This window comes from Streptomyces sp. NPDC000348 (genome assembly GCF_042898795.1).
Classification (GTDB): domain Bacteria; phylum Actinomycetota; class Actinomycetes; order Streptomycetales; family Streptomycetaceae; genus Streptomyces.
Window position 1 is genome coordinate 1 of the sequence record NZ_JBIAZD010000002.1, and the last position, 114689, is coordinate 114689.

At 72.6% G+C, this 114689-nt stretch carries 98 protein-coding genes, 2 tRNA genes, 1 other RNA gene, 3 pseudogenes and 1 riboswitch (1 of these 105 running past the window's edge); of the genes and pseudogenes, 67 read left to right on the forward strand and 37 right to left on the reverse strand.

All coding sequences use genetic code 11. The annotated features are described in order from the left end of the window. On the reverse strand, nt 1-371 hold a 371-nt coding region (locus tag ACFY3N_RS03885; RefSeq protein WP_390815041.1), incomplete at its 3' end, for an ABC transporter permease. 142 nt (nt 372-513) lie between these two features. Between ACFY3N_RS03885 and ACFY3N_RS03890 the strand changes: the two genes are divergently transcribed. From ACFY3N_RS03890 to ACFY3N_RS03900, 3 genes are all read left to right on the forward strand, one after another. Beyond that, the gene (locus tag ACFY3N_RS03890; RefSeq protein WP_390815042.1) at nt 514-1140 is read left to right on the forward strand and encodes a TetR/AcrR family transcriptional regulator; all 627 of its coding nucleotides are present in this window, start codon (nt 514-516) and stop codon (nt 1138-1140) included. Nucleotides 1141-1371: 231 nt separating this feature from the next. Then, nucleotides 1372-1524, forward strand: a complete 153-nt coding sequence (locus tag ACFY3N_RS03895) for a hypothetical protein (protein ID WP_390815043.1) — start codon at nt 1372-1374, stop codon at nt 1522-1524. 105 nt (nt 1525-1629) lie between these two features. Further along, a complete protein-coding gene (locus ACFY3N_RS03900; RefSeq protein WP_390815044.1) occupies nt 1630-2274 on the forward strand; it encodes a dihydrofolate reductase family protein in 645 nt (214 codons plus the stop codon). Between the two features lie 114 nt (nt 2275-2388). Here the strand turns inward: ACFY3N_RS03900 and galE are convergent, their stop codons facing one another. The 3 genes from galE to ACFY3N_RS03915 form a co-directional block, all read right to left on the reverse strand. Then, nucleotides 2389-3369 carry a UDP-glucose 4-epimerase GalE gene (galE, locus tag ACFY3N_RS03905; RefSeq protein WP_390815045.1) on the reverse strand — a complete coding sequence of 327 codons (981 nt, stop codon included), beginning with the start codon at nt 3367-3369 and terminating at the stop codon, nt 2389-2391. A gap of 54 nt (nt 3370-3423) precedes the next feature. After that, nucleotides 3424-5025: a glycosyltransferase family 2 protein gene (locus ACFY3N_RS03910; protein WP_390815046.1), complete on the reverse strand. Its 1602-nt coding sequence runs from the start codon at nt 5023-5025 to the stop codon at nt 3424-3426. Between the two features lie 76 nt (nt 5026-5101). Further along, nucleotides 5102-5599 carry a MarR family winged helix-turn-helix transcriptional regulator gene (locus ACFY3N_RS03915; protein ID WP_390815047.1) on the reverse strand — a complete coding sequence of 166 codons (498 nt, stop codon included), beginning with the start codon at nt 5597-5599 and terminating at the stop codon, nt 5102-5104. Between the two features lie 130 nt (nt 5600-5729). Here ACFY3N_RS03915 and ACFY3N_RS03920 point away from each other — a divergent pair, with 130 nt between their 5' ends. After that, nucleotides 5730-6143, forward strand: a complete 414-nt coding sequence (locus tag ACFY3N_RS03920) for an organic hydroperoxide resistance protein (protein ID WP_390815048.1) — start codon at nt 5730-5732, stop codon at nt 6141-6143. On the opposite strand, the gene ACFY3N_RS03925 is transcribed toward ACFY3N_RS03920, so the two are convergent. The 9 genes from ACFY3N_RS03925 to ACFY3N_RS03965 form a co-directional block, all read right to left on the reverse strand. After that, nucleotides 6133-7695 carry a hypothetical protein gene (locus tag ACFY3N_RS03925; RefSeq protein WP_390815049.1) on the reverse strand — a complete coding sequence of 521 codons (1563 nt, stop codon included), beginning with the start codon at nt 7693-7695 and terminating at the stop codon, nt 6133-6135. The genes ACFY3N_RS03920 and ACFY3N_RS03925 overlap by 11 nt on opposite strands. A 133-nt stretch (nt 7696-7828) precedes the next feature. Further along, on the reverse strand, nt 7829-9094 hold the full coding sequence (locus ACFY3N_RS03930; RefSeq protein WP_390815050.1) for a hypothetical protein: 1266 nt from the start codon (nt 9092-9094) through the stop codon (nt 7829-7831). Continuing rightward, nucleotides 9091-11313, reverse strand: coding sequence for a CDP-glycerol glycerophosphotransferase family protein (locus ACFY3N_RS03935; protein ID WP_390815051.1), 2223 nt, complete (start codon nt 11311-11313; stop codon nt 9091-9093). The genes ACFY3N_RS03930 and ACFY3N_RS03935 overlap by 4 nt, the downstream gene beginning before the upstream one ends. A gap of 1 nt (nt 11314) precedes the next feature. Continuing rightward, nucleotides 11315-13516, reverse strand: a complete 2202-nt coding sequence (locus ACFY3N_RS03940) for a CDP-glycerol glycerophosphotransferase family protein (RefSeq protein WP_390815052.1) — start codon at nt 13514-13516, stop codon at nt 11315-11317. Nucleotides 13517-13670: 154 nt separating this feature from the next. Next, the gene (locus ACFY3N_RS03945) at nt 13671-15938 is read right to left on the reverse strand and encodes a CDP-glycerol glycerophosphotransferase family protein (protein WP_390815053.1); all 2268 of its coding nucleotides are present in this window, start codon (nt 15936-15938) and stop codon (nt 13671-13673) included. Nucleotides 15939-16086: 148 nt separating this feature from the next. Beyond that, complete coding sequence (locus ACFY3N_RS03950) at nt 16087-16986, reverse strand: carbohydrate ABC transporter permease (RefSeq protein WP_390815054.1); 900 nt, start codon at nt 16984-16986, stop codon at nt 16087-16089. A gap of 91 nt (nt 16987-17077) precedes the next feature. Continuing rightward, nucleotides 17078-18427 (reverse strand): carbohydrate ABC transporter permease, encoded by a 1350-nt coding sequence (locus ACFY3N_RS03955; RefSeq protein ID WP_390815055.1) that lies wholly within the window; start codon nt 18425-18427, stop codon nt 17078-17080. Between the two features lie 7 nt (nt 18428-18434). Further along, nucleotides 18435-19835: an ABC transporter substrate-binding protein gene (locus tag ACFY3N_RS03960; RefSeq protein WP_390815056.1), complete on the reverse strand. Its 1401-nt coding sequence runs from the start codon at nt 19833-19835 to the stop codon at nt 18435-18437. Nucleotides 19836-20230: 395 nt separating this feature from the next. Further along, nucleotides 20231-23734, reverse strand: coding sequence for an FHA domain-containing protein (locus ACFY3N_RS03965; protein ID WP_390815057.1), 3504 nt, complete (start codon nt 23732-23734; stop codon nt 20231-20233). 460 nt (nt 23735-24194) lie between these two features. On the opposite strand from ACFY3N_RS03965, the gene ACFY3N_RS03970 reads away from it, so the two are divergent. The 4 genes from ACFY3N_RS03970 to ACFY3N_RS03985 all read left to right on the forward strand — a co-directional run bounded on the left by ACFY3N_RS03970 (nt 24195) and on the right by ACFY3N_RS03985 (nt 29703). Continuing rightward, nucleotides 24195-25877: a serine/threonine-protein kinase gene (locus tag ACFY3N_RS03970; RefSeq protein WP_390815058.1), complete on the forward strand. Its 1683-nt coding sequence runs from the start codon at nt 24195-24197 to the stop codon at nt 25875-25877. Between the two features lie 109 nt (nt 25878-25986). Next, nucleotides 25987-27231 carry a serine/threonine-protein kinase gene (locus ACFY3N_RS03975; RefSeq protein WP_390815059.1) on the forward strand — a complete coding sequence of 415 codons (1245 nt, stop codon included), beginning with the start codon at nt 25987-25989 and terminating at the stop codon, nt 27229-27231. A 324-nt stretch (nt 27232-27555) separates the two neighbouring features. Next, a complete protein-coding gene (gene prfB / locus ACFY3N_RS03980) occupies nt 27556-28662 on the forward strand; it encodes a peptide chain release factor 2 (protein ID WP_390815060.1) in 1107 nt (368 codons plus the stop codon). Nucleotides 28663-28971: 309 nt separating this feature from the next. Further along, nucleotides 28972-29703: an LPXTG cell wall anchor domain-containing protein gene (locus tag ACFY3N_RS03985; protein ID WP_390815061.1), complete on the forward strand. Its 732-nt coding sequence runs from the start codon at nt 28972-28974 to the stop codon at nt 29701-29703. A 98-nt stretch (nt 29704-29801) separates the two neighbouring features. On the opposite strand, the gene ACFY3N_RS03990 is transcribed toward ACFY3N_RS03985, so the two are convergent. Continuing rightward, nucleotides 29802-29993 (reverse strand): hypothetical protein, encoded by a 192-nt coding sequence (locus ACFY3N_RS03990; RefSeq protein WP_142195050.1) that lies wholly within the window; start codon nt 29991-29993, stop codon nt 29802-29804. Between the two features lie 307 nt (nt 29994-30300). On the opposite strand from ACFY3N_RS03990, the gene ftsE reads away from it, so the two are divergent. From ftsE to ssrA, 5 genes are all read left to right on the forward strand, one after another. Further along, nucleotides 30301-30990: a cell division ATP-binding protein FtsE gene (gene ftsE / locus ACFY3N_RS03995; protein ID WP_030868506.1), complete on the forward strand. Its 690-nt coding sequence runs from the start codon at nt 30301-30303 to the stop codon at nt 30988-30990. 29 nt (nt 30991-31019) lie between these two features. Next, entirely contained in the window at nt 31020-31937 is a 918-nt protein-coding gene (ftsX, locus tag ACFY3N_RS04000) for a permease-like cell division protein FtsX (protein WP_390815062.1), read from the forward strand. Between the two features lie 67 nt (nt 31938-32004). Continuing rightward, a complete protein-coding gene (locus ACFY3N_RS04005) occupies nt 32005-33165 on the forward strand; it encodes a S41 family peptidase (RefSeq protein ID WP_390815063.1) in 1161 nt (386 codons plus the stop codon). 60 nt (nt 33166-33225) lie between these two features. Then, nucleotides 33226-33705 carry an SsrA-binding protein SmpB gene (gene smpB / locus ACFY3N_RS04010; RefSeq protein ID WP_145868947.1) on the forward strand — a complete coding sequence of 160 codons (480 nt, stop codon included), beginning with the start codon at nt 33226-33228 and terminating at the stop codon, nt 33703-33705. A 140-nt stretch (nt 33706-33845) separates the two neighbouring features. Then, nucleotides 33846-34249, forward strand: a transfer-messenger RNA (tmRNA) gene (gene ssrA, locus ACFY3N_RS04015). Nucleotides 34250-34391: 142 nt separating this feature from the next. Here ssrA and ACFY3N_RS04020 read toward each other — a convergent pair. Beyond that, entirely contained in the window at nt 34392-35399 is a 1008-nt protein-coding gene (locus tag ACFY3N_RS04020; protein WP_390815064.1) for a LacI family DNA-binding transcriptional regulator, read from the reverse strand. A gap of 90 nt (nt 35400-35489) precedes the next feature. Next, nucleotides 35490-36812: an MFS transporter gene (locus tag ACFY3N_RS04025; RefSeq protein ID WP_390815065.1), complete on the reverse strand. Its 1323-nt coding sequence runs from the start codon at nt 36810-36812 to the stop codon at nt 35490-35492. Nucleotides 36813-36895: 83 nt separating this feature from the next. Here ACFY3N_RS04025 and ACFY3N_RS04030 point away from each other — a divergent pair, with 83 nt between their 5' ends. The 8 genes and pseudogenes from ACFY3N_RS04030 to ACFY3N_RS04065 all read left to right on the forward strand — a co-directional run. Further along, on the forward strand, nt 36896-37864 hold the full coding sequence (locus ACFY3N_RS04030) for a LysR family transcriptional regulator (protein ID WP_390815066.1): 969 nt from the start codon (nt 36896-36898) through the stop codon (nt 37862-37864). Nucleotides 37865-38043: 179 nt separating this feature from the next. After that, on the forward strand, nt 38044-39774 hold the full coding sequence (locus tag ACFY3N_RS04035) for a hypothetical protein (protein WP_390815067.1): 1731 nt from the start codon (nt 38044-38046) through the stop codon (nt 39772-39774). Then, nucleotides 39774-41975 carry a polysaccharide deacetylase family protein gene (locus ACFY3N_RS04040; RefSeq protein WP_390815068.1) on the forward strand — a complete coding sequence of 734 codons (2202 nt, stop codon included), beginning with the start codon at nt 39774-39776 and terminating at the stop codon, nt 41973-41975. The genes ACFY3N_RS04035 and ACFY3N_RS04040 overlap by 1 nt, the downstream gene beginning before the upstream one ends. Beyond that, complete coding sequence (locus ACFY3N_RS04045) at nt 41972-43261, forward strand: acyltransferase (RefSeq protein WP_390815069.1); 1290 nt, start codon at nt 41972-41974, stop codon at nt 43259-43261. Before ACFY3N_RS04040 ends, ACFY3N_RS04045 begins: the two co-directional genes overlap by 4 nt. Nucleotides 43262-43696: 435 nt before the next feature. Then, complete coding sequence (locus ACFY3N_RS04050; protein WP_390815070.1) at nt 43697-44611, forward strand: NADP-dependent oxidoreductase; 915 nt, start codon at nt 43697-43699, stop codon at nt 44609-44611. 36 nt (nt 44612-44647) lie between these two features. Further along, nucleotides 44648-45127, forward strand: coding sequence for a MarR family winged helix-turn-helix transcriptional regulator (locus ACFY3N_RS04055; protein ID WP_390815071.1), 480 nt, complete (start codon nt 44648-44650; stop codon nt 45125-45127). A 115-nt stretch (nt 45128-45242) separates the two neighbouring features. Then, nucleotides 45243-46316, forward strand: a complete 1074-nt coding sequence (locus ACFY3N_RS04060) for an alkene reductase (protein ID WP_390815072.1) — start codon at nt 45243-45245, stop codon at nt 46314-46316. Nucleotides 46317-46543: 227 nt separating this feature from the next. Continuing rightward, nucleotides 46544-47170 (forward strand): annotated as a pseudogene (locus tag ACFY3N_RS04065) (hypothetical protein); the annotation flags it as partial. Here the strand turns inward: ACFY3N_RS04065 and ACFY3N_RS04070 are convergent. The 3 genes and pseudogenes from ACFY3N_RS04070 to ACFY3N_RS04080 form a co-directional block, all read right to left on the reverse strand. After that, nucleotides 47130-47358, reverse strand: a pseudogene (locus ACFY3N_RS04070) (tyrosine-type recombinase/integrase); the annotation flags it as partial. The pseudogenes ACFY3N_RS04065 and ACFY3N_RS04070 sit on opposite strands and share 41 nt — an antisense overlap. A gap of 662 nt (nt 47359-48020) precedes the next feature. Then, entirely contained in the window at nt 48021-48194 is a 174-nt protein-coding gene (locus tag ACFY3N_RS04075) for a DUF397 domain-containing protein (RefSeq protein WP_390815073.1), read from the reverse strand. Nucleotides 48195-48205: 11 nt separating this feature from the next. Continuing rightward, entirely contained in the window at nt 48206-49060 is an 855-nt protein-coding gene (locus ACFY3N_RS04080) for a helix-turn-helix domain-containing protein (protein WP_390815074.1), read from the reverse strand. A gap of 226 nt (nt 49061-49286) precedes the next feature. On the opposite strand from ACFY3N_RS04080, the gene ACFY3N_RS04085 reads away from it, so the two are divergent. The 9 genes from ACFY3N_RS04085 (at nt 49287) to ACFY3N_RS04125 (ending at nt 60132) form a co-directional block, all read left to right on the forward strand. After that, entirely contained in the window at nt 49287-49757 is a 471-nt protein-coding gene (locus tag ACFY3N_RS04085) for an ATP-binding protein (RefSeq protein WP_390815075.1), read from the forward strand. Between the two features lie 389 nt (nt 49758-50146). After that, entirely contained in the window at nt 50147-51505 is a 1359-nt protein-coding gene (locus ACFY3N_RS04090) for a nitrate/nitrite transporter (RefSeq protein WP_390815076.1), read from the forward strand. 119 nt (nt 51506-51624) lie between these two features. Beyond that, on the forward strand, nt 51625-52779 hold the full coding sequence (locus ACFY3N_RS04095; RefSeq protein WP_390815077.1) for a uroporphyrinogen-III synthase: 1155 nt from the start codon (nt 51625-51627) through the stop codon (nt 52777-52779). Between the two features lie 290 nt (nt 52780-53069). Continuing rightward, the gene (locus ACFY3N_RS04100; RefSeq protein WP_390815078.1) at nt 53070-53663 is read left to right on the forward strand and encodes a CGNR zinc finger domain-containing protein; all 594 of its coding nucleotides are present in this window, start codon (nt 53070-53072) and stop codon (nt 53661-53663) included. A 277-nt stretch (nt 53664-53940) separates the two neighbouring features. Further along, on the forward strand, nt 53941-54525 hold the full coding sequence (locus ACFY3N_RS04105; protein ID WP_030834383.1) for a sigma-70 family RNA polymerase sigma factor: 585 nt from the start codon (nt 53941-53943) through the stop codon (nt 54523-54525). Nucleotides 54526-54590: 65 nt separating this feature from the next. Further along, nucleotides 54591-55352, forward strand: a complete 762-nt coding sequence (locus ACFY3N_RS04110; RefSeq protein ID WP_390815079.1) for an anti-sigma factor family protein — start codon at nt 54591-54593, stop codon at nt 55350-55352. Nucleotides 55353-55412: 60 nt separating this feature from the next. Continuing rightward, complete coding sequence (locus tag ACFY3N_RS04115; RefSeq protein ID WP_390815080.1) at nt 55413-57710, forward strand: HelD family protein; 2298 nt, start codon at nt 55413-55415, stop codon at nt 57708-57710. A gap of 385 nt (nt 57711-58095) precedes the next feature. Then, nucleotides 58096-59514, forward strand: coding sequence for an NAD-dependent malic enzyme (locus ACFY3N_RS04120; protein ID WP_390815081.1), 1419 nt, complete (start codon nt 58096-58098; stop codon nt 59512-59514). Between the two features lie 336 nt (nt 59515-59850). Then, nucleotides 59851-60132: an HU family DNA-binding protein gene (locus ACFY3N_RS04125; protein WP_004987462.1), complete on the forward strand. Its 282-nt coding sequence runs from the start codon at nt 59851-59853 to the stop codon at nt 60130-60132. A gap of 155 nt (nt 60133-60287) precedes the next feature. Here ACFY3N_RS04125 and murA read toward each other — a convergent pair whose 3' ends face one another. Beyond that, on the reverse strand, nt 60288-61634 hold the full coding sequence (gene murA, locus ACFY3N_RS04130; RefSeq protein WP_390815082.1) for a UDP-N-acetylglucosamine 1-carboxyvinyltransferase: 1347 nt from the start codon (nt 61632-61634) through the stop codon (nt 60288-60290). A gap of 310 nt (nt 61635-61944) precedes the next feature. Here murA and ACFY3N_RS04135 point away from each other — a divergent pair, with 310 nt between their 5' ends. From ACFY3N_RS04135 to ACFY3N_RS04170, 8 genes and pseudogenes are all read left to right on the forward strand, one after another. Then, nucleotides 61945-62517 carry a YqgE/AlgH family protein gene (locus ACFY3N_RS04135; protein ID WP_390815083.1) on the forward strand — a complete coding sequence of 191 codons (573 nt, stop codon included), beginning with the start codon at nt 61945-61947 and terminating at the stop codon, nt 62515-62517. Between the two features lie 30 nt (nt 62518-62547). Next, nucleotides 62548-62829, forward strand: a complete 282-nt coding sequence (locus ACFY3N_RS04140; RefSeq protein ID WP_073931595.1) for a DUF3039 domain-containing protein — start codon at nt 62548-62550, stop codon at nt 62827-62829. A 344-nt stretch (nt 62830-63173) separates the two neighbouring features. Next, nucleotides 63174-64062, forward strand: a pseudogene (locus ACFY3N_RS04145) (carbohydrate ABC transporter permease). Between the two features lies 1 nt (nt 64063). Next, nucleotides 64064-65722, forward strand: a complete 1659-nt coding sequence (locus ACFY3N_RS04150; RefSeq protein ID WP_390815084.1) for a beta-N-acetylhexosaminidase — start codon at nt 64064-64066, stop codon at nt 65720-65722. Nucleotides 65723-66044: 322 nt separating this feature from the next. After that, nucleotides 66045-66938 carry an FAD binding domain-containing protein gene (locus tag ACFY3N_RS04155; protein WP_390815085.1) on the forward strand — a complete coding sequence of 298 codons (894 nt, stop codon included), beginning with the start codon at nt 66045-66047 and terminating at the stop codon, nt 66936-66938. Beyond that, nucleotides 66935-69181, forward strand: coding sequence for a 2Fe-2S iron-sulfur cluster-binding protein (locus ACFY3N_RS04160; RefSeq protein ID WP_390815086.1), 2247 nt, complete (start codon nt 66935-66937; stop codon nt 69179-69181). The genes ACFY3N_RS04155 and ACFY3N_RS04160 overlap by 4 nt, the downstream gene beginning before the upstream one ends. Next, a complete protein-coding gene (locus ACFY3N_RS04165) occupies nt 69178-71484 on the forward strand; it encodes a xanthine dehydrogenase family protein molybdopterin-binding subunit (protein WP_390815087.1) in 2307 nt (768 codons plus the stop codon). The genes ACFY3N_RS04160 and ACFY3N_RS04165 overlap by 4 nt, the downstream gene beginning before the upstream one ends. Before the next feature lie 238 nt (nt 71485-71722). Beyond that, a complete protein-coding gene (locus tag ACFY3N_RS04170; RefSeq protein WP_390815088.1) occupies nt 71723-72904 on the forward strand; it encodes an SUKH-4 family immunity protein in 1182 nt (393 codons plus the stop codon). A 157-nt stretch (nt 72905-73061) separates the two neighbouring features. Here the strand turns inward: ACFY3N_RS04170 and ACFY3N_RS04175 are convergent. After that, nucleotides 73062-73136: transfer RNA gene (locus ACFY3N_RS04175), tRNA-Cys, on the reverse strand. Between the two features lie 219 nt (nt 73137-73355). Here ACFY3N_RS04175 and ACFY3N_RS04180 point away from each other — a divergent pair. From ACFY3N_RS04180 to ACFY3N_RS04205, 6 genes are all read left to right on the forward strand, one after another. Beyond that, nucleotides 73356-74810: an MFS transporter gene (locus tag ACFY3N_RS04180; protein WP_390815089.1), complete on the forward strand. Its 1455-nt coding sequence runs from the start codon at nt 73356-73358 to the stop codon at nt 74808-74810. Between the two features lie 32 nt (nt 74811-74842). Next, nucleotides 74843-75040 (forward strand): hypothetical protein, encoded by a 198-nt coding sequence (locus ACFY3N_RS04185; RefSeq protein WP_390815090.1) that lies wholly within the window; start codon nt 74843-74845, stop codon nt 75038-75040. After that, the gene (locus ACFY3N_RS04190; RefSeq protein ID WP_390815091.1) at nt 75040-75408 is read left to right on the forward strand and encodes a type II toxin-antitoxin system death-on-curing family toxin; all 369 of its coding nucleotides are present in this window, start codon (nt 75040-75042) and stop codon (nt 75406-75408) included. The genes ACFY3N_RS04185 and ACFY3N_RS04190 overlap by 1 nt, the downstream gene beginning before the upstream one ends. A 122-nt stretch (nt 75409-75530) precedes the next feature. Then, nucleotides 75531-77324 carry a DEAD/DEAH box helicase gene (locus ACFY3N_RS04195; RefSeq protein ID WP_390815092.1) on the forward strand — a complete coding sequence of 598 codons (1794 nt, stop codon included), beginning with the start codon at nt 75531-75533 and terminating at the stop codon, nt 77322-77324. Nucleotides 77325-77601: 277 nt separating this feature from the next. Beyond that, nucleotides 77602-78243 (forward strand): IclR family transcriptional regulator, encoded by a 642-nt coding sequence (locus ACFY3N_RS04200; protein WP_390815093.1) that lies wholly within the window; start codon nt 77602-77604, stop codon nt 78241-78243. Between the two features lie 306 nt (nt 78244-78549). Beyond that, complete coding sequence (locus tag ACFY3N_RS04205) at nt 78550-79341, forward strand: S16 family serine protease (protein WP_390815094.1); 792 nt, start codon at nt 78550-78552, stop codon at nt 79339-79341. Here the strand turns inward: ACFY3N_RS04205 and ACFY3N_RS04210 are convergent. The 5 genes from ACFY3N_RS04210 to ACFY3N_RS04230 are packed head-to-tail and all read right to left on the reverse strand — an operon-like array spanning nt 79338 to nt 83659. Next, entirely contained in the window at nt 79338-80303 is a 966-nt protein-coding gene (locus ACFY3N_RS04210; protein WP_390815095.1) for a glycine betaine ABC transporter substrate-binding protein, read from the reverse strand. The genes ACFY3N_RS04205 and ACFY3N_RS04210 overlap by 4 nt on opposite strands. After that, the gene (locus ACFY3N_RS04215; protein ID WP_390815096.1) at nt 80300-81184 is read right to left on the reverse strand and encodes an ABC transporter permease; all 885 of its coding nucleotides are present in this window, start codon (nt 81182-81184) and stop codon (nt 80300-80302) included. The genes ACFY3N_RS04210 and ACFY3N_RS04215 overlap by 4 nt, the downstream gene beginning before the upstream one ends. Next, a complete protein-coding gene (locus tag ACFY3N_RS04220) occupies nt 81181-82461 on the reverse strand; it encodes an ABC transporter ATP-binding protein (protein WP_390815097.1) in 1281 nt (426 codons plus the stop codon). The genes ACFY3N_RS04215 and ACFY3N_RS04220 overlap by 4 nt, the downstream gene beginning before the upstream one ends. Before the next feature lie 49 nt (nt 82462-82510). Then, a complete protein-coding gene (locus tag ACFY3N_RS04225; RefSeq protein WP_390815098.1) occupies nt 82511-83158 on the reverse strand; it encodes an ABC transporter permease in 648 nt (215 codons plus the stop codon). Nucleotides 83159-83188: 30 nt separating this feature from the next. After that, entirely contained in the window at nt 83189-83659 is a 471-nt protein-coding gene (locus ACFY3N_RS04230) for an Lrp/AsnC family transcriptional regulator (RefSeq protein WP_351999922.1), read from the reverse strand. 122 nt (nt 83660-83781) lie between these two features. Between ACFY3N_RS04230 and hppD the strand changes: the two genes are divergently transcribed. Further along, nucleotides 83782-84930 (forward strand): 4-hydroxyphenylpyruvate dioxygenase, encoded by a 1149-nt coding sequence (gene hppD, locus ACFY3N_RS04235; RefSeq protein WP_390815099.1) that lies wholly within the window; start codon nt 83782-83784, stop codon nt 84928-84930. Between the two features lie 124 nt (nt 84931-85054). Here hppD and ACFY3N_RS04240 read toward each other — a convergent pair whose 3' ends face one another. Next, a complete protein-coding gene (locus ACFY3N_RS04240) occupies nt 85055-86467 on the reverse strand; it encodes a tetratricopeptide repeat protein (RefSeq protein WP_390815100.1) in 1413 nt (470 codons plus the stop codon). 104 nt (nt 86468-86571) lie between these two features. Between ACFY3N_RS04240 and ACFY3N_RS04245 the strand changes: the two genes are divergently transcribed. From ACFY3N_RS04245 to ACFY3N_RS04255, 3 genes are all read left to right on the forward strand, one after another. Next, nucleotides 86572-87987 carry an FAD-binding oxidoreductase gene (locus ACFY3N_RS04245; RefSeq protein WP_390815101.1) on the forward strand — a complete coding sequence of 472 codons (1416 nt, stop codon included), beginning with the start codon at nt 86572-86574 and terminating at the stop codon, nt 87985-87987. Between the two features lie 114 nt (nt 87988-88101). After that, the gene (locus ACFY3N_RS04250; RefSeq protein ID WP_390815102.1) at nt 88102-89550 is read left to right on the forward strand and encodes an RDD family protein; all 1449 of its coding nucleotides are present in this window, start codon (nt 88102-88104) and stop codon (nt 89548-89550) included. Nucleotides 89551-89631: 81 nt separating this feature from the next. Continuing rightward, nucleotides 89632-90348, forward strand: coding sequence for an RDD family protein (locus ACFY3N_RS04255; protein ID WP_390815103.1), 717 nt, complete (start codon nt 89632-89634; stop codon nt 90346-90348). A gap of 13 nt (nt 90349-90361) precedes the next feature. On the opposite strand, the gene ACFY3N_RS04260 is transcribed toward ACFY3N_RS04255, so the two are convergent. Next, complete coding sequence (locus ACFY3N_RS04260) at nt 90362-90661, reverse strand: hypothetical protein (RefSeq protein WP_390815104.1); 300 nt, start codon at nt 90659-90661, stop codon at nt 90362-90364. 389 nt (nt 90662-91050) lie between these two features. On the opposite strand from ACFY3N_RS04260, the gene ACFY3N_RS04265 reads away from it, so the two are divergent. Together ACFY3N_RS04265 and ACFY3N_RS04270 are read left to right on the forward strand one after the other, a co-directional pair. Continuing rightward, nucleotides 91051-93408: an immune inhibitor A domain-containing protein gene (locus ACFY3N_RS04265; RefSeq protein WP_390815105.1), complete on the forward strand. Its 2358-nt coding sequence runs from the start codon at nt 91051-91053 to the stop codon at nt 93406-93408. A gap of 122 nt (nt 93409-93530) precedes the next feature. Next, nucleotides 93531-93851: a hypothetical protein gene (locus ACFY3N_RS04270; protein WP_390815106.1), complete on the forward strand. Its 321-nt coding sequence runs from the start codon at nt 93531-93533 to the stop codon at nt 93849-93851. Between the two features lie 196 nt (nt 93852-94047). Here ACFY3N_RS04270 and ACFY3N_RS04275 read toward each other — a convergent pair whose 3' ends face one another. Together ACFY3N_RS04275 and ACFY3N_RS04280 are read right to left on the reverse strand one after the other, a co-directional pair. Beyond that, nucleotides 94048-94635, reverse strand: coding sequence for a nicotinamidase (locus ACFY3N_RS04275; protein WP_390815107.1), 588 nt, complete (start codon nt 94633-94635; stop codon nt 94048-94050). 197 nt (nt 94636-94832) lie between these two features. Next, nucleotides 94833-96179 carry a nicotinate phosphoribosyltransferase gene (locus ACFY3N_RS04280; RefSeq protein ID WP_390815108.1) on the reverse strand — a complete coding sequence of 449 codons (1347 nt, stop codon included), beginning with the start codon at nt 96177-96179 and terminating at the stop codon, nt 94833-94835. Nucleotides 96180-96356: 177 nt separating this feature from the next. Between ACFY3N_RS04280 and clpS the strand changes: the two genes are divergently transcribed. From clpS to ACFY3N_RS04315, 7 genes are all read left to right on the forward strand, one after another. After that, nucleotides 96357-96674 carry an ATP-dependent Clp protease adapter ClpS gene (gene clpS, locus ACFY3N_RS04285; RefSeq protein ID WP_390815109.1) on the forward strand — a complete coding sequence of 106 codons (318 nt, stop codon included), beginning with the start codon at nt 96357-96359 and terminating at the stop codon, nt 96672-96674. A gap of 56 nt (nt 96675-96730) precedes the next feature. Next, nucleotides 96731-97333 (forward strand): DUF2017 domain-containing protein, encoded by a 603-nt coding sequence (locus tag ACFY3N_RS04290; RefSeq protein WP_390815110.1) that lies wholly within the window; start codon nt 96731-96733, stop codon nt 97331-97333. Between the two features lie 415 nt (nt 97334-97748). Next, complete coding sequence (locus tag ACFY3N_RS04295) at nt 97749-99173, forward strand: amino acid permease (RefSeq protein ID WP_390815111.1); 1425 nt, start codon at nt 97749-97751, stop codon at nt 99171-99173. A gap of 131 nt (nt 99174-99304) precedes the next feature. Then, nucleotides 99305-99727, forward strand: a complete 423-nt coding sequence (locus ACFY3N_RS04300) for a Mov34/MPN/PAD-1 family protein (RefSeq protein ID WP_390815112.1) — start codon at nt 99305-99307, stop codon at nt 99725-99727. Between the two features lie 98 nt (nt 99728-99825). After that, nucleotides 99826-99921, forward strand: coding sequence for a putative leader peptide (locus ACFY3N_RS04305; protein ID WP_390815113.1), 96 nt, complete (start codon nt 99826-99828; stop codon nt 99919-99921). Between the two features lie 103 nt (nt 99922-100024). Continuing rightward, complete coding sequence (locus ACFY3N_RS04310; RefSeq protein ID WP_390815114.1) at nt 100025-100303, forward strand: MoaD/ThiS family protein; 279 nt, start codon at nt 100025-100027, stop codon at nt 100301-100303. A 6-nt stretch (nt 100304-100309) separates the two neighbouring features. Next, complete coding sequence (locus ACFY3N_RS04315) at nt 100310-101260, forward strand: PLP-dependent cysteine synthase family protein (RefSeq protein WP_390815115.1); 951 nt, start codon at nt 100310-100312, stop codon at nt 101258-101260. Nucleotides 101261-101306: 46 nt separating this feature from the next. Here the strand turns inward: ACFY3N_RS04315 and ACFY3N_RS04320 are convergent, their stop codons facing one another. After that, nucleotides 101307-101444, reverse strand: a complete 138-nt coding sequence (locus ACFY3N_RS04320) for a hypothetical protein (RefSeq protein ID WP_390815116.1) — start codon at nt 101442-101444, stop codon at nt 101307-101309. A gap of 202 nt (nt 101445-101646) precedes the next feature. Between ACFY3N_RS04320 and ACFY3N_RS04325 the strand changes: the two genes are divergently transcribed. Next, complete coding sequence (locus ACFY3N_RS04325; RefSeq protein WP_390815117.1) at nt 101647-102399, forward strand: MBL fold metallo-hydrolase; 753 nt, start codon at nt 101647-101649, stop codon at nt 102397-102399. Nucleotides 102400-102463: 64 nt separating this feature from the next. On the opposite strand, the gene ACFY3N_RS04330 is transcribed toward ACFY3N_RS04325, so the two are convergent. Next, nucleotides 102464-103726: a PTS transporter subunit EIIC gene (locus ACFY3N_RS04330; protein WP_390815118.1), complete on the reverse strand. Its 1263-nt coding sequence runs from the start codon at nt 103724-103726 to the stop codon at nt 102464-102466. Between the two features lie 379 nt (nt 103727-104105). Further along, nucleotides 104106-105413 carry a PTS transporter subunit EIIC gene (locus ACFY3N_RS04335; protein ID WP_390815119.1) on the reverse strand — a complete coding sequence of 436 codons (1308 nt, stop codon included), beginning with the start codon at nt 105411-105413 and terminating at the stop codon, nt 104106-104108. Between the two features lie 198 nt (nt 105414-105611). On the opposite strand from ACFY3N_RS04335, the gene ACFY3N_RS04340 reads away from it, so the two are divergent. The 4 genes from ACFY3N_RS04340 (at nt 105612) to rdgB (ending at nt 107838) form a co-directional block, all read left to right on the forward strand. After that, on the forward strand, nt 105612-105845 hold the full coding sequence (locus ACFY3N_RS04340; protein WP_010039992.1) for a glucose PTS transporter subunit EIIB: 234 nt from the start codon (nt 105612-105614) through the stop codon (nt 105843-105845). A 75-nt stretch (nt 105846-105920) separates the two neighbouring features. Further along, entirely contained in the window at nt 105921-106658 is a 738-nt protein-coding gene (gene rph / locus ACFY3N_RS04345) for a ribonuclease PH (protein ID WP_390815120.1), read from the forward strand. Between the two features lie 144 nt (nt 106659-106802). Next, nucleotides 106803-107201: a hypothetical protein gene (locus tag ACFY3N_RS04350; protein ID WP_390815121.1), complete on the forward strand. Its 399-nt coding sequence runs from the start codon at nt 106803-106805 to the stop codon at nt 107199-107201. 34 nt (nt 107202-107235) lie between these two features. Beyond that, complete coding sequence (rdgB, locus tag ACFY3N_RS04355) at nt 107236-107838, forward strand: RdgB/HAM1 family non-canonical purine NTP pyrophosphatase (protein WP_390815122.1); 603 nt, start codon at nt 107236-107238, stop codon at nt 107836-107838. Between the two features lie 43 nt (nt 107839-107881). On the opposite strand, the gene ACFY3N_RS04360 is transcribed toward rdgB, so the two are convergent. From ACFY3N_RS04360 to bcp, 3 genes are all read right to left on the reverse strand, one after another. Beyond that, nucleotides 107882-107966, reverse strand: a tRNA-Leu gene (locus tag ACFY3N_RS04360). Beyond that, the gene (locus ACFY3N_RS04365) at nt 107957-108157 is read right to left on the reverse strand and encodes a hypothetical protein (RefSeq protein WP_390815550.1); all 201 of its coding nucleotides are present in this window, start codon (nt 108155-108157) and stop codon (nt 107957-107959) included. Before ACFY3N_RS04365 ends, ACFY3N_RS04360 begins: the two co-directional genes overlap by 10 nt. Before the next feature lie 608 nt (nt 108158-108765). Beyond that, a complete protein-coding gene (gene bcp, locus ACFY3N_RS04370; RefSeq protein WP_390815123.1) occupies nt 108766-109233 on the reverse strand; it encodes a thioredoxin-dependent thiol peroxidase in 468 nt (155 codons plus the stop codon). A 139-nt stretch (nt 109234-109372) separates the two neighbouring features. Here bcp and ACFY3N_RS04375 point away from each other — a divergent pair, with 139 nt between their 5' ends. From ACFY3N_RS04375 to ACFY3N_RS04385, 3 genes are all read left to right on the forward strand, one after another. Further along, complete coding sequence (locus tag ACFY3N_RS04375; protein WP_390815124.1) at nt 109373-109702, forward strand: DUF3618 domain-containing protein; 330 nt, start codon at nt 109373-109375, stop codon at nt 109700-109702. Between the two features lie 99 nt (nt 109703-109801). Continuing rightward, nucleotides 109802-110104, forward strand: coding sequence for a co-chaperone GroES (locus ACFY3N_RS04380; RefSeq protein WP_199293027.1), 303 nt, complete (start codon nt 109802-109804; stop codon nt 110102-110104). 64 nt (nt 110105-110168) lie between these two features. Next, nucleotides 110169-110231, forward strand: a riboswitch (guanidine-III (ykkC-III) riboswitch). A 33-nt stretch (nt 110232-110264) separates the two neighbouring features. Next, entirely contained in the window at nt 110265-110585 is a 321-nt protein-coding gene (locus tag ACFY3N_RS04385) for a DMT family transporter (protein ID WP_390815125.1), read from the forward strand. A 14-nt stretch (nt 110586-110599) separates the two neighbouring features. On the opposite strand, the gene ACFY3N_RS04390 is transcribed toward ACFY3N_RS04385, so the two are convergent. Then, on the reverse strand, nt 110600-112954 hold the full coding sequence (locus ACFY3N_RS04390; RefSeq protein ID WP_390815126.1) for a transglycosylase domain-containing protein: 2355 nt from the start codon (nt 112952-112954) through the stop codon (nt 110600-110602). Between the two features lie 223 nt (nt 112955-113177). Here ACFY3N_RS04390 and ACFY3N_RS04395 point away from each other — a divergent pair, with 223 nt between their 5' ends. Together ACFY3N_RS04395 and ACFY3N_RS04400 are read left to right on the forward strand one after the other, a co-directional pair. After that, nucleotides 113178-113978 carry an ABC transporter permease gene (locus tag ACFY3N_RS04395; protein WP_390815127.1) on the forward strand — a complete coding sequence of 267 codons (801 nt, stop codon included), beginning with the start codon at nt 113178-113180 and terminating at the stop codon, nt 113976-113978. Beyond that, nucleotides 113971-114689, forward strand: the 5' portion of a protein-coding gene (locus ACFY3N_RS04400) for an ABC transporter permease (RefSeq protein ID WP_390815128.1). Its footprint extends 103 nt past the window's final position; only the first 719 of its 822 coding nucleotides appear in the window; the start codon lies at nt 113971-113973; the stop codon falls past the right edge of the window. Before ACFY3N_RS04395 ends, ACFY3N_RS04400 begins: the two co-directional genes overlap by 8 nt.

Consider the following 114689-nt stretch of genomic DNA (forward strand, 5'->3'; position numbering starts at 1 on the left):
ACCGAGCTCTGGGTGAAGGTGAACACGAACACGCCCGTCACCAGGAACGGCACGTACACGTCCTTCGGGATGCCCCGGTTGGCGCCCAGCAGCAGTCCGAAGATGAAGAAGTACACCGCCGCGTTCAGCAGCGGGGTCGCCACCTGCCACAGCTGGCCGAGCTTGGCCTGACTGTACTGGGCGGTCAGCTTCGCCCGGGAGAAGGCGAGGATGAAGTGCCGCCGGTCCCACAGCTGACGGACGTACTCGACGAGGGACGGCCGGGCACCGCTGACCGTGAGGCCGTGGCGGGCGGCGAGGGCCGCGAGGTCGCCCTCGGCCGGGGGCGGGGCGGCCGGGGAGGGAGGCGGTGTGTGGAGGACCTGACTCACATCCGCTGCTTTCGCTAGGAGGAGGGGGAGGCAACGGTTTCGGACGTCGGGACGGGGCCGTATCGTCGCAACGGGAGCGTAAGTCGAAAGAACGTCGGAACGCAACCGTTTCGTCGTGACGGCGGCGGCCTATGCTGTCCGCATGACGACGAACGCCGACGAGCCCCAGCCGCGTCCGCGCCGCAGGGCCCCCGCCGGGGCCGCCGTACTGCGCCAGGACGTGACGGAGGCCATCCGGGCGGCCGTCTTCGAGGAACTGGCCGCGGCCGGCTACGCGCGGATGTCGATCGAGGGGATCGCGCGCCGCGCGGGCGTCGGCAAGACCGCGGTGTACCGCCGCTGGCGCTCCAAACTGCACCTGGTCCTCGACCTGGTCTCCGCGATCGCCGTCCAGGGCCTGCCCGCGCCGGACACCGGCTCCCTGGAGGGCGACCTGCGCCTGCTGTACGAGGTCACCTCCCGCGCCCTGCGCCACCCCGTCGCCTCGCAGATCCTCCCCGACCTCCAGGCCGAGGCCGCCCGCAACCCCGACATCGCCGAGGCCCTGCAGAAGGCGCTGCGCGAGGGCCAGGACGGGGTCGCCAAGGGCATCGTCACGGCGGCGCAGGAACGCGGCGAACTCCGCCCCGGCGCCGACCCCGCCCTCGCCCTCGACCTGATCTCGGGCCCCCTGTACTGGCGCTCGGTGGTGATCCGCGGCCCGAAGCCGCCCAAGGGGTACCTGGAGGCCCTGACCCGGGCGACGGCGGCGGCGCTGAGGGCGCTGTGACGGCGTTGTCGGTGCCGGCTGCGAGGATGCCGGCCACGACACCGCCGCTCCTCACCGACATCGAACGGGCCGTCCGCGCCGGCCGGGGCGCCGACACGTGCACGCCCGGGTGCCGGCCGCACCGGACGCCGGACCACCCCGCCCGGCGGTGAGCTGCTCCGCGGCGAGGTCCCGGTGGACGGGGCGCGCACGGACTGCCACGGGTGCAACCGCCCGGACACGGGCGTGGACATGGACCTCACCCGTGAGCAGTCCGGGCCCGGGGGGACCGTCACGGAGGGCACCGTCGTCCCCCGCCCGCCGGAACCCGCCCGGCTGCGCGAGGAGTACGCACTCCTGCGGGGCAGGGTCGTGGGGAAGCTCGACGGGCACCCCCGGGGCTGAGGGGGCAGCCGGATTTCTGGTTGGTCACGGACGCGGCGATGACTTTCTCCGGCCCGGGGAGTCCCACCCTCATCATCCGACTCCACGACAGCATCGGAGGAACGCGTGACTCAGCTCCTGAGAGTCCAGAACTTCAACGTATCGAGTGACGGCATCGGTGCCGGTGAGGACCAGACCCTCGAGAGGCCGTTCGGCCATGTCGAGCCCGAGAGGCTGTTCGCCTGGGCCGGCGCCACGGCGAGCTGGCCCATGCGCACCGACCCCGGGGGCAGCCGGGGTCTCGACGACTACTTCACCCGGGACTACGCCCGCAACATCGGTGCCGAGATCATGGGCCGCAACAAGTTCGGACCCCAGCGCGGGCCCTGGCACGACCACGAGTGGCGCGGCTGGTGGGGCGAGGAGCCCCCGTTCCGCACCCCGGTGTTCGTCATGACCCACCACGAGCGTCCTTCGTTCACGCTCTCCGACACCACGTTCCACTTCGTCGCCGGCGACCCCGCCACGGTCCTCGAACAGGCCCGGGAGGCGGCGCAGGGCAAGGACGTCCGCCTCGGCGGCGGGGTCACCACCATCCGGCAGTTCCTCGACGCCGGCCTCGTCGACACCCTGCACGTGGCGGTCTCGCCGGTGAAGCTCGGGTCCGGGCTGCGCCTGTGGGAGTCACCCGACGAACTGCTCGACCGGTTCCACCTGGAGGTCGTGCCCAGCCCGAGCGGCGTGACCCACCACCTCTTCTGGCGGAAGTGACCGGTTCCCGGAACCGCCCGCTTCCGGAGGCCCGGCCGGGGACCGGACGCGATGTCCCCGGCGCGGGGGCGTCGCCGACGACGGCGCCCAGGGCGCGTTCGGCGCGGGTGGGCCTCAGGGGCGGGGCGCCGACGGGTGCCGGTGCAGCCAGCCGGCCCAGGCCGAGCCGATCATGTCGTCGATGTCGCGGCGGGCCTTCCAGCCCAGTTCCGTGGCCGCGCGGTCGGCGGAGGCGATGACCCGGGCCGGGTCGCCGGGGCGGCGGGGGGCGACCACGGGCGGGCGGTCGTGGCCGGTGAGGGCGTTGACGCGGTCGATCATCTCGCGGACGGAGACGCCCTCGCCGCGGCCGATGTTGAGGGTGAGGTCCCGGCCGGGGGCGGAGCGCAGCGTGCGGGCCGCCGCGACATGGGCCTCCGCCAGGTCGGCGACGTGGATGTAGTCGCGGACACAGGTGCCGTCGGGGGTCGGGTAGTCGTCGCCGAACACGCACGGGGGCATGCCGTCCGTCAGCTTCTCGAAGATCATGGGGACGAGGTTGGAGACGCCCGTGTCGGCGAGGTCCGGGCGGGCGGCGCCGGCGACGTTGAAGTAGCGCAGGCAGGCCGTGGAGAGTCCGGCCGCCCTGCCGGCCGCGCGGACCAGCCACTCGCCGGCCAGCTTCGTCTCGCCGTACGGGGACAGGGGCGCGCAGGGGGTCTCCTCCGTCACGAGCTCCACGTCCGGCATGCCGTAGACCGCCGCCGAGGAGGAGAAGACGAAGGAGCGCACCCCGGCCGACGTCACCGCGTCCAGCAGGACCCGCAGGCCCTCCACGTTCTCCCGGTAGTAGTGCAGGGGACGGGACACCGACTCGGCGACCTGCTTCTTCGCCGCCAGGTGGACGACCCCGGTGACCTCGTGGTCCGCGAGGGCGCGCGCCACCCGCCCGCCGTCCAGGGTCGAGCCGACCACCAGCGGCACCCCGTCCGGCACCCGCTCGGCGAGACCGGTGGACAGGTCGTCGTACACCACCGTCCGCTCGCCCGCCCCGGTCATCGCCCGGACGACGTGCGCCCCGATGTAGCCGGCGCCGCCGGTGATCAACCAGGTCATGAACGGTCGCTCCCTCGTCGTCGGCCCGTGCTGGTGCGGGGAAAGGGCCGGCTCCTAGTGAAGCAGGCGCCACAGCCTTCCGCGCAGCACCGGCACGACTCCGCGGACGCCGGCCGCCACGCGCAGGGCCAGCGCGCCCGAGTGCGTGGCGTACGGCCGCACCAGCACCACGCCGTGCCAGGGGCTCGGCATCGCGCAGCGGCGCAGCAGGCCCGGCCCGGCGAGCGCGTGCGCGGTGACCCGGCGGCTCGAACCGTCCCGGAAGCGCACCCGCAGCCGCAGGTCCCAGGCGCCCGTGCCGAGCGTGGCCAGCCGGTCCGGCCGTACGGTCGTCTCCGCCACCCAGGTGCCGTCGGCGGCCGTCCGCAGCGGGACCGTACGGCGGACGCGGGCGCCGCCCCGGTCCCGGTGGCGCCACTCCGTCTCCACCGACCAGGGCCCCGCCCGCGCCACCCGGCCGTACAGCTCGTGCAGGCGCACCCGCAGCCGCGGTCCGTGCGCGTGGGGGCGCAGTTCCGCGTCCACGGCGAGCGGGAGCAGCGGCGCGGGCCGGGTCAGCAGGGGTTCCAGGGTGATCCCGGGCAGGCCGGCCGACCAGCAGGGCGTGCCGTCCGCCGCGCGGGCGTACGGCGGGCACAGCCGGGCCGGCCGGGCCGCCAGCTCCCGCAGCCGGGACAGGTCGCACGGCTCGGCGGAGGCCAGCACCACCCGCCCGATCAGCCGGCCCGGGGCCACGGGGTCGCGGGCCCAGTCGGCGGCGTCGTACTCCGTGAGGAACGCCCGCGTGTGCGCCCACCACTCCCGCCGGTACTCCTCGTCGTGCAGCGGCAGCTCGCGGGCGTACATGCGCAGGTCGTGGTCGAGGAACTTGGCCCGCGCCCGGCGCGCCAGCCGTTTCTGCCCGGCGGCCAGCAGGATGTCGTGGGCGGTGCGGCAGGCGTGCGTGCGGGCCCGCCAGTTGTCGACGTCCGCGCGGTCCAGCGAGATCGACAGCCGCCGCGCGGACCGGCGGACGTGCCAGACGTACACCCGGTCCGGGACCAGCGCGACGCGCGGGGCGGCGGCCCACACCCGCGCGGTGAACACGAGGTCCTCGTAGGGGAACCGGCCGTCGGGGAAGCGGATGCCGTGCGCGCGCAGGAAGGCCGTGCCGTAGAGCTTGTTGACGCACAGCGTGTCGTGGACCAGGCGCGGGCGCAGCGCCGGGCGGGCGAGCACGGCGGGCGCGGCGTACAGGGCCGGCTCCCACGGCACCTCGCGCCCCGAGGGCAGCTCGCGGCGCACACACAGTCCGGCCGCGACCTGCGCGTCCGCCCCGGCCGCGGCCGTGAGCAGCGCGTCCACCGCGCCGGGCGGCAGCACGTCGTCGCTGTCCAGGAACATCACGTACGGCGAGGTGACCGCCAGGAGCCCGGTGTTGCGCGGGGTGCCGCAGCCGCCGCTGTTGGCGGGGAGCCGGATCACCCGCAGCCGCGGTTCGTCCTCGGCGAGCCGGTCCAGCAGATCGGCGCTGCCGTCCGTCGAGCAGTCGTCGACGGCGACGACCTCGCGTACGGCGGGACCCTGGCCGAGCGCCGAGCGCACGGCGTCGGCCACGTGGGCGGCGTCGTCGTGGCCGATGACGACGACGGCGGCCTGGGGCTGAGGGGGCTGCATGGTGTCCTCGGGAGCGTCACGGAGTGTCTGCCCTCCATTGAGGACGCTCGGCGCACGCGGCGCACCCCGGCGGCCGTCACCCGCCTTCCGCCACCGCCGTGTCCAGTGCCGTGGTGAGCCGGTGCAGGCGGGTGCCCAGATCACGGATCTCGTCGAGTTCGAAGCCGGTCGCGGCCACGATCCGCTGCGGCACCTCCAGGGCCCGCTGCCGCAGCGCGGTGCCCTCCTCGGTGGGCCGCACCTCCACCGACCGCTCGTCGCGCGCACTGCGTTCCCGGCGCACCAGGCCGGCCGCCTCCAGCCGCTTGAGCAGCGGGGACAGGGTGCCGGAGTCCAGCCGCAGATGCTCGCCGAGCTTCTTCACGGGCAGCGTGCCGTGCTCCCACAGCACCAGCATGACCAGGTACTGCGGGTAGGTGAGCCCGAGGTCCTTGAGGACCACCCGGTAGACGCCGTTGAAGGCCCGGGAGGCGGCGTGCAGGTTGAAGCAGATCTGCTGGTCCAGGCGGAGCCAGTCGTCCGCAGCGCCCGGCAGCGGGGCCGTCGCGGGTGGTGGGCTCGGAGTGGCTGTCATGCCCCCAGGGTAGCTCTCGCGGACTATTTGGTTGCGCACAATTCAATTGCGTGCTCTACTTGTGGTCGTACGGCGGCCGGACCCACCACGGGCCCGGCCGCGTCACGACTCGAGAGGGAAGGTCCTTTCCATGGACGCGCTCTACACCGCTGTCGCCACCGCCACCCACGGCCGCGAGGGCCGCGCCGTCACCTCCGACGGCAAGCTGGACCTCGGCCTGAGCGCCCCCGTGGAGCTCGGCGGCAACGGCCAGGGCACCAACCCCGAGCAGCTGTTCGCCGCCGGTTACGCGGCCTGCTTCGGCAGCGCCCTCGGTGTGGTCGGCCGGGCGGCGAAGGTCGACGTCAGCGACGCCGCGGTGACCGCCGAGGTCGTCCTCGGCAAGCAGGGCGAGGGCTTCGGGCTGGCGGTGACGCTCCGCGTCGAGCTGCCCGAGGGCATCGAGGAGGAGACCGGCCGCAAGCTGGTCGAGCAGGCCCACCAGGTCTGCCCCTACTCCAACGCCACCCGCGGCAACATCCCGGTCGACCTCGTCATCGAGTAGTCCCGGTCCCGCCCCCGACCCGCGCCAGCACCTCCCCCGTCCGCCGGCTCCACGCCACCACCACCGCCTCCTCGGGCACCCGCTGCCGCGGCGTCAGCAGCAGCCAGCGCGCGTGGTACCGGCGGACGACCGCGGCCCGCTCGGCGCGGGTCGAACCGGGGTCGAGGTACGCGCGCACCTCGGCCGCCCGCCGCAGCCGTTCCCCCTCGTCCAGCGAGGCGTCCGGCCAGGCCGGCGCGGCGAGGTTCGGCCCGTACCCGGCGATCGCGTGGACGGCGTGGTAGCCGTCGGTGATCACCACCTCGCCCGGTTCGATGTACCGCGCGGCCCAGTCGTACGACGGCCAGTCCGGCGGCCGTGCGAAGCCCGCCGGCACCACCGCCCCGGCGTGCACGGTCAGGAACGCGGCGCACGCCCCCGCCGCCGCGGCGCCGCCCAGCAGCCGCCGCCGCACCGGCCACGGCCGGGGCGCCGCCAGCTCCACCGCCAGGGCGAACTGCGGCGGCACCAGCGTGAGCCCGAGGATCCTGCCGTAGGTGTAGTGGCCGCCGGCCCAGCCGTACGCCACCACCAGGCAGTCCAGGACGAACATCAGCACCAGCGGATCCCGCCAGGAGCCGCGCCGCGCCCGCAGCCACAGCGCCGGCAGCCCGAGCAGCGCCAGCCCGAACTGCCCGCCGAGGTCCAGGTACAGCCGCCGGTGCATCGCGTCCACGCTGTCGTCCCCGGCCAGCGCGAACACGTCGAAGTACGGCCAGCAGGCGGCCGTCAGCAGCGCCGCCGCCCCCGTCAGCGCCCACCGGCCGGCAACCGCCGGACCCCACCGCCGCTGCCACCCGGCGACCAGCGCCACCGCGCCCAGCGCCGCCGCGACCGCCGTGATCGGATGCACCAGCAGGACCGTCCCGTACAGGGCGCCCAGCGCCGCGTACCCGGACGCCGGGCGCAGCCCGCTCGGCCCCACGTACCGCACGGCCTCCGCCTGCCGGGCCCGCGTCCCCGTCAGCGCCCACGCCCAGAAGGCGAGCCCGATCGCGAACGCCGACGGGTAGGCCAGGTTGCCCGTCATCGACATCAGGTTCAGGTAGCCGCTCCACCAGGCCCGCTCCACCCCCCACAGCAGCGTCATCGCGCCGAGCGCCAGCACCGGCGCCCAGGGACGCGGGGTCAGCACCCGCACGAAACGGCCGATCCCGGTGAGCAGCACCAGCAGGTTCAGCGGCCCGGTGAGCTTGAGCACCTCCCAGCCGCCCAGCCCGGTCAGCCGGGCGAACGCGCCCTGCGCCAGCGCGAACGGCGAGTAGTAGGGGCTGCCCGCCCCCGGCAGGTCCGCCATCGGGTGCCGGGGCTCCAGCAGGTCGTCCTTGAGCCGCTCCACGACCGCCGCGTGCTGCCCGGCGTCGCAGCACAGCGGCACCCGCCAGTACGCCAGCGACATCACCAGCCAGAACAGGAAGCCGAAGAACTGGTACGGGGTGGGGCGCCAGGCCCCGCCGCCGCGCAGCGCCGTGGCACCGCGCACGGCCGGCCGGACGAGGACCGGGGAGCTCATCGGGGAGTGCGGAAAGGGAGCTTCGTGGGCATTTGCCGAATGTTCCCGGCGCACTCCGCGCCATGACCTCGCATCACCTCATCGAGTGAAGCGGGTGAACCGGGGAAGTGACTGAAGCGGGTGAACCGGCTGGTCAGCGCGCCAGCCCCACCGGAGCCCCCTGCGCCGGCACCACCGCCCGCCGCACCACCGGCTCCAGCAGCAGCGGCACGCCCAGCACCGGCAGCAGCCAGGCGGGCGTGATCAGCCGGTCGCCCCAGATGTTCATGTCCGGGTGCCCGGCCTGGTTGAGGAACCCCGTGCAGGCAGCGGCGGCCAGGCAGACGCCGAACGCCGGCCGCCGCAGCGCCCCCAGGACACCGGCCACCAGGAACGCGACGAACACCGGCTCCCACAGCTGCCGCCGCAGCCACTCCGTCCAGAAGTTCCCCTGCAACTGGAGGAACTCCGCCCACGGCCGCTCCCGGTCGGGGCGGGCGAAGTGATCGGTGAGCAGGTCCTGCACGCTCTCCGACACCGACGGGTGGTGCAGCAGCCGGGCCAGCAGCACCGTGCCGAGCGCCCCCGCGCACCCGGCTCCCGCGAGCGCCGCCACCCCGCGCCCCGGCGGCCGCCCCCGCCGCCGGCGCCGTACGGCGACCGCCGCGCCCGCGCCCGCCAGGCACAGCCCGAGGAACAGCGCCTGCGAGTGCTTGACGGTGAACAGCGCGAGCAGCGCGGCGCCCACCAGCGCCAGGCCCGCCCGCGTCCGCCGCCCCTCCAGCACCAGCGCACACCCCCACAGGGCCACCAGGGTGAGCGCCAGCAGCAGCCCCTCGGTCATCGGGCGCATCGCGGTCGTCCCGCACGGCAGGACCAGGAACAGCGCCTGCCCGGTGAGCGCGAGCGGCACGGACACCGCCAGGGTGCGCAGCACCAGGAAGACGAGCACCCCGCCCGCGCAGGTCACCACCACGCCCGCCGCCCACGCGCCCCAGGTCACCCCGAACAGGCCGACGAACGGCGCCAGGAACACCGGGTAGCCGGGCCGTGCCTCGAAGATCCGCATGAACCGCTCCGGCATGAACGGCACGGTGTGCCCGCCGGTCTGCCCGGCCGCCAGCCGGGCCTCCACCTGCCCCCACTCCCGCTCCCGGCACTCCCGCAGCACCTCCGGCGCGGGGTCCGGGGCGTGGAAGCGCACCACGTCCACGTTCTGCTCGCGGTGCGCGATCGACGCCCGGCCCGCGCAGGACCAGTCGATGGTGGCGGTCGCCGCCTCCCGCTTCTCCGCACCGGTCAGACTCAGCGCGTACGCCAGGTAGTTCTTGCTGTCGGGGGTGTCCCGGCCGGTGACGTTGGCGAGTTGCAGCAGCGCGAAGACGGCGGCCAGCAGCAGGACCCGGGTGCGCGTCCTCACGACGGGGCCGGCAGGTCGCGGCCGGTGGCCTGGGACGGCACCCGGGCCGGTCCGGCCGGCCGCTCGGGCATCCGCTCGCCCAGCATCAGCGTCCGCACCACCCGCTCGGCGGCCCGGCCGTCGTCGAACTCGCAGAACCGCCCGCGGAACGCCGACCGCAGCCGCGCCGCCTCCGCGTCCCGCCAGGTCCCGGAGTCGAACAGCCACGCCAGCTCCCAGTGGGAGCGCGCCACATGGCCCGGCGCCTCGGCCGTGATGTCCAGATAGGTGCCCCGGCTCGCCCGGTAGGCCTCCCAGTCGTCGGCGTACACGACGATCGGGCGGTCCAGAAGGGCGTAGTCGAACATGATCGACGAGTAGTCGGTGACCAGTACGTCGGCGGCGAGCAGCAGGTCCTGCACCTCCGGCTCGTCCGTGGCGTCGACGAGCACGCCCCGCCGGTGCAGTTCGGACAGGCCGAGGCCGCGCGCCGGCCCGGTGGCCAGCGAGGGGTGCAGACGGACGACGAGGGTGCGGCCCCCGCCCAGGTCGGCGGCGAACCGGGCGAGGTCGAGCCGCTCCACCAGCCCGCCCCTGCGGTAGTCGCGGCGGGTCGGCGCGTACAGCACCACCGTGTCGCCGTCCGGGACGCCGAGCCGCTCGCGCACCGCGCGCGCCCGGCCCGCCGGCGGTGCGACCAGCACGTCGTTGCGCGGGCTGCCGCTGCGCAGGGAGGTGAAGTGACAGGGGAAGGCCCGCTCCCACACCAGCTCGGAGTGCCGGTTGGCGACCAGGCTGTAGTCCCAGCGGTCGGCCCGGCGCAGCATCTGCGGAACGTCGAGGCCGAGCCGGGCGCCGGGCCGGTCCAGCAGATCGGCGCCCAGGTACTTCAGCGGGGTGCCCCGGTGGGTGTGGATGTGCACGCTTCCGGGGCGTTTGACCAGCGCGCCCGGCCAGTTGACGTTGTTGACGAAGTACGTGGCCCGCTCGGTCACCCGGCGGTACCCGGGCGAGCCGAGCAGCACGTACTCGGTGTCCGGATCGAGACCGGCCGCCTGCTCCTCGTCGGCCAGCACCCACACGCCCCTGAGGTGCGGGGCGAGTTCGCGCGCCGCGCGGTGGACGGCCGCCGGGTCGCCGAGCACGCCCCGGTGCGAGAACGCCGAGTACACGGCGAGGTCCGGGTCGAGCGGACGGCTGAACACGGACCGGGACCGGGAACGGGCGTACCGCGCCGCCGTCGCCGTGCCCGCCCGCCGGGCCCGCCGCCCCAGCTCCCGGCGCGCCCGCCCGGCCCGCTGCCGCAGGAGGTAACCGGCGTAGCTCCCCTCCAGCACCCGCAGCCCGTCGGGGACCGGCGCGCCCTCGGGCCGGTGCGCCCGGAACATCTCGGCCGTACGGCGGAAGAACTCGCCCTTGTCGGACGGCGGCAGGCGGTCCGGCTTGGAGAGGACGTCGAGACAGTGCTCGCCCATCTTGGCGTGCAGGAAGGGCCGCCAGTGCGCGAGTGCCGGGCGGCCGTCGACGAACCGGAACACCCGCGCGTACTGCTCGTGGACGTCGAAGTGACCGCGGCCGGTGGTGGACAGGATGCTGCCCCGGCGGCGCTGCCGGTAGAAGACGCAGATCCGGTCCAGGACGGCGATGCGCTCGGCGCTGAGCAGCACCGGGAACGTCCAGGGCGTGTCCTCGTAGTGGCCGGGCGGGAAGACGAAGCCCTCCCGCGTGACGAAGTCGCGGCGGTAGACCTTGTTCCACACCACCATCAGCAGATCGAGGATCTCCGGCCGCTCGGCCGCGGTGAAGGTGCCCCCGGACGCCTCCGCCAGCAGGGGCGCCAGGACGTTGCGGCGGGTGCCGCCCCACCAGTGGGTGCGGGCGTAGTCGAAGACCAGGACGTCCGGGTCGCCGGTCTCGTCGAGGCGGTCGGCCGTCGCGCGCAGCGCGCCCGGGGTCAGGGTGTCGTCGCCGTCGAGGAAGAACAGGTAGTCGCCCGTCGCCTGCTCCATGCCCGCGTTGCGGGCCCGGCCGAGGCCCACGTTCTCCGGCAGGTGCACCACCCGGACCCGCTCGTCGCGGGCCGCGTACGCGTCGAGGATCGCGCCGCAGCCGTCGGGGGAGCGGTCGTCGACGGCGATCACCTCGAGGTCGCGGTACGACTGGCCGAGCACCGAGTCGAGGCAGGCGTGCAGGTACGCCTGCACCTTGTGGACGGGGACGACGACGCTGAAGCGGGGCACGTCAGCTCCTCACCAGGGTGGCGGCCGCGGGGGCGGGGACGCGCTCCGCGAGCGGGATCACGGGCGGCAGGGCCTCGGGCGGCTCGCCGAGCAGCACCCGGCGCACGACCCGCTCGGCGGCCCGCCCGTCGTCGAAGGGGCAGAACCGCTCCCGGAACCGGGCCCGCAGCGCGGCCGACCCCGCGTCCGCGTACGAGCCGTCGCGGAACACGCGGGCCAGCTCGTCGGGGGTGCGGACCACCGGTCCCGGCGGCCCGTCCATCAGGTCGAAGCAGACGCCCCGGATCTCCCGGTAGACGTCCCAGTCGTCGGCGTACACCACGATCGGCCGGTCCAGGTTGGCGTAGTCGAACATGATCGACGAGTAGTCGGTGACCAGCGCGTCGGCGGCCAGGCACACGTCCTCGGACGAGGGGTGCGCGGTGACGTCGATGACCCGGCCGCCGTTCCCGCGCCCGCCCCGGTCGTAGAAGTAGTGGGCGCGCAGCAGGACGACGACGTCCTCGCCGGCCGCCTCGCAGAACGCCTCCAGGTCGAGGCCGGGCTCGAAACCGGTGCGGTGGTCGCGGTGGGTGGGCGCGTACAGCACGGCCCGCGCGCCCCGCGGGACGCCCAGCTCCGCGCGGATCCGGGCCACGTCGTCGGCGGTGGCCGTGCAGTACACGTCGTTGCGCGGATAGCCGTACTCCAGGTGCTCGTAGGAGCCGGGGAAGGCGCGCTCCCACACGCGCGTGGAGTGCGGGTTGGCGGAGAGGTTGTAGTCCCAGCGGTCCACCCGGCCCAGCAGCTTGGTGAAGCTGCCGGTGGCGGCCGCCACCACCGGGTACGTCGACTGGTCGACGCCCATGGTCTTCAGCGGGGTGCCGTGCTGCGTCTGGAGGTGGACGCTGCCGGGCCGCTTGACCACGCCCTCCGCGAAGTTGGCGTTGTTGACCAGGTACGTCGCGCGGGCCAGCACCTCCCAGCAGCGGCGGCTGCCGAGGACCGCGTACTCGACGCCGTCCGGCACGGTGTGCGCCCGGTCCGCCTCCACCAGGAACACCGAGCGGATGTGCGGGGCGAGTTCGCGGGCCTTCGCGTGGATCGCGGCCGGGTTGCAGGCGTAGCCGCGGCCCCAGTACGCGCAGTACACGGCGAGGTTCGGATCGAGCGGGCGGCGCAGGTGCATCCGGTACAGCAGCCGGGTGCGCAGGCCCCGCGGGCGCGGCACCGCCGCCGTCGCCCGCGCCACCGCGCGGCGGGCGCCGCGCAGGGCGGCGAACGCCCCGTACGAGCCCGACGCCAGCAGCCGGTGCTGCGCCCCGAGGCTGCCGCCCGGCGGCCGGTATCCGGCGGGGCGGTGGCGGCGGTACAGGGTGCTCGCCCGGTGGAAGAAGGCGCGGCGGCCCGACGGGAGCCGCCGGGGACGGGCGGCCGTCTTCAGCACGGCGGCGAACAACTGCTCGAACAACGGCGCCGACCGCTCGGCGGACAGCCCCTGTTCGGCGGCCCGCTCCAGCACCAGCTCGACCTGGTCCAGCAGTTCGGCGTGGTGCTCCCCGGGCAGGTTGAGCCGGCTGCCCTGGCGCCGCACCAGGTGCCGTACGACGACCGAGCGCAGCACCGCCACCCGCTCGGCGCGGAGCATCGCCGACCCGCCCCAGCCGATGTCGGTGAAGTGCCCCGCGGGGAAGGCGAGATCCCGCTCGGCGACGAAGGCGCGGCGCCAGACCGCGCTCCACGCCGGGAGGCCCACGCCGGTGAGGTGCGGGGCGCGGTCGGGGGAGAACGCGCCGTCGGGGGCCCTCGCCAGCAGCGGCGCGGCCGGGTTGCCGGGCTCCCCCTCCCACCAGGGCACCCGCTCGTGCTCACAGTGCAGCACGTCCACCGGACCGGTCTCCGCCAGACGCGCGTCCAGCGCCGCCAGCGCACCCGGTACGAGGACGTCGTCACCGTCGAGGAAGAGCAGGTACGTCCCCGTGGCCGCCCGCGTCCCCGCGTTGCGGGCGCCCGCCAGCCCGGCCGACGGCGGCGCGTGCACCGGCACCACCCGCGAGTCCCGCTCGGCGTGCCGGGCGGCCACGTCGGCCGCGGGAGACCCGGGTGCCTCGCAGACCGGGATCAGCTCGAAGTCGCCGAAGGACTGGGCGAGGACCGAGTCCAGCGCCCGGCCCAGCCGGCCGGCGACCTCGTGGGACGGGACGATGATGCTGAAGCGGGGCATGCTGCTCTTTCTCGTAGAGGAGGGCGTGGCGCCCTCAGCGGGCGGGGCGCCGGCCGGGCCGCCCCGACGGCCGTCGGGCGGGCGGCCGGGTCGGGGTGGGCCGCGACGAGCCGGGGGGCATGGGAACTCCCTGGGTCCACAAGGGGAACGGCGGTCAGCCGCGGTCGGTGACGGCCAGCACGCCGGCGGGCTGCTGCGGCGGCACCGTCGTGAGCGACGACGGGCCGGACACGGCGCCGGCCGGCGGCACCGGGCGGCGCCCGGCCGGCGGCACCACCGGCGGCAGGTCCGTCTCCCCGAGCACCACCCGGCGCACCACCCGCTCGGCGGCGCGGCCGTCGTCGTACGGGCAGAAGCGTTCCCGGAAGTCCGCCCGCAGCCGGGCGGAGCGGGCGCCGCACCAGTGGCCGGTCGTGAAGACGTCGATCAGTTCGTCCTCGCCGCCCGCGACCGGGCCCGGCGGGAACGTCCGCGGGTCGAAGTAGGCGCCGCGGGCCGCCTCGTACGCCTCCCAGTCGTCGATGTGCAGCACGACCGGCCGGTCCAGGCCCGCGTAGTCGAACATCAGCGGCGAGTAGTCCGTGACCAGGGCGTCCGAGGCCAGGCACAGCGAGATGACGTCCGGGTGGCCGGTGACGTCCAGGACCCGGTCGGAGGCGGCCTCCAGCGGTCCGCCGTACGGGTGGCGGGCGCGGGACAGGACGACGAACCGCGGACCGAGGCGGCGCACCACGCGCTCCAGGTCGAGCAGCCGGCGCTGGGTGCGCCGGTAGTCGCGGTGGGCCGGCGCGTACAGGATCGCCACCGACCCCTCGGGGATGCCGAGCGACTCCCGCAGCCGGGCCACGTCCGCCCCGGTCGCCGTGTGGAACCGGTCGGTGCGCGGCCTGCCGTACTCCAGGGTGGTGTAGCGGCCGGGGCAGACCCGCTCCCAGGTCAGCGTCGAGTGGCGGTTGGCGGAGACGACGTAGTCCCACTGGTCGACGCCCTCGAGGAGCCGCGCGAAGTCCGTGTCCCGGGCCGCCGCGGGACGCTCCAGCAGGTCCAGGCCCACGTGCCCGAGGGGGGTGCCGCGCCGCGTCTGCACCAGGACCTGCCCCTTGCGCTTGACCAGCCCCGGCACCACGTCGGCGTCGGTCACCAGGTACGCGGACCGGGCGAGCGCGCTGAAGTGGGCGGCCGTGCCGGGGACGAGCCGGCGGGCGGCCGGGGGAAGGGTGTGGTGGTGCTCGGGGCGGGCCACCCAGGCGGTGCGGACGTGCGGGACCAGCTCGCGCAGCGCGGACTCCAGGGCGCCCGGGTCGCCGCCGTGGCCGCGGCCCCCGTGGGCGGCGAAGACGGCCCGGTCGGCACGGAGCGGGAGCAGCCGCTGGACCCGGTAGTGCAGGCGCAGGGCCGTGCGGCGCAGGGCGCGCGGCAGCCGTCCCGCGATCCGGGCCCACCTGCGGCGCAGCGCCGCCGCCAGCCGCAGCGCCCGGTAGGTGCGGTGCAGTCCGAGACGGACCATGGTGTGGTGGACCCGGGCGCGCGCGGACCCGGACGCGCCGGGCGTCCGGTGACGCCGGCAGTGGACGCGCGCCCGGCGCAGGAAGGCGGCGCGCGACCCGTGCGGCAGCCGGTCCCGCCGGGTGTACACCGTCACCAGGTGGTCGAGCATGCGGCGGAACAGCACCGGCCGCCAGCACCGCAGTTCGGGCCGCTCGTCGAGGAACGCGAAGACCCGGTCGTACTGGTCGAAGACGTCGAAGTGCCGTTCGCTGGTGGTGCGCAGGATGCCGCCGGTCCGGCGCTGCCGGTAGTGCACGCAGACCCGGTCCAGGGTGGCGATCGACTCCGCCGTCATCAGGACCGGGTACGTCCACGGGGTGTCCTCGTAGTAGCCGGGCGGGAAGGCGAAGCCCGCGCGCTCGACGAACTCCCGCCGGTAGGCCTTGTTCCACGCCACCATCAGCAGGTTCAGCAGTCCCGGCCGGTCCGCCAGCCGGAACGGCGCGGGACCCTGCTCGGTGAGCTCGGCGGCGACCCGGTTGCGCACGGCCTCGCCCGACCAGTGGGTGCGCGCGTAGTCGTAGACCAGCACGTCCGGTTCGCCCGTCTCCTTCAGCCGGTCGGCGAGGGCGAGCAGCGCGTCGGGCGTGAGGGTGTCGTCGCCGTCCAGGAACACCAGGTAGTCGCCGGTCGCCCGCTCCATCCCGGCGTTGCGGGCCGGGCCGAGGCCCGCGTTCGCCGGCAGGTGCACGGCCCGTACGCGCGGGTCGCGGGCCGCGAACTCGTCGATCACCGCACCGCAGGCGTCCGGCGAGCAGTCGTCGACGGCGATCAGTTCGAGATCGGGGTACGACTGGGACAGCACGGAGTCCAGGCACTCGTGCAGATACGCCTGAACCTGGTACGCGGGGACAATGACACTGAACCTGGGCAAGGGGCATCCAACGGTCGGCGCGGGCGTTCTGCCCGGCAACGGCCGCGGGCCCCACTTGGTTACGCCCCCTGAGGCATCCGGGGGACGCCCGTCACACGAAGGGGCGGACCTTCGGCGGTCCGCCCCCTCAACGCGACCCGCGCGTCGGCTACTTCACCGCACCCGCCATCACACCGGAGACGAACTGCCGCTGGAACGCGAAGAACACGACCAGCGGGACCACCATCGAGATGAACGCGCCGGGCGCCAGGACGTCGACGTTGTTGCCGAACTGCCGTACCTGCGTCTGCAGGGCGACCGTGATCGGCTGGCTCCCCGAGTCGGTGAAGATCAGCGCGACCAGCATGTCGTTCCACACCCACAGGAACTGGAAGATGCCGAGCGCGGCGATGGCCGGACCGGCGAGCGGCATCACGACCCGTACGAACAGGCGCAGTTCGCCCGCGCCGTCCAGCCGGGCCGCCTCCAGCAGCTCCCTCGGGATCTCCGCGAAGAAGTTCCGCAGCAGGAACACCGCGAACGGCAGACCGAAACCGACGTGGAAGAGGACCACACCGGTCACGGAGCCGAAGATGCCCAGGCTGCCGAAGAGTTCGGCGATCGGGATCAGCGCCACCTGCACCGGCACCACCAGCAGTCCCACCACGGCCAGGAACCACCAGTCCCGGCCGGGGAACTCCATCCAGGCGAAGGCGTACCCCGCGAGGGAGCCGATCACCACCACCAGCACGGTCGCCGGGACGGTGATGTACGCCGTGTTCAGCAGCGAGCCGGTGATGTCGTCGTTCTCCAGCAGCTTCTCGTAGGCGCCGAAGGTGAGGCGCGAGGGCTCGGTGAACACCTTCCACCAGCCCTCGGCGGCCATGTCCTGCGGGGTGCGCAGGCTGGCCAGCAGCAGCCCGACCGTCGGCACCAGCCAGAACAGGCCGACGACGACGAGGAAGACGCGCACCAGGCCGCCGCTCACCCACGCGCTCAGCCGGGAGCCCAGCGGCCGCTCGGCCTTGACGGGGGAGACCGGCGGCACACCGGCCTTGGTGACACTCATCGCCCGACCTCCCGCCGAAGCCGCCGCACGTTGCTGTGCCCGTCCGGGGGACAACCCCCGGGCCCCCGGCCGCCGCCGTACGCACGCGAGTTCACCGTCGGACCTCCCGCCGAAGCCGCCGCACGTTGAACCACATCACCGGGATCACCAGGAGCAGCAGGAACACCGCGATCGCGCTGGCGATGCCCGGCTGGTCCGACGCGAAGCCCTTGCGGTACAGCTCCAGCGCGAGGACGTTCGCGTCGTCCTGGGAGGAGCCCGGGGCGATGATGAAGACCAGGTCGAACACCTTCAGCACGTTGATCATCAGGGTGACGGTGACGACCGCGAGGACCGGCGCCAGCAGGGGCACCGTGACCCTGCGGAACACCTGCCACTCGTTCGCGCCGTCCACCCGCGCGGCCTCCAGCAGCTCCCGGGGCATGCCCGCGAGCCCGGCCGCGATCAGCACCATCGCGAAGCCCGCCCACATCCAGATGTACGAGCCGATGATCGCCGGTGTGACCAGCGACGGGCCGAGCCAGTCCAGGCCGTTGTACGGCTCCTCGAAGTTGCTCGCCGGGAGCCTCAGCCGGGCGCCGTCGGCCTCGGCGGAGAAGGAGAAGGTGCCGTCGGCGGCCGCCGTGGCCGTCTCCACCACCTCGCCGCCCTTCACGGCCTCGATCCTCATCCCGGCGTAGCCCAGCTCCGAGGCGTCGACGGCGTTCAGCGTGCCGACGCCCTTGCCGCGGGTGAAGTCCTGCCAGGTGGTGCCGGTGATCCGGTCGCCCTCCGGCTTCGGCGCCGCCGCCCGCCGCGCGTCGTCCGGCAGCAGGTCCGGGGCGACCCCGACCAGCGGCAGCGTGACCACGTCGCCCGCGCTCACCGTTTCGCCGGTGACGAAGGCGCCGTCGTCGTCCCGTACGAGGGGCGACTCGCGGCCCGGGTGCGCCTTCGGGAACGCCGAGGACTGGGCGAAGGTGTCGTGCACCCCCACCCACACCGCGTTCGCCACGCCCTTGTCCGGGTCCTGGTCGTACACCAGGCGGAAGATGATGCCGGCCGCCAGCATCGAGATCGCCATCGGCATGAAGACGACCAGCTTGAACGCCGTTCCCCAGCGCACCCGTTCGGTCAGCACCGCGAAGACCAGGCCGAGCGCGGTCGCCACCGTCGGCGCGAACACCACCCAGACGACGTTGTTCTTCAGGGCGGTGCGGATGCCGTCGTCGGTGAACAGCGCCCGGTAGTTGTCTAATCCGGCGAAACCGTCGCCGGACTGGTCGTAGAGGCTGCGGACGACGGAGTACCCGATCGGGTAGACCACGAGCGCACCGAGCAGGACGAGCGCGGGCAGCAGGAACAGCGCCGCGACGGTGGTGCGGGTGCCGGTGACGCTCTTGCGCGACTTGGGAGCGGCAGGGGCCGTCTTCGGTGCCCCCGCCGCCGTGTCCGACGCCATGGCCGGTTCAGTTCCCGTACGCCGCGGCCGCGTCGGCCTCCAGCTTCGCCTGCGTGCCGGCGATGTCCTCCGGGTTCTTCAGGAAGTCCTGCAGCGCCTTCCACTCGCCCTTGCCGGGCGTGCCGCCGAACGCCTGCGGGGCCTGGTCGGACATGTCGAAGCGGAAGTCGTCACCGGCGTCGACCAGCGCCCTGGCCATCTTCCGCTGCACCTCGTTGGGGTACGCCGAGTCCGGCACGTTCCTGTTCGGCGAGAGGTAGCCGCCGAGCCCGGCGTGGATGCGCGCGGCGTCCGGGGAGGCCAGGAAGGTCGCCAGCGCCTGGGACGCCTCGGAGTCCTCCAGGATCACCGCCGCGTCGCCGCCGGACACCACGGGCGGGGCGTCCCCGACCGCCGGGAACGGGAACACCTTGGCGTCCGTGCCCACCTCCGCCTCGGTCTCGCCGATGTTGACCTGCGCGAAGTCGCCCTCGTAGACCATGCCGGCCTTGGGCTGGTCGCCACCGGTGAAGGTCTGCGTCACGGAGGTCGGGAAATCGGTCTGCAGCGCGCCGGAGGCGACGTAGTCCTTCTTGCCCCAGATCCCGGCGAGCGTGGTCAGGGCCTCCTTGACGGACGGGTCCGTCCACTTGATCTCGTGCCGGGCGAGCTGGTCGTACTTCTCCGGACCGGCCTGCGAGAGGTAGACGTTCTCGAACCAGTCGGTCAGCGTCCAGCCTTCGGCGCCGCCGACCGAGAACGGGGTGACACCGGAGTCGTACACCGTCTGCGCGGCGGTGAGCAGTTCGTCCCACGTCTTCGGCTCGGCCGCGCCCGCGTTCTCGAAGACCTGGGCGTTGTACCAGATCAGCGACTTGTTGGCGGCCTTGTAGTAGACGCCGTACTGCTTGCCGTCGACCTTGCCGATGTCCTGCCAGCCCTGCGAGTAGTTCTCGCCGAGCTCCTTGGCCGCCCCGGCCCCGAGCGGCTTGGCCCAGCCCTTGTCGACGGCCTGCTTGATGGCGCCCGGCTGCGGCAGCATCGCCACGTCCGGCGGGGCGCCGCCCGCGACCTTCGAGCCGAGGAAGTTGATGATCGGGTCCTGGGCGGGGACGAAGGTCACCTTGGCGCCGGTGCGCTTCTCGAACTCCGCGAGGACCTTCTTGAAGTTGGCCTGCTCGGTGCCGGTCCACACGGCGGCGACCTCCAGGCTCGCGCCGTCCAGCTCGGGGAGGGTGACGGTGTTCCCGGTCCCGCCGGTGCCGCCGCCCTTGTCCTCGCCGCCGTCGTCGTCGCCACCGCACGCGGTGAGCGAGACCGCGAGCACTCCGGCGGCGAGTGCCGCGGCGGCCCGCGCGCCCCTGCGGGGAGCCGTCACGTGATTGTCGGGCGACCTGCGTATCCGGATGATCCTGCTCGTCCTGCGCATCACTGCCCCGTTCTTCGTACTCCGTCGAACGCCGAGCGCTGTCCCGTGCGCTCTGGTCTACGCCCGGGGGATGGGGGTGGCAAGACCGCGTCCCGCGTCAACCCGCCGATCGTGACCGCGTCGTGACCCCGCGTCACCGCCGCGCCCGAGGGCACCACCCCGCCGCGTCACCGCGGGCAGTCGTGCCTCCCCCAGTGCCTCAAGGGCCTGGGAGGTACCCCCAGGGCGGCACGGGTGGGCGGTGGGGGCACCTCCCGCTCGAGCGGAGCCGAGAGTGGGGGAGGCACCCGGCCAGCGCCGGGCAGCGCGACCCACCCCCGCCCGGCCACCGCGCCGGGCACCCGCGCAGGAACGTGCACGGAGGACACCCGGCCCGCGACGACCGACCGTCCCCGTCAGAGCAGCGACGGCACCTCCGCCGCCGCGACCTGACGCGCCGCCCGCTCCAGCGCACTGGCGAGCAGCGCCAGATCGGTGGGCCCGTTACCGAGCTCGCGCACCTGCCGGCGGGCCGGCGGATCCCCCATGCGGTGCCACTCCAGAGGAACGACCGTCGGCCGCAGGGTCGCCGTCCGCGGGATGCGACCGGTCACCCGGCCGCCCTGGAACGCCGTCACCCGCCCGTCCGGACGGGCCAGCCGCCCCCGCCCCGGCGCCGGTTCGTCCGGCCCGCCCCCCGGCACCGGCGCGTCGAGCGCGATCCGCAGCGACGCCTGCCGCACCGGCTCGGTCTGCGCCGTACGGGCGCAGGGCCCGGTGGCCGCCACCAGGTGCACGCCCAGCCGCTCGCCGTCCCGCGCCACCGCCTCCAGCGCCCGCATCACCGATCCGGCGGCGGGCCGCCCCGGCGCGCCGAGCGCGGGGGAGACCAGCGCGTCCAGGTCGTCCACGACCACCACCAGCCGGGGCAGCGGCGGCGGGGCCTCCGTCTTGCGCCGGTTCGCCCCGGGCCGCAGCCGCAGCGTCGAACTGGACGGGGTGTCGAGGTCCCCGTTCTGCTCCCCGCCGGCCGCCGCGCCCGCGCGGGACGCGGCCGTGCGCTGGGCGACCATGCGGTCCGACAGCTCCCGCCCGGTGTGCCACTCCGCGAAGTCCGACCGGCCCAGCAGCTCCGCGCGCCGCTTCAGCTCGGCGCTCAGGGACTGCGCGAACTCCCGCATCCGCACCGGGTCGTTGGCGCACAGATGCGTGGTGACGTGCGGTACGTCCGTACACACGCGCAGCCCCTCGCCGGCCGCGGCGCCCGCCGTGGGCACGCCCCGGCCGTCGACCAGCACGACGGCCAGCCGGTCGGGACGCTCGGCGGCGGCCAGCGAGGCGACGACCGCCCGCAGCAGTTCCGTACGACCGCTGCCGGACGGCCCCTCGACCAGCAGGTGCGGTCCGTCGGCGGCGAGGTCGGCGACGACCGGGCCGCGCGGACCGGCGCCCAGTACGGCGGTGACGCGTCCGCCGAGCGCCTGGGTGTCGTCGGCCGCGTCCGCCCAGCGGGCCATCAGCGAGGCCGGGGTGGCCCGGGCCAGGCCCAGTTCGTCCAGCAGCCGCGCCGACGGGGGCAGCGGCGCCGACACGCGCGCGTGCCGCTCGCCGCCGGCGCCGTCCGTGCGCAGCGGGGCGAGCGCCCGCGCGAACCGCTCGGCCCAGGCGGGGGAGACCGCGTCGACCGTGGCGAGGGTGCCGTGGCCGACGGGGCCGGGGGGACGGCCGGAGCCGGTCCCGGCCACCCGCAGCAGGCGCAGGGCGGTCGCCACGTCCCCGCTGAGCAGGGCGACGGCCCCGCACCGCCGGAACGCCGGCGCCACCGCGCAGGCCGTCTCGTACGTCTCCGTCACCGGGGACGCGGGGGAGGCGGCGGCCGTCTCGGCGAGGCACAGCACGTGGATCCCGGCCCGGGGCCCCTCCAGGGCCAGCCGTGCCACCGCCTCGCGCGCCTCGGGGCCGCCGGGGTCGCCGTCCACGACGACCACGGTGTACGGCCCTTCGCCGGCGCCGGATATGCGGGGGGCCGCGTGGTCGTGGTCCTCCAGCCGGCGCAGCAGTTCCTCGGCGCGGGCCGTGGCCTGTTCGCGGTCGTGCGCGAGGAGCAGGCGGCAGTCCTGGCCGCGCCCCGGGCGCACGTGCGGCAGCCAGCCCAGCCAGGACCACTCGGCGGTGCGCTCCGCCAGGGGGCGGGAGGGGTCCGCGGCGATCAGGACGATCTCCAGGGAGTCGGGGGAGTGCAGCGCGGCGAGCTGGGCGAGCACCGCGCGGGCCAGCCCGGCGAGCCGCTCGCGCGGGCCGGCCAGTCCCAGCCCGCCGACCTCGCGCAGCCCCGAGGTCACCGGTACGGCGGGCAGCAGACCGGAGCCGTCCGGCGCCGGCCGGTCCGCGGTGCCGAGCCGCACCGCGAGCGCCTCCGGGTGGCCCGGTCCGCGCTCCCACAGCCGGGGGCCGGGGCCGAGCGCGGTCAGCAGCAGCGTGGCGGGGTCCGGCCAGGTCTCGGGCACGCCGGGGGCGGTCACGCCCGGGTCGGGTGCGGTACCGGGGCCCTCCTCGCCGTGGGCGGACCACGTGGCCTCCGGTTCCTGCCGTCCGCCGGTCAGCCGCCGTGCCCAGGCGGTGAGCCCGCCGCGCCTGCGCCCGCCCGTCGGCCGGGGGAGGTCGGTGCCGCGCACGGGGGTGCCCTTGCGGGTCCCGGGGGACTCCTGGTGCGGGACGGAGGGCGTGCCGCCGGCCATGTGGCCGGTGGCGGGCCCGGTGGTCGGGCCGGTGAGGCGGCCGGGTGCGCCGCCGGACGTCCGGCCGGACGCCGGGGCGGCCGGCCGGCCGGGAGCGGCGCCACCGGACGCCCCGTCCCGGGCCTCCTCGAAAGCCGTCCCGGCGGAGCGGTCGGCGGCGTCGGGGCCCGCACCGCGCGCGCCCGTGCCGGAGCGCCCCGCGTGCGTGTCCCCGTCGGCGGGCAGCGGCCGCGACACGCGGCGGCCCTGGGGGAGGCGGGGCACGTCTCCCCGGGTGACCGTGTGCACCGCGCGCTCCCCGGGGGTGGTTCCGGTGCGCTCGATCCCGGGGGCGCGGCCCTGTCCCGGCACCCGCGGCGGTCCGCTCGCGCCGGCCCGCCGCGGAGCGTCCGGTGTCTCCTCCGCCTCCTGTGCCGGCACGGCCCAGCCGGCCGAACCGTGGGTGTGGTGGGTGGGCGCCGCCGGTGCCGCCGCGTGCGCGTGGGCGTCCTCGTCGTCGGCCGGCCCGGACGGGAGCGGCACCCGTACGTGCCCCTCGCCGTCCGGTGTCGTGGCCGTTCGCGCGCGGGGACCCGCCGCCGGGGTCAGGCGCAGGGCCGACTCGCCGATGCGCAGGAGCGCGCCCGGGGCGAGACGGACCGGGCGGGGGCCCACGCGCCGGCCGTCCAGGGTCGTGCCGTTGGTGGAGCCGAGGTCGGCGACCGAGACGCCGCCGTCCGGGGCGACCGTCACCGCGCAGTGCAGCCGGGAGACGTCCGGGTCGTCCAGCGGCACGTCGGCGTCGGCGGAACGGCCTATGCGGATCTCGCCGCCGTGCAGCAGGTGCACCCCGCCCGCGTCGGGGCCGGCGACGACGTGCAGCCGGGTCGGGGCCCCGTCCAGCTCGGGATGCGGCTCGGGCTCGCCCGGGGCGCCCACGGCCAGCACCACGCCGTCGATCAGCGGCGGTTCCCCCAGCGTGCAGCGCTGGGCGTCGAGCCGCTGGTCACCGGCGTACAGCACCGGCGGGCCCGAGGAGCCGGACGGGCCGTCGCCGCCGGAGACCGCCGAGGCCAGCGCGGAGGCGACCGCGGCCAGGGCCGTGCCCGCGGGGGCCGTGACCAGTACGTCGCAGCTCGCGGCCCGCTCCCGCGCGGGGGAGGAGGGGCCCAGCGGGTCTACGACGGTCAGCCGGATCTGCATCGCCGTCAGGGGTCCCTTCTGCGCGGGCGCCCGCGACGCGGGGGGACACCACCGCCCCGCGGTCCCCCGCCGCGGACTTCCCCCACCGCCACACGCGCACGTACGGCCAGTACTGCACGCATCCTCGCACCTGCCACCGACAACGCGCCCGCCCTCCGGCAGCGAATGATCTTGATTGGTCGGCTCTGCCCGCAAAAGTGCCCGACGGGTGAGGAGCGAATGATCGTTCCGGGTCCGTTTGAGATCGGTCACGTCCGGCATGCGGCAACCAACGGACCGAGTCGGGCGTCTTTCCTGCGAACCTCCGAACACGGACGGGAACCGGTGCGTATGACCCACGGGGAGATCACGTCGAGGACGACCGGCCGGTATCCCGCGCGGCGGCACTACAGTGGGTCGGAACGTTCCGTAGCGCGGTGGACCAGGGTGTACGCCAAGCAAGCAGCAGGGAGTGCGTGACGTGCGGCCAGTCGGCAGCAAGTACCTGCTCGAGGAGCCGCTCGGACGCGGCGCCACGGGCACCGTCTGGCGAGCCCGCCAGCGGGAGACCGCGGGCGCCGAGGCGGCCGTGCCCGGACAGCCCGGCGAGACCGTCGCGATCAAGGTCCTCAAGGAGGAGCTCGCGAACGACGCCGACGTCGTGATGCGCTTCCTGCGGGAGCGGTCCGTCCTGCTCCGGCTCACCCATCCCAACATCGTCCGGGTCCGCGACCTGGTCGTCGAGGGCGATCTGCTGGCGCTGGTCATGGACCTCGTCGAGGGTCCCGACCTGCACCGCCACCTCCGCGAGAACGGCCCCTTCACCCCCGTCGCCGCCGCCCTGCTGACCGCGCAGATCGCCGACGCGCTCGGTGCCAGTCACGCCGACGGCGTGGTGCACCGCGACCTGAAGCCCGCCAACGTCCTGCTCGAGCAGCAGGGCGGCGAGATGCACCCGATGCTGACCGACTTCGGCATCGCCCGCCTCGCCGACTCCCCGGGCCTGACCCGCACCCACGAGTTCGTCGGCACGCCCGCGTACATCGCCCCCGAGTCCGCCGAGGGCCGCCCGCAGACCTCCGCCGTCGACATCTACGGCGCCGGCATCCTGCTGTACGAGCTGGTCACCGGCCGCCCGCCGTTCTCCGGCGGCTCCGCCCTGGAGGTGCTGCACCAGCACCTGAGCGCCGAACCGCGCCGCCCCTCCACGGTCCCCGACCCGCTGTGGACGGTCATCGAGCGCTGCCTGCGCAAGAACCCCGACGAGCGGCCCAGCGCCGAGAACCTCGCGCGCGGCCTGCGCGTCGTCGCCGACGGCATCGGCGTGCACGCGAACTCCGCGCAGATCGCCGCCGCCGAGAACGTCGGCGCGCTCCTGGTACCCGACCCGGCGCCCGCGCCGGTGCCCGACGCGCCCGGCGCCGCCGACCCGACGCAGGTGCTGCCGCACGGCGCGGGCGCCGCCTACGACCCCAACGGCGCGACCAGCGTCCTGCCGCAGACCGGCGGCCCGGCCGGCGCCGCCGACCCCACGGCCGTCATGCCCCCCGTACCGCCCGGTCAGCCGGGCGGGCCCGGCGCCGGGCCGGAGGACCCGCACCCCTGGCAGAACCAGCTCCGCGCGGCCCGCGACCGCAACGAGCAGACCCAGGTCCAGTACCTCGACCCGGACCAGGACCCGCTGCGCCGCCGCCCCCAGCGGCAGGTCGCCAGGCCCCAGCAGCAGCCGCAGCAGCCCCCGCAGCGGCGTCCGCAGCCCCAGCAGCAGCCCGGCCCGGGGTACGGCTACCCGCAGCAGCCCCAGCCCCAGCGGTACGCCCCGCCGCCGGAGCCGCAGCGCCGGCAGCAGCCCCAGCCCCAGCCGCAGCGGTACGCGCCGCCGCCGGAGCCGCAGCGTCCGGCCCGGGAGCCCCGGCAGCCGCGGCAGCGCAGCGCCAACCCGATGCGCATCCCCGGTCTGGGCTGTCTGAAGGGCTGCCTGTTCACGGTCGTCATCCTGTTCGTCGCGGGCTGGCTGATCTGGGAGCTGAGCCCGCTCCAGGACTGGATCGGCACCGGCAAGAGCTACTGGGGGCAGCTCAGTGACTGGTTCGGCTCGGTGACGGGCTGGATCGAGGACCTGGGCGGCTCCTCGGAGCCCTCGAACCCCACCGGGACGAACTGAGCCTGTTTGCTGATTTGTCGACATCTGAGGGCCGATTTCCGGATCCGCCGTGAAGGCCGGCGCTCCGGACGCGTAGCTTTGGCGACAACACGCGTCGGTAGGAGCAGTCTTGGCACGGAGAATCGGCAGCCGGTACACCGCCCATCAGATCCTCGGGCGGGGCAGCGCCGGCACGGTGTGGCTGGGCGACGGCCCCGACGGGCCCGTCGCCATCAAGCTGCTGCGTGAGGATCTCTCCTCGGACCAGGAGCTCGTCGGCCGCTTCGTGCAGGAGCGGACGGCGCTGCTCGGTCTGGAACACCCGCACGTCGTCTCCGTGCGCGACCTGGTGGTCGACGGGAACGATCTCGCCCTGGTCATGGACCTCGTCCGCGGCACGGACCTGCGCACCCGCCTCGACCGGGACCGCAGGCTGGCGCCGGAGGCCGCCGTGGCGATCGCCGCCGACATCGCCGACGGCCTGGCGGCGGCGCACGCGGCCGGGGTCGTGCACCGGGACGTGAAGCCGGAGAACGTGCTGCTCGACATGCAGGGCCCGCTCGGCCCCGGCGGCTCGCACCGCGCCCTGCTCACCGACTTCGGCGTGGCGAAACTCATCGACACCCCGCGCCGCACCCGGGCCACGAAGATCATCGGAACGCCGGACTACCTGGCGCCGGAGATCGTCGAGGGCCTGCCCCCGCGCGCGTCGGTCGACATCTACGCGCTGGCCACGGTCCTGTACGAGCTGCTCGCCGGCTTCACGCCGTTCGGCGGCGGGCACCCGGGCGCGGTGCTGCGCCGCCACGTCACCGAGACGGTCGTCCCCCTCCCGGGCATCCCGGACGAGCTGTGGCAGCTGCTGGTGCAGTGCCTGGCGAAGGCCCCGGCGTCCCGGCTGCGCGCCTCCGAGCTGAGCGCGCGGCTGCGGGAGCTGCTGCCGATGCTGGCGGGGATGCCGCCGCTGGACGTGGACGAGCCGGACACCGAGCCCGCGGAGGAGGCGGGGGAGGAGCTCCAGCCCTCCGGGGCGGCCCCGGTCGCGGGGGAGCCGGTGCGGCGCCGCGGCGCGGTCCCGTTGGTGCCGGGCGCGAAACCGGCCGATTCCAGTCGCGACACGCACACGTCGATGAGGGTGCCGGCCCCCGACGAGCTGGCCGGCGGCGCCCGCGGCACGGCCCGCGCGCCCCGCGCGGCGGGCGCGCGCCGTCCGGGCTCCGCCCGCAACCGCGCGGTCACCCGCCGACGCCGGCTCACCCTGGCGGTGGCGGCGGTGGTCCTGGCGGCGGCGGGCGTCGGCACCTGGCTGGCCACGGCGGAGGACGACACGGCCCCGCCCCAGGACACCCGGGACTCGGCCCCGGCCAATCCTTGACCGCATAGCTGCGGGCAGTCGTGCCTCCCCCAGTGCCTCAAAGGCCTGGGAGGTGCCCCCAGGGCGATGGGGTCCCCCGCTCATGGGGGTCCCCCCCGCTCGAGCGAAGCCGGGAGTGGGGGAGGAGCCGGGAGTGGGGGAGGGTGGGCGCTGGGGGTACCCCCTCTGGGGAGGCACCCTGCCGGCGCCGGCAAGCGGACCGACCCCCGACGCCGGCAAGCGAACCGGCCCGCTCGGGGCGTTGGGGCGGAGCCCACTCGTCCGGCGGGCCTCCGTGCCGCCGCACTGCATGGGCCGGCCGGCGGAGCCGTTACGCTGGAGGGCGTGGCAGTCGTCGATGTATCCGAAGAGCTCAAGTCCCTCTCCTCGACCATGGAGTCGATCGAGGCCGTTCTGGACCTCGACAAGCTGAGGGCAGACATCGCCGTGCTCGAGGAGCAGGCGGCCGCGCCGTCCCTGTGGGACAACCCGGACGAGGCGCAGAAGATCACCAGCAAGCTCTCCCACCTCCAGGCCGAGGTGCGGAAGACCGAGGCGCTCCGGGGCCGGATCGACGATCTCTCCGTGCTCTTCGAGATGGCCGAGGAGGAGGACGACCCGGACACCCTCGCGGAGGCCGAGTCCGAGCTCGCCGCGGTCAGGAAGGCGCTGGACGAGATGGAGGTCCGGACGCTGCTCAGCGGCGAGTACGACTCCCGTGAGGCGCTCGTCAACATCCGCGCGGAGGCCGGCGGCGTCGACGCCGCCGACTTCGCCGAGAAGCTCCAGCGCATGTACCTGCGCTGGGCCGAGCAGCGCGGCTACAAGACCGAGCTGATCGAGACGTCGTACGCGGAGGAGGCGGGCATCAAGTCGACCACCTTCTCCGTCCAGGCGCCCTACGCCTACGGCACCCTCTCCGTCGAGCAGGGCACGCACCGCCTGGTGCGCATCTCGCCCTTCGACAACCAGGGACGCCGCCAGACCTCCTTCGCGGGCGTCGAGATCCTCCCCGTGGTCGAGCAGACCGACCACATCGAGATCGACGAGTCCGAGCTGCGGGTGGACGTGTACCGCTCGTCCGGCCCCGGCGGCCAGGGCGTGAACACCACCGACTCCGCGGTGCGGCTCACCCACCTCCCCACCGGCATCGTGGTCTCCTGCCAGAACGAGCGCTCCCAGATCCAGAACAAGGCCACCGCGATGAACGTCCTCCAGGCCAAGCTCCTGGAGCGGCGCCGCCAGGAGGAGCAGGCCAAGATGGACGCCCTCAAGGGCGACGGCGGCAACTCCTGGGGCAACCAGATGCGTTCGTACGTGCTGCACCCGTACCAGATGGTCAAGGACCTGCGCACGGAGCACGAAGTCGGAAACCCCGAGGCCGTGTTCAACGGTGAGATCGACGGCTTCCTGGAGGCCGGAATTCGCTGGCGCAAGCAGCAGGAGAAGTAACCCCACCCGCGAGCGCCGATTTGTCGACAAGGTAACTGCCGCCTTCTGGGCGGCAGTTGCCTTTTCGTGCCGGGGATGCCTGGGTTTTACATCACACTCACAGCTTCGTTGTCCGGCAAAGCGCGCGTAGGCGGACAACGCGTGCGCAACGGCCTTGACGTTCTTTTGGAAAATGGGAAAGGTGAAGCGCGGCATGCGTATCTCCGGGGCGCATGTGAACCGGGGGGCGTTTCACCGCACAGTCACCCCTGTTGATCACCGCCCCGAGCGCCGCCTCATTGACGATGAGCTACTGGGGGTAGCAACCATATGACCAAGAAGACGCGGATCCGTGTCGCTCGGATCGCGGCCGGCGCCGTGATCGCGGCCGGCGCCTCGCTGACGGCGGCGGGTGCCGCTTCGGCGCTCGAGCTCAACATCGGAGTCACCGTCGAGGGCGACGAGCCGGACCCGGGGTGTGAGGTCGGCGCCGGTCCTGAGTGCCCGGACGACGGTGAGAACCCCGGCGGGGAAGAGCCCGGCGGGGAAGAGCCCGGTGGCGAGGAGCCCGGTGGCGAGGAGCCGGGCGGGGAAGAGCCGGGCGGGGAGAACCCCGGTGGCGAGGAGCCGGGCGGCGAGGAGCCGGGCGGGGAGAACCCCGGTGGCGAGGAGCCGGGCGGGGAAGAGCCGGGCGGGGAGAACCCCGGCGGCGAGGAGCCGGGCGGCGAGGAGCCCGGTGGTGAGGAGCCCGGCGGCGAGAACCCCGTGGAGGAGCCCTCCGAGGACCCGACCACCCCGGGTGACGACGGTGACGGCGGACCCGGCACCACCCCGGACGGCGGCAACAACGCCTCTCCGCAGGACCAGGGCTCCTCGGCCCTCACCGACACCGGCGACGACGTCCCGGCCACCTCGGCCCAGGGCGACGGCAAGGAGCTCGCCGAGACCGGTGCCGCCGAGACCACCTTCCTGCTGATCGGCGCCGCCACGATGATCGCCGGCGGTGTCGGCTTCCGGGTGCTGCCGCGCCTGATGACCGGCCGCGGCGGCGCCGCCGCCTGACGGTGGCCGCGCGCGTACGCACCGCACGCGTGACGTAGGACGAAGGGCCCGGAGCGCACCCACGCTCCGGGCCCTTCGTTACGTCCTGTATCCGTACGTCAGGCGGTTTGGTGGGCGAGCAGCGCCACCGCCGCGACCAGCACCGCCAGCAGTGCGATCAGCGTCATGGGGTTCAGTCCCGCGAAGAAGTTCTCCTGCTGCAGCCGCTCGCGGTTCGCACGGCACACCGGGCACCGGCCCTCGCTCACGGGCGCGGCGCAGTTCGCGCACACCAGCCGGTCGTACGTCATGCGCTCGCCCTCCTCGCACCGATTCCAGATGAACAACGCCCACCCTCTCGTGAACGTTCCCCTCCACTGTGCCAGGTTCCCGGGCAAGCCGCGCCGGGTCCTTCCCGGAGGGGTGGTTCCGGGGGACTCCGCGGCCGCGGCGCCGTGCGGGCGGCCCGCCCGTCCCCCCGCGCCCCCGGGGTGCCGTGCCCGCCCGGCACCGGCACAAAGGGCGCATCTCTTCCGCAACCCCCACCGGTGCCTGCGCTCGCCTCCCCGGTTCGCGTATGGTCACGCTCATCTACCCCCGGCTAACCGTGGTGCATCCGTGATCCGATTCGACAACGTGTCCAAGGCCTACCCCAAGCAGAACCGCCCCGCACTCAGGGACGTCTCCCTGGAAGTGGAGAAGGGCGAGTTCGTGTTCCTCGTGGGGTCCTCCGGCTCCGGAAAGTCCACCTTCCTGCGGCTGATCCTCCGCGAGGAGCGGGCCAGCCACGGACAGGTGCACGTCCTGGGCAAGGACCTCGCCCGCGTCTCCAACTGGAAGGTGCCGCAGATCCGGCGCCAGCTGGGGACCGTGTTCCAGGACTTCCGCCTGCTGCCGAACAAGACGGTCGCCGAGAACGTCGCCTTCGCGCAGGAGGTCATCGGCAAGTCGCGCGGCGAGATCCGCAAGTCCGTGCCGCAGGTGCTCGACCTCGTCGGGCTCGGCGGCAAGGAGGAGCGGATGCCCGGCGAGCTCTCCGGCGGTGAGCAGCAGCGCGTCGCCATCGCGCGGGCCTTCGTCAACCGGCCCAAGCTGCTCATCTGCGACGAGCCCACCGGCAACCTCGACCCGCAGACCTCCGTCGGCATCATGAAGCTGCTCGACCGGATCAACCGGACGGGCACCACCGTGGTGATGGCGACGCACGACCAGAACATCGTGGACCAGATGCGCAAGCGCGTCATCGAACTGGAGAAGGGCCGTCTCGTCCGCGACCAGGCACGCGGCGTCTACGGCTACCAGCACTGACGCTCCACGGAAAGGCTTGATCAGACGCCATGCGCGCCCAGTTCGTCCTGTCGGAGATCGGTGTGGGTCTCCGTCGCAACCTGACGATGACCTTCGCCGTCGTCGTCTCCGTCGCCCTGTCGCTCGCCCTGTTCGGCGGGTCGCTCCTGATGAGCGACCAGGTGAACACCATGAAGGGCTACTGGTACGACAAGGTCAACGTCTCCATCTTCCTGTGCAACAAGAGTGACGCCGAGTCCGACCCCAACTGCGCCAAGGGCGCGGTGACCGACGACCAGAAGGGCCAGATCAAGGCCGACCTGGAGAAGATGTCGGTCGTCGACTCGGTGGTGTACGAGTCGCAGGACGAGGCGTACAAGCACTACAAGGAGCAGTTCGGCGACTCCCCGCTGGCCAGCTCGCTGACGCCGGACCAGATGCAGGAGTCGTACCGCATCAAGCTGAAGGACCCGGAGAAGTACCAGGTCATCGCGACCGCCTTCGACGGGCGGGACGGCGTGCAGTCGGTGCAGGACCAGAAGGGCATCCTGGACAACCTCTTCGGGCTGCTGAACGGCATGAACTGGGCCGCCCGCGCGGTGATGGCGCTGATGCTGGTGGTCGCCCTGATGCTGATCGTGAACACGGTGCGCGTCTCCGCGTTCAGCCGCCGCCGCGAGACCGGCATCATGCGGCTGGTCGGCGCCTCCGGCTTCTACATCCAGACGCCGTTCATCATGGAGGCCGCCGTCGCCGGACTCATCGGCGGCGTCCTCGCGTGCGGATTCCTGGTGCTCGGGCGGTACTTCATCATCGACAACGGACTGGCCCTGTCGGAGAAGCTGAACCTGATCAACTTCATCGGCTGGGACGCCGTACTGACGAAACTGCCGCTCATTCTCGCGACCAGTCTGCTGATGCCCGCGTTGGCCGCGTTCTTCGCGTTGCGCAAGTACCTGAAGGTGTGACTCTTGCCAAGAGGGGCGTACGGTCAACCGACCGTGCGCCCCTTCGCGTTGTCCTAGACTCACCGGCATGTCAGGTCGTGCCCTGTTCTGTCAGCCCCGCCGCATCCGCCGCGGGGCCGCCCTGACCTTGGTGTTCGCGAGCGTGCTCGTCGCCGGCGCGGCCACGGGCAACCTCCCCGGGGCCGACGGCGGGGCCACCGCGGACGGTGCCCCTCCGGCCGCTCCCGTCGGCCACGGCACGGCCGTCACCAGGGCGGCCGAGGAGGCCGCCGCCGAGGGCGCGTCCCCCCTGGAGGCCGCCCGGCGCGCCGTCAGCCGCAGCGGGGACCGCTGGGCCGCCGTCTACTCCCCGGGCGAGTACGAGGAGTTCGAGGACGCCCTGGACGGCCGGTACACCGGCGTCGGCCTGTGGGCCCGCGAACGGAAGGGCCGTATCGAGGTGACGAAGGTGGGCGACGACACGCCCGCCGCCGACGCCGGGATCCGCGCGGGCGACCGGCTGCGCAGCGTCGACGGCGAGGAGGTCGACGGCCGGCCCGTCACGGAGGTCGTCTCCTTACTGCGCGGCGAGACCACCGGCGAGTCCGCCGGCACCACCGTCCGCCTCGGTCTGGAACGCGGCAGGCGCGCCTGGAGCGAGACCGTGCGCCGCGTCCGGCTCTCCCGGGAGACCGTCACCGTCCGCGAGCTCGCCTCCGGGGCCACCGTCATCACGGTCGGCGCCTTCACCAAGGGCTCCGGCGACGAGGTCCGCACCGCCGTCCGGCAGGCCCCCGCCGGCGCCGGCATCGTCCTCGACCTGCGCGGCAACCCCGGGGGGCTGGTCGCCGAGGCGGTCACCGCCGCCTCCGCCTTCCTCGACGGCGGCCTGGTCGCCACGTACGACGTCGAGGGCGAGCAGCGCGCCCTGCACGCCGAGCCCGGCGGCGACACCACCAGACCCCTGGTCACGCTCGTCGACGGCGGGACGATGAGCGCGGCCGAGCTCCTCACCGGAGCCCTCCAGGACCGCGGACGGGCGGTGGTCGTGGGCTCCCGCACCTTCGGCAAGGGCTCGGTCCAGATGCCGGCCCCGCTGCCCGACGGCTCCGTCGCCGAGCTGACCGTCGGCCACTACCGCACCCCCTCCGGCCGGGGCGTCGACGGCCGGGGCCTCACCCCCGACCTGGAGGCCGACGAAAAGGCGCTCCAGCGGGCCGAGACGGTCCTCAGCGGACTCGGCCGGTAGGGCACCGGCGGTAATCGGCTTCCCGCCGACCCCCTCCGTAGTGCGAAAATGGGCGGCACTATGGCTAAGGAAAAAGGGCGCAAGCTGATCGCGCAGAACAAGAAGGCGCGGCACGACTACCTCATCATCGACACCTACGAGGCGGGCCTGGTCCTCACCGGCACCGAGGTGAAGTCCCTGCGCCAGGGCCGGGCGTCGCTGGTGGACGGCTTCGTCCAGCTGGACGGCCACGAGGCGTGGCTGCACAACGTGCACGTGCCGGAGTACAGCCAGGGCACCTGGACCAACCACAGCGCGCGGCGCAAGCGCAAGCTGCTGCTGCACCGCGCGGAGATCGACAAGCTGGAGTCCAAGTCCCAGGAGACGGGCCACACCATCGTGCCGCTCGCCCTGTACTTCAAGGACGGCCGCGCGAAGGTCGAGATCGCGCTGGCCAAGGGCAAGAAGGAGTACGACAAGCGGCAGACGCTCCGGGAGAAGCAGGACCGGCGCGAGACCGAGCGGGCGATCTCCGCGGTGCGCCGCAAGCAGCGCGCGTAAGCCCCCTGAGCGGCGCGCACGGGCCTGTGCGGAGTGCCGGGGAATACGCTGGCACCGACCCGCGTTGGTCACGTACGATGGCGACAGCACCTCACAGCGGGTGCGTGCCCCCTCCTCGGAGGGTCTTGAAAAATCAACATGGGGATGATCGGTTTCGACAGCGGCTGTCGAAGCAGGGGAAGCGTGTCGAGGAAGCGGCCATGATCTCGTAAACCACAGGCCGAAAAAAATAATCGCCAATTCCAAGCGATCCATCTCCCAGGGCGAGCTCGCCCTCGCTGCCTGATCTTCAGGTAGCGAGCAGCGGCTCCCCTACTTAAGGGAGTGTCAGCCCGGGGATGTTCCCGACCCGGATCCTGGCATCAGCTAGGGGACTAAACCTTGATCCCGGTCACGGGGTGAAGAGGGAAACCACACAGTGACTGGGCCCGTCGGAGACTTGTCGGCGTGATCTCCGGGGCCGAGAAAAGCACAGCCGACTGCACACGGAGAAGCCCTGGTTCCGCACCGTTGGACGCGGGTTCGATTCCCGCCATCTCCACTCATCCCATGTGGGCACGGGCCCCGTCGCTTCGAGCGGCGGGGCCTTTGTCATGCGGTTCTCGTCTCCCGTACGGTTCCGGCTCTCGTACGGCTGTCCCACGGCCCCGGGAAGGCCCGGGAGCCGGGCCGGGGCCGGACCACCGTCACACCCCGCGCGGCGCGGTGCTCGCCCGTTCCGTCAGCCGGGGCGGCAGCAGGGTCGTCTCCGGTACGGGGAGACCGGACAGCTTCCGCACCAGCAGGTGCACCGCGCGGGTGCCCAGTTCCGCCGACGGCACGGCGACCGAGGTGACCGGGACGCGGGCCGACGCGGCGACGGGGGAGGGACAGACGGCGGTCAGGGACAGATCGCCGGGGACGCTCAGTCCCAGCCGCTCGAAGGCGTCGATCAGCGGATCGAGGAGCGGTTCGTTGTGCACGACCACCCCCGTCAGCGCCGGCAGCTCGCGCACCAGCCGCTCGGCGACCGCGCGGGCGGCGTCCCGGCCGGTCCCGCACGGGTGCACGGCCGAGGTGAGCCGGTGCCGGTCGGCGGCCGCCGTGAAGCCCTCCACCAGCCGCCGCGCGAACGCGGTCCGCCGCACGTACACCTCCGGCGGCGAGCCGACCAGCGCCACCACCCGGTGCCCGAGCCGCGCCAGATGGTCCACGCACAGCTCGCCGGCCGCCCGGAAGTCCAGGTCGACACAGGTCAGCCCGTCCGGCTCGGCGGGCACGCCGATCAGCACGGACGGCAGGGCCCCCGAGCGCAGCAGCGGCAGCCGGGGGTCCTGGAGCTGTACGTCCATCACGATCGCCCCGTCCGCCAGCCCGGTGTCCGCGACGCGCCCGAGGCCCTCCTCGCCCTCGCCCTGGGTGAGCAGCAGCACGTCGTGGTCGTGGGCGCGGGCGGCGGTGACCACCGACACCGCGAACCGCGTCACCACCGGCACGTGGACGCCGGAGCGCACGGGGACCGCCAGGGCCAGCACCCTCGACCTGCGGCCGGCCGCGCCCCGGCCGCCGCCGTCCGCGCGGTAGCCCAGCTCGCGGACGGCCGCCTGGACCCGGAGCCGGGTCGCGTCGGAGATCGGACGCTTGCCGCTGAGCGCGTACGAGACCGTGCTGGGGGAGACCCCGGCGCGCCGGGCCACATCCGTGATCTTCACCATCGGGGGTCCTCATCTGCACGGTCGTGGGGGATGCAGAAAGCGGTTTCGAAGCGCTTCGACGGGTGAAGGTATGTCCGGTCCCTGTGGCCGTCAATGGGTCGGGAGGGAATCCGTGGAGCGGTTCGACGGCCCGAACAGGACGAGGGTGCAGAGGGCCACGAGGAGGGCGGTCGCGGCCGCCGCCACCGGCACGCCGTACCCGGCCGTCGCCGAGAGGTGCTCCACCGTCCAGCCGCCCGCCGCGCTGCCGCAGGCGATCCCGCCGAGCAGACCGGTCACCGCGAGCGTCATGCCCTCGTTCAGCCGTCCCTCGGGCGTGTACCGCTGGACCAGGGTCATGGTGGTGACCATCGTCGGCGCGGTCGCCATCCCGGCGACCAGCAGCGCCCCCGCCAGCGGCAGGAGGGAGCCGGTGAGCCCGGCCGCGAGCAGCGGCAGGGTCATCAGCGCGGTCATCGCGGCCAGGCACCACGGCAGCCGGGACCGCGCGGACCCCGCCGGGCGCACCGCCCCGTACAGCAGCCCCGCCGCACAGGAACCGGCCGCCTGGAGCGCGAGCACCGCGCCGGACGCCGAGCGGTGCCCCCGCTCGTCCGCGAACGCGAGGGTGACGACCTCCATCGAGCCGAACACCGCCCCCGTCGCGAGACAGACCACCAGCAGCGGCCGCATGCCGGGCGACCGCAGCGGCGCCCGCGCGGAGGAACGCCGGGCGGCCGGCGGCTCGGTCGACCGCTGGGCGGTGAACAGCAGGACGCCGGTCAGCAGCAGCACGGCGCCCACGAGCGTGCCCGCCTCCGGGAAGAACGTCGCGCACAGGAAGGCCGCGAGCACCGGGCCGAGCATGAAGCACAGTTCGTCCGCGGCCTGTTCGAAGGAGTTCGCGGTGTGCAGGGCCTCGGCGTCCCCCTTCAGCAGATGCGCCCAGCGGGCCCGCGACATCCCGCCGGTGTTGGGGGTGGTGGCGGTGGCGGCGTAGGAGGCGAACAGGGTCCAGTCCGGGGCGCCGTGACGGACGCAGAGCAGCAGCGCGAGGGAGCCGAGCACGGCGAACACCGTGGCCGGCAGGGCCACCCGGGCCTGCCCGTACCGGTCGACCAGGCGCGCGGTCCACGGGGCGACCACCGCCGTCGCCGCCAGGCCCGTCGCGGTGACGGCGCCGGCCAGGGCGTACGAACCCCGCGTCCCGGCGATCATCACGACCGCGCTCACGCTGAGCATGCCCATCGGCAGCCGCGCGATGAGGTTGCCGGCGGTGAACGCGCGGGCGCCGGGCAGCGCAAAAAGCCGGCGGTACGGGCCCTTCGCGCGGGGTCCGCTCCGCCCGCGCGGGCCGAAGTCGACGGCGACCAGGGTGTCGGCGGTGACCGTGAGCAGGGGGGTCTCCCGGGAGCGGGAGGTCGGCTGGGGCATGGCCCCACCGTCGCCCGTGGCCGTGCGGCCGGTCCAACACCTTCCCGGCACCGATTGACGCACCCGTGTTGTAAGTTCGCGCCATGCCCGCCCCCGCCCACCTCGAGCCCCGTCTGCTGCGCGCCTTCGTGACCGTCGCCGAGGAGCTGCACTTCACCCGGGCCGCCGCCCGCCTCTACGTCGCCCAGCAGGCGCTCAGCAGGGACGTGCGGCGGCTGGAGCGGGAGCTGGGCGGCGAACTGTTCGTACGGACCACCCGCCAGGTCACGCTCACCGCCGACGGCGAACGCCTGCTGCCGTACGCCCGCGCGGTGCTCCAGGCGCAGGACGACCTGCTCGCCGCCGCCGGACGGGCCCGGCCCCTGCTGGTGGACCTCAACAGCCCGGGCCTGCACACCCCGCGCCGGGTGCTGCACCGGGCCCGCGAACTCGCCCCCGGGCACGAACTGATGGCCCGCTACGAGAGCGGGCTGACCGGGGCCGCCGGGGAGCTGCTGGCGGGGCGGATCGACGCGTCGTTCGGACGGTTCGCGGGCCTCGCCCCCGCCCTGCGCGCCGGACTCGACCAGCAGCCCGTGCGCCACGAGCCGATGGCGCTCGTCCTGCCCGAGGACCACCCGCTGGCCGCCCTGCCCGAGGTGCCGCTCGCCGCGCTCGCCGGCGAGACGGTCTACGCCGGGGCCGGCAATCCCCGTACGCCGGAGTGGACGGACCTCGCGCGGTCGCTGTTCGAGGGGCGGGGGATCGTGCTCGCGCCGCCCGCGCCGCTGGCCGTCGGGGAGGAGGAGTTCCAGCGGATCATGGCCAGGACACGCCATCCGGTCCTCGCCGTGATCGATTTTCCGCCACTGCCCTCGACGGTGCTGCGCCCCCTCGTGGACCCGGTTCCGCTGTCGCCCGTGTCCCTTGTGTGGCGGAAGGGGCTGGTTCATCCCGCTCTGGTTGCTCTGCGGCGGGCGGCGGCCCTCGTCGCCGCCGAGGAGGGCTGGTTGCGGCGGCCGGCCGGGGGGTGGCTGCCCGAGCGGGATATTGTCGTGATGGCGGCCCAGTGATGTCTCACTCCTGATACGAATGGCCGCACCGGGAACACAGGACCTCCACGTGCGCTACATTCGGTCCCCGAGCACAGTGTGATAAACGGGGCGCTCGGAGCGGGTGGGGGCCCGGTCCGTCGGCGGGTGCTCGGGTCGTACGCGCGCCGAAAGTGCCCTCTGGGGGGAAGTGCGTGCGCGTGGAAAAGTGGCGAGAAGACGCCCAACCGGAACGGCCCGAGGGTGTGCCGGCGTTCGGGAGGAACGCCGAGGACGAGGACCTGCGGGAGACCAGGGTCCTCCCCCTGAGCGAGAAGCCCGCCGGCGCGGACGTGCGCCGGGCCGACTCCGGCCCCGGCTCCCTGGAGGACCGCTGGGCCCGCCTGGGCGTCCTCCCCAGCGGCCACGACCGGACCCGGCTCCTGCCCGACGCCGCCCACCGCGCGGAGCCCTCCGCCCGGCCCGAGCCGCGGACCGGTGACCTCGGTGGCCCCGCGGTAGCGGGCCGGCCTGCGCCGGGCGAGGGGCGGCCGGACAGTCCCTGGAACGCCGGGCGCACCGCGGCACCGGGGCGGCCTGCGCTGTCCGAGGGGCGGTTGGACAGTTCCTGGAACGCCGGGCGCACCACGGCGCCGGGCCGGACGGCGCCGTCCGAGGGCCGGCCGGATGGTCCCGGAAACGCCGGGCGCACCGCGGCACCGCACCGCCCCGAGCCCTCCGGGAACCCGGCGGACGGCCCCTGGGACAGCGAGCGCACCACCGCCCTGCGCGTCCCCCGCCAGCCGGGCGTCCCCGGCGCCGGCACGGCAGGGCCCTCCTCCTCCCGGCCGGGCGGAGCACGCCCCTCGGGCGACCTCGGGGCGGCCGGCTCCCCGCCGTCCCCCCGACGCCCGTCGCCCGACTCCGGGACAGCCGTCTTCCCGGCGACCTCCGGGGGCTCGTCGTCGGGCCCCGGGACAGCCGTCTTCCCGGCGGCTTCCGGGCCGTCGTCCGACCCCGGCGCGCCGACCGAGTTCCTGCGCTCCTCCCCGGACTCCGGTGCGCCGACCGAGTTCCTGCGCTCCTCCCCGGACTCCGGTGCGCCGACCGAGCTCCTGAGCCCCGCCGTGGCCCCCGGCGCCCCGGTGGCCTCCCGCATCCCCGTCCGCGACCCCTGGCAGGAGGAGCCCGGCGACTCCGCCGCGGCCACCCACGATCCGCACGAGGTGACGGTCCAGCTCGACTCCGTGCAGATCGGGGAGGGCCTCGAACTGCGCCGTACGCCGGGCCGCGCGGTCGGCGGGCAGGACGCCGCCGGCGGACCCGTGTTCGTCGACGAGTCCGGCCGCCGCAGCCGCCTCTACCGCCGCATCGGCCTGGCCGTCGGCCTCGCCTGCGCCGGCTACGCCGTCGTCATGGTCGCCACCCTGCTGTCCGGCAACTCCGACGCCCCCTGGATGCCCGTCCCCGGCCAGGAGGACAAGCCCGCCGGCCAGGTCGAGACCACACCCCGGCCCGAGGAGACGGGCGCCACGCCCAGCGCCGGCACCAGCCTCGTCCCGGGCGACACGTCGGCCACCGGCACCCCGACGCCGCCCGCGCCCGACGCCACCGCCCCCGCGACGGACGGCGGGGCCGGCACCGCGGACCAGCCGGTCGCCGTCGCCCCGACACCGACGGCGACCGGCGAGGACACCACGAAGCCGGACACCGACGGTGACGTCACCACCACGCCCCCGGACGACACGGTGAGCACGGCGCCCGCCGACCCGCCGGCGTCCGAGGAACCCGATCCCGTGACGACCGCCCCCACCGGCGGCGGTGAGGCCGGTGGCACCGACAGCGTCGCCGGCGCCCCCGCCGACCAGCCGGTCGTCGCCGCCGACGGCTCCGCCGCTCAGCCGGAGCCGTCCACCACCCCCGCCGCACCGTCCCCGGAGAACGTCCTCTGATGGCATCCCGCTCACCCCGCCGCAGGGCCGCCCGCCGGCCCCGCGGCGGTTCCCCGCGCCGCCGCGTGCCCTTGCGCCTGCTGCTCCCCGTGCTCGTCCTCGTCGCCCTGTCGGCCATGCTCATGCTGCGCGGCTACGTGCACAGCGAGATCCTCGCCGACCACCGCGTCCAGAAGCCCGCCCCCACCACGCACGTGCCCAAGGAGATACTCGAGGGCGGCCCGGTCATCGACGCCCGCGCCGGGCAGGCCCAGAGCCTGAGCGTGCCCGACCGCCGCCTCGTCCTCACCTTCGACGACGGCCCGGACCCGACCTGGACGCCGAGGGTGCTCGACGTGCTGAAGAAGCACGACGCGCACGCGGTCTTCTTCGTCACCGGCACCATGGCCTCCCGCTACCCGGACCTCGTCCAGCGCATGGTCGACGAGGGCCACGAGATCGGCCTGCACACCTTCAACCACCCCGACCTCGCCCTCCAGTCCGAGAAGCGCATCGACTGGGAGCTGTCGCAGAACCAGCTGGCGATCACCGGCGCGGCCGGCATCCGCACCTCCCTCTTCCGTCCGCCGTACTCCTCGTTCGCCGAGGCCATGGACAACGAGACCTGGCCGGTCACCCAGTACATCGGCAGCCGCGGTTACCTCACCGTCGTCAACAACACCGACAGCGAGGACTGGAAGCGGCCCGGCGTCGACGAGATCATCCGCCGCGCCACGCCCGAGGGCGGCAAGGGCGCCATCGTCCTGATGCACGACTCCGGCGGCGACCGCAGCCAGACCGTCGCGGCGCTCGACAAGTTCCTGCCCGACCTCAAGGACAAGGGCTACGAGTTCGACAACCTCACCGAGGCCCTGGACGCGCCCAGCGCGCACAGCCCGGTCACCGGCGCCGACCTCTGGAAGGGCAAGGCGTGGATCTTCCTGGTCCAGGCCTCCGAGCACATCACCGACGTCCTGGTGGTCGGCCTCGCGATCATCGGCACCCTGGTCATCGGCCGCTTCGTGCTGATGCTCCTCCTCTCCGGCGTCCACGCCCGCCGCGTCCGCCGCAGGAACTTCCGCTGGGGCCCGCCGGTCAGCGAACCCGTGACGGTGCTGGTCCCGGCGTACAACGAGGCCAAGTGCATCGAGAACACCGTCAACTCCCTGATGGCGAGCGAGCACCCGATCGAGGTCCTCGTCATCGACGACGGCTCCACCGACGGCACCGCCCGCATCGTCGAGGCGATGGGCCTGCCCAACGTACGGGTGATCCGCCAGCTCAACGCGGGCAAGCCGGCCGCGCTCAACCGGGGCCTGGCCAACGCCCGTTACGACATCGTCGTGATGATGGACGGCGACACCGTCTTCGAACCGTCCACCGTCCGCGAACTCGTCCAGCCCTTCGGCGACCCCAGGGTCGGCGCGGTGGCGGGCAACGCGAAGGTCGGCAACAAGGACAGCCTCATCGGCGCCTGGCAGCACATCGAGTACGTGATGGGCTTCAACCTGGACCGCCGGATGTACGACATCCTGGGCTGCATGCCGACCATCCCCGGCGCGGTCGGCGCCTTCCGCCGCTCCGCCCTGGAGCCCATCGGCGGCATGAGCGAGGACACGCTCGCCGAGGACACCGACGTCACCATGGCGCTGCACCGCGCCGGCTGGCGCGTGGTCTACGCCGAGAACGCCCGCGCCTGGACCGAGGCCCCGGAGTCCGTCCAGCAGCTGTGGTCCCAGCGCTACCGCTGGTCCTACGGCACCATGCAGGCCATCTGGAAGCACCGCCGCGCGGTGATCGACAAGGGTCCCTCGGGCCGCTTCGGCCGCATCGGCCTGCCCTTCGTCTCCCTGTTCATGATCGTGGCCCCGCTGCTGGCCCCGCTGATCGACGTCTTCCTCCTCTACGGCATCGTCTTCGGCCCGACCGAGAAGACGATCATGGCGTGGCTGGGCGTCCTGGCCATCCAGGCGGTCTGCGCGGCGTACGCCTTCCACCTCGACCGTGAACGCATGACCCACCTGATCTCGCTGCCGCTGCAGCAGATCCTCTACCGCCAGCTCATGTACGTCGTGCTGCTCCAGTCCTGGATCACCGCGCTCACCGGTGGCCGCCTGCGCTGGCAGAAGCTGCGCCGCACCGGCGTGGTCGGAGCACCCGTCGCCGGAGCGGTGCCGGGCCAGCGCGCCCCGCACAGCGATGATCGGAGGCCCGTGGCATGACCCACGGATACACGACCGGTACGGGCACCAGCCCGGAACCGGCGGGCCCGCACGGAACGCCGTACCCGGTCCCCCGGCAGCGTACGACCGAACCCGCACCCGAGCCCGCTCCCGCCCCGGCGCCCGGGAAGCCGGGCCGCGACCGGTACCTGGACCTGCTGCGTTCCATCGCCCTGGTCCGCGTCGTGGTGTACCACCTCTTCGGCTGGGCCTGGCTGACGGTGGTGTTCCCGTCGATGGGCGTGATGTTCGCGCTGGCGGGCTCGCTGATGGCACGCTCGCTGAAGCGTCCGGCGCTGGGCGTGATCCGCGGCCGCGTCCGGCGGCTCCTGCCGCCCCTGTGGGCGTTCTCCGCGGTCGTGCTGGCGATGATGTTCGCCAACGGCTGGAACCCGTCCGAGGATCCGGACCACGGCGGCACCTGGGGCCTGATCGAGCTGTTCAACTACATCGTCCCGATCGGCGCCCCGCCCTACCCCTGGCACGTCGGCTCGAAGTCCGGCCTGCTGGAGGACACCTGGGCGGTGCAGGCCGCGGGCGTCCTGTGGTACCTGCGCGCCTACCTCTGGTTCGTCATCGCGTCGCCGCTGCTGCTGTGGCTGTTCCGCAAGGCCCCCTGGCCGACACTGCTCGCGCCGCTGGGCCTGACGGCGATCGTCGGCACGGGCGTGGTGACCATCCCCGGTGAGACGGGCAACGCGGTCACCGACTTCGCGGTCTACGGCGGCTGCTGGGTGCTGGGCTTCGCCCACCACGAGGGCCTGCTGAAGCAGATCCCCCGGTACGTCTCGGTGTCCTGCGCGTCCCTGGTGATGGCCTTCGGCCTGTGGTGGGCCTCGAACCACCTCGGCCCCGACGGCTGGGACCTCAACGACATCCCGCTGGCCCAGGCCACCTGGTCCTTCGGCTTCGTCGTGATCCTGCTCCAGTACTCCCCGTCCTGGCAGGAACTCCCGGGCCGCCTGGCCACATGGGACAAGCTGGTGACCCTCTCCAACAACCGCGCGGTCACCATCTACCTGTGGCACAACCTGCTGATCATGGCGACCGTCCCGATCATCGACCTGGCCTACGAGCTCCCGTTCATGCAGAGCGACCGGGCCGTCGCCGCCCTCGACGGCGCGTACACCCTCTGGATGTTCGCCCTCGTCTGGCCGCTGATCGGCCTGATGGTCCTCGCGGTCGGCTGGGTCGAGGACATCGCGGCGAAGCGCAGGCCGAGGCTGTGGCCGAACGGCACCAAGAGCAGGCGGCCTCAGTCGAGCACTGGAGCGCACCGGGGCTGACGTCACGGTTGCGGCCGTGCAGAGCGGGCGAGGGCCGTCGGAAGGATGCTTCCGGCGGCCCTCGCCCGCTTGCGTGGAGCCGCGGTTCACCCGATGGCGACGCGTGTCCTCCAGCGGCCCGACGTCCCGATGACCTCGGCGCGCGAGCCCGTGAGGGCCGTACGGCCGCCGGAGTGGAACCGCACGGTTCCGTCGGTGCGCACGGCCCGGATGCCGGGGACCGCGTCGTCGCCCGCTCACACGGGGAAGGTGGTTCGGTCGCGTCCGCTGGAGTGATGTGCCGACCGCTCGTGCTCGCCATCGTGTGACGACAGGCAGGTTGCCTCCGGGATCCCCTCGAACAATCACTTGGCCAGCCACATAATCGGTGCTACTTTTATGTGGCTGGCCACAGAAAGTGGTCAACGCAGCCACCCACATGAGGGGACCACAGTCATGAAGGCCATTGTTTTCGACACGTTCGGCGGCACCGAGGTCCTGCACGAGGCGGAGATCGACATCCCCCGGCCCGGCCCCGGCCAGGTCCGTGTGCGCGTCCGGGCGGTCGGCGTCAACCCGGTGGACGGCAAGATCCGCTCCGGCGGTATGGAGGCCATCTTCCCCACCACGCTGCCCGCCGTGCCCGGCGGGGAGATCGCAGGTGTGGTCGACGCCGTCGGCGAGGGAGTCGACCACCTGAAGGTGGGGGACGAGGTCCTGGGCTGGTCCGACACCGGCTCCTACGCCCAGTACGCCCTGGCGTCCGCGGCCGTCCTCGCCCCCAAGCCGGCCGGCCTGGACTGGGCGCACGCAGCCGCCCTGCCCGTGGCGAGCGACGGCGCCGAACGCGTGCTGGACCTGCTCGGTGTCACCTCGGGTGAGACGCTGCTGATCCACGGCGCCTCCGGCGCGCTGGGCACCATCGCCGTCCAGCTCGCCGTCGCACGCGGCGCCCGCGTCATCGGCACCGCCGGACCGGCCAACCAGGAGTACGTCACCTCCCTCGGCGCCACCGCGCTGGTCTACGGCGACAACCTGGTCGAGCGGGTCCGCGAGCTCGCCCCCGAGGGCGTGGACGCCGTCTTCGACGCCGCGGGCAAGGGCGCGCTGGAGGACTCCATCGTCCTGCGCGGCGGCACCGACCGGATCGTCACCACCGCCGACTTCCGCGCCGGTGAACTCGGCGTCGTCTTCGCCGAGGGCCCGCAGCGCCGCTCCGCCGCCCGCCTCGCCGAACTGGCCCGGCAGGCCGCCGACGGCATCCTGGTCACCACGATCAGCGCCACCCACCCCCTCGCCGAAGCGGCCAAGGCCCAGCAGGCCAGCGACGCCGGCCACAACCGAGGCAAGATCGTCCTCACCGTCAACTGACCTGCCCCATCCCACTCTTGTGATGAGGGAGCGGCAATGTCCGACACCACCTCACCGGAGCCACCGGACGCGGCGCGCGACGGGCGATTGAGCTACGCCGTCTTCCGGCTCGCCCGCGCCCACCGCGGCCACGCCGCCGCCATGCTGCGCGCCCTGAACCTGCACCCGGGACAGGAACTGCTGCTGATGCAGCTCTTCGACCGCGACGGCCAGACCCAGGCGGAACTGCTGGAGCGCGTCGGCCTGGACCACTCCACCGTCTCCAAGTCACTGCGCCGCATGCAGGAGGCCGGACTGCTCACCCGGGAGCCCGCTGCCCACGACCGACGGGTCATGGTGGTCCACCTCACCGCCGCCGGCCACGCCCTGCGGGAGCCCGTCGCCGACCTGTGGCGCACCCTGGAACGGATCTCCGTACGCGATCTGTCCCCTGACCGGATCGAGATGTTCACCGCGTGTGCGCGCATCATCGAGAAGTCGGTCAGGGATCACAGCCGGCAGCCCTCCGGCGAGTAAACGGGCGCGGCCCCGTGACCGGACCGGCGCGCGGAGACGACCCGTAGGCCGGCGACGCAGTGGACGCCCCTCTTTTCTTCCATCTTTCTTTCTTTGTGACAGCAGGGAGATTCTCATGACGAACGCATTCGCCCCGGTCGATGTGGCCGGCCGGTCGCTGGCCAACCGCATCGTGATGGCGCCGATGACCCGCAGCCGGGCCTACGGGCCGGGCGCCACCGCGACCGACCTGATGGCGACCTACTACAGCCAGCGCGCGAGCGCCGGCCTCATCGTCACCGAAGGCGTACAGCCCTCGCCGGTCGGCCAGGGCTACCCCGACACGCCGGGTCTGCACTCGCCGGAACAGGTGGCCGCCTGGCGCAAGGTCACCGACGCCGTCCACGCCAAGGGCGGGGTGATCTTCGCGCAGTTGATGCACACCGGCCGCATCGGCCACCCCAGTCTCCTTCCCGCCGGTCTGCACCCCGTCGCGCCCTCACCCGTCGCCGCGAAGGGCCAGGTCTTCACCCACCAGGGGGCGGTGGACTTCGTCACCCCGCAGGAACTGGACGCCGAGGCCATCACCCGTACCGTCGCCGACTTCGCCGACGCAGCACGCAACGCGATCGCCGCCGGCTTCGACGGGGTCGAGATCCACGGCGCGAACGGCTACCTGATCCACCAGTTCCTCGCCCCCAACACCAACCGGCGCACTGATGGCTGGGGCGGTGGCGTCGCCGGCCGGGTCCGCTTCGCTCTGGAGGTGGCCGCCGCCGTCGCGGAAGCGATCGGTGGCCACCGCACCGGCTTCCGCATCTCGCCGGGAAACCCCTACAACGACATCGCCGAGACGGACGCGGCGGACGTGGAGGCCACCTACACCACCCTCGTCACCGAGCTCGGCGACCTGGACCTGGCCTACCTGCACATGATCGAAGGAGCCGACCGGGAACTGACCATCCGCCTGCGCAAGAGCTGGCCCTCGACGTTCGTCCTCAACCCGCTCACCCACCCCGAGCCCACCGGCCCGGACGCACTTGCCCTCATCCAGGACGGCACCGCGGACATGATCGCCTTCGGGGCACTGTTCCTCGCCAACCCCGACCTGCCCGCCCGCCTGGCCGCCCAGGGCCCCTACAACACACCGGACCCCGCCACCTTCTACGGCGGTGACCACCACGGCTACACCGACTACCCGCACCTGTAGGACGCACCCTCACCGCGGGACGGACTCTCGCTCCGGTCGGACGCTCGCACACTCCGGTCCACGTTTCGTCGTCCTCGTCCGGCTCCGGCCCGTCCGGGTCGCGCGGCGGGCGCGGGGCGCCGGCCGCCGGGGTGGAGGCGGTGAAGCCGTAGCGGCCGAGCGGGTGTTCAGGTCGTGGTGCCTGAGCGGGGAGAGCCGGGTGACGTCCTCCTCCCGGAGCCCGTGGCGATGTCACCTACTCGCCCTACGGCGAGGCCCTGCGCACGGTGTCCGGTTCCCAGCCCCACAGGGTGTGGACTACGGACTTCGTCGACCCGCACACTGGCCGGCTCGACGTGTCGAGCCCGGACACCTCGCTGGCCTCCACCCGGGCGGCCACCGCCCCCGACGCGGCCACGGTCTCCGCGGGAGGGACCGCCTACCGCCAGTCCTTCACCTACGACTGGCTCGGCAACCGCGCCGCCATGACCGAGCACGACCCGGCGAACGCCACGAAGAACGTCTCCTTCAAGTACGGCTACGGCACACCACAGCCGCACACCATGAAAGGGATCAGCTCCGACCCGGCAGGCGAGGACAGCAGCTACACGTACGACGGCACGAAGACGACGTACGTCTACGACACCGCCGGAAACCGCGTCCTGGAGAACTCACCGTCGGGCTCGACGCTCTACCTGGGCGGGACCGAGGTGACGGCCGACGCCGCCGGGGCGGTCGTCCGGGCGTCCCGCACCTACGGGCAGGCCGGCGCGCCGTCGGTGACCCGCACCGCGAGCAACGGCGCGACGACCGGTCACCGGCTCAGCGTGCTGCTCACCGACCACCTCGGCACAGCGGACACGGCGGTCTCCCTGTGGCGGTGGAGTGGCGGAGGTCGTGGAAGCGGATGCGGCGGAGGCCGGCCTTGCGGAGGAGTGTGGTGAAGGTGCGGGTGAGATTGGTCGGGTCGATCGGTCTGCCCTGCGCAGTGGCGAAGACGTGCCCTTTTCTGTTGCCACGTGCTGCCTGCCGCCTCGCGCTCACGTTGCTGCTGTTCGTGGTGGCGGCTTCACCGTCTGTGTCACGTCGCGAGGGGTGGCCTTTCGTCGTGCCGGCGGGGGACGTGTGCCGCTCTGGAGACGCGAGCATCTCGGCCCGCGGTGTTCACGGTCCGCTCATCTGAGTGCAGGAGTTGCATTCGGCGGCCGGATGCTCACACTTTTCGGCACGGTGAGAGGTCATGAGCCCTCGGGGAGATCGTGTCCCACCGGGTGATGCAGCCGGTCACGCACGTGGAATGTGCGGGTCACCGCCGCATCGGTGCGGTTCAAGGCCGTCGGCAGTGCTGCGACAGGCCGGTAGTGAGAGCGATGCCGGCACCGCCCACACCCCCGAAGCGGGACACGCTTTGCAAGGCGCAGCCCTCACCCGGCGCACCCCGACCACCGATCGCTCGCCGCTGAGCTCTCCTGTGTGTGCAGGCGAGGCGCGAGTGCGTAGCGCGAACACCGAGCGGCTTCGCCACCGGCCTCGCATCGCAAGCGTGCCTGGCCCCCGCTCCCCTTCCGGCCGCTCGCTTCTTCCCGCGTGCTGGAGCGAGCCGGGTCAAGGGTGGCCCGGAGGGCCGTCGCCGAAGGCGACGCGGAGTGGAGCGCAGCGGAACGCAGCGCCCTTGATGCGGGTCGTGGAAGCACGACACCGGCAAAGAAGCGAGTGGCCCGACGGTCACTTCGTGATGTGCGTGAGGAAGGCGAGCCAGGTGGAGGGGGAGAGGCCGAGGTGAGGGCCGGACGTGTTCTTCGAGTCGCGTATGAGGACGGTGGCAGGAGTGGTGGCTATCTCCACGCAGTTCGAACTGTCGCCACTGTGGGACGACTTGCGCCAGCGGATGGTGTGCACGGTGTTCCTTCTCAGGCTTCTCGGACGAGGCTGTGGATGAAGTCGCGGGACTCGGCGGGATCGAGTGCGCAGGACGTCATGTGGTCCAGCACGGCTCGGTACTTGGCCAACTGTGCCTCCGCGTCGAGGAATCCGCAGCCTCCGTGGTGCGTGTCCAGTTGGACCGTGTCGAGCTGCGGTACAGCGCCCGTGAGGTAGTCGAAGGACTGGCCGGTGCTCGGGAAGTAGGCCGTGCCGAATGGGATCACCCGGATGGTGACATGGGGCATCTCGCCCATGTCGAGCAGGTGCGTGAGCTGGCCGTGGGAGACGGAGGGGCCGCCGAAGCCCATGCGGAGCGCCGACTCGTGGATGATCGCCGAATAGGAGGGCGGATCCTCCCGGTGCAGGATGCCCTGCCGTTTGATGCGGTAGGTGAGGCGGTGCTCGATCTCGTACTGGCGCATGGGCGGCACCACGGCCCGGAAGAGGGCGCGGGCGTGATCGGTGGTCTGCAACAGCGCCGGAATGTGGATCACCAGGGCCACGCGTAGTGCGGTCGTGTGGTGTTCCAGCTCCGCCAGGTCGACCAGCGCGGCGGGCAGGTGTTCGCGGTACTCCTCCCACCAGCCCCGACGCCGGCGCCCGGTCATGGCGGCCAGCGCGTCGACCAGAGCCTGGTCGGAGCAGTCGTAGGCGGACGCCATCCCGCGTACGAGGTCGGCGCTCACAGGGCTGCGACCGGTCTCGATCATGCTCACACGCCCTTGGTTGACGCCCAGATGCTCGGCGGCCCGGGTCACCGTGAACCCCGCCTTCTCACGGAGTTTGCGCAGCTCGGCGCCCAGTCTCCGTTGCCGCAGCGTCGGATTGTTCGTGGGCGGCACGGCGTGTCCTTCCTCGCCGCGAAGCGGCTCTCATGTCCCTCACACGAGCTAATTGAAGATGTACCTCCAGTAGTTGGGAGATTTATCTTCCAGCTCGGCTCTATCGTAGCGATATCGCTCAGCCGCCGCGCTCGTAAGCCGGAAGCGCACCTACCAAGGCACTGCCACCGCCCGGCGCAGCCGTGAGTGCGAAAGCCACGTCCCCTCCAACTCCCCGGAGACAACCATGGTCACCGTAGCCCCGCCCCACCCCTGGACGTACGCCCTTCGCCTCCCCCATGACCCCCGCGCCGTACGCGTCGCACGGATGACGGTGCGGGCGGCGCTCGACGGGCACGGCAGACAGGACGCCCTCGACGTCGTGGAGTTGCTGGTGTCGGAGTTGGTCACCAACGCCTATCTGCACACCAAGGGGCCCGCCTCCCTGCGGCTCACGGGGCTGGGCGACGGCCGGCTGCGGGTCGGGGTGTGGGACAGCGACCCGTACGTTCCCGCCCCGTTCGACCGGTCCGGCGAGGACCCCGTCCCGCTCGCTCCGTCCGACGCCGAAACCGGGCGTGGGCTGCGTCTCGTGCGGGAGTACGCCGACTCCTGGGGCGGTTGGGCGCTCGGGGACGGCGTGCCGGGGCGGGGGGCCGGGAAGCTGCTGTGGTTCGAGGTGGGCGGGCGTGCCGCACTGCCCCTGTCGTGGAAGTGAACGGTGTGGCCAGGGGCGAGGGCGGATGAGCAACGGACAGCCCGGTCTTTACGGCGCCCCGCCCCAGGCCCCCCGGTCTTTACGGCCCCCCGCCCCAGGCCCCCGGCCTCTACGGCCCCCCGCCCCAGGCCCCCGGCCCCTGCGCCCAGCCCCCGCCCCCCTACGGGCACCCCGCCCAGCAGAACCCCCCACGGGCAGCCCCCGCGGCGCCAGAGCCTCACGGCACGGCACCCGGCCGGTGCCGGACACCTCTCATCCCGCCCCCGCCCGAGGTGAGAGCAACGTTCCCTACCGGTCACCGCCCGCCACAGTCATGAAACGCCCCCTCCCTACCTTCGGGATCAGCCCCTCGCGGCACCGCCCGCGCCCCGGAGAGCAGTGGAGGCCTCATGACAGCCCGCAGCGGCCGTTGGATCCAGCAGTGGGACCCGGAGGACGAGACCTTCTGGAACCGGACCGGAGAGAAGATCGCCCGGCGCAATCTGTTCTTCTCCGTGCTGTCCGAGCACATCGGCTTCTCGATCTGGACGATGTGGTCCGTGCTGGTGCTCTTCATGGGCCCGGAGTACGGACTCACCCCGGCCGACAAGTTCCTGCTGACGTCTATGGTCACGCTGGTCGGCGCCGTGGTCCGGGTCCCGTACACCTTCGCCGTCGCGATCTTCGGCGGGCGGAACTGGACGGTGATCAGCGCGGGACTGCTGCTCGTGCCCACCGTCGCCGCGTTCGCCGTGATGGAGCCGGGGACATCCTTCTCCACCTTCCTGCTGGTCGGCCTGCTGGCCGGGATCGGCGGCGGCAACTTCGCCTCCTCCATGACCAACATCAACGCCTTCTTCCCGCTCCGGAAGAAGGGCTGGGCGCTCGGTCTGAACGCCGGCGGCGGCAACATCGGCGTCCCGGTGATCCAGCTCGCCGCCCTGGCGATCATCGGCGCGAGCGGCGGACCGCGGGTGCTGCTCGGCATCTACATCCCGCTGATCGTCGTCGCCGCCGTGCTCGGCGCGCTGTACATGGACAACCTCGCCTCGGTGAAGAACGACACCGGTGCCGCCAAGGACGCCGTCAGGGAAGCGCACACCTGGATCATGTCCTTCCTCTACATCGGCACCTTCGGCTCGTTCATCGGCTACAGCTTCGCCTTCGGACAGGTGCTGCAGAACCAGTTCGACCGCACCCCGCTCGAGGCCGCGTACGTCACCTTCATCGGCCCGCTGCTCGGCTCCCTGATCCGCCCGGTGGGCGGCTCGCTCGCCGACCGGTACGGCGGGGCGAGGATCACGCTGTGGAACTTCGTCGCCATGGGCGCGGCGACCGCGGTGCTGATCGTCGCCTCCATGCAGAAGTCGCTCGCGCTGTTCACCGTCGCCTTCGTGGTGCTGTTCGTGCTGACCGGCCTGGGCAACGGGTCGACGTACAAGATGATCCCCGCCATCTTCCAGGCGAAGGCCCTGGCCAAGGGGCTCACGGGTGAGGAGGCGGCCGCGTACGGACGGCGGCTGTCCGGGGCGTCCATGGGGCTGATCGGCGCGGTGGGCGCGCTCGGCGGGGTCGGCATCAACCTGGCCTTCCGCCAGTCCTTCCTCTCCTACGGCTCCGGCACCGGAGCGTTCGTCGCCTTCCTCGCCTGCTACGCGGTCTGCTTCGCGGTCACCTGGGCGGTATACCTTCGCCGTCCGGCGGTCCGGCCGGCCGCCACGGACGCCGCCCCGGAGGAGAAGAAGCAGCTCAGCTACGCCGACGTATGACGTAACACTGGTGACATGAAGCCGAACCGAGCCTGTCATGGATCGTTGACAGGCTCGATCGGCATGGAGGTGGAGCCGCACCTCCCCGCGGTACACCGACTCGAGCCGGGACGAGAGCCATGTACGACGAACAAGAGCAGCCACCGGAACACGGGCCCCTCGCGGGGTTCACCGTCGGGGTGACCGCGGCGCGCCGGGCCGACGAGCTGGGCGCGCTGCTTGAGCGGCGCGGAGCGGCCGTGCTGCACGCCCCGGCCCTGCGGATCGTGCCGCTCGCCGACGACAGCGAACTGCTGGCCGCCACCAAGGACATCATCGGGCAGGCCCCGGACATCGCGGTCGCCACGACGGCGATCGGTTTCCGGGGGTGGGTGGAGGCCGCCGACGGCTGGGGGCTGGGCGAGGACCTGCTGGCACGGCTGCGCGGGGTGCGGATCCTGGCGCGCGGGCCCAAGGTGAAGGGCGCGATCCGGGCCGCCGGGCTGACCGAGGAGTGGTCGCCGGCGTCGGAGTCCCTGGCCGAGGTGCTCGACCGGCTCCTGGAGGAGGGCGTCGACGGACTGCGGATCGCCGTACAGCTGCACGGTGAGCCGCTGCCCGGGTTCGTGGAGTCGCTGCGGGCCGGGGGAGCGGAGGTGGTGGGGGTGCCGGTCTACCGCTGGCTGCCGCCGGAGGACCTCGGCCCCGTGGACCGCCTCATCGACGCCACCGTCGCCCGCACCCTGGACGCGGTCACCTTCACCAGCGCGCCCGCCGCCGCGTCCCTGCTGTCCCGGGCGGAGGGCCGTGGACTCCTCGACGACCTGCTCGCCGCGCTCGGCCACGACGTGCTGCCCGCCTGCGTCGGCCCGGTCACCGCGCTGCCGCTGCAGGCCCGCGGCATCGACACGGTGCAGCCCGAACGCTTCCGGCTCGGTCCGCTGGTCCAGCTGCTCTGCCGGGAACTGCCCGCCCGCGCCCGCGCGTTGCCCCTCGCCGGGCACCGGGTGGAGATCCGGGGGCACGCGGTCCTGGTGGACGGCGCGCTCCGACCCGTACCGCCGGCCGGGATGTCCCTGCTGCGGGCGCTGTCCCGGCGGCCCGGCTGGGTCGTCTCCCGTGCGGAGCTGCTGCGCGCCCTGCCGGGCGCGGGGCGCGACGAACACGCGGTGGAGACCGCCATGGCCCGCCTCCGCTCCGCCCTGGGCGCCCCGAAGCTGATCCAGACGGTCGTCAAGCGCGGCTACCGCCTCGCCCTGGACCCGGCGGCGGAGTCGAAGTACGGGGAGGACTGAGCGCGGCGGCCGCACGGCCGCCCGCCGGTGCCGGGTTCCGCCGTCGAGCCCTGCCGGCTCCCACCGCCCCACGGCGCCGTGCGCGCTTCCCGGGGGCCGTGAGCGGGAGGCGTCCCGGAGCACGCGCGTGACGCCGCGCGGCCCGGCCCTTCCGGGACGCAAGACGGGAGCCCGGCGACCGGCCCGGGGGGTTCCGGGGGCCGCGGCGGGCGGGCACTGTGGGAGGGAACGGTTTCCCGGATCGCTCACCGGCCCCCTCGCGCGGGGCCACCCTAGGCGGTGGCAGGAACATGACATTGGGTACGGTCACGGCCTCCCACGAGCTGCGGTTCGACACCGGGCGGATCTGCCTGGATCTGCTCGCGACCACCCATCCCGTGGAACGCCTCGGCTCCGTGGAGGTGCTGCGCGCCTGGATCACCGGCTCCGGGCTCGTGCCCGCGGACACCCCGCTGGCCCACGCCGACGCCTCCTGGCCGGCGGCCTTCCGCGAACTGCGCGGACGGCTCGCCCCGTTGGTGCGCGGCCGCCCGGTGCCCGGGGTCCCCTCGTACGACCTGGCACTCGCCCGGGTCAACGAACTGGCCCGCGCGGCGCCCCCGGTGCCCCGCGCGGTGCCCGGTGAGGACGGGGCGCTGGTGCGCCGCCTCGACGGCCCGCCCGGCCGCGCGGCGCTGCTCGCGGCCGTCGCGCGGGACGCGGTGGACCTGCTCACCGACCCCGTCGCACGCGCGGGCCTGCGGCAGTGCGAGGGCGACACCTGCCCGATCGTGTACCTCGACACCTCCCGGGGGCACCGGCGGCGCTGGTGCTCCAGCGAGATCTGCGGCAACCGGGAGCGCGTGGCCCGCCACCGCCGCCGCGCGGCGCTCGCCCGGGCCTGACCGGCTCCGGTGCGTCCCGCGCGGCCTCCGCGCGCCGACCGTGCGAGGACGCCGAAGTGACTCCGGTCACACGGCCGTTCGCCGCCCTCGCGCTGTGATGCGCATCACAGCCCTGTCGTTGTGCCGTAAATGTAAAGAAACGGCGGGGGGATTGTGGGCTCATGTCCCGGTCGTCACGTGACCTCGCAGAAAACCGTCCTCTCGCTTTGAACACCCAACACCCCGGGCCCGTACCGGTTGTCGAGCGACCGACGGGGGGATCCCCCGGACACCGGAGGTGGGCGTGCGCAAGGATGCGGCCGTGGCCAGGGAACGTGGAGCGAGGGCCCGACATCGCATGTCCTCACAGCCCTCGGAACCCGACGAGGAGCTGATGCGCGCGCTGTACCGCGAGCACGCCGGACCTCTGCTGGCCTACGTCCTGCGGCTGGTCGCCGGAGACCGGCAGCGCGCCGAGGACGTCGTCCAGGAAACGCTCATCCGTGCCTGGAAGAACGCCGGTCAGCTCAATCGGGCGACCGGTTCGGTACGCCCCTGGCTGGTGACGGTCGCCCGGCGCATCGTCATCGACGGCCACCGCAGCCGGCAGGCCCGGCCGCAGGAGGTCGATCCGTCGCCGCTGGAGGTCATCCCCGCGGAGGACGAGATCGACAAGGCGCTGTGGCTGATGACGCTGTCGGACGCGCTCGACGACCTGACCCCGGCGCACCGGGAGGTACTCGTCGAGACGTACTTCAAGGGGCGTACCGTCAATGAGGCGGCGCAGACACTCGGCATACCCAGCGGCACCGTCCGCTCCCGGGTCTTCTACGCCCTGCGGTCGATGAAGCTGGCTCTGGAGGAGCGGGGGGTGACGGCGTGACGAGGGTCTACGGGGGATACGGAGAGGGCGGTACGGGTATGTCTGGTCCCATGCAGGGATCACCGGTGCCGAACGAACACGAGACCGTCGGCGCCTACGCCCTCGGCATCCTCGACGACGCCGAAGCAACCGCTTTCGAGGCGCACCTCGCGACCTGCGAGTGGTGCGCCCAGCAGCTCGACGAACTCGCCGGCATGGAACCGATGCTGGCCGCGCTCGCGGACCTGCCCGGCACCGGGACGCCCGCGCTGGGCGAGTCGCTGTCCGCAAAGCCCTCCCCGCGCGTGGTGGAGAAGCTGGTCGACGAGGTGGCCGAGCGCCGCGCGAGGAAGCGCCGCCGCAACTTCTACATGGTGGCCGCCGCCGGCGCGCTGATCGTCAGCGGTCCGTTCGTGGCCGTCGCGGCCAGCGGCGGGAGCGACGAGGGGGGCGGCGGGAGCGGTACCGGCCAGACGCTCGCGGCCAACCCCGCCAAGGAGGCCTTCGACAAGAGCTCCGAGAAGATCATGGCGACCGATCCCGGCACCCAGGTGACCGCGACCGTGGCCCTGGAGGAGAAGCTCTGGGGCACCGAGATCGTCACGGAGCTGAAGAACGTCAAGGGCGAGCAGAAGTGCTCGCTGATCGCCGTCGGCAGGAACGGCGAGCGCGAGACCGTGAACTCCTGGTCCGTCCCCGCCGAGGGGTACGGACTGCCGGACGCCAGGACGGACAGGGCCAAGCAGCCGCTGTACGTCCAGGGCGGCGCCGCCTTCCAGCCGAACGAGATCGACCACTTCCAGGTCATGACCTTCGACGGAAAGCTGCTCGTCGAGGTCGACGCGTAGCCGACCGGGGCCCCCTTCGCGTACGGTTGACGGCTGCCCAGCACGTCAGAAGGGGGCCCGGTGGCCGCTCAGGCTCAACAGGAAACCGCGGTCGATCCGGTTCACGACTCCGTTCGCGACCGGGAGATCCGAGTCGAACAGGAACACCTCGACCGGGTGTACCGGCGCCTCGAGGAGAAGATCCACGAGGCCGAGTTCCTCATGCGCGACGCCGCCCTGCGCGGCCAGGTCGGCACGCCCGGCGCCCTCGCCGAGCGGGACGCCCAGGTCTTCCGGGCCGGCATCCACCTCAACCGGCTGAACAACGAGTACGAGGACTTCCTCTTCGGCCGGATCGACCTGCTGCTCGGCAAGGACGGCAAGAAGGGCCCCGACGGGGCGTACACCGCCGTCGAGCCCGCCGAGGGCGCCGTGCGCCCCGACAACACCGCCGACATCGCCGAGACCCTCCACATCGGCCGCATCGGCGTCCTGGACGAGGACTACGCCCCGCTGGTCATCGACTGGCGGGCGCCGGCCGCCGCCCCCTTCTACCGCTCCACCCCGGTCGACCCCGGCCGGGTCGTGCGGCGCCGCGTCATCCGCTCCAAGGGCCGCCGGGTCCGAAGCGTCGAGGACGACCTGATGCGCCCGGAGCTGACGGCGTCCCTGGACGGCCACGAGCTGCCCGTGATCGGCGACGGCGCCCTGATGGCCGCGCTCGGCCAGGCCCGTACGCACACCATGCGGGACATCGTGGCGTCCATCCAGGCCGAGCAGGACCTGGTGATCCGCGCCCCCGCCGCCTCCGTGACCTACGTCGAGGGCGGCCCCGGCACCGGCAAGACCGCCGTCGCCCTGCACCGCGCGGCCTACCTCCTCTACCAGGACCGGCGCCGGTACGCGGGCGGCATCCTCATCGTCTCGCCCACCCCGCTCCTCGTCGCCTACACCGAGGGCGTGCTGCCCTCCCTCGGCGAGGAGGGCCAGGTCGCCGTCCGCGCCATCGGCTCGCTGGTCGACGGCGCCGAGGCCACGCTGTACGACTCCCCGGCGGTGGCCCGCGCCAAGGGCTCGTACCGGATGCTGAAGGTGCTGCGGAAGGCCGCGCGCGGAGCACTGGAGCGACACGATTCACCACAGCGGCTGCGGGTCGTCGCCTTCGGCCGCCGCCTGGAACTGGAGGCGGAGGAGCTGGCGGACGTCCGCCGCACCGCCCTCGGCGGCACCGCCCCGGTCAACCTGCTGCGCCCCCGAGCCCGCAAGCTGCTCCTCGACGCCCTGTGGCGGCGCTCCGGCGCCGGGAACCGGCACACCGACCCGGAGCTGGCCGCGGAGCTGCGTGCCTCCTTCGACGAGGACGTCACCTCCGAGGACGACTTCACCGCCTTCCTCGACGCCTGGTGGCCCGAGCTGACCCCGGCCGCCGTCCTGGACACCATGGCGGACGAGCGGCGCCTCGGCCGCTGGGCCCGGCGGATCCTCAACCCGGGCGAGGTCCGCAGGGTCGCCCGCGCGCTGAAGCGGGACGGCCGCTCCGTGCACGACATCGCGATGCTCGACGAGCTCCAGGCGATCCTCGGCGCCCCGGCCCGCCCCCGCAGGAAGCGCGAGCTCGACCCGCTGGACCAGCTCACCGGCCTGGAGGAGCTGATGCCGGTGCGCGAGGAGACACAGCGCGAGCGGGCCGAGCGGCTCGCCCAGGAGCGCGTCGAGTACGCGCACGTCATCGTCGACGAGGCCCAGGACCTCACCCCGATGCAGTGGCGCATGGTCGGCCGCCGCGGCCGGCACGCCACCTGGACGGTCGTCGGCGACCCGGCCCAGTCCTCCTGGTCCGACCCCGACGAGGCCGCCCAGGCCCGTGACGAGGCCCTCGGCACCCGCCCGCGCCGCCGCTTCGAGCTGACCGTGAACTACCGCAACCCCGCGGAGATCGCCGAGCTGGCGTCGAAGGTGCTCGCCCTCGCCATGCCCGGATCGCAGTCGCCGAGGGCGGTGCGCTCCACCGGCGTCGAGCCGCGCTTCGCCGTCGCGGAGGGCGCGCTCGGGGAGACCGTGCGCGCGGAGGCGGCCCGGCTGCTGGAGCGGGTGGACGGCACCGTCGGCGTGGTCGTCGCCATGCAGCGCCGCGAGGAGGCCCGGCGCTGGCTCGACGGGCTCGGTGACCGCGTGGTGGCGCTCGGCAGCCTGGAGGCCAAGGGCCTGGAGTACGACGCGACGGTCGTCGTCTCCCCGGCGGAGATCGCCGACGAGTCCCCGGCCGGCCTGCGGGTCCTGTACGTCGCCCTGACCCGGGCCACCCAGCAGCTCACGGTGGTCTCGGCGGACCGCGACGAGCCGGACGCGGCCGGGGTGCCGGATCTGCTGAGGGACTGAGGGACTGGGGGCTGAGGAGCGCCCGGAAAAAACGGGTTGCGCCGCGGGAATGGTCTTACCGGATCCGTTTGTTAGCCTTGGTGTGGCACCGGCCCGATCCAAGCCCCCGGGCCCAACCTTAGTCGCTTCGAGCGACCACTTGCCGCGAGGCGAGCATGGCGGGTCGGTGTCACTCAAGCGCACGAGAGGCCCACGTCATTCCCCGGTGACGTGGGCCTCTTCCCTTGCCCGCTTCTCTCTCGTGGAGTGGAAGCCGTCTTCCGTCATGCGGTAGTCGTCGGTGAACAAAACGTCCGCAATCCGGGGCGGCTACCGCGTACTCAGGGGTAGGTGCGACGATCGGACGGCACATTCAGCGACACGGTAAAAGCAGAGGAAGTCGGCCATGGCAACGGCGCCCAGCGTCTCCTACTCGATGACGATCCGGCTGGAGGTGCCCGCGAGCGGAACCGCCGTATCGCAGCTCACCACCGCCGTGGAGTCCTCCGGAGGCTCGGTGACCGGCCTCGACGTCACCGCGTCCGGCCACGAGAAGCTCCGCATAGACGTCACCATCGCGGCCTCCTCCACCGCGCACGCCGACGAGATCGTCGAGGAGCTGCGCGGCATCGAGGGCGTCACCCTGGGCAAGGTCTCCGACCGTACGTTCCTGATGCACCTCGGCGGCAAGATCGAGATGGCGTCCAAGCACCCCATCCGCAACCGTGACGACCTGTCCATGGTCTACACGCCCGGCGTGGCCCGCGTGTGCATGGCGATCGCGGAGAACCCCGAGGACGCCCGCCGCCTGACCATCAAGCGCAACTCCGTTGCGGTCGTGACGGACGGCTCGGCCGTCCTGGGCCTCGGCAACATCGGCCCGAAGGCCGCGCTGCCGGTGATGGAGGGCAAGGCGGCCCTGTTCAAGCGGTTCGCCGGCATCGACGCCTGGCCGATCTGCCTGGACACCCAGGACACCGACGCGATCGTCGAGATCGTCAAGGCCATCGCGCCGGGCTTCGCCGGCATCAACCTGGAGGACATCTCCGCCCCCCGCTGCTTCGAGATCGAGGCGCGGCTGCGCGAGGCCCTCGACATCCCCGTCTTCCACGACGACCAGCACGGCACCGCGATCGTCGTCCTCGCGGCCCTGACCAACGCCCTGCGGGTCACCGGCAAGGCGATCGAGAACATCCGCGTCGTGATGTCCGGGGCCGGCGCCGCCGGGACGGCCATCCTGAAGCTGCTGCTCGCCGCCGGGGTGAAGAACGCCGTGGTGGCCGACATCCACGGCGTCGTGCACGCCGGCCGCGCCGACCTCGTCGACGCCGCCCCCGGCTCCGCGCTGCGCTGGATCGCCGACAACACCAACCACGAGAACCTCACCGGCACCCTGAAGGAGGCCGTGCGCGGCGCGGACGTCTTCATCGGCGTCTCCGCCCCGAACGTCCTCGACGGCACGGACGTGTCCGCGATGGCCGAGGACGCGATCGTGTTCGCGCTCGCGAACCCCGACCCCGAGGTCGACCCCGCGATCGCGCGCCGGACGGCGGCCGTCGTGGCCACCGGCCGCTCCGACTTCCCCAACCAGATCAACAACGTGCTGGTCTTCCCGGGCGTCTTCCGCGGCCTGCTGGACGCCCAGTCCCGCACCGTCAACACCGAGATGATGCTGGCCGCAGCCCAGGCCCTCGCCGACGTGGTCACCGAGGACGAGCTGAACCCGAACTACATCGTCCCCAGCGTCTTCAACGACAAGGTCGCCGGCGCCGTCGCCGGCGCGGTGCGCGAGGCGGCGAAGGCGGCGGGGACGCCGGCCCCCTAGGGAAACCCGGACGCCGAGAGGGCTGTGAGGATCACCACGGCCGGTTGGAACCGGCGCGTCGGGGCACCCGGAGATCCTGGCCGCCCTCTATGGTGGCGGCCGGGCCGTGGCGCTCTTCGTGTGACTCCCCGGGGTGTTCTCACGACTCCTGCGGGTGCCGGATTGGCATTACCGCCGCAGGTAGAGGCAGGATGCGTCCCTGGGCGCGTGGGTCTGACGAGGGACCCGGGTCCGGGGACCCACCGAGGAACCTGGCAGCATCGGCTTGGCCGTGCCCGACATGCGGCTCCGCCGCGTGGCACGCCTCAACGGCAAGAAGAACACGGGAGTAACAAAATGAACCGCAGTGAGCTGGTGGCCGCGCTGGCCGACCGCGCCGAGGTGACCCGCAAGGACGCCGACGCCGTGCTGGCCGCGTTCGCCGAGGTCGTCGGCGACATCGTCTCCAAGGGCGACGAGAAGGTCACCGTCCCCGGCTTCCTGACCTTCGAGCGCACCCACCGCGCCGCGCGCACCGCGCGCAACCCGCAGACCGGTGAGCCGATCCAGATTCCCGCGGGGTACAGCGTGAAGGTGTCGGCGGGCTCGAAGCTGAAGGAAGCCGCCAAGGGCAAGTAGCCTTGCTTTTTTAAGAGTGCCGTGGGCGACTGCGGGCCGGCCGTGGCCGGTCGCGCAGTTCCCCGCGCCCCTTCGGGGCGCTTTCACTCACGCCGATGGGGCGGTCACCCGGATTCCGGGTGACCGCCCCATCGGCGTGTGCGGGGAGGGTTCCGTCAGTCGAGCGCCTTGCCCGGGAGTTCGACCTTGGCGCCCAGTTCCACGAGCTTCTCCATGAAGTTCTCGTAGCCGCGGTTGATCAGGCCGATGCCGTGGACCCGGGAGGTGCCCTGGGCGGCGAGGGCGGCGATGAGGTAGGAGAAGCCGCCGCGCAGGTCGGGGATGACGAGGTCCGCGCCCTGGAGCTGCGTCGGGCCCGAGACGACCGCCGAGTGGAGGAAGTTGCGCTGGCCGAAGCGGCAGTCGGAGCCGCCCAGGCACTCGCGGTACAGCTGGATGTGCGCGCCCATCTGGTTGAGCGCGGAGGTGAAGCCGAGCCGGGACTCGTAGACCGTCTCGTGGACGATGGACAGGCCCGTCGCCTGGGTCAGCGCGACCACCAGCGGCTGCTGCCAGTCCGTCTGGAAGCCCGGGTGCACGTCCGTCTCCAGCGCGATGGACTTCAGCCGGCCGCCGGGGTGCCAGAAGCGGATGCCCTCGTCGTCGATCTCGAAGGCGCCGCCGACCTTCCGGTAGGTGTTCAGGAACGTCATCATCGAGCGCTGCTGGGCGCCGCGGACGTAGATGTTGCCCTCGGTCGCCAGTGCCGCGGACGCCCAGGAGGCGGCCTCCAGGCGGTCGGGCAGGGCGCGGTGGGTGTAACCGCCGAGCTTGTCCACACCGGTGACGCGGATCGTCCGGTCGGTGTCCATCGCGATGATCGCGCCCATCTTCTGCAGGACGCAGATCAGGTCCTCGATCTCCGGCTCCACCGCCGCGTTGGACAGGACGGTCACGCCCTCCGCGAGGACCGCCGTCAGCAGCACCTGCTCGGTCGCGCCGACCGAGGGGTACGGCAGCCGGATCTTGGTGCCGCGCAGGCGCTGCGGGGCCTCCAGGTACTGGCCGTCCGCCCGCTTCTCGATGGTCGCGCCGAACTGCCGCAGCACGTCGAAGTGGAAGTCGATGGGCCGGCCGCCGATGTCGCAGCCGCCGAGCCCCGGGATGAACGCGTGCCCGAGCCGGTGCAGCAGCGGGCCGCAGAACAGGATCGGGATCCGCGAGGACCCGGCGTGGGCATCGATGTCGGCGACGTTGGCGCTCTCCACGTACGTGGGGTCGAGCACCAGTTCGCCGGGCTCCTCGCCCGGACGGACCGTCACGCCGTGCAGTTGCAGCAGACCCCGTACGACCCGGACGTCACGGATGTCCGGGACGTTGCCCAGCCGGCTCGGTGCGCTGCCCAGCAGCGCGGCGACCATGGCCTTCGGCACGAGGTTCTTCGCACCGCGGACACGGATCTCGCCCTCCAGCGGGGTTCCGCCGTGGACAAGCAGTACGTCATCGACGTCGTTGACGGTCATGAATCTCGCGTTCCGTGGGGAGTGGGGCAGGGGGCAGAAGGGAAAGGGTAGTCGCCCCCGGCCCCCCTTCCGTAAGCCCGAGGAGGGCCGTGGAACGTCATGGGTCTGTCACAACACGGAGGGTTTGTGACCAGCCACCCCGGGTAACCGACCCCGCCGTGCGCCGGGTGTGCTCCGGTCCGCCCGCCCGTCTTCCGCCACCGCCCTCGAGCGGGCCCCCACCGGGCCGCTCCTGCGCATCGTGGCCGTGTTCACTCCCGTACCCCCGTTGCCTCCCCACGGGGGAGCGGGATGCGGGATCATGTCTGGCATGACCGAGGTGTCCTCGCTCACAGGGCGGCTGCTCGTGGCCACTCCCGCCCTGGCGGACCCGAACTTCGACCGTGCGGTGGTGCTCCTCCTCGACCACGACGAGGAGGGCTCCCTCGGTGTCGTCCTCAACCGTCCGACGCCGGTGGACGTGGGCGACATCCTGGAGGGCTGGGCGGACCTGGCCGGCGAACCGGGTGTCGTCTTCCAGGGCGGTCCGGTGTCGCTGGACTCGGCCCTCGGCGTCGCCGTCGTCCCGGGCGGGGCGGCCGGGGAGGCCGCGCCGCCGGGCTGGCGGAGGGTGCACGGCGCGATCGGGCTGGTCGATCTGGAGGCCCCGCCGGAACTGCTCGCCTCCGTCCTCGGCTCGCTGCGCATCTTCGCCGGATACGCCGGCTGGGGCCCCGGCCAGCTGGAGGACGAGCTGGCGGACGGCGCCTGGTACGTCGTGGAGTCGGAGCCCGGCGACGTCTCCTCCCCGGCCCCGGAGCGGCTCTGGCGCGAGGTGCTGCGCCGCCAGCGCAACGAGCTGGCGATGGTGGCCACGTATCCGGACGACCCTTCGCTCAACTGATGCGTGTGATCTTCAGTACCCTTGGCTGTTATGAGCACTCTTGAGCCCGAGCGCGGGACTGGTACGGGGACCCTCGTCGAGCCGACGCCGCAGACCTCCCACGGCGACGGTGACCACGAGCGCTTCGCCCACTACGTCCAGAAGGACAAGATCATGGCGAGCGCCCTCGACGGGACCCCCGTCGTGGCGCTGTGCGGCAAGGTGTGGGTGCCCGGTCGTGACCCGAAGAAGTACCCGGTGTGTCCCATGTGCAAGGAGATCTACGAGTCCATGGGCGCCGGCGGCGACGACAAGGGCAAGGGCGACAAGTAGCCCGTCCCCTCCTTCCGTCGGTCCGACCCTCTCGGGGCCCCCGGGTGCGCTTTGCGTGCCCTGGGGGCCTTTGTGCTGCCCGCGCGTTGCGCAGGGTGCGTCCTCGGGTCACCTGGTCTCTTGTGGGAAGGCCCCGGCGTTTGGGAAGGCCCCGGCGTTCACACCGGGGAGAACCGCATCCCACGCCCGGCGAGGACGATGTCGACGGCAGCCGCGGCGGCGACCGGCCGGGCGAAGAGTGGTTGAGACCTCTTGTGGCGTGGTTCGCCCAGTCCCTAGTCTTGGATGCGTTGCGCATAACACAATTTTTATTGCGCATGTTGCAACGCATTCGGGGGGACTTCATGAAGCTGTCCGTAACACTTGTGAGCCAGGGCGGCGAACCCCGGGTGAATCCCGTGCGCCGGTTCGTGCGGCGTCCGGGGAGGCCGGCGTCCGGGCCGGCGGCGCCGCTGGTCGCCGCCGTGGTGGCCTTCCCGCTGTACTCGACGGTGCCGAGCGCCTTCGAACCGGCCGGGGAGATCGAGTCGGCCGAGCCGCGCCCCTGGACGCTCGCGCCCACGCCGGACTCGTTCCGGCGGGTGTCCGGACAGCGGGAATTCGGCCGGTACTTACTCGACGGCGCCGTCGTCGCGGTCGCCGTGGTGATCGCCTCCGCACTGATCGCCTTTCTCGCCGCGACCGCCGTGACGCGATTCCGGTTCCGGCTGCGGACCACCTTGCCGATCATGTTTCCGGTGGCCCGGACGGTGCCCGTGGAGGCGCTGACCATCCCGTTGTTCTTCATCATGCGGGACTTCGGCCGGCTGAACACGCTCTGGTCGCTGATCCCGCCCCGCATCGCGTTCTCCCTGCCGTTCGCGATCCGGATGCCGAGGGGATTCGTGAAGGCCGTTCCCCGGGCGCTGGAGGGGGCGCCTGCATCGACGGGGCGAGCCGCGCGCGCTTTCGTGGCAGATCCTTTTCCCGTTCCTCCTGCCGGGCCTGGTGGCCGCCGGCGTGTTTTCCCTCATCTCCACCTGGAACGACTTCCTGTTCGCCAAGTCCTTCATCGTCAGCGACATCTCGCAGTCGACCCTGCCGATGGCGCCGCCGGTCTTCTGCGCACCCGACGAGCCGGACCGGGGCGGGGTTATGGCGGCGTCCACGGTGAGGACGATTCCGGTACTGGTCTTCTTCGTACTCGTGCAGCGGCGTCCGGTCTCCGGACCGGGTGGCGCGGTAAAGGACTGACGTGACTTCACTGACGGAACTGATTCCCGCGCCGCTGAGCGTGAGCACGTGGGGTGAGCGGGTCTTCGTCCTCGACGGGGACACGACACTGACCGCGGGGCCGGGCGTGGGCAGTGCCGAACGCTGGCTGCGCACGACCCTGCAGGCGGCCACCGGCCTGCCGCTGCGGGAGGGCGAGCCCGGCCCGCCCGGGCGGGCCGCGGAGAACGCGATCGAGCTGCGGCACGATCACCACCTCCCGCCCGGGGCGTACCGCGTCACCGTCCGTGACCACCGTGCGCTGATCGCGGGCGGTGACCCGGCCGGCGCCTTCGCCGGCGCGCAGACGCTCCGGCAGCTGCTCGGCCCCGACGCGTTCCGGCGGGCGCACCTCGGGCGCACCCGCTGGGAGCTGCCGGAAGCCGAGATCCAGGACCGGCCCCGGTTCCGCTGGCGCGGACTGATGCTCGACGTCGCCCGGCACTTCATGCCCAAGGAAGGCGTGCTGCGCTATCTCGACCTGATGGCGGCGCACAAACTCAACGTCCTCCACTTCCATCTGACGGACGACCAGGGCTGGCGCATCGAGATCCGGCGCTATCCGAAGCTCACCGGGACCGGCTCCTGGCGCGCCCGGACGAAAATCGGGCACCGCGCGTCACCGCTGTGGGACGACAGGCCGCACGGCGGTCACTACACCCAGGACGACATCCGCGAGATCGTCGCCTACGCCGCCGAGCGGCATATCTGCGTCGTCCCGGAAATCGACGTGCCCGGCCACTCGCAGGCCGCCATCGCCGCCTATCCGGAACTCGGCAACTCCGATGTCGTCGACACCGCCTCCCTGACCGTCTGGGACACCTGGGGGATCAATCCGAACGTACTCGCCCCCACCGACGACACCCTGCGGTTCTACGAAGGGGTCCTCGAGGAAGTCCTGGAACTCTTCCCCGCGGACGCCGGCCCGTTCTCGTCGTTCGTGCACATCGGCGGCGACGAATGCCCCAAGGAGCAGTGGCGCGCGTCGGACGCCGCGCAGAAACAGATCGGCGACCTCGGACTGGCCGACGAGGACGCGCTCCAGTCCTGGTTCATCGGTCACTTCGACACGTGGCTCGCCGCGCGGGGACGCCGGCTGATCGGCTGGGACGAGATCCTGGAGGGCGGCCTGGCTCCCGGCGCCGCGGTCTCCTCCTGGCGCGGCTACTCCGGCGGGGTCACCGCCGCCCGCGCGGGCCACGACGTGGTCATGTGCCCCCAGCAGCAGGTGTACCTGGACTACCGTCAGGACGCGGGCCCCGACGAGCCGGTGCCGATCGGGTACGTGCGCACCCTGGAGGACGTCTACCGCTTCGAGCCCGTGCCCGCGGAGCTGACGGGCGAGGAGGCCGCGCGGGTGCTGGGCACCCAGGCCAACGTGTGGACCGAGGTGATGGAGGACCAGGGGCGCGTCGACTACCAGACGTTCCCCCGGCTCGCCGCGCTCGCCGAGGTCGCCTGGAGCGACCTGCCCGCCCCCGCCGACCGGGACTTCGCCGACTTCGAACGGCGGATGGCCGCCCACTACCGGCGTCTGGACGCCCTCGGGGTCGCCTACCGGCCGCCCACCGGACCGCTGCCCTGGCAGAAGCGTCCGGGGGTCCTGGGGCGCCCGATCGACGGCCCGCCGCCGAACGGGTAGCCCGCCCGCCCAGGGCTCCCGGCACGCGGACGGCCCGCCCCGCGCCGGGAGCCCGAACGGGGTGCGCGCACCTGTTCGTCCCGCGTCGAACGGGTCATGCGAAACAGGTACAAGAGTCACCGAAGAGTGCCAATCCGAAACGCACCGGTGATGTGGGGCGAAAACCGCCATGTCCGGGGTGAAGTGGGCGAACGGCTCCTGGCGGGCCCCCGTCCTCGGCACCTGCCAAGATGTGCCAGAGTTGCCACGTCCGGCCTGTCAGCACGTACCGTACGGCAGCACAGGTGGGACCAGGTGGGGCAGCGGGAAGGGGCAGCCTGTTTTGAGCACGCACGCACCGCAGGCGGCGCAGGCCGTGACGCTGCCCACGACACTCGACGAGGCCGTGGCGGCCCTCACGGCGATGCCCGCCGCCGTGCCCGTCGCGGGCGGCACCGACCTGATGGCCGCCGTCAACTCCGGGCAGCTCAGGCCCGCCGCGCTGGTCGGCCTCGGCAGGATCAGCGAGATCCGCGGCTGGCAGTACCTGGACGGACACGCGCTGCTCGGCGCCGGTCTCACCCACGCGCGCATGGGCCGCCCCGACTTCGCCGCCCTCATCCCGGCGCTCGCCGCCTCCGCGCGTGCCGCCGGCCCGCCGCACATCCGCAACGCGGGCACCCTGGGCGGCAACATCGCCTCCGCCGCCCCCACCGGGGACGCGCTGCCGGTGCTGGCCGCGCTGGAGGCGACGCTGATCATCGCGGGCCCGGGCGGAGTCCGCCGCGAACTCCCGGTGTCGCACCTGCTGGCCGGGATGGACCTGCTGCGCCCCGGCGAACTCATCGGCTACGTGCGCGTGCCGCTGCTGCACGCCCCCCAGGTCTTCCTGAAGGCGACCGGCCGCACCGGCCCCGGCCGCGCGGTCGCCTCCGTCGCCCTGGTGCTCGACCCGGCCCGCCGCGGGGTGCGCTGCGCGGTGGGCGCCATAGCGCCGATGCCGCTGCGGCCCCTGGAGGCCGAGCAGTGGGTCGCGCAGCTCATCGACTGGGACAACAACCGCGCGATCGTGCCCGAGGCACTGAACGCGTTCGGGGAGTACGTCGCCGCGGCCTGCATCCCCGACGCCGCCCCCGGCGAGGACGGCACCGTCCCACCGCTTCCGCCCGCGGTACTGCACCTGCGGCGCACCGTCGCCGCACTGGCCCGACGAGCACTGGGGAGGGCGCTGTCGTGACCGACGACCAGCACGGACAGGGCACGCCCCCGGGCGGCAGCCGCTGGGACCCGCTGCCCCAGGGCGACTACGACGACGGCGCCACGGCCTTCGTGAACCTCCCCGAGGGCGGCATCGACGCCCTGCTGGACTCCATGGAGAGCCCGCTCGCCGCGCCCGGCCACGGTTACGTGCCGCCGCAGATCGCGGTCGACCCGGCCGCCGCCGCGGGCACCGACCCGGCGGCCGCCGGCTCCTGGGGAGTGCCCGGCGCGCCGGTCGACGGCGCCCAGTGGCACGACCCCGGGGCGGCCGCGGCACCGGGGGACCGGTTCACGTACGACCCCGGCGCGGCCGGACAGTGGACCTACGGGGAGCAGGCCCCGGAGAACCCGGCACCGGGACACGACGTCACCGGCCAGTGGTCGATCCCCGTGGCCGACGGCGATCTACCGGACGAGTCGGGCGAGTTCACCGCGTCCGCCCTGGTCGAGCAGTGGGGCGGCACCCCGCCGGCCACCCTCCCGGGCGGCGCCCCCGCCCCCTGGGCGCCCCCCCAGTCCATCGGCACCCCGTGGGGACCCGGGGTGCCCGGCGTCCCGCAGGACGGGGACCAGGAGCCGCGGGGCGGCGAACACGGCCCCGTGCAGGACCCGCGAGAGCCCGGCCCCCGGCCCCACACCGACGGCCCCGCGCTCCAGCAGCCGCCCGGCGCGGACACGTACGGCGGACAGCCCCTGCCCGCCGCCGGACCACTGCCGTACACCGGTCCCGGCAGTCACGGCGAGGGCCCCGCGGACCAGGACGTGTACGGCGGGACGCCGGCCCACGGCACGCCCGTGCAGCCGGCGGGGGAGCACGCGCCGGGGCAGTCGGACGCCGGTCCCGTGCCCGAACAGGCGCCGGGGCAGCCCGGAGCGGGCCTTCTGCCCGGCCAGGACGTGTACGGCGGGACGCCGGCCCACGGCACGCCCGTGCAGCCGGCCGGGGAGCACGTGCCGGGGCAGTCGGACGCCGGTCCCGTGCCCGGCCAGGACGTCTATGGCGGGACGCCGGCCCACGGCACGCCCGTGCAGCCGGCGGGGGAGCACGCGCCGGGGCAGTCGGACGCCGACGCCGTGCCGGAGTCCTCCGGCGTGCCCGCGCACGCCCCGGAGCACCACGGCGAGCCGGGCCGGGGCGACGGTCCCGTACCCGGGCAGCCGTCCGGGTACGACGGGCACGCAGGACCCGGGTCGGCCGGTGCGCCGCAGTCGTTCGCCGCCGAGGAGTACGCGGAGCCGCAGTGGCGGTCCGCGGCGGAGTCCGCCGAGGGCGCCCCGGCCGGACTCCGGGAACACCCGCACCCGGACGCCCCGGACGCCCAGGACGCCTCAGGGGCCGCTTCCGGGGCCGGTGAGGTCTCCGAGACCGCCGCGGACACCCACGGGGCCCCAGAGGCCGCCGAGGGCCCGCCGGAGCCCTCCACGGCCCCCGCCGAGCCCGCTCCGGAGACGGAACCGGCGGCGGGGTCTGCCGATACCGGCTCCCCGGAGACCGGGACGGCACCCGACGCCCCGGACGAACAGGGCGAACCGGGCGCATCGCACGTGGTGGACGACCCGCCGCCCCCGCACGACGACCACCCCCTCGCCTCCTACGTGCTCCGCGTCAACGGCACTGACCGGCCCGTCACCGACGCCTGGATCGGCGAGTCGCTGCTGTACGTGCTGCGCGAGCGGCTCGGTCTCGCCGGCGCCAAGGACGGCTGCTCCCAGGGCGAGTGCGGGGCCTGCAACGTGCAGGTCGACGGCCGGCTCGTGGCGTCCTGCCTGGTCCCGGCCGTCACCGCGGCCGGCAGCGAGGTCCGCACCGTCGAAGGACTGGCGCAGGACGGCCGGCCCTCCGACGTGCAGCGGGCGCTCGCCCGGTGCGGCGCCGTGCAGTGCGGCTTCTGCGTGCCGGGCATGGCGATGACCGTGCACGACCTCCTCGAGGGCAACCCGGCGCCCACCGAACTGGAGACCCGCCAGGCCTTGTGCGGCAACCTCTGCCGCTGCTCCGGCTACCGGGGCGTGGTGAACGCCGTCAAGGAGGTCGTCGCCGAACGCGAGGCGCACGCCGCGTCCGCCGAGGACGACTCCGACGGCGAGGCGGAACCGCCCCGCATCCCGCACCAGGCGGGCCCCGGCGCCGGCGGCGTCAACCCCTCGGCGTTCGGCGCCCCCGGACCCGACGAGCAGCCCCATGACCAGCCCTACGGCCCGGACGGAGGCCAGGCGTGACCAACGAAGCAGCCACCGCGCAGGCCACGGAGGCCGCTCCCGAGCCGGAGCCGGTCCCGCACGGACTCGGCGGCTCCCTCCCGGCCGCCGACGCCCGCGCCAAGACCGAGGGCACCTTCCCGTACGCCGCCGACCTGTGGGCCGAGGGCCTGCTGTGGGCGGCCGTGCTGCGCTCGCCGCACCCGCACGCGCGCATCGTGTCCATCGACACCACGCACGCGCGCGAGATGCCCGGCGTCCACGCGGTGGTCACGCACGAGGACGTCCCCGGCGACCCGGTGCACGGCCGCGGCACGGCCGACCGCCCGGTCTTCGCCTCCGAGGTCGTGCGCCACCACGGCGAGCCCATCGCGGCCGTCGCCGCCGACCACCCGGACACCGCGCGGATGGCCGCCGCCGCCGTCATCGTCGAGTACGAGGTGCTCGACCCGGTGACCGACCCCGAGCAGGCGTTCGAGGCCGAACCGCTGCACCCCGACGGCAACCTGATCCGGCACATCCCGCTGCGCCACGGCGACCCCGAAGCGGCCGGCGACGTCGTCGTCGAGGGCCTGTACCGCATCGGCCGCCAGGACCCCGCCCCCATCGGCGCCGAGGCCGGTCTCGCCGTGCCCCGCCCGGACGGCGGCGTCGAGCTGTACCTGGCCTCCACCGACCCGCACGGCGACCGGGACACCGCCGCCGCGGTCCTCGGCCTGACACCCGAACGGGTGAAGGTCGTCGTCACCGGCGTGCCCGGCGCCACCGCCGACCGCGAGGACCGCGGCTTCCAGCTCCCGCTCGGCCTGCTGGCGCTGCGGACCGGCTGCCCGGTGAAACTCGCCGCCACGCGCGAGGAGTCCTTCCTCGGCCACACCCACCGGCACCCCACGCTGCTGCGCTACCGCCACCACGCCGACGCCGAGGGCAGACTGGTGAAGGTCGAGGCGCAGATCCTGCTCGACGCGGGTGCCTACGCCGACACCTCCTCCGACGCCCTCGCCGCCGCCGTCGCCTTCGCCTGCGGTCCGTACGTCGTCCCCAACGCCTTCATCGAGGGCTGGGCCGTGCGCACCAACAACCCGCCCTCCGGCCACGTGCGCGGCGAGGGCGCGATGCAGGTGTGCGCCGCCCACGAGGCGCAGATGGACAAGCTGGCCAAGAAGCTCGGCGTCGACCCGGCGGAGCTGCGCCTGCGCAACGTGATGGCCACCGGCGACGTGCTGCCCACCGGCCAGACCGTGACCTGCCCGGCCCCGGTCGCCGAACTCCTCGAGGCGGTACGGGACTTCCCGCTGCCGCCGCTGCCCAAGGACACCCCCGAGGACGAGTGGCTGCTGCCCGGCGGCCCCGAGGGCGCGGGTGAACCGGGCGCGGTGCGCCGGGGCGTGGGCTACGGCCTCGGCATGGTGCACATGCTCGGCGCGGAGGGCGCGGACGAGGTGTCCACGGCCACCGTGCGGGTCCAGGGCGGCGTGGCGACGGTGCTGTGCGCGGCCGTGGAGAGCGGCCAGGGCTTCTCCACCCTGGCCCGGCAGATCGTCCAGGAGATTCTCGGCGTCGACGAGGTGCACGTGGCGCCCGTCGACACCGACCAGCCCTCGGCCGGCCCGGGCTGCCGGGGCCGGCACACCTGGGTGTCGGGCGGTGCGGTGGAGCGCGCGGCGAAGATGGTCCGCACCCAGCTCCTCCAGCCCCTCGCGCACAAGTTCGGCATGTCCACCGAGCTGCTCCAGATCACCGACGGCAAGATCACCTCGTACGACGGCGTGCTCTCCACGACCGTGACCGAGGAGCTGCACGGCAAGGAGCTGTGGGCCACCGCCCAGTGCCGTCCGCACCCGACGGAGCCGCTGGACGGGTCCGGCCAGGGCGACGCCTTCGTCGGCATGGCCTTCTGCGCGATCCGCGCGGTGGTCGACGTCGACATCGAGCTCGGCTCGGTACGGGTCGTGGAGCTGGCGGTCGCCCAGGACGTGGGCCGGGTGCTGAACCCGGCGCAGCTGGCCGCCCGGATCGAGGCGGGCGTGACCCAGGGGCTGGGCGCCGCGCTCACCGAGAACCTGCGCACGCCGCGCGGACTGGTCCGCCACCCCGACCTGACCGGGTACGCCCTGCCGACGGCGCTGGACGCCCCGGACATCCACATCGTGAAGCTGGTCGAGGAGCGGGACGTGGTCGCGCCGTTCGGAGCGAAGGCGGCCAGCGCGGTGCCGGTGGTGACCTCGCCGGCGGCGATCGCCTCCGCCGTACGGGCCGCCACGGGCCGCCCGGTGAACCGCCTGCCGATCCGTCCGCAGGCCGCGGTGGTGACCGGCGGCTGAGCCCCGTTCCGGGTGATTCCCGGGGAACCCGGAGAAAAAGCAACGCAAACGGTTGCCCGGGCGTCTTCAGTGACGGGGCGTCGGATCCGCCGCCCTCGGTCCGGGGGCGTTGTCAGTGGTGCCGCGTAGTGTGCCGAGCAGTGGGGGACGGCCGCCGGGTCCGGAAGGGCCCGGTCCGTCCTGCCCGGGGCGGGGCGTTCGCGGGCCCGGGACCGAGCACACGTATCGCGGGGGAATCATGAGCACGACCGACACCGTCGCCACAGCGGCGATCACACTGACCGGCGCCGACCTCGATCCCCGCATCACGCACGCGTCCACGCGCGGCTGGCTGACCGGTCCCGGACTGCCCGCGGACAGCGGCCTGTTCAGCTTCGCGGAGCTGGCGCGGCAGGGCGGCCCGCGCACGGTGGGCGACGCGACGGACGGCCCCGGCGACCGGCTCTCCGCGGAGCTGCGGGACCAGCTGGTCATCGGCGGACTGCTGGGCCCGGCCGGTCTCCGGACGGAGTCGGTGCTGCTCGACGGGGTGACCGGCGAGGTGTCCACCACGTTCTTCCTCCACGACCGCCCCGACCTGATGGACCGCCGCCCGCTCGCCCCGTCCCTGCCGACGCTGGTGCGGTTCGCGGCGGCGACGGACGAACTGGCGGGACTGCGGGGCCAGTTCGCCGCCCACGCGGGCCGGTACGGCACCAAGGCGGTCGCGGAGGCCTCCCGGCAGCTGCTGGCGCTCTTCGAGGAGGGCGCGGACGGCGAGCCGGCGCCGTTCTGGAAGATGGCCGCGCTGATCCGTCCGCTGGCCCTGGTGGCGGGCCCCGGCACGGCCTCGGGCCTGTCCCTGGACCTCCCCCTGCGCCTGCTGGACGAGGAGTTCGGCCGGGGCGGAGTGGTCCGCTTCGAGGAGGTCGACTTCCCCGCGACGCTCGACCACGAGCCGACCCGCCGCTTCCTGCGCGAGACGGGCCTGCCGGAGGACGGCTTCCTCTTCCACCTGGACACCGACCTGCCGCTGCGCACGCTCGCGGAGTACTACGCGGACGAACGCGACGGCGAGCTCCCGTCCGGCCTGCTCCCCGCCCGCGCCGGCCACCTGATACGCCTGGGGCACCTGATCGAGGACAACAGCCTGGTCGTCGACGGCACCACGGGCGCGGTGCTCAACTGGAGCGAACCGGACGGTCTCCTCCACCCGCTGAACACGGACATCTCCACGCTCGCCTTCACCCTCTGGCTGCTCCACCGCGAGCACGCCATCGACGAGGCGTCGGGCCACGCGCTGACCAGTGACACCTACGACCAGCTGGCGCTGACGATGCTCCAGGTGCTGTCCTCCATCGACCCGACGGGCACCACCACCGACACCGACTGGCACTACTGGACGGAACTCTTCCAGGACGAGGCGGGGGGCGTGCTTTAGCGCTTCGCTGAGGTGCGGTTGTTGGGTTTGCCGGTCGGCTGCGGGGCCGTCGTGGCGGGTCGTGCCCGCGCGGCGGAGCCGCATGTCGATACAGCCCCGCGCCTTTTCGGGGCGCTGACGAAGCGGGCGGGGTGCTCCGGGAGCACCCCGCCGCGCGTGGAGGCCGTGGCGGGATTCGAACCCGCGTACCCCGCTTTGCAGGCGAGTCCCTGGGCCACTCGGGCACACGGCCGTGTCGGGGGCGAAGTCCCTTGCGGTGCCCCGCCGTTCCGAACCGGTGTGACGACCGTACGGCGGGCCGGAGGCGGCGCTCAAGGAAACACCGGGGGCCGCAACGCGACTGCCACACGCCGTTCATGAACGGCGGTCCCGGTCCTACGACCAAGGTCCCGGTACCGGTCCCGACCCCCGACAGGGGTCAAACCACGCCGTGGCCCTTACCCTGGCGACCATGACCGCCCCGAACCCGCGTGACACCGATGTCGCCGAGCCCGCCGACGCCCCCTCGCCGGCCGTCGCCCCCGACGAGACCGTGCTGAGCGGCCCCTACCGGGCGCTGAGCATCGGCGTCGTCTCCGTGGTGCTGCTGATCGCCTTCGAGGCGACGGCGGTCGGCACGGCGATGCCGGTGGCGGCGCGGGAGCTGGACGGGGTCCCGCTGTACGCGTTCGCGTTCTCGGGGTACTTCACGACCAGCCTGTTCGGCATGGTGCTGTCCGGCCAGTGGTCCGACCGGCGGGGCCCGCTCGCCCCGCTGGCCTGGGGCATCGCCTCCTTCGGGGCCGGCCTGCTGCTCGCCGGGACGGCCGGGGCGATGTGGCTGTTCATCCTGGGGCGGGCCGTGCAGGGGCTCGGCGGCGGCCTGGTGATCGTCGCGCTGTACGTCATCGTCGGGCGGGCCTATCCGGAGCGGCTGCGGCCGGCGATCATGGCGGCGTTCGCGGCGAGCTGGGTGGTGCCGTCGGTCGTCGGCCCGCTGGCCTCCGGCGCGGTGACGGAGCACCTCGGCTGGCGCTGGGTGTTCCTCGGCATCCCGGCGCTCGTGGTGTTCCCGCTGGCGCTCGCGCTGCCCCAGATACGGCGCCTGGCGTCCGGCCCGGTGAACGCGGAGGCGCCCGCATCCTTCGACGGCCGCCGCATCCGCCTGGCCCTGGCGATCTCCTTCGGCGCGGGCCTGCTCCAGTACGCCGCCCAGGACCTGCGCTGGGCCTCCCTGGCGCCGGGCGCGCTGGGCGTCGCCCTGCTGGTCCCGGCCGTGCTCGGCCTGCTCCCGCGCGGCACCTGCCGCGCGGCGCGCGGACTGCCCTCGGTCGTCCTCCTGCGCGGAGTCGCCGCCGGCTCCTTCATCGCGGCGGAGTCCTTCGTCCCGCTGATGCTGGTCACCCAGCGCGGCCTCAGCCCGACCCTCGCCGGCTTCTCCCTGGCGGCCGGCGGCGGGACCTGGGCGCTGGGCTCCTGGTTCCAGTCCCGGCCCCGCCTGGAGCCGTACCGGGAACGCCTGATGACCCTCGGCATGGTCCTGGTGGCGGCCGCGATCGCGGCGGCCCCCAGCGTGCTGATCGAGGCCGTACCCGCCTGGACGGTGGCGGTCGCCTGGGGCTTCGGCTGCTTCGGCATGGGCCTGGTGATCTCCTCCACCAGCGTGCTGCTGCTCCGGCTCTCCGCGCCCGAGGAGGCCGGCGCCAACTCCGCCGCCCTCCAGATCTCCGACGGCCTGTCCAACGTCCTCCTGCTGGCCGCCGGGGGAGCGGCCTTCGCGGCCCTCGGCGGCGGCACGGTCGGTCACGCGACGACGGAGGCCACCGGCTCCCACCCGGCCGCCTTCGCGGCGGTGTTCCTGCCGATGGCGGTGGTGGCGCTGGCGGGGGCGTGGGTGGCCACGCGGGTGCGGACGGAATCGGTGTGACACCGAGTGGTACCAGGTAGTACCGTCGAGGCATGGCTGGACTGAACGTGCGGTTTACCGATGAAGAGCTCGACGCCCTGCGCGAGCGCGCCGCCGCCGAAGGACGCAGCATGCAGGCCTTCGCGCATGACGCGGTGATCGCGGCCGTAAACGAGCATTCACGGTTGTTCAACGAGGCGGCCGACCATGTGCTGAAGGCCAGTGCGGAGCTGAACCGGAGGCTCGCCTGATGCACTACCTCACCTTGCCCGAGCTGCTGAACCTCGCGAAGCGGCTCGGGGAGGGCGCGGTGCGTGATTACGGGTTGCTGGACTCCGCACTGGCCCGACCGCAGTCGAGCGTGTTCGGCCAGGACGCGTACCCGGACGTGTGGCAGAAGGCCGCGGCCCTGATGGAGTCCCTCGCCCGCAATCGTGCCCTCGTCGACGGCAACAAGCGCCTCGCCTGGTACGCGACCTGGGTTTTCCTCCACATGAACGGGCATCCACTCGATCCTGACTTCGACGTGGACGAGGCCGAGCGGTTCGTGCCGGACGTCTGCCAGGGTGCACTGGACGTGCCGAAGATCGCGTCCCGGCTGCCGTGCTTCGCGCGCTGACTGTGACCTCGGTCCCACCCTCGGGTGATGCGGCCGCGTACCGGCGTTGACACCGCCGGGCCATCGGTAGGGTGGCCCGGTTGTCATACGCGGCCGTGCCGCCCGACCCCCCATCGGAGATCGTGACTACCACCGCCAGCTCCGCCTCGCACCACCTGTCCCCGGCCTTTCCCGGACGTGCCCCCTGGGGCACCGCCGGCAAGCTGCGCGCCTGGCAGCAGGGGGCGATGGAGAAGTACATCCAGACCCAGCCCCGTGACTTCCTGGCGGTGGCCACGCCCGGCGCCGGCAAGACGACGTTCGCGCTCACGCTGGCGTCCTGGCTGCTGCACCACCACGTCGTGCAGCAGGTGACCGTCGTCGCGCCCACCGAGCACCTGAAGAAGCAGTGGGCCGAGGCCGCCGCACGGATAGGCATCAAGCTCGACCCGGAGTACAGCGCGGGCCCGCTCGGCAGGGAGTACGACGGCGTCGCCGTGACGTACGCCGGTGTCGGCGTGCGCCCCATGCTGCACCGCAACCGCGTCGAGCAGCGCAAGACCCTCGTCATCCTGGACGAGATCCACCACGCCGGTGACTCCAAGTCCTGGGGCGAGGCCTGCCTGGAGGCCTTCGAGCCGGCCACGCGGCGGCTCGCGCTCACCGGCACGCCGTTCCGCTCCGACACCAACCCCATCCCCTTCGTGGTGTACGAGGAGGGCGACGACGGGATCCGGCGGTCGTCCGCCGACTACACCTACGGGTACGGCTCCGCCCTCGCCGACGGCGTCGTGCGGCCCGTCATCTTCATGTCGTACAGCGGCAACATGCGCTGGCGCACCAAGGCCGGCGACGAGATCGAGGCCCGCCTCGGCGAGCCCATGACCAAGGACGCCGTCAGCCAGGCCTGGCGCACCGCGCTGGACCCGCGCGGCGAGTGGATGCCGGCCGTGCTGCGCGCCGCCGACCGGCGGCTCACCGAGGTCCGCAAGGCCATTCCGGACGCCGGCGCCCTCGTCATCGCCGCCGACCAGGAGTCCGCGCGGGCGTACGCCAAGCTGATCCGCGAGATCACCGGCCACAAGGCCACCCTCGTGCTGTCCGACGACACCGGCGCGTCGAAGAACATCGACGAGTTCAGCGGGAACACCGACCGCTGGATGGTCGCCGTCCGCATGGTGTCCGAGGGCGTCGACGTACCGCGCCTCGCGGTCGGCGTGTACGCCACCACCATCTCCACCCCGCTGTTCTTCGCCCAGGCCGTCGGCCGTTTCGTACGGTCCCGGCGGCGCGGCGAGACCGCGTCCGTGTTCCTGCCGACCATCCCGGACCTGCTCGGCTTCGCCAACGAGATGGAGCGCGAGCGCGACCACGTCCTCGACAAGCCCAAGAAGGAGGGCGAGGAGGACCCGTACGCCGAGTCCGAGAAGGAGATGGAGGAGGCGAACCGGGAGCAGGACGAGGACACCGGCGAGCAGGACATGCTGCCCTTCGAGGCGCTGGAGTCCGACGCCGTCTTCGACCGGGTGATGTACAACGGCGCCGAGTTCGGCATGCAGGCCCACCCCGGCAGCGAGGAGGAGCAGGACTACCTCGGCATCCCCGGGCTCCTCGAACCCGACCAGGTGCAGCTGCTGCTCCAGAAGCGGCAGGCCCGGCAGATCGCGCACAGCCGCAAGAAGCCGGACACCGAGGCCGACCTGCTGGAACTGCCCGCCGAGCGGCGTCCCGTGATCTCCCACAAGGAGATGATGGAGCTGCGCAAGCGGCTCAACAACCTCGTCGGCGCGTACGTCCACCAGAGCGGCAAACCGCACGGTGTCATCCACACCGAACTGCGCCGGGTCTGCGGCGGCCCGCCCTCGGCCGAGGCCACGGCGGGACAGCTGCGCCAGCGGATCGAGAAGGTGCAGGAGTGGGCCACGCGCATGCGGTGACGCCATGTGTGCGTATGGGGACAAACGGAACCACTTTCCTGTGAGAGTGCCCGGATTCTGGACGGAGCCTTCCGCTGACCGGACCGGCTCGCTACTGTCACGCTACGCACACGCCCCGTGGCAGCGCCGCCGCGGAGCGCAGCCGTGAAGCGACTGTGCCCGGGTCACGTACCGGGCCGCCGGCCGATCGGCGGCCTCTGAAGCGCGTGACCGACGGGATTCGGTGACGTGTCCACCGAGAGAGGGCCGCCGACCTCACCACTAAGGAGTGGGCGTCGTGACCGCGGAGACCTCCCAGACGCTCGACAGGGGACTGCGGGTCCTCAAGCTGCTGGCCGATACGGACCACGGGCTGACCGTCACCGAGCTTTCCCACAAACTGGGCGTGAACCGGACTGTTGTCTACCGGTTGCTCGCCACACTGGAGCAGCACGCTCTCGTACGCCGTGATCTGGGCGGACGGGCCCGGGTCGGGCTGGGTGTGCTGAGGCTGAGCCGGCAGGTGCACCCGCTGGTGCGCGAGGCGGCGATGCCGGCGCTGCGGTCGCTGGCGGAGGACATCGGGGCGACCGCGCACCTGACGCTGGTGGACGGGGCGGAGGCGCTGGCGGTGGCCGTGGTGGAGCCGTCGTGGACGGACTACCACGTGGCGTACCGCCCGGGGTTCCGGCACCCGCTGGACCGGGGGGCCGCGGGCAGGGCGATTCTCGCCGCGCGGCTGCAGGAAACGGACGATCCCGGCTACACCCTCACCCACGGAGAGCTGGAGGCCGGGGCGTGCGGGGCGGCGGCGCCGCTGCTCGGAGTCACCGGGGTCGAGGGCAGCGTGGGTGTGGTCATGCTGGCGGAGGTCGTCCCGGAACGGGTCGGCGCGAGGGTGCTGGACGCGGCCCGCGAGGTGGCGGAGGCGCTGCGCTGACACCGCCGCGGGCAGCCGTGCGTTCCCGGGGCGCCCTCTGGGCTCCCGAGGCACTGGGGGAGGTACGACCCGCCCGCGAGGTGGTGGCGGAGGCGCTGCGCTGACACGGCCGCGGGCAGCCGTGCGTTCCCGGGGCGCCCTCCGGGTCCCCGAGGCACTGGGGGAGGTACGACCCGCCCGCGAGGTGGCGGCGGAGGCGCTGCGCTGACACGGCCGCGGGCAGCCGTGCGTTCCCGGGGCGCCCCCGGGGCCCCGGGGCTGGGGGAGGCAGGACCGCCCGCGACGGCGGCACGTTAGATTGAACCCGTGCTCTCCCGCCTCACGCGTCCCCAGGCCCTCGCCGTCCTGGCCGTGCCCGTCGTGGCCCTGCTGGCCACCGCGGGCTTCGCGCCGCTCCCCTTCTCCGTGGCGCAGCCCGGACTGACCGCGGACGTGCTCGGTGAGAACAAGGGCACCCAGGTCATCACGATCACCGGCGCACCGGTCCGGGAGACCAGCGGACAGCTGCGGATGACCACCATCGAGGCGACCTCGCCGGACACCCGCGTCGGCCTCCCGGACGTCGTCGACAGCTGGTTCGGCACCGACGAGGCGGTCATGCCCCGCGACTCGGTCTACCCCAGCGGGGACACCGTCCAGCAGATCGAGCGGTACAACCGCAAGCAGATGGAGGAGTCCCAGGACGAGGCCACCCGGGCCGCCCTGGGATACCTGAACCGCGAGGACGAGGACATCGAGGTCACCCTCAGGCTCGCCGACGTCGGCGGCCCCAGCGCCGGCCTGCTCTTCTCCCTCGGCATCGTCGACAAGCTGAACGGCGACGGCAGCGGCGGCGACCTCACCGGCGGCCGGGTCGTCGCCGGCACGGGCACGATCGACGCGGACGGCACCGTCGGCGCGGTCGGCGGCGTACCCCTGAAGACGCAGGCGGCCAAGCGGGACGGCGCCACCGTCTTCCTGGTGCCGAAGGACGAGTGCTCCGACGCCCGGTCCGAACTCCCCGAGGGCCTGCGCCTCGTCCCGGTCACCACCCTCGAGGGCGCCGTCGACGCCCTCGTGGCACTGGAGAAGGGCACCGGCAAGGTCCCGAGCTGCTAGCCCTCCTTGACGAACCCCTCCTCCACCATCCAGTCCAGCGCCACCTGGTGCGGGTCCTCCCCGTCGACGTCCACCCTCGAGTTGAGGTCCTGCGCCACGGTGTTGTCGAGCTTCGCCGTCACCGGGGCGAGGACCTCCGCGATGGCCGGCCACTTCTCGAAGGTGTCGGAGTTGACCGTCGGCGCCGCGTTGTAGTTGGGGAAGAACTTCCTGTCGTCCGCCATCACCACCAGGTTCATGGACTTGATGCGCCCGTCGGTGGTGAAGACCTCGCCGTACGTGCAGGCCCCCTTGGCCGTCTGGGTGTAGATGATCCCGGTGTCCATCTGCGTGACGTCGCGCGCCGGGAGGTCCATGCCGTACGCCTTCTCCATGCCCGGCAGCCCGTCCGCGCGGTTGGCGAACTCGCCCTCCACGCACAGGGTCACCGCGCCGGGGTCGGACTTCGCCAGCGCCGCCACCTCGGAGAGGGTCCGGGTGCGGTACTTCTCGAAGTTCGCCTGGTTCATGGCGAGGGCGTAGGTGTTGTTCAGTGCCGACGGCTCCAGCCAGGTCACCCCGTTCCTCACGTCCGCGTCCCGCACCGCCTCCCACTGCTCGCGCGGGTCCGGGATCGGTCTGCTGTTGCCCTGGTACGTGATCCAGGCCGCGCCCGTGTACTCGAACCCGGCGTCCGCCTCGCCCTTGACGACCGCCTCCCGGGATCCGACGGAGCCCTGGATGCCGGTCCGGTCGACGACCTCCGCGCCCGCCGCCTGGAAGGCGATGCCCATGATCGCGCCGAGGACGAGCTGCTCGGTGAACTCCTTCGAGGTGACGGTGAGCTTCGCGCCCTCCAGCGGCCTCCCCCTGCCGACCGAGCCGGGTTCCACGTCGTCGGCCATGGGGGAGCCGCTGGTCAGCCCGCAGCCCGAGGCCGCCGCCAGCAGCGCCCCGGCCAGGAACAGGCACGCACGTCTCACGGGCCCGCCTCCAGACCCCGCGGCCGCAGCAGCAGCTCCGCCAGGGAGGCCAGCCAGTCCACCAGCAGCGCGAGGGCGACGGTGAGGACCGAGCCCACCATCAGCACCGGCATCCGCTGGCTGGTGATCCCGGTGGTGATCAGCACGCCCAGCCCTCCGCCCCCGCCGAAGGTCGCCAGCGTCGCCGTGCCGACGTTCAGCACGAGCGCCGTCCGCACGCCCGCCAGGATGAGGGGGACGGCCAGCGGCAGCTCCACCCGGGTGAGCACGCCCAGCGGGGACATGCCGATGCCGCGCGCCGCCTCCAGCAGCGTCGGGTCGTTGGCCCGCAGACCGGCGATGGTGTTGGAGAGCACCGGCAGCACGGCGTAGGCGACGATGCCGATCAGGGCGGCCCTGCGGCCGATGCCCAGCCAGATCACCAGCAGCGCCAGCAGACCGATCGCCGGGGTGGCCTGGCCCGTGTTGGCCAGCGCCATCGCCGCCGGGGTGGCCCTGCGGAACGTGCGGCGGGTCAGCAGGACGCCCAGCGGGATCGCGATGACCAGCACGAAGAACGTCGAGATCACGGTGAGCCCGATGTGCTGCCACAGCGCCTTGGACACCTGCCCGTTCGACAGCGCGTTCCGGGTGAGCGCGTCGAGGTCCGCCTGCTCGAACCACAGCCAGGTCGCGAGCAGCACGGCGATCAGCACCGCCGGCAGGAACGTCAGCTTCTGCCAGGTCACCCGGGGCGGCTTCACGGCCGGGGGCGGGGGAGCGGCCTCCGCCTCGTCCGGCGGCCCGCCGCCCTCGTCCCGGAACGCGAGCCCCTTCACCTCGTGCTCGCCCTCGGGCCGCCGCCCGGGAGGGCCGAAGGAGCCGGCAGCGGAGGGCCTCACGCCTTCGCCTCCCCGCCGAAGCCCTCCTGCTCGGCGTGCGTCTGCGCGGCCCGCTGCTCCTGGAGCTCGTGCTGGGCGTCCAGCGCCTCCAGCCGGTCCGCCTCCAGCAGCTCGTGCACGGAGTTCATCAGCGTCTCCACGTCCACGACCCCCTCGTACGCACCGCGCCGCCCGGTGACCGCGACCCGTCCCGTGTTGTCGGTGAGCACCGCCTCCAGCGCGTCCCGCAGCGTCGCGTCCCGGGTCACCGTGTCGTGCACCAGGGTGCCCGCGCGGGCCAGCGAGCCCTTGGCGCGCATCATGTCGCCGCGCCTGAGCCACTTGTAGGGGCGGCCCCGCTTGTCGAGCAGCAGGATCTCGTTGGTGCCGCTGGAGCGGAGCCGGTTGAAGATGTGCTGGAGCGGGTCGTCGACCGTCACCGTCGGGTAGTCGGTGATCTCCACGTCCCGCACCCGGGTGAGGTTGAGCCGCTTCAGCGCGGCCCCGGCGCCGACGAAGCCCGACACGAAGTCGTCGGCGGGGTTGGTGAGGATCGCCTCCGGGGTGTCGAACTGGGCGATGTGCGAGCGTTCGCGCAGCACCGCGATCCGGTCGCCGATCTTGATCGCCTCGTCGAAGTCGTGGGTGACGAAGACGATCGTCTTGTGCAGCTCCCGCTGGAGCCGGATCAGCTCGTCCTGGAGGTGGTCCCGGGTGATCGGGTCCACCGCGCCGAACGGCTCGTCCATCAGCAGCACCGGCGGATCCGCCGCCAGCGCCCGCGCCACCCCCACCCGCTGCTGCTGGCCGCCGGACAGCCGGCGCGGATAGCGGTCGTGGAACTCGCCGGGGTCCAGGCCGACCAGGTCCAGCATCTCCTCCACTCGGGCCCGCACCCGGGCCGCCGGCCAGCGCAGCATCCTCGGCACCAGCGCGATGTTCTGCGCCACCGTCATGTGCGGGAAGAGCCCGCTCGCCTGGATCGCGTACCCGATCGTGCGGCGCAGCCGCACCGGGTCCATGTCGGTGACGTCCTCGCCGCCGATGCGGATCCGGCCGCCCGTCGGCTCGATCAACCGGTTGATCATCTTCAGGGTGGTGGACTTCCCGCAGCCCGACGGGCCGACGAAGACCACCGTCTCGCCCGCCCTGATGTCCATGCTGACGTTGTCGACGGCCGGCAGCGCACTGCCCGGGTACCGCTTGGTCAGGCCCTCCAGCTCGATGGTCGCCCCGGCCGACCGGGACCCCGGCCCGGGTGTCCCGGAACCGGGCGCGGACGTTCCGGAACCGGGCATGGGTGTCCCGGGACCGGGCGCGGACGTCCCGGAACCGGGCACGGACGGATCAGGCACGGATCCCCCTGGAAATGGTCAGCCGCCCGATCAGCACGTACGCGGCGTCGAACAGCAGGGCCAGGACGATGATCCCGAGGGTGCCCGCGAGCACCTGGTTCAGCGCGTTCTTGCTGCCCAGCGAGGCGATCCCGCGGAAGATCAGGTTGCCGAGGCCGGGACCGGAGGCGTACGCGGCGATGGCGGCGATGCCCATCAGCATCTGTGTGGAGACCCGGATCCCGGTCAGGATCGGCGGCCAGGCCAGCGGCAGCTCCACCCGGGCCAGCCGCGCCAGGCGCGACATGCCGATCCCCTCGGCCGCGTCCACCAGCGACGGGTCGACCCCGCGCAGCCCCACGATCGCGTTCCGCACGATCGGCAGCAGCCCGTACAGCGTCAGCGCGATCACCGTCGGCGGCACCCCGAGCCCCACGACCGGGATCAGCAGCCCGATCATGGCCAGCGCCGGAATGGTCAGCAGGGTGGCGGTGGCGGTCGTGGCGAGGTTGCCCGCCCACTCGCTGCGGTAGGTGGTCACGCCGATCAGCACACCGAGCAGGGTCGCCACCACCATGCACTGGAAGACGACGCTGGCGTGCTGGTAGGCGTCGATGAGCAGCTGCTGGTGCCGGCTTCCCAGGTACTCCCAGAAGTTCACACGCGCTCACCCCAGCTCGGCCAGGTCGGTTCACTCGCCGAGCGCGGCCTGCTCCACCAGCGGGATGATCCGCAGCGGAACGGGGTTCTCCATGACGATCGCCGTGGACGCCCGGACGATGCCATCAAAACCGACGACGCGGTCGATCACCCGCTGGAGATCGGCGTTGGAGCGCGCCACGAGACGGCACAGCATGTCCCCGGTGCCGGTCGTGGTGTGCAGCTCCAGCACCTCCGGCACCGTCGCCAAGTGGGCGCGTACGTCGGCCCCTTGCCCCTGCCGGATCTGCAGCGTGGCGAACGCCGTGACCGGGTAGCCGAGGGCCGCCGGATCCACCTCGGGACCGAATCCGCGGATGACTCCGTTCGACTGAAGCCGGTCGAGGCGGGCCTGCACGGTGCCGCGCGCCACCCCGAGCCGCCGCGACATCTCCAGCACCCCGATCCGCGGCTCCCGCGCCAGCAGCAGGATGATCCGCCCGTCCAGATGATCGATCGCCACGTCCGCCTCCCCGATGGTCATCCTGTACAGAAAGCCCGCCGACCCGCGTATCCGGTTGAGCACATTGCCCAGCGAACGGGCCAACTATTGCGCACCTTGCAGAGCTGGCCCACCCTGCCCCTATGACGCAGACCACACACCACACTCCCGCAGCGACCGCCCGGCAGGCCGACCCCTTCCCGGTCAAGGGAATGGACGCGGTCGTCTTCGCCGTGGGCAACGCCAAGCAGGCGGCGCACTACTACTCCACCGCCTTCGGCATGAAGCTGGTCGCCTACTCCGGACCGGAGAACGGCAGCCGCGAGACCGCCGCCTACGTCCTGGAGAGCGGGTCGGCCCGCTTCGTGTTCACCTCGGTGATCAAGCAGTCCACCGAGTGGGGCGCGTTCCTCGCCGACCACGTGGCCGCGCACGGCGACGGCGTCGTCGACCTCGCCATCGAGGTCCCGGACGCGCGCGCCGCGTACGCCTACGCCGTCGAGCACGGCGCCCGCTCCGTCGCCGAGCCGTACGAGCTGAAGGACGAGCACGGCACCGTCGTCCTGGCCGCGATCGCCACGTACGGCAGGACCCGCCACACGCTGGTCGAGCGCTCCGGCTACGACGGCCCCTACCTGCCCGGGTACGTCGCCGCCGACCCGATCGTCGAGCCGCCGGCCCAGCGCTCCTTCCAGGCGGTCGACCACTGCGTCGGCAACGTCGAGCTCGGCCGGATGAACGAGTGGGTCGAGTTCTACAACAAGGTCATGGGCTTCACGAACATGAAGGAGTTCGTGGGCGACGACATCGCCACCGAGTACAGCGCGCTGATGTCGAAGGTGGTCGCCGACGGCACGCTCAAGGTCAAGTTCCCGATCAACGAGCCCGCCGTCGCCAAGAAGAAGTCCCAGATCGACGAGTACCTGGAGTTCTACGGCGGCGCCGGCGTGCAGCACATCGCGCTGAACACCAACGACATCGTGCGGACGGTCCGTCAGATGCGCGCGTCCGGCGTCCAGTTCCTGGACACCCCCGACTCGTACTACGACACCCTCGGCGAGTGGGCCGGGGAGACGCGGGTGCCGGTCGAGACGCTGCGCGAGCTGAAGATCCTCGTCGACCGCGACGAGGACGGCTACCTGCTGCAGATCTTCACCAAGCCGGTCCAGGACCGCCCGACGGTCTTCTTCGAGCTCATCGAGCGCCACGGCTCCATGGGCTTCGGCAAGGGCAACTTCAAGGCCCTCTTCGAGGCCATCGAACGCGAACAGGCCAAGCGCGGCAACCTGTGAGCCCCCCCGTGCCCCCGGCCCCCGCACCGCCCTGCGGTGCGGGGGCCGGGGGCACCCCCTCCGGGGGAGGCACCCCGCAAACGCCGGGCTGCGCGACACCCCCCGCCCCGCACCGACCTGCGGCTCAGGACAACTCGGGCCCCGCCTGGACGGACGGCTCACCCAGGCGGGCCAGCGCCGCCTTCGCCTGCGGCACCCGCAACGGCGAGAACCACGGGTTGATCCGAAGCGCCTCCCCCACATGCCGCCGCGCCGCCCCGTACCGCTCCAGCGACCGCTCGATCATCCCCCGGTGGAACACGTACAACGCACTGCGCACCCCACCGCCCCGCTCCCCCTCCGTCGCCCGTACGGCGAAGGGGAGGGCCTCCTCGTGCTCCCCGGCCCGGTGCAGCGCCCACCCCAGCGCGTCCGCCACCTCCGTCGACGGCTGCCGCTCCCACTCCTTCCTCAGCCGCCGCACGGCGTCCTCCGCGTCCCCGTGGTCCGCCTCGAACCGCCCCAGCACCACCTCCTCGTCACCCCCGTGCGCCGCGGCCAGCCGGACCCGCTCCCGCAGCACCCCGTACTGCACCTGCGCCGCCCGTCTCAGCCCCAGCGACTCGTACAGCTCCCCCAGCTCCAGCGCGTACTCCGGCCGGGGCTGCTTCGCCAGCGCCACCCGGTACGCGCTCAGCGCCTCCGTCATCCGCCCCAGCGCCGTCAGCGCCCTGCCCTGCCCGGCCTGGGCCGCCCGCTGATCGGGGTCGAGCCGCACCGCCTCCTGGAAGTGCCGCAGCGCGTCCTCCCGGTCGCCGCGCTCCCAGGCGAGCTGCCCGGCCCGCTCCAGGTAGGCCGCCCGCTCGGCCGGCTCCCCGGCGGCCGCCGCCGCGTCCGCCAGCTTCGCCGCCGCGTCCTCCCGCCAGCCCCGGTCCCGGTACACGGCCGCCGCCCGCGCCATCACGGCGGGACCGGAGCGCAGGTCCTTCAGCTTCTCCAGCAGCTTCCCCGTCTCCTCGTCGTCACCGAGCCCGGCGGACGCCTCGATCAGCGGCGGGTACGTCGTCCACCGCTCCGGCTCCAGCTTCCGCGCCGCCTCGCCCCACTTCCGTGCCCCGGCGAAGTCCCGCCGCGCGTTCGCCAGCGCGGCCAGCCCCCGCAGCGCCGGGGCGTTCCCCTTCGCCCGCACCTTCAGCGAGGTGCGCAGCGCCCGCTCGGCCCGCGGCCAGTACGCCGGGTCCGCCAGCCGCAGCCCCTGCTCCACCCGGGCCGCCCCGAGCACCGCCCAGGCCTCCGCGTCCCCCGGGTGCCTGCGCACCCGCCGCTCGCGCTCCTCGGCCAGCGTCTGCAGGTCGGGCAGCGCGGCCGGCACCCCGTGGGTGACCGCCGCCAGCGCCCGCGCCCCCGGATCCGGCGCGGGCGCCGTCCGGTGCCCCCAGGGCGGCAGCACCAGCACCCCGCCCAGTACCGCGCATCCGGCGGCCGAGGCGAGCAGCGCCCGACGGCGGACCCGCCGCCGGGGCTCATGGGGCTTGTCGTCCGTGGCGCACACAGTCATGGCGCACACTGTGTGCCACACCCCAGGTTCATACGATGATCACACCCCGATGTGACGCGGCTGCCGTACACGGGGTTCACACCGATGGCCCCCGGTGTCACGCTGTGATCATGAGCCGTATCGAAGCGCGACGCGATGAAGACACGGTGGCGGCCGGCCCCCTCGTCGACCGGCTGCTCGGCGGCCTGCCCCCCGAGGCCGTCCTCACCGACCCCGACGTCACGGCCTCCTACGCCCACGACATGGCGAGCTTCTGCCCGGCCGGCAGCCCCGCGGTGGTGGTCCTGCCGCGCACGGTCGAGCAGGTCCAGCACGTCATGCGCACCGCCACCGAACTGCGCGTCCCCGTCGTCCCGCAGGGCGCCCGCACCGGCCTGTCCGGCGCCGCCAACGCCACCGACGGCTGCATCGTGCTCTCCCTGACCGGGATGGACCGCATCCTGGAGATCGACCCGGTCGACCGGATCGCCGTCGTCGAACCCGGCGTCGTCAACGCCGCCCTCTCCCGCGCGGCCGGCGAGCACGGCCTCTCCTACCCGCCGGACCCCTCCAGCTGGGAGACGTGCACCATCGGCGGCAACATCGGCACCGGGTCGGGCGGGCTGTGCTGCGTGAAGTACGGGGTGACGGCCGAGTACGTCCTCGGCCTCGACGTCGTCCTCGCCGACGGCCGTCTGATGTCCACCGGCCGCCGCACCGCCAAGGGCGTCGCCGGATACGACCTGACCCGCCTGTTCGTCGGCTCCGAGGGCTCCCTCGGCATCGTCGTCCGGGCGGTCCTCGCCCTGCGGCCCGTACCGCCCGGGCAGCTGGTGCTGGCCGCCGAGTTCCCCTCCGGCGCCGCCGCCTGCGACGCCGTGTGCCGCATCATGGCCGGCGGGCACGTCCCCTCCCTCCTCGAACTCATGGACCGCACGACGGTCAGGGCCGTCAATGACACGGCCCGCATGGGCCTGCCGGAGTCCACCGGGGCCCTGCTGCTCGCCGCCTTCGACACCGCCGACCCGGCCGCCGACCTCGCCGCCGTCGGCGCGCTGTGCGAGGCCGCCGGCGCCACCGGGGTGGTCCCGGCCGAGGACGCCGCCGAGTCCGAACTGCTGCTCCAGGCGCGGCGGTTGTCCCTGGTCGCGCTCGAAGCGGTCAAGGGCACGACGATGATCGACGACGTGTGCGTGCCCCGCTCCCGGCTCGGCGAGCTCATCGACGGCGTGGAGCGGATCTCCGAGAAGCACCGGCTCACCATCGGCGTCGTCGCCCACGCCGGCGACGGCAACACCCACCCGACGGTCTGCTTCGACGCGTCCGACCCCGAGGAGTCGCGCCGGGCGAGGGAGTCCTTCGACGAGATCATGGCGCTCGGCCTGGAACTCGGCGGCACCATCACCGGCGAACACGGGGTCGGCGTGCTGAAGAAGGAGTGGCTGGCGCGCGAGATCGGCCCCGTGGGACTGGAGATGCAGCGGGCGGTCAAAAAGGTCTTCGACCCGCTGGGCATTCTCAACCCGGGCAAGCTCTTCTGAACGAGAAGGTGCCCGAAAGGGGTGGGGTCCTGCCGGACGGGCGGTCAGCTCCCCGCCCGTCTGATAGATGTGGTCCCCCCGACCCACCCCATCGAGCAGATACGGGACGACGGAATGAGTGCCCCAACCCCGGCCCCCGGTGACGACAGGCCCCGCGAAGGGTACTACCCGGACCCGTCCATTCCTGGATATGTCCGGTACTGGAACGGCGCCTCCTGGGTACCGGGCACGAGCCGTCCGGCGCCCAAGGACGGCGAGCCGCTCGCACCGCCGCCCGGCGGGGGCCCGGCGCGGCCCTCCGTCGAGGAGACCGGACCGCACTTCTTCGACGAGGACCCGGTCGGGGAACCGCCCCCGGCAGGGTCCCGGCACGGCGGCCGGCCCGAGCCCGCCTCGGCGTGGGGCGCCGACCGCTCCCATCAGACCGGCTTCGGCGGCGACCAGGACCGCAAGGTGTCCTGGGGCGCCGACCCGAGGGTGCCGCACGAGGCCCCGCCGTCCGCTGCCTCCGCTGCCTCCGCGTCCTCCGCTGCCTCCGCGTCCTCCGTGCCGGAGACCGGGCCCGCGGGCGCGGACACCCCGGACGAGCGGGCCGCGGCCGGTTCGGGCAACACCTTCGTGTTCCGCCGCCCGGCGCCGAAGCCGCGGCAGGAGGCCGGGGCCGCCGGCGGGGAACCCGCGGACGAGGGCACGATGACCTTCCGCGCCGTCACCCCGCGCACGGGACAGGCCCCCGCGGGGCAGCAGGCGGGCTCCGCCGCCCCCGGACGGCCCGGGTTCGGGGCCGGGAAGGCGGCAGCCGCCCGTGCCGCCGCCGCGGCGCCCTCCGGACCCCAGCAGGCCCCCGCCCCGGCCGTGCCCCCGCAGACCGCGGGCGCGGCGGGGGCGGGGCACGCGGCGGGTACGGTGCCCCCGCCCGCCGCTGCCGCCTCCGCGCCCCTGACGAGCGGCCCCGGCGGGGGCCAGTCCTCCTGGGCGCAGCAGGTGCACCGGCTGGCCGGCGGCGAGGAGCCGCCCGTCGCGCCCTGGAAGCCGCCGGTCGAGGACGTGTTCCAGGCCGCCGCCCGGCGCCAGGCCGCGGCCCGCCCCGCCGCGCTCGGCCGGCGGCTGGCGGCCCGGCTGCTGGACACCGTCGTCCTCGGCGCCGTCACCGCCGTGGCCGCCGTGCCGCTCGGCCTCAAGGCCGTGGACCACATCGACGCGAAGATCGAGGCGGCCAAGCTCTCCGGCGAGACCGTCACCGTCTGGCTGCTCGACGGCACCACCTCCGTCCACCTCGGCATCGTCCTCGCCGTCCTCCTCCTCGCCGGCGTCCTCCTCGAGGTGCTGCCGACCGTCAAGTGGGGCCGCACCCTGGGCAAGAGGCTGCTGGGCATCGAGGTGCGGGACATCGAGGGGCACGAGGCGCCCGCCTTCGGCGCGGCCCTGCGCCGCTGGCTCGTCTACAGCGTCCCCGGGCTGCTCGTCGTCGGTGTCGTCGGCGTCCTGTGGTGCCTGTTCGACAAGCCCTGGCGCCAGTGCTGGCACGACAAGGCCGCGCACACGTTCGTCGCCGCCGGCTGAGCCGGCGTCACCCGTACCGCCACTACTCCGGACGGCCGCTCGCCGGATGCGGGGCCGGGGGGTTCACGATCGACTCGGGGCATGAGCACCGAACCGCCCCCCGGCTCCGGCCGGCAGCCGCCGGACGACGACCCGTTCAGGAAGCACCCCCCGCCGGGCGGCCCCGAGACCCCGGGGACGGGCTCCCCGTACGACACCCCCGGCGGCCCGCCCCCGCCACCCGAAGGCGGCGGCGGGCCTAGTGGTGGCGGCCCTTACGGCGGTGGCGGTGGAGGCCCTTACGGCGGTGGCGGTGGAGGCCCTTACGGCGGTGGAGGTCCGCACGGCGGCGCCCCCGGCCCCCTCGCCGGCATGCCCCCGCTCGCCGACAGCGGCAGGCGCACGCTCGCCCGCATCATCGACATGATCCTCGTCGGCATCGTCGTCTGGCTGCTCACCTGGCCGTTCGGCGTCAGTGAGTACGACGTCGACGGCCGTAACATCAACGTCGGCAACTCCTTCGCGCAGTCCGTCGTCGCCGCGGTCCTCTACATCGCCTACGACACCTTCATGATCGCCCGAAACGGCCAGACCCTGGGCAAGAAGTGGCTGCGCATGCGGGTGGCCGACCTCGCCGACGGCTCGACCCCCTCCGTGCAGACCGCGCTGGTCCGCGCCCTCGTGCTGTGGCTGCCGTTCGCGTTCTGCTGCGCCTGCCTGTGGACCGTGGTCGCGGGCGGCTGGAGCTTCTTCGACCGGCCCTACAAGCAGGGCCTGCACGACAAGGCGGCCAAGACCGTGGTGGTCGTCGCCGGGTGAGGGCGTCGCCCGGTCAGGACGCCGCGCGCTCCCGCACCGGCTCGCGGGCCGGAGGGGCGACGGTGGCCCGTACCGGCTCCGGGGCCGCGGGCCGTGCCGCCGGGGCGGGGCGCCCCACCGCGACGGGCCGCCGGGGCCCGGGCAGCGGAACCGCCGTGGCCACCAGCAGGCCGAGGGCGAGCGCCGAGACGGCGACGATCGCGACGCCCACGACCGAACTCGCTCCGGACAACAGCAGCATGGCGAACGTCGAGAAGATCACGGTGCACGAACCGCAGACGAGCTGAGCGACGGTCGGACGGGGCATGGCCATCGTGTCCTAGGGAGTCGGGGGATGTCCGCCTGGCTTTCCACCGGTTGGGGGCGGTTCCGCCAGACGACTCTCACCGCGAGCGTGCCCTGGGGGAACGGGCGGTAAGCGTGACCTGACCGACAGGGCCGGTGCACAGGGGGCGCACGGATTCATGGCGTCCCTCACGTGGACGGCCGTGCGCGCCCGCGGGGTTTCGCGCGGATGTGTCCGGTGAGCGAACGCCGACTCCGCATAATGCAATTGATCTGTCCAAGTCAAGGGCTGTTTTTTCTGGCGAACCTCTAGTCAAATGTCGTCACTTGACTACACGCGTTGATCACGTGCGTGCGGGACCTTCCATAGACGGAACCTCCTTCGGCCGCGCGCACGCACGCGGGAGGGGATCTCAAGTGATCAGTAGACCCTGGACGTTCAGAGCGGCCGCGACGGGCGTGGCCCTCGCGGCGGTCACCGCCACCTGCTCTGCGTTCACCGTGGCCCAGGCCGACACGGCTGACAAGGCCGACCGTCCCGGCGCCGTGGACCGGCACGACCCGGCGGAGCACAACCACGTCGAGCACGACCTCGCGGGCCCGCTCACCAAGACGCAGGAGGCCCAGCGGGAGGAAGCCCTCAACCAGGTCATATCCGGTAAGGCATCGGTCAAGGACCGTGAGGGTTCGAAGGTCGTCCAGCTCAAGAGCAAGAAGGGCGACAGCAAGTACGTAGAACTCGGCCGCGAGAAGACCGACAAGATCTTCACGATCCTGGTCGAGTTCGGCGACAAGGTCGACAGCCGCTACGGCGGCGAAGCCGGCCCGCTGCACAACCGGATAGCCGAGCCGGACCGTGCGACGGACAACTCCACGGCCTGGCAGGAGGACTACGACCAGCAGCACTTCGAGGACCTGTACTTCGGGTCCGGCAAGGGCGTCGACTCGGTCAAGACCTACTACGAGAAGCAGTCCTCCGGCCGCTACTCGGTCGAGGGCGAGGTCTCCGACTGGGTCAAGGTCCCGTACAACGAGGCCCGTTACGGCAACAACGCCTGTGGCGACACCAACTGCCCCAGCGTGTGGAACGTCGTCAGCGACGGCCTGGACGCCTGGGTCGCCCAGCAGAAGGCGGCCGGCCGCACCGACGCCCAGATCAAGGCGGACGCGGCCCGGTTCGACGAGTGGGACCGCTACGACTTCGACGGCGACGGCGACTTCAACGAGCCCGACGGCTACATCGACCACTTCCAGATCGTGCACGCCGGTGAGGACGAGTCCGCCGGCGGCGGCGCCCAGGGCGAGGACGCGATCTGGGCCCACCGCTGGTACGCCTTCGGCACCGACGCCGGCGCCACCGGCCCCGAGCAGAACAGGCTCGGCGGCGCGCAGATCGGCTCCACCGGCATCTGGGTCGGCGACTACACCATCCAGCCGGAGAACGGCGGACTCGGCGTCTACGCCCACGAGTACGGCCACGACCTCGGTCTGCCGGACCACTACGACACCGCCGGCGGCGAGAACTCCACCGGCTTCTGGACGCTGATGTCCTCCGGTTCCTGGCTCGGCACCGGCAAGAACGAGATCGGCGACCTGCCCGGCGACATGACCGCCTGGGACAAGCTGCAGCTCGGCTGGCTGAACTACGACACCGCCAAGGCCGGCGTCAACTCCTGGCACAAGCTGGGCGTCGCCGAGTACAACACCAAGGACAAGCAGGCGCTGGTCGTCACGCTGCCGAAGAAGGCCGTGACCACCGAGCTCGTCCCGCCGGCCGAGGGCAGCACCCAGTGGTGGAGCGGCAGCGGTGACAACCTCAGGAACACGCTGAGCCGTTCGGTCGACCTGACCGGCACGTCGTCCGCCGCCCTCACCTTCGACGGCTGGTACGACATCGAGGCCAACTACGACTACCTCTACACCGAGGTGTCCACCGACGGCGGCGCCAACTGGACCGCCATCGACGGCACGGTCGACGGCCAGCCGATCCCGCGCGACGGCAGCGACAAGCCGGCCCTGCACGGCACGCTCGACGGCTACAAGAAGTTCGCGTACTCCCTCGACGCCTACGCCGGCCAGAAGATCGACCTGCGCTTCCGCTACCAGTCCGACGGCGGAGTGGCCCTCAAGGGCTTCACGGCCGACGCGATCACGGTGACGGCGGACGGCGCCCCGGTCTTCTCCGACAACGCCGAGACTGCGGACGCCGCTTGGACGGCGACCGGCTTCTCCCGCGTCGGCGCGTCCTTCACCAAGGACTACGCGCAGTACTACATCGCCGAGAACCGCCAGTACGTGTCGTACGACAAGACCCTCGCGGTCGGCCCGTACAACTTCGGCTTCACGTCCCGCCCGGACTGGGTGGAGCACTACGCCTACCAGAACGGCCTGCTGATCTGGAAGTGGGACACCTCCCAGGCGGACAACAACACCAGCCAGCACCCGGGCACCGGTCTGGTCCTGCCGGTCGACTCCCACCCGACCGCGCTGAAGTGGTCCGACGGCACGCTGATGCGCAACCGCATCCAGACCTACGACTCGCCGTTCAGCCTCTACCGCACCGACGGCATGACGCTGCACAAGGGGGACGTGGCGACGTGGATCCCGTCGTCGAAGGGCGTGTCGGTCTTCAACGACCGCACGAACACCTACTACGACGAGTCGAACCCGAGAGCCGGTGTCAAGGTCACTGACACCAACACGAAGATCAAGATCCTCAAGGAGGCCAAGAACGGCTCGACGATCGAGCTCGAGGTCGGCCCCGCGGGCAGGTAAATAGCATCTTCGCAGGTCAGAGCGTGATCGGCGGTGACCCCCTGGCGGGTCACCGCCGATCCGTGTTTAGGTGCCTCCTGTGGTTCTCTTATTGACACCAGTGGACACGGGGGTATGACCGCATGGCCGCAGGAGGTTTCTGCAAGCTGCCGAACGGCACGGTGGTAGTGGCGCTGAACCTGCCCAGCCCCGCCGCCGACGCGCCGGCCGGGGTCCGCGTCCTCGTCCACGCCCAGAACCGCGCACGAGCCCTGACCAGGCTGCGCAACCTGGGCCTGCGGGCGATCTACCTGCGGGGCAACGCCGCCCCGCCGACCCCCGACGAGATCACGGCGGTCCTCCACCACCCCGACGGCCTCATATGGCGCACGGCCGACACCCTGACCCTGGAACTCTGGCACCCCATAAAAGCCCTGCTCAAACCCCCGCCCACCCCCGCCTAGCCGCGCAGCTGCGGGCAGTCGCACCGCAGGGCGCTGGGGGTCCCCCCGCTCATGGGGGTCCCCCCGCTCGAGCGAAGTCGAGAGTGGGGGAGGAGTCGAGAGTGGGGGAGGGTGGGCGCTGGGGGTACCCCCTCTGGGGGGAGGCACCGGCCCAGCGCCGCGAGCTGAACATCCCCCGGCCCGCCCCCCACAGGGCTCACTGCACGACCGGCTTGCCCGACAGCTCCACACCCGCCCCGCGCATCTCCTCCAGCGCCCGCTCAGTGGTCTCCGCCGCCACCCCGGCCGTGAGGTCGAGCAGCACGTGCGTACGGAACCCCGCCTTCGCCGCGTCCAGCGCGGTCGCCCGCACACAGTGATCCGTGGCGATCCCCACCACGTCCACCTCGTCGACCCCCCGCTCCCGCAGCCACTCCGCCAGCGGCGTCCCGTTCTCGTCGGCCCCCTCGAACCCGCTGTAGGCCGCCGCGTACGCCCCCTTGTCGAACACGGCGTCGATCGCGCCCGAAGCCACCGCGGGGGCGAAGTTCGGGTGGAATCCGACCCCCTCCGTCCCGGCGACACAGTGCGCGGGCCAGGACCGCACGTAGTCGGGGTTGTCGGCGAAGTGCCCGCCGGGCGCGATGTGGTGGTCCCGGGTGGCCACCACGTGCCGGTAACCGGCGGGGGCCTGCCCGATCAGCTCGGTGATGGCGGCAGCCACGTCCGCACCGCCGGCCACGGCGAGGCTGCCCCCCTCGCAGAAGTCGTTCTGCACGTCAACGACGATCAGTGCGCGGCGCATGGTCGGTGTCCTTCGGCTATGGGGTCGGATGGGGGCGGGCCCGGCCGGGTGAACCTCCGAGCCTATTGAATGACGGGCGGCGCGGACAGGGGCACGGCAGGGCGGGGGGAAGCCCCCGCCCGCGCACCGGGAGCCCCCGCCCGCGTACGAGGAGCACACCGCGTACGCGGAGCCCGCCGCGTACGAGGGCCACGCTTTCAGATACCCGACGGCCCGTGCGCGTACTCCGTCGGGAGGACGGGTTCCCCCCGGGAGAGCTGGGTGGCGGACAGCGGCAGGCTCGCGCGGGCCGCCGCGTGCCGGTCGCGGACCACGTCCAGCGGCTCACGGGCGATCACCTCGCCGCCCTCGACCAGCGGCACGAGGAGCTGCCGGCCGGCCAGCCCGTCCGGCACCGCACCGGTGCCGATCACCTCGGCCTCGGCGACGCCGTGCTCGTCCAGCCGCCGCGCGGCCCACTTGCGGCCGCCGACGGAGGTCTTGCCGCCGGAGGACTTCTTCGCCACCGGCACCAGCGGCGCCTTCGGGTCGGCGGACTCCGCGCGGGCGACCAGCTTGTACACCATGGAGGCCGTCGGATGCCCGGAGCCGGTCACCAGCTGGGTGCCCACCCCGTACGCGTCCACGGGCGCCGCCGCCAGCGAGGCGATGGCGTACTCGTCCAGGTCCGAGGTCACGATGATCTTCGTACCGGTGGCGCCCAGCTCGTCGAGCTGCTGCCGCACCCGGTGCGCCACCAGCAGCAGGTCCCCGGAGTCGATCCGCACGGCGCCCAGCTCCGGCCCCGCGATCCCCACGGCCGTACGGACGGCCTCGGCCACGTCGTAGGTGTCCACCAGCAGCGTCGTACCGCCGCCGAGGGAGTCCACCTGGGCCCGGAAGGCGTCCCGCTCGCTGTCGTGGAGCAGGGTGAAGGCGTGGGCGGAGGTGCCCACGGTGGGGATGTTGTAGCGGAAGCCGGCCGCCAGGTCGGAGGTGGAGGCGAAGCCGCCGACGTACGCGGCCCGGGAGGCGGCCACCGCGGCCAGCTCGTGGGTGCGCCGGGCGCCCATCTCGATCAGCGGCCGACCGCCGGCGGCGGACGACATCCGGGAGGCCGCGGCGGCGATCGCCGAGTCGTGGTTGAGGATCGACAGGATCACCGTCTCCAGCAGCACGCACTCCGCGAAGCTGCCCTCCACCCGCATGATCGGCGAGCCCGGGAAGTACACCTCTCCCTCGGGGTAGCCCCAGATGTCACCGGAGAAGCGGTAGCCGGCCAGCCAGTCCAGGGTCTCCTCGTCGACGATGTCCTTCTCGCGCAGGAACCGCAGGACGCCCGGGTCGAAGCGGAAGTTCTCCACCGCGTCCAGCACCCGCCCGGTGCCGGCCACCACGCCGTAGCGGCGGCCGTCGGGCAGGCGCCGGGTGAAGACCTCGAACACGCTGCGCCGCCCGGCGGTGCCGGCCTTCAGCGCGGCCCGCAGCATCGTCAGCTCGTACTGGTCGGTGAAGAGCGCCGTCGACGGAACATCCACCGGCAGCCCAAGGTCCGCTGTGCCCATCAAAGCTCTCCTAGCCGTGACTCGCCGGGTCCCCCGTGTCGGCCGGGGGTCCGGGGGTCGTCCCCCGGTGTGTGCAGCATGGCAGGGATGCTACCCCCATTTCGTCAGTTTGACGATTTAGGTCCGGCCACCGGAACAGCGGGCCGGTTTGTGCGACCACCCCCCTGCGGTGGCAGCATGGGCACTGTGACGTCACCCGCACCCCTGGAGATCGAACGCACCGAGTCGGCGGAGGAGGTCTTCGCCGTACCCGAACCCGACGTCCCGTGGGTCACCATCGTCCACAACGACCCGGTCAACCTCATGAGCTACGTGACGTACGTCTTCCAGTCGTACTTCGGCTACAGCAAGGACAAGGCCACCAAGCTCATGCTCGACGTCCACCACAAGGGCCGGGCGGTCGTCTCCAGCGGTACCCGTGAGGAGATGGAACGCGACGTCCAGGCCATGCACGGCTACGGGCTGTGGGCCACCCTCCAGCACGACCGGAAGTGACCGATCCGGACATGACCCGACCCCGCCCGCAGGACCGGAAGCAGCGAATCGCCGCCATGCCAGGAACCTTCGAACCGCTCCCCGGCGGCGGCGCGGCCGTCGCCCTCGACGACGTCGAGATCTCCATCATCCGGTCGCTGGCCGTGCAGTTGATGGAGCTCATCGGTCCCGGACCCGCCGAGGAGGCCCCCGGCGACCCGTTCGCCGGGCTCTTCGCCGAGGGGCCGAGCGAACCCCCCTCCGACCCCGTGCTGCGCCGCCTCTTCCCGGACGCCTACGGCGACCCCGAGGGCACCCCGCGGGCCGAGGAGGCGGAGCAGCAGCGGGCGTACTCCGCGGAGTTCCGCCGCTACACCGAGAACGACCTGCGGGCCGGCAAGCGCGACAACGCCCTCGCGGTGATCCGCTCGCTGGATGCGCTCACCCCGGCCGGGGAGGGCGGCGCGGTGCTGGAGCTGTCGCCGGACGAGTCCCGCCGGTGGCTCGGCGCCCTCAACGACCTGCGCCTGGCGATCGGCTCCCGCCTGGAGATCAGCGACGAGGACGACAGCGACCTCCTCTTCCGCCTCCCCGCCGAGGACCCGCGCAAGCCGATGGTGATGGCGTACCTGTGGCTCGGCGGACTCCAGGAGACCCTCGTCTCGACGCTCATGCCGTGACCCCCTGCCCCGAGCCCCCGCCATGACTGCCGCGCCGTGACTCCCATGCCGTAGGTCGACGTCGAATGTCCGGAAAAGTCCGCTGACGTGTTCGCTCAGAGGACGCTCAAATCCGGATAACGATAACGTCAAAGAGCCTGTGGCTTATGGGCTCTTCAGGTGCCTTTTGTCCGCTTCTTTCTGTGGAGCGCGCCACAGACCGCCCGTGTGATCAGTATGGCGGCCGTGATAAATCTTCACGACCGCCCGGCGAACACCACCCGTATGTTCCGTCGGGTGCGCCACCGAGCCGGCGACCGCCGGCCAGGCACGGGCGGACTCCCAGAGCCCGCCCAGCTCCATCAGTCCGGGGGGATCGAGACCCGATCCGAGGCCGACAGCGGCCCGGGTCGGCATGGAGAAAGGCGCACCACACATGGCCTCACCGCAGGTCGACACGGAGTCCGCACCCGAAGAGGGGTACGAACGCGGCCTGGGCAGCCGCCAGGTCCAGATGATCGCGATCGGCGGCGCCATCGGCGTCGGGCTCTTCCTGGGAGCCGGGGCGAACATCGCCAAGGCCGGGCCCAGCCTGATCGTCATGTACGCCCTCGCCGGCGTCATCATCTTCTTCATCATGCGGGCCCTCGGCGAGCTCCTGCTCTACCGTCCCGTCTCGGGCTCGTTCGCCGAGTACTCGCGCGAGTTCCTCGGCCCGTTCTTCGGCTACTTCACCGGCTGGACCTACTGGCTGATGTGGGTGGTCACCGGCATGGCCGAGCTGACCGCCGCCGCCATCTACATCAACTACTGGTTCCCGGCGATCCCGCAGTGGACGTCGGCCCTGGTCTTCCTGGTCATCCTGTTCGGCGCCAACCTGATCTCGGTGAAGCTGTTCGGCGAGATCGAGTTCTGGTTCTCCATGGTCAAGGTCACCGCCATCATCGGCATGATCGTGATCGGCCTCGGCGTGCTCACCCTCGGCTTCAGCCAGGCCGGTGACACCGCCGCCGTCTCCAACCTCTGGGCCTTCGACGGCTTCTTCCCCAAGGGCATCGGCTCGTCCCTGATGACCCTCCAGGGCGTCATGTTCGCCTACCTCGCCGTCGAGCTCGTCGGCGTCACGGCCGGCGAGTCCGAGAACCCCGAGAAGACCCTGCCCAAGGCGATCAACACCCTGCCCTGGCGCATCGCCCTCTTCTACGTCGGCGCGCTCACCGTCATCCTGTGCGTGGTGAAGTGGACCGAGTTCTCCGAGGGGGTCAGCCCCTTCGTGAAGGCGTTCGCGGTCATCGGCATCCCGGCCGGCGCCGGCATCGTCAACTTCGTCGTGCTGACCGCCGCCCTGTCCTCCTGCAACTCCGGCATGTACTCCACCGGCCGCATGCTGCGCAACCTCGCCGACAACGGCGAGGCCCCGCAGGTCTTCAAGCGGCTGTCGTCCACCAAGACCCCGGCGCTCGGCATCGCCACCTCCGTGGTCTTCATGGGCATCGGCGTCGTCCTGAACTACACCGTCCCGGAGAAGGCCTTCGGCTACGTCACCTCCGTCGCCACCGCGGCCGGCATCTGGACCTGGCTGATGATCCTGATCAGCCACGTCCTCTACCGCCGCCAGGTCGTCGCGGGCCGGCTGCCCGCCTCGTCCTTCCCGGCGCCCGGCGGCTCGGTCTGCTCCTACGTCGCCATCGCGTTCCTGCTCTTCGTCACCGGCCTCATCGCCTACGACGCGGACTCCAGGATCTGCCTGTACGTGATGGCCGGCTGGGCCGTCGCCCTCGGCATCGGCTGGGCGGTCCTCAAGAGCCGCAACCCGCAGGTCACCCGACGCGACGAGGGCCGGTTCGAGAAGGTGGGCTGACCCCCACCCGGGCCGCCGGGCCGCAGGGGTACTCGTGGCACCCCTGCGCCCCGAGCCCCAGGCGTCCGGCATACGGGCCGTTCCGTACCACCCCTCGGTACGGAACGGCCCGTCTGCTTATCCTGACCCACATGCTGACCATCACCCAGGCCCTGTACGACCAGATCGTCGCCCACGCGCGCGAGGACCACCCCGACGAGGCGTGCGGCGTGGTGGCGGGCCCGGTGGGCGCCGGCCGCCCCGAGCGCTTCATCCCCATGCTGAACGCCGCCCGCTCGCCCACCTTCTACGAGTTCGACTCCCAGGACCTGCTGAAGCTGTACCGCGAGATGGACGACAACGACGAGGAGCCGGTGATCGTCTACCACTCCCACACCGCCACCGAGGCCTACCCCTCCCGCACCGACATCTCCTACGCCAACGAGCCCGGCGCCCACTACGTCCTGGTCTCCACCGCCGACACCGACGGCGCCGGCGAGTTCCAGTTCCGCTCCTTCCGCATCCTGGAGGGCGAGGTCACCGAGGAGGAGGTCCAGGTCGTCGAGGCCTACTGACCCCGCGATCAGACCCCCGTCCCGTATCGCGGAAGAAAGGTGTCCGAAGCATGAGATCACACTCCGGGGACCGGTCCGGGAATCGATACGATGACCCCATGGTTCTCCACGACGTGAGCGAAAAAGCGCCGGGCGCACTGCTCGTGGCGCGGCTGCACGTCGACCTGTGCAGGCTGAACAGCGCCATCTGTTAGATCCTCCGCTGCCGCCGTAGGCCGTGAGCCGCGGCGAACTGCCGCGTGCCGCCGCGCGCCCTCTCGAACCCACGACAGACACTTCCGACAGGAGCCCTCAGCCATGGCCATCGAGGTCCGCATCCCGACCATCCTCCGCCAGTACACCGACGGCCAGAAGGCGGTGGAAGGCACCGGGGACACCCTCGCCGAGCTCTTCACCGACCTCGAGACCCGGCACGCCGGCATCCACGCCCGCATCGTGGACGGCGAGCAGCTGCGCCGCTTCGTCAACGTCTACCTCAACGACGAGGACGTCCGCTTCCTGGACGGCATCAACACCAAGCTGTCCGACGGAGACAACGTCACGATCCTGCCGGCCGTGGCCGGCGGTATGGCCTGATCGGCGATGCGCTACGACTCCCCGCTGGCCGCGGTGGGCAACACCCCCCTGGTGCGCCTGCCGCGGCTCTCGCCGTCCGCCGACGTCCGGATCTGGGCGAAGCTGGAGGACCGCAACCCCACCGGCTCGGTCAAGGACCGCCCCGCCCTGTTCATGATCGAACAGGCGGAGAAGGACGGCCGCCTCACCCCGGGCTGCACCATCCTCGAGCCCACCAGCGGCAACACCGGCATCTCCCTCGCCATGGCCGCCAAGCTCAAGGGCTACCGCATGGTCTGCGTGATGCCCGAGAACACCTCGCAGGAACGCCGTGACCTGCTCGGCATGTGGGGCGCGGAGATCATCTCCTCCCCGGCCGCCGGCGGCTCCAACACCGCCGTGCGCGTCGCCAAGGAACTCTCCGCCGAGCACCCCGACTGGGTGATGCTCTACCAGTACGGCAACCCGGACAACGCCGGCGCCCACTACGCGACGACCGGCCCCGAGATCCTCGCCGACCTGCCGTCCATCACCCACTTCGTGGCCGGCCTCGGCACCACCGGCACCCTCATGGGCGTCGGCCGCTACCTGCGCGAGCACAAGCCCGACGTCAGGATCGTCGCCGCCGAACCGCGCTACGACGACCTCGTCTACGGCCTGCGCAACCTCGACGAGGGCTTCGTCCCCGAGCTGTACGACGCCTCCGTGCTGACCACCCGCTTCTCCGTCGGCTCCGCCGACGCCGTCACCCGCACCCGCGAACTCCTCCAGCAGGAGGGCATCTTCGCCGGCGTCTCCACCGGTGCCGCCCTGCACGCGGCGATCGGCGTCGCGAACAAGGCCCTCAAGGCCGGCGAGAGCGCCGACGTCGTCTTCGTCGTCGCCGACGGCGGCTGGAAGTACCTGTCGACCGGCGTCTACACCGCCGCGACGACGGAAGAGGCCATCGAGACGCTCCAGGGCCAGCTCTGGGCGTAGTCGCCACACGCACGACGAGGGGCCGGAGACGAGCGTCTCCGGCCCCTCACGTGTTCCCGGGGCCGTCACCGCCGCGCCGCCGGGACCGCTGCGAACGGTGTCCCCGCCCCCACCCGTCGACGAGCGTGGTGACCAACGCGAGCAGTACCACCGCGGCGATCGCGAGCCACCAGGCCGTGTCCATGCCCCGACCGTACCGGCGCGAGCCGCCACCGCGCGCCCCTTCCGGCCCCGGCACGCGCCGCTTCCAGCCGAACCGGTGACAGCACAGGTGAGTTCGCCCACAACGAACCCTGGCGGAGGAGCGACCACAGGTTTCGCGCCTTACGCTCGACAAACCGCACGACCCCCGTCTCTCCACACCCGCCAGCGGAGGTTTCTGCTTCATGAAGCTCACCGTCGTCGGCTGCTCGGGGTCGTTCCCGTCCGCGGAATCGGCCTGCTCGAGCTACCTCGTCGAGGCCGACGGCTTCCGGCTGCTCCTCGACATGGGCAACGGCGCCCTGGGCGAGCTGCAGCGCCACTGCGGTCTCTACGACCTCGACGCGATCTTCCTCAGCCACCTGCACGCCGACCACTGCATCGACATGTGCGCCTACTTCGTGGCGCGCTACTACCGGCACGACGGCGGCCGCTGCGCCCCGCTGCCGGTCTACGGACCCGAGGGCACCGAGCACCGGCTCACCACCGCCTACGCCGACACCCCCTCGGCCTCCTCCATGAGCGAGGTCTTCGACTTCCACACGGTCAAGCCGTCCACCTTCGAGATCGGCCCGTTCCTCGTCCACACCGAGCGCGTCGCGCACCCGGTCGAGGCGTACGGCATCCGCATCGAACACGGCGGGAGGACACTGACCTACTCCGGCGACACGGGCGTGAGCCCCGCGCTCGACGACCTCGCCCGCGACGCCGACCTCTTCCTGTGCGAGGCCGCCTTCACGCACGGCAAGGAGAACATCCCCGACCTGCACCTCAACGGCCGCGAGGCGGGTGAGACGGCGGCCCGCGCGGGCGCCCGCCGCCTGATCCTCACCCACATCCCCCCGTGGACCGACCCCCAGGTCAACCTCACCGACGCCCGCACGGCGTACGGCGGCCCGGTGGGGCTGGCGGCGCCCGGGGCGACGTACGAGGTCTGACGCGTACGGACCGAGCCCCCCGGAGCGGTGGCGCTCCGGGGGGCTCGGTCCGTGGCCGTGGAGGCTACTTGGCCTCGGCCTTCTGCAGCTCCGCCAGCTCCTCGTCGGACTCGCGGCCCGGCGTCGGCAGGTTGAACCTGGTGATCGCGAAGCGGAAGACCGCGTAGTAGACCGCCGCGAAGCAGAGGCCGACCAGGGCCAGGCCCCACGGGTTGGTCGCGATGCCCAGGTTCAGGAAGAAGTCGACCGCGCCGGCCGAGAAGCCGAAGCCGTCCTTCATCCCGAGCGCCCAGGTCAGCGCCATCGAGACACCGGTGAGGACCGCGTGGATCGCGTACAGGACCGGCGCGATGAACATGAAGGTGAACTCGATCGGCTCGGTCACACCGGTGACGAACGAGGTCAGCGCCAGGGAGAACATCATGCCGCCGACGACCTTGCGGCGCTCGGGACGGGCACAGTGCACGATGGCCAGGCAGGCGGCGGGCAGCGCGAACATCATGATCGGGAAGAAGCCGGTCATGAACTGGCCGGCGCTCGGGTCACCGGCCAGGAAGCGGGCGATGTCACCGCTCTTGCCCTCGTACTCGCCCGCCTGGAACCAGGGGAAGGAGTTCAGCAGGTGGTGCATACCGATCGGGATCAGGGCGCGGTTGGCGACACCGAAGATGCCCGCGCCGGCGGCGCCGGAACCGACCAGCCACTCACCGAAGTTGTGCAGTCCCGTGCCGAGGACCGGCCAGATGTAGCCGAAGACGATGCCGATCACCAGACCGGCGAAGGCCGACAGGATCGGCACCAGGCGGCGGCCGCCGAAGAAACCGGCCCAGTCCGGGAGTTTCGTGCGGTGGAAGCGCTGGTAGAGCAGCGCCACCACGATGCCCATCACCACGCCGCCGAGGACCTTGGCGTCCACCGGTGCGTCCACCATCACGACCTTGCCGTCGACGGCCGTGGCCACCTGGGGAAGATTCTCGTCGGTGAAGGTGGCCAGGACGTTCTTGAAGACCAGGTAACCGACGACCGCCGCGAGAGCGGTCGAACCGTCCGACTTCTTCGCGAAGCCGATCGCGATGCCCACGGCGAACAGCAGCGCCATGTTGTCGAGGATCGCGTTGCCGCCGGCCGCCATGAAGCCGGCGATCCTGGTGACGAAGGCGGGGAACGAGTCGCGCCCCAGCATGTCCGAGTTGCCGAGACGCACCAGCAGCGCCGCCGCGGGCAGCACCGCGACCGGCAGCATGAGGCTGCGGCCGATGCGCTGCAGGACGGCCATCGCGCCGGCGCCCTTCTTCTTGTCGGCGGTTGCCGTGCTCGCCGTGGTCATCGTCTTCCTCCAGTGGGCAAGGCGCCGCCAGGGGACACATGAGGACGGCGGCGTCCCGAACGCGCGGCGGGAAGCCCGCGCGCATGGTCTACACCACTCGGTGGTGTAGACCTGTTGTAGCACGATGAAGGCCGCATAAGGAACCCGCGATTCCTGCTACCGCCGGGCTACCCACCGTGCCCGCCCGGACCCCTGGACCGGACCCCTGGACCGGACCCCTGGACCGGCCACCTGGATCGGGCCCCTGGACCGGACTCCGCCCGGGCCCCTGGACCGGACTCCGCCCGGGCCCCTGGACCGGTCCCCGCCGACGGGCACACCGAAAAGCCCCCGGACCGCAAAGTCCGAGGGCTCGAACAGCCGCCTCCAGCCTACGAGATCACGCCTTCGCCACGTCCTCGACCTCCTCCTCCGGCTCCCGCCCCGGAGTCCTCAGATCGAACCTCGTGATCGCGAACCGGAAGACCGCGTAGTACGCCACCGCGAAGCACAGCCCGATCGGAACGATCGCCCACGGCCGGGTCGCCAGGTTCCAGTTGATGACGTAGTCGATCAGCCCCGCCGAGAAACTGAACCCGTCACGCACCCCCAGCCCCCACGTCACCGCCATCGACACACCCGTCAGCACCGCGTGCACCGCGTACAGCAACGGCGCGACGAACAGGAACGAGTACTCGATCGGCTCCGTGATCCCCGTGACGAACGACGTCAGCGCCACCGACAGCATCAGCCCGCCGACCTCCTTGCGCCGGCCCGGCCGCGCGCAGTGCGTGATCGCCAGCGCCGCCGCCGGCAGCGCGAACATCATGATCGGGAAGAACCCGGAGAGGAACTGCCCCGCGTCCGGATCACCCGCCAGGAACATGTTGATGTCACCGTGCACCACCGTGCCGTCCGGCTTCGTGTACGTGCCGAACTGGAACCAGACGGGCACGTTCAGGAACTGGTGCAGCCCCACCACCAGCAGCGCCCGGTTCGCGATCCCGAACACCCCCGCGCCCCACGCGCCCAGACCGCTCATCCAGTCACTGAAACCCTCCAGCGCGTCACCCACCGGCGGCCACACCCACAGGCACAGCGCCGCGAACACGATCGCCGCGAACGCCATGATGATCGGCACCAGACGGCGGCCGTTGAAGAACCCCAGCCAGTCCACCAGCCTCGTGCGGTGGAACCGCTGCCAGAAGTACGCCGCCGTCAGCCCGATGACGATGCCCCCGAACACCCCCGGATTCTGATACGTGAACGCCGTCACCGTCCCGTCGGTCACCCGGCAGCCCACCATCGGCACCGCCCTCGACCCCTCGGGACAGTCCTCCGGGAACTGACGCAGCACGTTGTAGTAGACGAGGAACCCCGCCACCGCCGCCAACGCCGTCGAACCGTCCGCCTTCTTCGCCATCCCGATGGCCACACCCACACAGAACAGCAGCGGCAACCCCAGCGAACCGTCCAGCAGCGCGCCACCCGCGCCCGTCATCACCTTGGAGACGTTCGTCCAGCCCAGACCCTCGTCCCCGAACACATCCGGCTGCCCCAGCCGGTTCAGGATGCCCGCCGCCGGCAGCACCGCGATCGGCAACTGCAGACTCCGCCCCATCTTCTGCAGACCCTGGAACAGACGATTCCAGCGTTCACGCGCGGGAGAGACCGTACTCCCGGCGCCGGCGGCACTCTCGGCACTCATCCGGTCCCTCTCCCTGGAGAGCAGTCTGAAAGCAATGACGGCGGGTTTGGCGGCAGTCCACCCGGTGGTGTAGACCAGTGAGGCAGGACGGTCCCGCTGTCGTGACGCCATCATTCGGCACCCACGACAGGGCCGCTCGCAAAGATGGGCCAACTGTGGGTTACTGCGACAAAGCGGTTCGGATCAGGGAGAACGAACATGGCCACCAAGGCTGAGAAGATCGTTGCCGGGCTCGGCGGCATCGACAACATCGAAGAGGTCGAAGGCTGCATCACCCGCCTCCGCACCGAAGTCGTGGACCCCGCCAAGGTCGACGAAACCGCCCTCAAGGCCGCCGGCGCCCACGGCGTCGTCAAGATGGGCAGCGCCATCCAGGTCGTCATCGGCACCGACGCCGACCCCATCGCGGCCGAGATCGAAGACATGATGTGAGCCACGGCCACCCCTTCGGGGCCCCTTCCGCCTCCGCGGAAGGGGCCCCTCCCGCATACGGCTAGGCTCAGCGCCATGTCTCGAATCGACGGCCGCACCCCCGAACAACTCCGCCCGGTCACCATCGAACGCGGCTGGAGCAAGCACGCCGAAGGCTCCGTCCTCGTCTCCTTCGGCGACACCAAGGTCCTCTGCACCGCCTCCGTCACCGAAGGCGTCCCCCGCTGGCGCAAGGGCAGCGGCGAGGGCTGGGTCACCGCCGAGTACGCGATGCTCCCCCGCGCCACCAACACCCGCGGCGACCGCGAGTCCGTCCGCGGCCGCATCGGCGGCCGCACCCACGAGATCAGCCGCCTCATCGGCCGCTCCCTGCGCGCCGTCATCGACTACAAGGCCCTCGGCGAGAACACCATCGTCCTCGACTGCGACGTCCTCCAGGCCGACGGCGGCACCCGCACCGCCGCCATCACCGGCTCCTACGTCGCCCTCGCCGACGCCGTCGCCTGGGCCCAGGGCAGAAAACTCGTCAAGGCCGGCCGCAAACCCCTCACCGGCACCGTCAGCGCCGTCTCCGTGGGCATCGTCGACGGCGTACCCCTGCTCGACCTCCGCTACGAGGAGGACGTCAAGGCCGACACCGACATGAACGTCGTCTGCACCGGCGACGGCCGCTTCGTCGAGGTCCAGGGCACCGCCGAGGCCGAACCCTTCGCCCGCGACGAACTCAACGCCCTCCTCGACCTCGCCGTCACCGGCTGCACCGAACTCGCCGCCGCCCAGCGCGCCGCACTCGACACCGTCCTCGAAAGGTAAAAGACACACCAAGACAGATGGCCGACGCGGGCAACCGCGCCGGCCACCACCGCGTCTGAAGGAGTACGGGCGCACGGCTCAACCCCGGGCGCCCGGCCAACGACCAGGGCCGCCCACCGGCCCGACAAGGGGAGGGACCGTTCCATGGCCGCGAGCCGCCGACGCCGCACCGCAGCCGTCACCGCCACCCTGGCGGCCGTCGCGCTGACCGCCGGACTCACCACCGGCTGCGCCGCCGTCGACAAGGCACTGGACTGCGTCCAGACCGCCGACGCCATCGCCGACAGCGTCACCGACATGCAGCAGGCCGTCGAGAACGCCGGCGACGACGTCACCCAGCTCGAGGAATCCCTCGCGTCCATAGACAAGAACCTCACCGACATCGGCGACAAGACCGACAACGCCGACGTCGGCAAGGCCGTCGACGACCTCGAGAAGGCCGTCGAAAACGTCCGCACCTCCCTCCGGAACGGCGACGAGACCCCCGACATCAGCCCGGTCACCGACGCCGCCGGCGAACTCACCAAGGTCTGCACGCCGTGACCGGCGGCCGGCGGGGCCCGCGATACTGGACCCCATGACCCGCCTGATCCTCGCCACCCGCAACGCCGGAAAGATCACCGAACTGCGCTCGATCCTCGCCGACGAGGGCCTGCCCCACGACCTCGTCGGCGCCGACGCCTACCCCGACATCCCCGACGTCAAGGAAACCGGCGTCACCTTCGCCGAGAACGCGCTGCTCAAGGCCCACGCCCTCGCCCGGGCCACCGGCCTCCCCGCCGTCGCCGACGACTCCGGCCTCTGCGTCGACGTCCTGAACGGCGCCCCCGGCATCTTCTCCGCCCGCTGGTCCGGCACCCACGGCGACGACAAGGCCAACCTCGACCTGCTCCTCGCCCAGCTCTCGGACATCGCTGACGAACACCGGGGCGCCTACTTCGCCTGCGCGGCGGCACTGGCCCTCCCCGACGGCACGGAGCGCGTGGTCGAGGGCCACCTGATGGGCACCCTCCGTCACGTTCCCGCCGGCACGAACGGCTTCGGCTACGACCCGATCCTCCAGCCGGAGGGCGACACACGCACCTGCGCGGAACTGACCCCGGCCGAGAAGAACGCCATCAGCCACCGCGGCAAGGCGTTCCGGGCGCTGGTACCGGTGGTGCGGGAGCTGCTGGGCTGAGCAACGCTGAGGGGCCACCCGAACGGGCGGCCCCTTCACGCGGTGCGGCCGGTGGGACTCGAACCCACACGGGTGTTAACCCACTGGGACCTAAACCCAGCATGACTGCCACATTCCATCACGGCCGCTCAAAAACGGTCATCGCGCCTGACCGGCGACGTTCAGTGTACGGGGGAACGGGTGACCCTGCGAGGGTTGCCCTCTTCTTCTGGCGACACCACGTCTCTGTCAGCGTGTGGCAGTTGGGGCACAAGTACCGCAGGTTCTCCCGGCGGTTGTCGCGCCAGTCTCCGTTGACATGGTCGATCTGCAAAGTCATCGGCTGCCCCAGCCATTCCCCGGTGTTGCCGCAACTCTCACACGCGTACGCCACTCCGAGTTCGGTCAGGGCGCGGTGGAGTTGAGTTCTGTTGGTTCGTCCCGCATGGCCGGGTAGGACAACCAGCACCCGGTGAGCGACGGGCGCTGCCGCGTCGATCCGGCGTCGGATGTGGGACAGGGTTCCGGTGGCAGGGGTCGCCCCCGGCTTCAGGGCCACTTCGCGTAGCGACGATGACGATGCAGCGGCCTTGGCGATGTCGGCGTCCGGGTACTTGCGCCACGGGCTGCGTTTCACGAAGTGGCTCGTGTCCAAGCCCTGTGCGGCGACTTTCTCTTGAAGCACGCGTCGCTGCCCCCCCCGCTTGTGCTGAGGCCGAGCCGTCGCATCAGGTCTGTCCAATTGCGGGCTTCGGCAATGACCGACGCGAGCCGTTCCTTGCTGTACGGGCCAGCCGTTTGCTGAGCAGTCATGCGCCCCTCCGTTTCCCGGCCACCCGTTCGCGGCCTCGTACGGAGTGACGAACCGGATATCGGACGGTCACGTACGGAAAACGGAGCGGCCCGTACCGGTGATCCGGTACGGGCCGCTCCGCGGGTGCGGTCGGGTCAGACGCCCAGGTCCTTGATGATCTTGGCCACGTGGCCGGTCGCCCGGACGTTGTAGAGGGCGCGTTCGACCTTGCCCTCCTCGTCGACGACGATCGTGGAGCGGATGACGCCCATGTAGGTCTTGCCGTAGTTCTTCTTCTCGCCGTAGGCGCCGTACGCGTCGAGGACCGTCTTGTCGGGGTCGGCGAGCAGGGTGACCTTCAGGGACTCCGCCTCGCGGAACCTGGCGAGCTTCTCCGGCTTGTCGGGGGAGACGCCGATGACGTCGTAGCCCGCGCCGGCCAGCAGCTCCAGGTTGTCGGTGAAGTCGCAGGCCTGCTTGGTGCAGCCGGGGGTGAGGGCCGCCGGGTAGAAGTAGACGATGACCTTGCGGCCCTTGTGGTCGGCCAGGGACACCTCGTTGCCGTCGGCGTCGGGCAGGGTGAAGGCGGGGGCCTCGTCCCCGGGCTGGAGGCGGTCGCTCATCGGGCTGGTCTCCTCGTACGTGCGCGCTGCGTGGATCGGCTGCCGGGATCGAGGGTAACCGGGGGTCCTGACGGTGCGCGGCGGCGAGGAGCTGACAGACTGTCCGGCACAGGTATCAGCGGATTTCGGAGGCGACACGGTGGCGGACACGGCGGACACCAGAACCCCGGCGCAGATCGAGGCGGACATCAGGCGCCGTCGTGCGGTGCTGGCCGAGACCCTGGACGAGATCGGCGTGCGGGTGCACCCGAGGACGATCGTGGGGGACGCCAGGGCCCGGGTCGTCTCGAACGTGGATCACACGCTGGGGCGGGCGTACGTCCGGGTCAACGGCGTGGTGAGCGACGTCAGGGCGCAGTTCGTGGACGAGGAGGGCGCGCCCCGGCTGGAGCGGGTGGTTCCGGTGGCGGTGCTGGTGGTGGGGGTCGTGGGGCTGCTGGCCCTGGGGACCCGTCGGCGTCGGCGATGACCCCGGCCGCGTGCGTTCGGGGCGGATGCAGGTAGGTTTCAGGACGTGAGCACCAAGAGACACGAGCAGGGTTCCCAGGACGACAAGCTGCCCATCCGGATGCTGCACGATCGCGTACTCGTGCGGCAGGACACGAGTGAGGGCGAGCGGCGTTCGGGGGGCGGCATCCTGATTCCCGCGACGGCGGCGGTGGGCCGTCGGCTGGCCTGGGCCGAGGTGGTCGCGGTGGGGCAGAACGTCCGGACCGTGGAGCCGGGTGACCGGGTGCTGTTCGATCCGGAGGACCGGGCGGAGGTCGAGGTGCGGGGGACGGCGTACGTGCTGATGCGGGAGCGTGATCTGCACGCCGTGGCCGCGGACCGTTTCGAGGGTTCCGAGGATTCGACCGGTCTGTACCTGTAGTTCGATGGTGGGATGGGGCTGGTGACCGTGGTCACCAGCCCTTTTCCCGTGGTGGGGTTAGGGTGGGGGGCCCGTGAGGGCCCCGACGAGACGCGCCGTACCGGGGTGAAGGCAAAGACGACGCACCCCCGTTTCCGTTCGTGTCCCGGAGGTGCCCGTCATGGCCTGGGTTCTGCTCGTCGTCGCCGGTCTGCTGGAGGTCGGCTGGTCGGTGGGGATGAAGTACACCGATGGTTTCACCCGGCTGGTGCCCAGTGTGCTGACCGGGGCGGGCATCGTGGCGAGCATGCTGCTGCTGTCGTACGCCGCCCGTACGCTGCCGATCGGTACGGCGTACGGCGTGTGGGTGGGGATCGGTGCGGCGGGGGCGGCGGTGCTGGGCATGCTGGTGCTGGGTGAGCCGGTGACGGCCGCGCGGATCTTCTTCATCTGTCTGCTGCTGGTGGCCGTGGTGGGGCTGAAGGCGACGTCCGGTCACTGAGTGGCGGGCGGGTCCTAGTCCCCGCGGCCGTTCTGGGTGAGTGTGCCGGTGAGGCCGCCCGGGCCGGGGTCGCCGGTCCCGTCGTCCCCGTTGGCGTCGCCGTCGCCGGTGTCGCCGGTGGTCGCTTCGCCGTCGGTCGTGCCGCTGCCGTTCTCGGCGGTGCCGCCGGTGGTGCCGTCTCCGGTCTGCTCCTGGGGCGGTTCCACCTCGTCCTGGCCGGTGGACCCGTCGTCCGTCTCCGCCTCGCCCGGTGTCCGGCTGTCGCCGCCGTCGCCGTTCTCGTAGCCCGGGTCGCCGGTCGAGGACGGCCCGGTGCCGGCGTCGCCGGGGGGCGGCTGGGTCTTCCAGGCGCCGGGCTGGAGGCGGAGGCTGAAGGCCGAGACCGGTACGTCCTCGAGGGCTTCGCGGGTGTACTGGCCCCAGATCTCGGCGGGGGCGCCGCCGCCGTTGACGCGGGGCAGGCCCATGGCGCCGTAGAGGGGTTTGTGGCCGGCGGTGACGGGGTCTTGGCCCATGACGGCGACGACGGTGGCGAGGTCGGGGGTGTAGCCGGCGAACCAGGCGGCGGTGTCCTCCTCGGCGGTGCCGGTCTTGCCGGCGGCGGGGCGGCCGGCGGTCTGGGCGGCGGTGGCGGTGCCGCTCTCGACGACGCCGCGCAGGACGGAGGTGGTGGTGTCGGCGGCCTGGCGGCTGACGGCCTGACGGGTGTGGCGTTCGGGGAGGTCGACGGTCCGCCCGTTCCGGGTGATCTTCTCGACCATGGTGGGGGTGTTGTGCTTGCCGTGGTTGGCGAGGGTGGCGTACGCCTCGGTCATGTCGAGGACGCTGGCGGTGGCGACGCCGAGGGCGATGGAGGGGCCGGCGTCGTCGAGGCTGGGGGTGTCCTCGGACAGGCCGAGGTCGATGGCGGTCCGGCGGACCTCGTCGGGGCCGACGTCGGTGGCCATCTGCGCGTACACGGCGTTGACGGACTTGTCGGTGGCCTCGCGGACGGTGATGTCGCCGTAGTCGCGGTGGTCCTCGTTCTCGGGGGCGTAGCGGTCGCCCGGCCAGCCCTGGACGGGGCGTTCGCTGGTGCCGTCGTAGACGGTGTTGGGGGTGATGGGGCGGCCGTCCTGGGTGCGGGCGCCGTTCTCGACGGCGGCGGTGAAGACGAACGGTTTGAAGCTGGAGCCGACCTGGAAGTCCCGGCGGGTGGCGTTGGGGGTGTACTGCTTGACGTAGTCGATGCCGTTGTACATGGCGACGACCTTGCCGGTCTTGACGTCGATGGAGGCGCCGCCGGCGCGGACGTAGGTGTCGACCTCGCGGTTCTCCCGGTCGAGCCGGTCCATGAGCTTGTCGTTGACGGCGTCGACGAAGGCGTCCTGCTTGTCCTTGTGCAGGGTGGTGGTGATGCGGTAGCCGCCGGTGCCGAGGGCGGCCTCGTCGACGATGCCGTGCTGGACCAGGTGGTTCTTGACGATGTTCACGATGTAGCCGCGCTGCCCGGACAGGCTGGTGGAGAGGGTGGTCCGCCGGGGCACGGGGAACGTCAGGCCGGCGCGTTCGGAGGCGCTGAGCCAGCCCTCGTCGACCATGCCGTCGAGGACGTAGTTCCAGCGGCGTTCGACGGTGTCGCGGTTCTCGGGGTGGGTGATGACGTCGTACTGGCTGGGGGCGTTGACGAGGGCGGCGAGGTAGGCGGCGCGGCCGGCGTCGAGTGCGGAGGCGTCGATGCCGTAGTAGGCGTGGGCGGCGGCCTGGATTCCGTAGGCGCCGCGGCCGAAGAAGCTGGTGTTGAGGTAGCCCTCGAGGATCTGGTCCTTGGTCTGTTCGCGGTCGAGCTTGATGGCGATGAAGAACTCCTTCACCTTGCGGGTGACGGTCTGCTCCTGGCGGAGGTAGTAGTTCTTCACGTACTGCTGGGTGATGGTGGAGCCGGACTGTTTGCCCTTGCCGGTGGCGGTGTTCCAGGCGGCGCGGACCATGGCCTGGGGGTCGACGGCGGACTCGGTGTAGAAGTCGCGGTCCTCGGCGGCCAGGACGGCGTACCGGGCCTCCTCGGAGATCTGGGAGAGGGCGACGTTCTCCCGGTTGACCTCGCCGTCGCGGGCGATGACGGAGCCGTCGGCGTAGAGGTAGACGTTGGCCTGCTGGGTGGCGAGGGCGTTGGCGGCGGGGATCTTCACGAGGTGGTAGCCGAGGAAGAAGCCGCCGACGACGAGCAGGGCGGTGATGAGGAGACCGCCGAGGGCCATCCGCCAGGTGGGGAGCAGTCGGCGCCGGCCGGTGCGTTCGGGTCTCTTCGGGGCGGCGGCCGCCTGCGGCTTTCCCGGTGCCCGGCCCTTCCCGGGCTGCTGCGGCTGCGGCTGCGGCTCGTCGCTCATGTCGTGCACGGACTCCTGCTTCGCCTGGTTCGTTCCACTGCGTCGTGGTGTGTGCCTCTTATTCAAGACTGTCCCATCCGGTGGCGCGCTCCCGCCGACGCCGCGCGTGGCGCGCGCACGCGGCGTGTCACACACATGGCCCCAACGAAAATGCGTGGCCGGGGATGTGGCGGGCGCACTAGGCTCCTGCGCTTCGGTGCCGGATGCGGGAGGAGGGCGGGGCGTGGGCTCGGCGCGGTTGTACCTGGCCGTCGCGGTGGGGGGTTTCCGGCGGTACGCGTCGTACCGGCTGGCGACGGCGGCCGGGCTGTTCACCAACACGGTGTTCGGGCTGATCCTCGTGTACACGTATCTGGCGCTGTGGGAGGAGCGGCCGGGTCTCGGCGGGTACGACCAGGCGCAGGCGGTCACGTACGTGTGGCTGGGGCAGTGCCTCTACGCGACGCTGGCGATCCAGGGCGGGGGCGCGGAGAAGGACCTGATGGAACGCATCCGTACCGGTGAGATCGCCGTCGACCTGTACCGGCCGGTGGATCTGCAGCTGTGGTGGCTGGCGGGTGACGTGGGGCGGGCGGCGTTCCAGCTGCTGGGGCGGGGGGTGGTGCCGTTCGCGTTCGGTTCGCTGTTCTTCCCGATGGCGCTGCCCGCGGAGGTCGCGCCGTGGCTGGCCTTCGCGGTCACGCTGCTGCTGGCGACGGTGGTGAGTTTCGCGATCCGCTACCTGGCGGCGCTGAGCGTGTTCTGGCTGATGGACGGCAGGGGCGTCGGCCAGGTGCTGGTGATCACGGGGGTGTTCTTCTCGGGCATGGTGCTGCCGCTGAACGCCTTCCCGGCCGGGCTCGGTGACGTCGTGCGGGTGTTGCCGTGGGCGGCGCAGCTCCAGGTGCCGGCGGACGTGCTGATGGGGGAGACGGATCCGCTGGGGGCGTTCGCGTTCCAGGCGGCGTGGGCGGTGGCGCTGCTGGCGGCGGGGCGGCTGCTGCAGTCGGTGGCGACGCGGCGGGTGGTGGTGCAGGGTGGCTGAGCGCGGTGTGCTGGTGGAGGGGGTGCGGGCCTACTGGCTGATCGCCGGGATGTGGGTGCGGTCCGGCATGACCTACCGCGCGTCCTTCGTCTTCACGGTGGCCGGGAACCTGATGATGACCGGGCTGGACTTCGTGGGGATCCTGCTGATGTTCTCGCAGGTCGACTCGTTGGGCGGCTGGTCGCTGCCGGAGATCGCCCTGCTGTACGGGCTGTCGGCGACGGCGTTCGGGATCGCCGACCTGGTGCTCGGCTCGATGGACGTGCTGGGCGGGCGGATGCGGGACGGCTCGTTCGACGTCCTGCTGGTGCGTCCGGCGCCGGTGCTGGCGCAGGTCGGCGCGGACCGTTTCGCGGTGCGCCGGCTGGGCCGGATCACCCAGGGCGCGGTGGTGCTGGGCTGGGCGCTGGCCTCGGTCGACGTCGACTGGAGCGCGCCGAAGGTGCTGCTGGTGCCGGTGACGGTGGTCAGCGGCGCGGCGATCTTCTCGGCGGTGTTCGTGGCGGGCGCGGCGTTCCAGATCTTCGCGCAGGACGCGGCGGAGGTGCAGAACGCGTTCACGTACGGCGGGAACACGCTGCTGCAGTATCCGCCGGGCGTGTTCGGGAAGGACCTGGTGCGGGGGGTGACGTTCGTGCTGCCGCTCGCCTTCGTCAACTGGGTGCCCGCCGCGTACGTGCTGGAGCGGCCGTACCCGGTCGGGCTGCCGGG

Coding starts and splice junctions, on each gene's coding strand:
- ACFY3N_RS03890 (WP_390815042.1), top strand. CDS start 514: ATGACGACGAACGCCGACGAGCCCCAGCCGCGTCCGCGCCGCAGGGCC.
- ACFY3N_RS03895 (WP_390815043.1), top strand. CDS start 1,372: ATGGACCTCACCCGTGAGCAGTCCGGGCCCGGGGGGACCGTCACGGAG.
- galE (WP_390815045.1), bottom strand. CDS start 3,369: ATGACCTGGTTGATCACCGGCGGCGCCGGCTACATCGGGGCGCACGTC.
- ACFY3N_RS03910 (WP_390815046.1), bottom strand. CDS start 5,025: ATGCAGCCCCCTCAGCCCCAGGCCGCCGTCGTCGTCATCGGCCACGAC.
- ACFY3N_RS03915 (WP_390815047.1), bottom strand. CDS start 5,599: ATGACAGCCACTCCGAGCCCACCACCCGCGACGGCCCCGCTGCCGGGC.
- ACFY3N_RS03920 (WP_390815048.1), top strand. CDS start 5,730: ATGGACGCGCTCTACACCGCTGTCGCCACCGCCACCCACGGCCGCGAG.
- ACFY3N_RS03925 (WP_390815049.1), bottom strand. CDS start 7,695: ATGAGCTCCCCGGTCCTCGTCCGGCCGGCCGTGCGCGGTGCCACGGCG.
- ACFY3N_RS03940 (WP_390815052.1), bottom strand. CDS start 13,516: ATGCCCCGCTTCAGCATCATCGTCCCGTCCCACGAGGTCGCCGGCCGG.
- ACFY3N_RS03950 (WP_390815054.1), bottom strand. CDS start 16,986: ATGAGTGTCACCAAGGCCGGTGTGCCGCCGGTCTCCCCCGTCAAGGCC.
- ACFY3N_RS03955 (WP_390815055.1), bottom strand. CDS start 18,427: ATGGCGTCGGACACGGCGGCGGGGGCACCGAAGACGGCCCCTGCCGCT.
- ACFY3N_RS03960 (WP_390815056.1), bottom strand. CDS start 19,835: ATGCGCAGGACGAGCAGGATCATCCGGATACGCAGGTCGCCCGACAAT.
- ACFY3N_RS03965 (WP_390815057.1), bottom strand. CDS start 23,734: ATGCAGATCCGGCTGACCGTCGTAGACCCGCTGGGCCCCTCCTCCCCC.
- ACFY3N_RS03985 (WP_390815061.1), top strand. CDS start 28,972: ATGACCAAGAAGACGCGGATCCGTGTCGCTCGGATCGCGGCCGGCGCC.
- ACFY3N_RS03990 (WP_142195050.1), bottom strand. CDS start 29,993: ATGACGTACGACCGGCTGGTGTGCGCGAACTGCGCCGCGCCCGTGAGC.
- ftsX (WP_390815062.1), top strand. CDS start 31,020: ATGCGCGCCCAGTTCGTCCTGTCGGAGATCGGTGTGGGTCTCCGTCGC.
- ACFY3N_RS04005 (WP_390815063.1), top strand. CDS start 32,005: ATGTCAGGTCGTGCCCTGTTCTGTCAGCCCCGCCGCATCCGCCGCGGG.
- smpB (WP_145868947.1), top strand. CDS start 33,226: ATGGCTAAGGAAAAAGGGCGCAAGCTGATCGCGCAGAACAAGAAGGCG.
- ACFY3N_RS04020 (WP_390815064.1), bottom strand. CDS start 35,399: ATGGTGAAGATCACGGATGTGGCCCGGCGCGCCGGGGTCTCCCCCAGC.
- ACFY3N_RS04025 (WP_390815065.1), bottom strand. CDS start 36,812: ATGCCCCAGCCGACCTCCCGCTCCCGGGAGACCCCCCTGCTCACGGTC.
- ACFY3N_RS04030 (WP_390815066.1), top strand. CDS start 36,896: ATGCCCGCCCCCGCCCACCTCGAGCCCCGTCTGCTGCGCGCCTTCGTG.
- ACFY3N_RS04040 (WP_390815068.1), top strand. CDS start 39,774: ATGGCATCCCGCTCACCCCGCCGCAGGGCCGCCCGCCGGCCCCGCGGC.
- ACFY3N_RS04045 (WP_390815069.1), top strand. CDS start 41,972: ATGACCCACGGATACACGACCGGTACGGGCACCAGCCCGGAACCGGCG.
- ACFY3N_RS04050 (WP_390815070.1), top strand. CDS start 43,697: ATGAAGGCCATTGTTTTCGACACGTTCGGCGGCACCGAGGTCCTGCAC.
- ACFY3N_RS04055 (WP_390815071.1), top strand. CDS start 44,648: ATGTCCGACACCACCTCACCGGAGCCACCGGACGCGGCGCGCGACGGG.
- ACFY3N_RS04060 (WP_390815072.1), top strand. CDS start 45,243: ATGACGAACGCATTCGCCCCGGTCGATGTGGCCGGCCGGTCGCTGGCC.
- ACFY3N_RS04085 (WP_390815075.1), top strand. CDS start 49,287: ATGGTCACCGTAGCCCCGCCCCACCCCTGGACGTACGCCCTTCGCCTC.
- ACFY3N_RS04090 (WP_390815076.1), top strand. CDS start 50,147: ATGACAGCCCGCAGCGGCCGTTGGATCCAGCAGTGGGACCCGGAGGAC.
- ACFY3N_RS04095 (WP_390815077.1), top strand. CDS start 51,625: ATGTACGACGAACAAGAGCAGCCACCGGAACACGGGCCCCTCGCGGGG.
- ACFY3N_RS04100 (WP_390815078.1), top strand. CDS start 53,070: ATGACATTGGGTACGGTCACGGCCTCCCACGAGCTGCGGTTCGACACC.
- ACFY3N_RS04120 (WP_390815081.1), top strand. CDS start 58,096: ATGGCAACGGCGCCCAGCGTCTCCTACTCGATGACGATCCGGCTGGAG.
- ACFY3N_RS04125 (WP_004987462.1), top strand. CDS start 59,851: ATGAACCGCAGTGAGCTGGTGGCCGCGCTGGCCGACCGCGCCGAGGTG.
- murA (WP_390815082.1), bottom strand. CDS start 61,634: ATGACCGTCAACGACGTCGATGACGTACTGCTTGTCCACGGCGGAACC.
- ACFY3N_RS04135 (WP_390815083.1), top strand. CDS start 61,945: ATGACCGAGGTGTCCTCGCTCACAGGGCGGCTGCTCGTGGCCACTCCC.
- ACFY3N_RS04140 (WP_073931595.1), top strand. CDS start 62,548: ATGAGCACTCTTGAGCCCGAGCGCGGGACTGGTACGGGGACCCTCGTC.
- ACFY3N_RS04170 (WP_390815088.1), top strand. CDS start 71,723: ATGAGCACGACCGACACCGTCGCCACAGCGGCGATCACACTGACCGGC.
- ACFY3N_RS04180 (WP_390815089.1), top strand. CDS start 73,356: ATGACCGCCCCGAACCCGCGTGACACCGATGTCGCCGAGCCCGCCGAC.
- ACFY3N_RS04185 (WP_390815090.1), top strand. CDS start 74,843: ATGGCTGGACTGAACGTGCGGTTTACCGATGAAGAGCTCGACGCCCTG.
- ACFY3N_RS04190 (WP_390815091.1), top strand. CDS start 75,040: ATGCACTACCTCACCTTGCCCGAGCTGCTGAACCTCGCGAAGCGGCTC.
- ACFY3N_RS04220 (WP_390815097.1), bottom strand. CDS start 82,461: ATGCCCGGTTCCGGAACGTCCGCGCCCGGTTCCGGGACACCCGGGCCG.
- hppD (WP_390815099.1), top strand. CDS start 83,782: ATGACGCAGACCACACACCACACTCCCGCAGCGACCGCCCGGCAGGCC.
- ACFY3N_RS04240 (WP_390815100.1), bottom strand. CDS start 86,467: ATGACTGTGTGCGCCACGGACGACAAGCCCCATGAGCCCCGGCGGCGG.
- ACFY3N_RS04250 (WP_390815102.1), top strand. CDS start 88,102: ATGAGTGCCCCAACCCCGGCCCCCGGTGACGACAGGCCCCGCGAAGGG.
- ACFY3N_RS04255 (WP_390815103.1), top strand. CDS start 89,632: ATGAGCACCGAACCGCCCCCCGGCTCCGGCCGGCAGCCGCCGGACGAC.
- ACFY3N_RS04260 (WP_390815104.1), bottom strand. CDS start 90,661: ATGGCCATGCCCCGTCCGACCGTCGCTCAGCTCGTCTGCGGTTCGTGC.
- ACFY3N_RS04270 (WP_390815106.1), top strand. CDS start 93,531: ATGGCCGCAGGAGGTTTCTGCAAGCTGCCGAACGGCACGGTGGTAGTG.
- ACFY3N_RS04275 (WP_390815107.1), bottom strand. CDS start 94,635: ATGCGCCGCGCACTGATCGTCGTTGACGTGCAGAACGACTTCTGCGAG.
- ACFY3N_RS04280 (WP_390815108.1), bottom strand. CDS start 96,179: ATGGGCACAGCGGACCTTGGGCTGCCGGTGGATGTTCCGTCGACGGCG.
- clpS (WP_390815109.1), top strand. CDS start 96,357: ATGGGCACTGTGACGTCACCCGCACCCCTGGAGATCGAACGCACCGAG.
- ACFY3N_RS04290 (WP_390815110.1), top strand. CDS start 96,731: ATGCCAGGAACCTTCGAACCGCTCCCCGGCGGCGGCGCGGCCGTCGCC.
- ACFY3N_RS04295 (WP_390815111.1), top strand. CDS start 97,749: ATGGCCTCACCGCAGGTCGACACGGAGTCCGCACCCGAAGAGGGGTAC.
- ACFY3N_RS04300 (WP_390815112.1), top strand. CDS start 99,305: ATGCTGACCATCACCCAGGCCCTGTACGACCAGATCGTCGCCCACGCG.
- ACFY3N_RS04305 (WP_390815113.1), top strand. CDS start 99,826: ATGGTTCTCCACGACGTGAGCGAAAAAGCGCCGGGCGCACTGCTCGTG.
- ACFY3N_RS04310 (WP_390815114.1), top strand. CDS start 100,025: ATGGCCATCGAGGTCCGCATCCCGACCATCCTCCGCCAGTACACCGAC.
- ACFY3N_RS04315 (WP_390815115.1), top strand. CDS start 100,310: ATGCGCTACGACTCCCCGCTGGCCGCGGTGGGCAACACCCCCCTGGTG.
- ACFY3N_RS04320 (WP_390815116.1), bottom strand. CDS start 101,444: ATGGACACGGCCTGGTGGCTCGCGATCGCCGCGGTGGTACTGCTCGCG.
- ACFY3N_RS04325 (WP_390815117.1), top strand. CDS start 101,647: ATGAAGCTCACCGTCGTCGGCTGCTCGGGGTCGTTCCCGTCCGCGGAA.
- ACFY3N_RS04330 (WP_390815118.1), bottom strand. CDS start 103,726: ATGACCACGGCGAGCACGGCAACCGCCGACAAGAAGAAGGGCGCCGGC.
- ACFY3N_RS04335 (WP_390815119.1), bottom strand. CDS start 105,413: ATGAGTGCCGAGAGTGCCGCCGGCGCCGGGAGTACGGTCTCTCCCGCG.
- ACFY3N_RS04340 (WP_010039992.1), top strand. CDS start 105,612: ATGGCCACCAAGGCTGAGAAGATCGTTGCCGGGCTCGGCGGCATCGAC.
- rph (WP_390815120.1), top strand. CDS start 105,921: ATGTCTCGAATCGACGGCCGCACCCCCGAACAACTCCGCCCGGTCACC.
- ACFY3N_RS04350 (WP_390815121.1), top strand. CDS start 106,803: ATGGCCGCGAGCCGCCGACGCCGCACCGCAGCCGTCACCGCCACCCTG.
- rdgB (WP_390815122.1), top strand. CDS start 107,236: ATGACCCGCCTGATCCTCGCCACCCGCAACGCCGGAAAGATCACCGAA.
- ACFY3N_RS04365 (WP_390815550.1), bottom strand. CDS start 108,157: ATGACTTTGCAGATCGACCATGTCAACGGAGACTGGCGCGACAACCGC.
- bcp (WP_390815123.1), bottom strand. CDS start 109,233: ATGAGCGACCGCCTCCAGCCCGGGGACGAGGCCCCCGCCTTCACCCTG.
- ACFY3N_RS04380 (WP_199293027.1), top strand. CDS start 109,802: ATGCTGCACGATCGCGTACTCGTGCGGCAGGACACGAGTGAGGGCGAG.
- ACFY3N_RS04385 (WP_390815125.1), top strand. CDS start 110,265: ATGGCCTGGGTTCTGCTCGTCGTCGCCGGTCTGCTGGAGGTCGGCTGG.
- ACFY3N_RS04390 (WP_390815126.1), bottom strand. CDS start 112,954: ATGAGCGACGAGCCGCAGCCGCAGCCGCAGCAGCCCGGGAAGGGCCGG.